The organism is Streptomyces phaeofaciens (assembly GCF_014648915.1).
GTDB lineage: Bacteria > Actinomycetota > Actinomycetes > Streptomycetales > Streptomycetaceae > Streptomyces > Streptomyces phaeofaciens.
Genome location: NZ_BMSA01000010.1, coordinates 108662 through 220822 on the forward strand (window position 1 = coordinate 108662; position 112161 = coordinate 220822).

General features: G+C 71.2%; 110 protein-coding genes (2 of these 110 only partly in view). 42 read left to right on the plus strand and 68 right to left on the minus strand.

Translation table 11 applies throughout. The features are described 5' to 3' along the window. A protein-coding gene (locus IE275_RS18520; RefSeq protein ID WP_189712423.1) for a carboxymuconolactone decarboxylase family protein crosses the window boundary here: on the minus strand, positions 1 to 169 show its start. It extends 293 nt beyond the left edge of the window; only the first 169 of its 462 coding nucleotides appear in the window; it begins with the start codon at positions 167 to 169; its stop codon lies beyond the left edge, outside the window. 253 nt (positions 170 to 422) lie between these two features. On the opposite strand from IE275_RS18520, the gene IE275_RS18525 reads away from it, so the two are divergent. From IE275_RS18525 to IE275_RS18535, 3 genes are all read left to right on the plus strand, one after another. Next, entirely contained in the window at positions 423 to 1493 is a 1071-nt protein-coding gene (locus IE275_RS18525; protein ID WP_373299252.1) for a GNAT family N-acetyltransferase, read from the plus strand. Between the two features lie 31 nt (positions 1494 to 1524). After that, positions 1525 to 3009 (plus strand): glycosyltransferase family 2 protein, encoded by a 1485-nt coding sequence (locus tag IE275_RS18530; RefSeq protein WP_189712425.1) that lies wholly within the window; start codon positions 1525 to 1527, stop codon positions 3007 to 3009. Positions 3010 to 3080: 71 nt separating this feature from the next. Next, a complete protein-coding gene (locus tag IE275_RS18535) occupies positions 3081 to 3836 on the plus strand; it encodes a polysaccharide deacetylase family protein (RefSeq protein ID WP_189712582.1) in 756 nt (251 codons plus the stop codon). Positions 3837 to 3907: 71 nt separating this feature from the next. On the opposite strand, the gene IE275_RS18540 is transcribed toward IE275_RS18535, so the two are convergent. From IE275_RS18540 to IE275_RS18560, 5 genes are all read right to left on the minus strand, one after another. Beyond that, on the minus strand, positions 3908 to 5065 hold the full coding sequence (locus IE275_RS18540; RefSeq protein WP_373299247.1) for a glycosyl hydrolase: 1158 nt from the start codon (positions 5063 to 5065) through the stop codon (positions 3908 to 3910). Next, entirely contained in the window at positions 5062 to 5487 is a 426-nt protein-coding gene (locus IE275_RS18545; protein ID WP_189712426.1) for a hypothetical protein, read from the minus strand. The genes IE275_RS18540 and IE275_RS18545 overlap by 4 nt, the downstream gene beginning before the upstream one ends. Beyond that, on the minus strand, positions 5484 to 7361 hold the full coding sequence (locus IE275_RS18550; RefSeq protein ID WP_189712427.1) for a glycosyltransferase: 1878 nt from the start codon (positions 7359 to 7361) through the stop codon (positions 5484 to 5486). The genes IE275_RS18545 and IE275_RS18550 overlap by 4 nt, the downstream gene beginning before the upstream one ends. A gap of 189 nt (positions 7362 to 7550) precedes the next feature. Then, positions 7551 to 9986: a lipopolysaccharide biosynthesis protein gene (locus tag IE275_RS18555; protein WP_189712428.1), complete on the minus strand. Its 2436-nt coding sequence runs from the start codon at positions 9984 to 9986 to the stop codon at positions 7551 to 7553. Beyond that, entirely contained in the window at positions 9979 to 11217 is a 1239-nt protein-coding gene (locus IE275_RS18560; protein ID WP_189712429.1) for a DegT/DnrJ/EryC1/StrS family aminotransferase, read from the minus strand. Before IE275_RS18560 ends, IE275_RS18555 begins: the two co-directional genes overlap by 8 nt. Before the next feature lie 304 nt (positions 11218 to 11521). On the opposite strand from IE275_RS18560, the gene fahA reads away from it, so the two are divergent. The 8 genes from fahA (at position 11522) to IE275_RS18600 (ending at position 21091) form a co-directional block, all read left to right on the plus strand. Next, positions 11522 to 12733, plus strand: coding sequence for a fumarylacetoacetase (fahA, locus tag IE275_RS18565; RefSeq protein WP_189712430.1), 1212 nt, complete (start codon positions 11522 to 11524; stop codon positions 12731 to 12733). Between the two features lie 289 nt (positions 12734 to 13022). Next, the gene (locus tag IE275_RS18570) at positions 13023 to 13961 is read left to right on the plus strand and encodes a M56 family metallopeptidase (RefSeq protein WP_189712431.1); all 939 of its coding nucleotides are present in this window, start codon (positions 13023 to 13025) and stop codon (positions 13959 to 13961) included. Between the two features lie 241 nt (positions 13962 to 14202). Further along, complete coding sequence (locus IE275_RS18575; protein ID WP_189712432.1) at positions 14203 to 14991, plus strand: GntR family transcriptional regulator; 789 nt, start codon at positions 14203 to 14205, stop codon at positions 14989 to 14991. A 126-nt stretch (positions 14992 to 15117) separates the two neighbouring features. After that, positions 15118 to 15345 carry a 4Fe-4S dicluster domain-containing protein gene (locus IE275_RS18580; protein ID WP_085208013.1) on the plus strand — a complete coding sequence of 76 codons (228 nt, stop codon included), beginning with the start codon at positions 15118 to 15120 and terminating at the stop codon, positions 15343 to 15345. A 14-nt stretch (positions 15346 to 15359) separates the two neighbouring features. Beyond that, positions 15360 to 16706 (plus strand): ABC transporter substrate-binding protein, encoded by a 1347-nt coding sequence (locus IE275_RS18585; protein WP_189712433.1) that lies wholly within the window; start codon positions 15360 to 15362, stop codon positions 16704 to 16706. Next, positions 16703 to 17566 (plus strand): ABC transporter permease, encoded by an 864-nt coding sequence (locus IE275_RS18590; RefSeq protein ID WP_189712434.1) that lies wholly within the window; start codon positions 16703 to 16705, stop codon positions 17564 to 17566. Before IE275_RS18585 ends, IE275_RS18590 begins: the two co-directional genes overlap by 4 nt. Then, positions 17550 to 18317, plus strand: coding sequence for an ABC transporter ATP-binding protein (locus IE275_RS18595; RefSeq protein ID WP_189712435.1), 768 nt, complete (start codon positions 17550 to 17552; stop codon positions 18315 to 18317). Before IE275_RS18590 ends, IE275_RS18595 begins: the two co-directional genes overlap by 17 nt. Before the next feature lie 11 nt (positions 18318 to 18328). After that, positions 18329 to 21091, plus strand: a complete 2763-nt coding sequence (locus tag IE275_RS18600) for a fumarate reductase/succinate dehydrogenase flavoprotein subunit (RefSeq protein ID WP_189712436.1) — start codon at positions 18329 to 18331, stop codon at positions 21089 to 21091. A gap of 67 nt (positions 21092 to 21158) precedes the next feature. On the opposite strand, the gene recQ is transcribed toward IE275_RS18600, so the two are convergent. The 15 genes from recQ to IE275_RS18675 form a co-directional block, all read right to left on the minus strand. Then, positions 21159 to 23201 carry a DNA helicase RecQ gene (gene recQ, locus IE275_RS18605; RefSeq protein ID WP_189712584.1) on the minus strand — a complete coding sequence of 681 codons (2043 nt, stop codon included), beginning with the start codon at positions 23199 to 23201 and terminating at the stop codon, positions 21159 to 21161. Positions 23202 to 23383: 182 nt separating this feature from the next. Then, positions 23384 to 25042, minus strand: a complete 1659-nt coding sequence (nuoN, locus tag IE275_RS18610; RefSeq protein ID WP_189712437.1) for an NADH-quinone oxidoreductase subunit NuoN — start codon at positions 25040 to 25042, stop codon at positions 23384 to 23386. Continuing rightward, entirely contained in the window at positions 25039 to 26610 is a 1572-nt protein-coding gene (locus tag IE275_RS18615; protein ID WP_189712438.1) for an NADH-quinone oxidoreductase subunit M, read from the minus strand. The genes nuoN and IE275_RS18615 overlap by 4 nt, the downstream gene beginning before the upstream one ends. 5 nt (positions 26611 to 26615) lie before the next feature. After that, positions 26616 to 28529: an NADH-quinone oxidoreductase subunit L gene (nuoL, locus tag IE275_RS18620; protein WP_189712439.1), complete on the minus strand. Its 1914-nt coding sequence runs from the start codon at positions 28527 to 28529 to the stop codon at positions 26616 to 26618. Positions 28530 to 28544: 15 nt separating this feature from the next. Further along, positions 28545 to 28844 carry an NADH-quinone oxidoreductase subunit NuoK gene (gene nuoK / locus IE275_RS18625; RefSeq protein WP_003998919.1) on the minus strand — a complete coding sequence of 100 codons (300 nt, stop codon included), beginning with the start codon at positions 28842 to 28844 and terminating at the stop codon, positions 28545 to 28547. Then, complete coding sequence (locus IE275_RS18630; RefSeq protein ID WP_189712440.1) at positions 28841 to 29695, minus strand: NADH-quinone oxidoreductase subunit J; 855 nt, start codon at positions 29693 to 29695, stop codon at positions 28841 to 28843. The genes nuoK and IE275_RS18630 overlap by 4 nt, the downstream gene beginning before the upstream one ends. After that, the gene (nuoI, locus tag IE275_RS18635) at positions 29692 to 30303 is read right to left on the minus strand and encodes an NADH-quinone oxidoreductase subunit NuoI (RefSeq protein ID WP_189712441.1); all 612 of its coding nucleotides are present in this window, start codon (positions 30301 to 30303) and stop codon (positions 29692 to 29694) included. Before nuoI ends, IE275_RS18630 begins: the two co-directional genes overlap by 4 nt. Next, positions 30296 to 31660: an NADH-quinone oxidoreductase subunit NuoH gene (gene nuoH, locus IE275_RS18640; RefSeq protein WP_189712442.1), complete on the minus strand. Its 1365-nt coding sequence runs from the start codon at positions 31658 to 31660 to the stop codon at positions 30296 to 30298. The genes nuoI and nuoH overlap by 8 nt, the downstream gene beginning before the upstream one ends. Then, a complete protein-coding gene (locus IE275_RS18645) occupies positions 31657 to 34161 on the minus strand; it encodes an NADH-quinone oxidoreductase subunit G (RefSeq protein WP_189712443.1) in 2505 nt (834 codons plus the stop codon). The genes nuoH and IE275_RS18645 overlap by 4 nt, the downstream gene beginning before the upstream one ends. Continuing rightward, positions 34158 to 35507, minus strand: coding sequence for an NADH-quinone oxidoreductase subunit NuoF (gene nuoF / locus IE275_RS18650; RefSeq protein WP_189712444.1), 1350 nt, complete (start codon positions 35505 to 35507; stop codon positions 34158 to 34160). Before nuoF ends, IE275_RS18645 begins: the two co-directional genes overlap by 4 nt. Next, a complete protein-coding gene (nuoE, locus tag IE275_RS18655) occupies positions 35504 to 36376 on the minus strand; it encodes an NADH-quinone oxidoreductase subunit NuoE (protein WP_189712445.1) in 873 nt (290 codons plus the stop codon). Before nuoE ends, nuoF begins: the two co-directional genes overlap by 4 nt. Beyond that, positions 36373 to 37713: an NADH-quinone oxidoreductase subunit D gene (locus IE275_RS18660; RefSeq protein WP_189712446.1), complete on the minus strand. Its 1341-nt coding sequence runs from the start codon at positions 37711 to 37713 to the stop codon at positions 36373 to 36375. Before IE275_RS18660 ends, nuoE begins: the two co-directional genes overlap by 4 nt. Beyond that, a complete protein-coding gene (locus IE275_RS18665) occupies positions 37710 to 38495 on the minus strand; it encodes an NADH-quinone oxidoreductase subunit C (protein ID WP_189712447.1) in 786 nt (261 codons plus the stop codon). Before IE275_RS18665 ends, IE275_RS18660 begins: the two co-directional genes overlap by 4 nt. Beyond that, positions 38492 to 39046 (minus strand): NuoB/complex I 20 kDa subunit family protein, encoded by a 555-nt coding sequence (locus IE275_RS18670; protein WP_189712448.1) that lies wholly within the window; start codon positions 39044 to 39046, stop codon positions 38492 to 38494. The genes IE275_RS18665 and IE275_RS18670 overlap by 4 nt, the downstream gene beginning before the upstream one ends. Before the next feature lie 13 nt (positions 39047 to 39059). Further along, the gene (locus IE275_RS18675; protein ID WP_007383963.1) at positions 39060 to 39419 is read right to left on the minus strand and encodes an NADH-quinone oxidoreductase subunit A; all 360 of its coding nucleotides are present in this window, start codon (positions 39417 to 39419) and stop codon (positions 39060 to 39062) included. 713 nt (positions 39420 to 40132) lie between these two features. Between IE275_RS18675 and IE275_RS18680 the strand changes: the two genes are divergently transcribed. Further along, complete coding sequence (locus IE275_RS18680) at positions 40133 to 40951, plus strand: C40 family peptidase (protein WP_189712449.1); 819 nt, start codon at positions 40133 to 40135, stop codon at positions 40949 to 40951. Positions 40952 to 41341: 390 nt separating this feature from the next. On the opposite strand, the gene IE275_RS18685 is transcribed toward IE275_RS18680, so the two are convergent. Then, positions 41342 to 42649: a geranylgeranyl reductase family protein gene (locus IE275_RS18685; protein ID WP_189712450.1), complete on the minus strand. Its 1308-nt coding sequence runs from the start codon at positions 42647 to 42649 to the stop codon at positions 41342 to 41344. Positions 42650 to 42746: 97 nt separating this feature from the next. Here IE275_RS18685 and IE275_RS18690 point away from each other — a divergent pair, with 97 nt between their 5' ends. Both IE275_RS18690 and IE275_RS18695 read left to right on the plus strand, forming a co-directional pair. Continuing rightward, positions 42747 to 43259, plus strand: coding sequence for a GNAT family N-acetyltransferase (locus IE275_RS18690; protein ID WP_189712451.1), 513 nt, complete (start codon positions 42747 to 42749; stop codon positions 43257 to 43259). A 201-nt stretch (positions 43260 to 43460) separates the two neighbouring features. Beyond that, a complete protein-coding gene (locus IE275_RS18695) occupies positions 43461 to 43775 on the plus strand; it encodes a PASTA domain-containing protein (protein ID WP_268255275.1) in 315 nt (104 codons plus the stop codon). A 53-nt stretch (positions 43776 to 43828) separates the two neighbouring features. Here the strand turns inward: IE275_RS18695 and IE275_RS18700 are convergent, their stop codons facing one another. The 4 genes from IE275_RS18700 to IE275_RS18715 all read right to left on the minus strand — a co-directional run bounded on the left by IE275_RS18700 (position 43829) and on the right by IE275_RS18715 (position 48669). Further along, positions 43829 to 44524, minus strand: a complete 696-nt coding sequence (locus IE275_RS18700; RefSeq protein WP_189712453.1) for a demethylmenaquinone methyltransferase — start codon at positions 44522 to 44524, stop codon at positions 43829 to 43831. Between the two features lie 23 nt (positions 44525 to 44547). Beyond that, entirely contained in the window at positions 44548 to 45912 is a 1365-nt protein-coding gene (locus tag IE275_RS18705; RefSeq protein ID WP_189712454.1) for an acyltransferase family protein, read from the minus strand. Continuing rightward, the gene (locus IE275_RS18710) at positions 45912 to 48287 is read right to left on the minus strand and encodes a bifunctional polysaccharide deacetylase/glycosyltransferase family 2 protein (RefSeq protein WP_189712455.1); all 2376 of its coding nucleotides are present in this window, start codon (positions 48285 to 48287) and stop codon (positions 45912 to 45914) included. Before IE275_RS18710 ends, IE275_RS18705 begins: the two co-directional genes overlap by 1 nt. Before the next feature lie 79 nt (positions 48288 to 48366). Next, entirely contained in the window at positions 48367 to 48669 is a 303-nt protein-coding gene (locus IE275_RS18715; RefSeq protein WP_308435660.1) for a hypothetical protein, read from the minus strand. Between the two features lie 417 nt (positions 48670 to 49086). On the opposite strand from IE275_RS18715, the gene IE275_RS18720 reads away from it, so the two are divergent. Beyond that, positions 49087 to 50139, plus strand: coding sequence for a chitinase (locus tag IE275_RS18720; protein WP_189712457.1), 1053 nt, complete (start codon positions 49087 to 49089; stop codon positions 50137 to 50139). 42 nt (positions 50140 to 50181) lie between these two features. Here IE275_RS18720 and IE275_RS18725 read toward each other — a convergent pair whose 3' ends face one another. The 5 genes from IE275_RS18725 to IE275_RS18745 all read right to left on the minus strand — a co-directional run bounded on the left by IE275_RS18725 (position 50182) and on the right by IE275_RS18745 (position 55297). Next, on the minus strand, positions 50182 to 50628 hold the full coding sequence (locus IE275_RS18725; RefSeq protein WP_189712458.1) for an imidazolonepropionase-like domain-containing protein: 447 nt from the start codon (positions 50626 to 50628) through the stop codon (positions 50182 to 50184). A 7-nt stretch (positions 50629 to 50635) separates the two neighbouring features. Beyond that, positions 50636 to 51835, minus strand: coding sequence for a cyclic dehypoxanthinyl futalosine synthase (gene mqnC, locus IE275_RS18730; RefSeq protein WP_189712459.1), 1200 nt, complete (start codon positions 51833 to 51835; stop codon positions 50636 to 50638). A 71-nt stretch (positions 51836 to 51906) separates the two neighbouring features. After that, the gene (locus IE275_RS18735) at positions 51907 to 52686 is read right to left on the minus strand and encodes a prepilin peptidase (RefSeq protein WP_189712460.1); all 780 of its coding nucleotides are present in this window, start codon (positions 52684 to 52686) and stop codon (positions 51907 to 51909) included. Continuing rightward, positions 52683 to 54395, minus strand: a complete 1713-nt coding sequence (locus tag IE275_RS18740) for a serine/threonine-protein kinase (protein ID WP_189712461.1) — start codon at positions 54393 to 54395, stop codon at positions 52683 to 52685. Before IE275_RS18740 ends, IE275_RS18735 begins: the two co-directional genes overlap by 4 nt. 44 nt (positions 54396 to 54439) lie before the next feature. After that, complete coding sequence (locus IE275_RS18745) at positions 54440 to 55297, minus strand: menaquinone biosynthetic enzyme MqnA/MqnD family protein (protein ID WP_189712462.1); 858 nt, start codon at positions 55295 to 55297, stop codon at positions 54440 to 54442. Between the two features lie 290 nt (positions 55298 to 55587). Between IE275_RS18745 and IE275_RS18750 the strand changes: the two genes are divergently transcribed. After that, positions 55588 to 55791, plus strand: coding sequence for a cold-shock protein (locus IE275_RS18750; RefSeq protein WP_003974443.1), 204 nt, complete (start codon positions 55588 to 55590; stop codon positions 55789 to 55791). Positions 55792 to 55924: 133 nt separating this feature from the next. Here IE275_RS18750 and IE275_RS18755 read toward each other — a convergent pair whose 3' ends face one another. Continuing rightward, positions 55925 to 56488: a helix-turn-helix domain-containing protein gene (locus IE275_RS18755; RefSeq protein ID WP_189712463.1), complete on the minus strand. Its 564-nt coding sequence runs from the start codon at positions 56486 to 56488 to the stop codon at positions 55925 to 55927. Between the two features lie 68 nt (positions 56489 to 56556). Between IE275_RS18755 and IE275_RS18760 the strand changes: the two genes are divergently transcribed. From IE275_RS18760 to IE275_RS18775, 4 genes are read left to right on the plus strand one after another with little or no spacing between them, the layout of a single operon-like run. Next, the gene (locus tag IE275_RS18760; protein ID WP_189712464.1) at positions 56557 to 57258 is read left to right on the plus strand and encodes an AzlC family ABC transporter permease; all 702 of its coding nucleotides are present in this window, start codon (positions 56557 to 56559) and stop codon (positions 57256 to 57258) included. Beyond that, positions 57255 to 57569: an AzlD domain-containing protein gene (locus IE275_RS18765; protein WP_189712465.1), complete on the plus strand. Its 315-nt coding sequence runs from the start codon at positions 57255 to 57257 to the stop codon at positions 57567 to 57569. Before IE275_RS18760 ends, IE275_RS18765 begins: the two co-directional genes overlap by 4 nt. Positions 57570 to 57607: 38 nt before the next feature. Continuing rightward, positions 57608 to 58255 (plus strand): class I SAM-dependent DNA methyltransferase, encoded by a 648-nt coding sequence (locus tag IE275_RS18770; protein WP_189712466.1) that lies wholly within the window; start codon positions 57608 to 57610, stop codon positions 58253 to 58255. A gap of 28 nt (positions 58256 to 58283) precedes the next feature. Further along, entirely contained in the window at positions 58284 to 58697 is a 414-nt protein-coding gene (locus tag IE275_RS18775; protein WP_229870370.1) for a DUF1877 family protein, read from the plus strand. 42 nt (positions 58698 to 58739) lie between these two features. On the opposite strand, the gene kstD is transcribed toward IE275_RS18775, so the two are convergent. The 3 genes from kstD to IE275_RS18790 all read right to left on the minus strand — a co-directional run bounded on the left by kstD (position 58740) and on the right by IE275_RS18790 (position 61621). Beyond that, entirely contained in the window at positions 58740 to 60515 is a 1776-nt protein-coding gene (gene kstD, locus IE275_RS18780) for a 3-oxosteroid 1-dehydrogenase (protein ID WP_189712468.1), read from the minus strand. A 122-nt stretch (positions 60516 to 60637) separates the two neighbouring features. After that, positions 60638 to 61135 (minus strand): peptidylprolyl isomerase, encoded by a 498-nt coding sequence (locus IE275_RS18785; RefSeq protein WP_189712469.1) that lies wholly within the window; start codon positions 61133 to 61135, stop codon positions 60638 to 60640. Between the two features lie 57 nt (positions 61136 to 61192). Beyond that, positions 61193 to 61621, minus strand: a complete 429-nt coding sequence (locus IE275_RS18790; protein WP_229870347.1) for an ATP-binding protein — start codon at positions 61619 to 61621, stop codon at positions 61193 to 61195. Between the two features lie 124 nt (positions 61622 to 61745). On the opposite strand from IE275_RS18790, the gene IE275_RS18795 reads away from it, so the two are divergent. The 6 genes from IE275_RS18795 (at position 61746) to IE275_RS18820 (ending at position 66713) form a co-directional block, all read left to right on the plus strand. Next, entirely contained in the window at positions 61746 to 62612 is an 867-nt protein-coding gene (locus IE275_RS18795) for a helix-turn-helix domain-containing protein (protein WP_229870348.1), read from the plus strand. Further along, positions 62609 to 62797, plus strand: coding sequence for a DUF397 domain-containing protein (locus IE275_RS18800; RefSeq protein ID WP_189712470.1), 189 nt, complete (start codon positions 62609 to 62611; stop codon positions 62795 to 62797). The genes IE275_RS18795 and IE275_RS18800 overlap by 4 nt, the downstream gene beginning before the upstream one ends. A gap of 81 nt (positions 62798 to 62878) precedes the next feature. After that, the gene (locus tag IE275_RS18805) at positions 62879 to 63535 is read left to right on the plus strand and encodes an RNA polymerase sigma factor (protein ID WP_189712471.1); all 657 of its coding nucleotides are present in this window, start codon (positions 62879 to 62881) and stop codon (positions 63533 to 63535) included. Then, positions 63532 to 64602 (plus strand): CU044_5270 family protein, encoded by a 1071-nt coding sequence (locus IE275_RS18810; protein WP_189712472.1) that lies wholly within the window; start codon positions 63532 to 63534, stop codon positions 64600 to 64602. Before IE275_RS18805 ends, IE275_RS18810 begins: the two co-directional genes overlap by 4 nt. 479 nt (positions 64603 to 65081) lie before the next feature. Next, positions 65082 to 66098 (plus strand): hypothetical protein, encoded by a 1017-nt coding sequence (locus IE275_RS18815; protein WP_189712473.1) that lies wholly within the window; start codon positions 65082 to 65084, stop codon positions 66096 to 66098. 126 nt (positions 66099 to 66224) lie between these two features. Then, entirely contained in the window at positions 66225 to 66713 is a 489-nt protein-coding gene (locus IE275_RS18820) for a hypothetical protein (protein ID WP_189712474.1), read from the plus strand. Between the two features lie 9 nt (positions 66714 to 66722). On the opposite strand, the gene IE275_RS18825 is transcribed toward IE275_RS18820, so the two are convergent. From IE275_RS18825 to IE275_RS18840, 4 genes are all read right to left on the minus strand, one after another. Next, complete coding sequence (locus tag IE275_RS18825) at positions 66723 to 67520, minus strand: HEAT repeat domain-containing protein (protein WP_189712587.1); 798 nt, start codon at positions 67518 to 67520, stop codon at positions 66723 to 66725. A 13-nt stretch (positions 67521 to 67533) separates the two neighbouring features. After that, positions 67534 to 68019, minus strand: coding sequence for a hypothetical protein (locus IE275_RS18830; protein ID WP_229870350.1), 486 nt, complete (start codon positions 68017 to 68019; stop codon positions 67534 to 67536). Positions 68020 to 68064: 45 nt separating this feature from the next. Next, a complete protein-coding gene (locus IE275_RS18835) occupies positions 68065 to 69975 on the minus strand; it encodes an AMP-dependent synthetase/ligase (RefSeq protein WP_189712476.1) in 1911 nt (636 codons plus the stop codon). Between the two features lie 276 nt (positions 69976 to 70251). Continuing rightward, complete coding sequence (locus IE275_RS18840) at positions 70252 to 71586, minus strand: acetyl-CoA C-acetyltransferase (protein ID WP_189712477.1); 1335 nt, start codon at positions 71584 to 71586, stop codon at positions 70252 to 70254. Positions 71587 to 71675: 89 nt separating this feature from the next. Between IE275_RS18840 and IE275_RS18845 the strand changes: the two genes are divergently transcribed. Continuing rightward, the gene (locus tag IE275_RS18845) at positions 71676 to 72980 is read left to right on the plus strand and encodes a 3-oxoacyl-ACP reductase (RefSeq protein ID WP_189712478.1); all 1305 of its coding nucleotides are present in this window, start codon (positions 71676 to 71678) and stop codon (positions 72978 to 72980) included. Next, positions 72980 to 73867, plus strand: a complete 888-nt coding sequence (locus tag IE275_RS18850; protein WP_189712479.1) for a MaoC/PaaZ C-terminal domain-containing protein — start codon at positions 72980 to 72982, stop codon at positions 73865 to 73867. The genes IE275_RS18845 and IE275_RS18850 overlap by 1 nt, the downstream gene beginning before the upstream one ends. Before the next feature lie 80 nt (positions 73868 to 73947). Here the strand turns inward: IE275_RS18850 and IE275_RS18855 are convergent, their stop codons facing one another. From IE275_RS18855 to IE275_RS18890, 8 genes are all read right to left on the minus strand, one after another. Next, complete coding sequence (locus IE275_RS18855) at positions 73948 to 74592, minus strand: TetR/AcrR family transcriptional regulator (protein ID WP_189712480.1); 645 nt, start codon at positions 74590 to 74592, stop codon at positions 73948 to 73950. Between the two features lie 59 nt (positions 74593 to 74651). Next, entirely contained in the window at positions 74652 to 74966 is a 315-nt protein-coding gene (locus tag IE275_RS18860) for a DUF4229 domain-containing protein (protein ID WP_189712481.1), read from the minus strand. 75 nt (positions 74967 to 75041) lie between these two features. Continuing rightward, positions 75042 to 75566 carry a GNAT family N-acetyltransferase gene (locus IE275_RS18865; protein ID WP_189712482.1) on the minus strand — a complete coding sequence of 175 codons (525 nt, stop codon included), beginning with the start codon at positions 75564 to 75566 and terminating at the stop codon, positions 75042 to 75044. A gap of 56 nt (positions 75567 to 75622) precedes the next feature. Beyond that, on the minus strand, positions 75623 to 76786 hold the full coding sequence (gene mqnE / locus IE275_RS18870) for an aminofutalosine synthase MqnE (protein WP_189712483.1): 1164 nt from the start codon (positions 76784 to 76786) through the stop codon (positions 75623 to 75625). A gap of 46 nt (positions 76787 to 76832) precedes the next feature. After that, positions 76833 to 77288: an Lrp/AsnC family transcriptional regulator gene (locus IE275_RS18875; protein ID WP_054238669.1), complete on the minus strand. Its 456-nt coding sequence runs from the start codon at positions 77286 to 77288 to the stop codon at positions 76833 to 76835. A 79-nt stretch (positions 77289 to 77367) separates the two neighbouring features. After that, positions 77368 to 78018 carry a UbiX family flavin prenyltransferase gene (locus IE275_RS18880; protein ID WP_189712484.1) on the minus strand — a complete coding sequence of 217 codons (651 nt, stop codon included), beginning with the start codon at positions 78016 to 78018 and terminating at the stop codon, positions 77368 to 77370. 170 nt (positions 78019 to 78188) lie between these two features. Then, positions 78189 to 79091 (minus strand): menaquinone biosynthesis prenyltransferase MqnP, encoded by a 903-nt coding sequence (mqnP, locus tag IE275_RS18885; protein ID WP_189712485.1) that lies wholly within the window; start codon positions 79089 to 79091, stop codon positions 78189 to 78191. After that, entirely contained in the window at positions 79088 to 80545 is a 1458-nt protein-coding gene (locus IE275_RS18890) for a menaquinone biosynthesis decarboxylase (protein WP_189712486.1), read from the minus strand. The genes mqnP and IE275_RS18890 overlap by 4 nt, the downstream gene beginning before the upstream one ends. A 167-nt stretch (positions 80546 to 80712) precedes the next feature. Here IE275_RS18890 and IE275_RS18895 point away from each other — a divergent pair, with 167 nt between their 5' ends. From IE275_RS18895 to IE275_RS18910, 4 genes are all read left to right on the plus strand, one after another. After that, entirely contained in the window at positions 80713 to 81126 is a 414-nt protein-coding gene (locus IE275_RS18895; protein WP_189712487.1) for a PLD nuclease N-terminal domain-containing protein, read from the plus strand. A gap of 430 nt (positions 81127 to 81556) precedes the next feature. Continuing rightward, on the plus strand, positions 81557 to 81790 hold the full coding sequence (locus IE275_RS18900) for a hypothetical protein (RefSeq protein WP_189712488.1): 234 nt from the start codon (positions 81557 to 81559) through the stop codon (positions 81788 to 81790). A gap of 371 nt (positions 81791 to 82161) precedes the next feature. After that, positions 82162 to 83274, plus strand: coding sequence for a helix-turn-helix transcriptional regulator (locus IE275_RS18905; RefSeq protein WP_189712489.1), 1113 nt, complete (start codon positions 82162 to 82164; stop codon positions 83272 to 83274). A gap of 45 nt (positions 83275 to 83319) precedes the next feature. Beyond that, a complete protein-coding gene (locus IE275_RS18910; protein WP_189712490.1) occupies positions 83320 to 84111 on the plus strand; it encodes a MerR family transcriptional regulator in 792 nt (263 codons plus the stop codon). On the opposite strand, the gene IE275_RS18915 is transcribed toward IE275_RS18910, so the two are convergent. Next, a complete protein-coding gene (locus IE275_RS18915; RefSeq protein ID WP_189712491.1) occupies positions 84050 to 84835 on the minus strand; it encodes a CDP-alcohol phosphatidyltransferase family protein in 786 nt (261 codons plus the stop codon). The two genes, IE275_RS18910 and IE275_RS18915, sit on opposite strands and share 62 nt — an antisense overlap. 124 nt (positions 84836 to 84959) lie before the next feature. On the opposite strand from IE275_RS18915, the gene IE275_RS18920 reads away from it, so the two are divergent. Together IE275_RS18920 and IE275_RS18925 are read left to right on the plus strand one after the other, a co-directional pair. Next, positions 84960 to 85418 carry a nucleoside deaminase gene (locus IE275_RS18920; protein ID WP_189712492.1) on the plus strand — a complete coding sequence of 153 codons (459 nt, stop codon included), beginning with the start codon at positions 84960 to 84962 and terminating at the stop codon, positions 85416 to 85418. Continuing rightward, entirely contained in the window at positions 85411 to 86388 is a 978-nt protein-coding gene (locus IE275_RS18925) for an isopenicillin N synthase family dioxygenase (protein ID WP_189712493.1), read from the plus strand. Before IE275_RS18920 ends, IE275_RS18925 begins: the two co-directional genes overlap by 8 nt. A 31-nt stretch (positions 86389 to 86419) precedes the next feature. Here the strand turns inward: IE275_RS18925 and IE275_RS18930 are convergent, their stop codons facing one another. From IE275_RS18930 to hemL, 10 genes are all read right to left on the minus strand, one after another. Next, the gene (locus IE275_RS18930) at positions 86420 to 86749 is read right to left on the minus strand and encodes an SRPBCC domain-containing protein (protein WP_229870351.1); all 330 of its coding nucleotides are present in this window, start codon (positions 86747 to 86749) and stop codon (positions 86420 to 86422) included. 121 nt (positions 86750 to 86870) lie between these two features. Beyond that, positions 86871 to 87788, minus strand: a complete 918-nt coding sequence (locus IE275_RS18935; RefSeq protein ID WP_189712494.1) for a CU044_5270 family protein — start codon at positions 87786 to 87788, stop codon at positions 86871 to 86873. Then, complete coding sequence (locus IE275_RS18940) at positions 87785 to 88390, minus strand: RNA polymerase sigma factor (protein ID WP_229870352.1); 606 nt, start codon at positions 88388 to 88390, stop codon at positions 87785 to 87787. The genes IE275_RS18935 and IE275_RS18940 overlap by 4 nt, the downstream gene beginning before the upstream one ends. An 87-nt stretch (positions 88391 to 88477) precedes the next feature. After that, entirely contained in the window at positions 88478 to 89560 is a 1083-nt protein-coding gene (ccsB, locus tag IE275_RS18945; protein WP_189712495.1) for a c-type cytochrome biogenesis protein CcsB, read from the minus strand. Further along, positions 89557 to 91278: a cytochrome c biogenesis protein ResB gene (resB, locus tag IE275_RS18950; protein WP_189712496.1), complete on the minus strand. Its 1722-nt coding sequence runs from the start codon at positions 91276 to 91278 to the stop codon at positions 89557 to 89559. Before resB ends, ccsB begins: the two co-directional genes overlap by 4 nt. 3 nt (positions 91279 to 91281) lie before the next feature. Then, positions 91282 to 92055: a cytochrome c biogenesis CcdA family protein gene (locus IE275_RS18955; protein WP_189712497.1), complete on the minus strand. Its 774-nt coding sequence runs from the start codon at positions 92053 to 92055 to the stop codon at positions 91282 to 91284. Between the two features lies 1 nt (position 92056). Beyond that, positions 92057 to 92683 carry a TlpA family protein disulfide reductase gene (locus tag IE275_RS18960; RefSeq protein ID WP_189712498.1) on the minus strand — a complete coding sequence of 209 codons (627 nt, stop codon included), beginning with the start codon at positions 92681 to 92683 and terminating at the stop codon, positions 92057 to 92059. A 66-nt stretch (positions 92684 to 92749) separates the two neighbouring features. After that, complete coding sequence (locus IE275_RS18965) at positions 92750 to 94036, minus strand: polysaccharide deacetylase family protein (protein ID WP_189712499.1); 1287 nt, start codon at positions 94034 to 94036, stop codon at positions 92750 to 92752. Between the two features lie 120 nt (positions 94037 to 94156). Continuing rightward, positions 94157 to 94843, minus strand: a complete 687-nt coding sequence (locus tag IE275_RS18970) for a histidine phosphatase family protein (RefSeq protein WP_189712500.1) — start codon at positions 94841 to 94843, stop codon at positions 94157 to 94159. Continuing rightward, positions 94840 to 96159 (minus strand): glutamate-1-semialdehyde 2,1-aminomutase, encoded by a 1320-nt coding sequence (gene hemL, locus IE275_RS18975; RefSeq protein WP_189712501.1) that lies wholly within the window; start codon positions 96157 to 96159, stop codon positions 94840 to 94842. The genes IE275_RS18970 and hemL overlap by 4 nt, the downstream gene beginning before the upstream one ends. A gap of 360 nt (positions 96160 to 96519) precedes the next feature. Here hemL and IE275_RS18980 point away from each other — a divergent pair, with 360 nt between their 5' ends. After that, positions 96520 to 97152: a hypothetical protein gene (locus IE275_RS18980; RefSeq protein ID WP_189712502.1), complete on the plus strand. Its 633-nt coding sequence runs from the start codon at positions 96520 to 96522 to the stop codon at positions 97150 to 97152. A 340-nt stretch (positions 97153 to 97492) separates the two neighbouring features. Further along, entirely contained in the window at positions 97493 to 98764 is a 1272-nt protein-coding gene (locus IE275_RS18985) for a chloride channel protein (protein WP_189712503.1), read from the plus strand. Positions 98765 to 98787: 23 nt separating this feature from the next. Here the strand turns inward: IE275_RS18985 and IE275_RS18990 are convergent, their stop codons facing one another. The 4 genes from IE275_RS18990 to IE275_RS19005 are packed head-to-tail and all read right to left on the minus strand — an operon-like array spanning position 98788 to position 104263. Next, on the minus strand, positions 98788 to 100671 hold the full coding sequence (locus IE275_RS18990; RefSeq protein WP_189712504.1) for a glycoside hydrolase family 15 protein: 1884 nt from the start codon (positions 100669 to 100671) through the stop codon (positions 98788 to 98790). 11 nt (positions 100672 to 100682) lie between these two features. Beyond that, positions 100683 to 102101, minus strand: a complete 1419-nt coding sequence (locus IE275_RS18995; RefSeq protein ID WP_189712505.1) for a DUF2252 domain-containing protein — start codon at positions 102099 to 102101, stop codon at positions 100683 to 100685. A gap of 15 nt (positions 102102 to 102116) precedes the next feature. Further along, complete coding sequence (locus IE275_RS19000) at positions 102117 to 103085, minus strand: YhjD/YihY/BrkB family envelope integrity protein (RefSeq protein ID WP_229870353.1); 969 nt, start codon at positions 103083 to 103085, stop codon at positions 102117 to 102119. Then, entirely contained in the window at positions 103082 to 104263 is a 1182-nt protein-coding gene (locus tag IE275_RS19005; RefSeq protein WP_229870354.1) for a hypothetical protein, read from the minus strand. Before IE275_RS19005 ends, IE275_RS19000 begins: the two co-directional genes overlap by 4 nt. 423 nt (positions 104264 to 104686) lie before the next feature. Between IE275_RS19005 and IE275_RS19010 the strand changes: the two genes are divergently transcribed. After that, positions 104687 to 105115, plus strand: coding sequence for a DUF6325 family protein (locus tag IE275_RS19010; RefSeq protein ID WP_189712591.1), 429 nt, complete (start codon positions 104687 to 104689; stop codon positions 105113 to 105115). Positions 105116 to 105233: 118 nt separating this feature from the next. On the opposite strand, the gene IE275_RS19015 is transcribed toward IE275_RS19010, so the two are convergent. Both IE275_RS19015 and IE275_RS19020 read right to left on the minus strand, forming a co-directional pair. Then, positions 105234 to 105605: a hypothetical protein gene (locus IE275_RS19015; RefSeq protein ID WP_189712506.1), complete on the minus strand. Its 372-nt coding sequence runs from the start codon at positions 105603 to 105605 to the stop codon at positions 105234 to 105236. Between the two features lie 321 nt (positions 105606 to 105926). Next, a complete protein-coding gene (locus IE275_RS19020; protein ID WP_189712507.1) occupies positions 105927 to 106361 on the minus strand; it encodes a DUF7144 family membrane protein in 435 nt (144 codons plus the stop codon). Between the two features lie 211 nt (positions 106362 to 106572). Here IE275_RS19020 and IE275_RS19025 point away from each other — a divergent pair, with 211 nt between their 5' ends. Both IE275_RS19025 and IE275_RS19030 read left to right on the plus strand, forming a co-directional pair. Then, positions 106573 to 106866 (plus strand): SHOCT domain-containing protein, encoded by a 294-nt coding sequence (locus IE275_RS19025; protein WP_189712508.1) that lies wholly within the window; start codon positions 106573 to 106575, stop codon positions 106864 to 106866. 56 nt (positions 106867 to 106922) lie between these two features. After that, positions 106923 to 107741, plus strand: coding sequence for an SAM-dependent methyltransferase (locus IE275_RS19030; protein ID WP_189712509.1), 819 nt, complete (start codon positions 106923 to 106925; stop codon positions 107739 to 107741). Here IE275_RS19030 and IE275_RS19035 read toward each other — a convergent pair whose 3' ends face one another. Beyond that, positions 107742 to 108515 carry an MBL fold metallo-hydrolase gene (locus tag IE275_RS19035; protein ID WP_229870355.1) on the minus strand — a complete coding sequence of 258 codons (774 nt, stop codon included), beginning with the start codon at positions 108513 to 108515 and terminating at the stop codon, positions 107742 to 107744. 113 nt (positions 108516 to 108628) lie between these two features. Between IE275_RS19035 and IE275_RS19040 the strand changes: the two genes are divergently transcribed. Beyond that, entirely contained in the window at positions 108629 to 109228 is a 600-nt protein-coding gene (locus IE275_RS19040; RefSeq protein WP_189712511.1) for a CGNR zinc finger domain-containing protein, read from the plus strand. 30 nt (positions 109229 to 109258) lie between these two features. Here the strand turns inward: IE275_RS19040 and IE275_RS19045 are convergent, their stop codons facing one another. Then, on the minus strand, positions 109259 to 109876 hold the full coding sequence (locus IE275_RS19045; RefSeq protein WP_229870357.1) for a sigma-70 family RNA polymerase sigma factor: 618 nt from the start codon (positions 109874 to 109876) through the stop codon (positions 109259 to 109261). A gap of 149 nt (positions 109877 to 110025) precedes the next feature. After that, the gene (locus IE275_RS19050; RefSeq protein WP_189712512.1) at positions 110026 to 110712 is read right to left on the minus strand and encodes a hypothetical protein; all 687 of its coding nucleotides are present in this window, start codon (positions 110710 to 110712) and stop codon (positions 110026 to 110028) included. A gap of 192 nt (positions 110713 to 110904) precedes the next feature. Between IE275_RS19050 and IE275_RS19055 the strand changes: the two genes are divergently transcribed. Beyond that, the gene (locus tag IE275_RS19055) at positions 110905 to 111516 is read left to right on the plus strand and encodes a response regulator transcription factor (RefSeq protein WP_189712513.1); all 612 of its coding nucleotides are present in this window, start codon (positions 110905 to 110907) and stop codon (positions 111514 to 111516) included. A gap of 237 nt (positions 111517 to 111753) precedes the next feature. Next, positions 111754 to 112017: a hypothetical protein gene (locus IE275_RS19060; protein ID WP_189712514.1), complete on the plus strand. Its 264-nt coding sequence runs from the start codon at positions 111754 to 111756 to the stop codon at positions 112015 to 112017. A gap of 69 nt (positions 112018 to 112086) precedes the next feature. On the opposite strand, the gene IE275_RS19065 is transcribed toward IE275_RS19060, so the two are convergent. Then, on the minus strand, positions 112087 to 112161 hold the end of the coding sequence (locus IE275_RS19065; protein ID WP_189712515.1) for a SpoIIE family protein phosphatase. 2376 nt of this gene lie beyond the right edge of the window; the window shows 75 of its 2451 coding nt (coding positions 2377–2451); the start codon falls outside the window, past its right edge; its stop codon occupies positions 112087 to 112089.

The window sequence follows — 112161 nt, forward strand, 5'->3', positions numbered from 1 at the left end:
CATGCCCGTGGACGCACGCCCCGCAACCGTTGATCTGGCTGGCGCGCAGCCCGACCAGCTCCTGCACCTCCTGCGACAGACCGCTCTCGCCGATCGCCTGGAAGATGCCGCCGATGCCCTTCAGCGCGCCGGGGAGGACGTACGCGGGGTTCTTCATCCGAGCCTGCATGGCCGGTCTCCTTCATTCGGTCCGTCTTATTGCCTTCACCGCACTGACGGACCGGACGCGGGAGATGTGACGGCGACGGGACACTTTTTCGAAAAAGCCGGTTGTGGCGCATCGTCGGGTACAGACCGGTTAAAGGCCTCTGCACCGATTGGCAACAACATGGCCCGCTACCTACCGCACGCCCGGTCTGGAGCGGTACCGTCCAGGTGTCCAGGGGGGACTTGATCGGGGGGTCAGGTTGAGCAGTGGGCGCATTCGTGTGCTGAGTCCGAAGGATCTCGGCGAGGGGGAACGGGAACGGTGGCGCGCACTGCGTGCCGCGTCGACCGCACCGCGCAACCCCTTCATGGAACCGGAGTTCACCGACGCCGTCGGCCGGGTACGGCCGCGGGCGCGGATCGCGGTGGTGTACGAGGGGCGTGAGCCGGTCGGCTTCCTGCCCCATGAGCGCGGGCTGTTCGGCCAGGGCCAGGCCCTCGCGTACGGCGTCTCCGACGCACAGGGTGCCGTCCTGGCACCGGGCCTCGGGCTGAACGCCGACGAGCTGATGCGGGGAAGCTCCCTGACGAGCTTCGCCTTCGACAACCTGGAGGCGGAACAAGGGCTGTTGGTGCCGCATTCGGCCGCCGAGTACACCGCCTACGTCATCGACATAGAGAAGGGCTACGAGACGTACGAGTCCGTGTTGCGGGCCCAGTCGCCGAAGTTCCTGAAGACCACCCTCGCCAAGGAGCGCAGGCTCGGCCGGCAGGTCGGGGAGCTGCGGTTCGTGTTCGACGAACGCGACCCGGCCGCGCTGCGCACGCTCATGGCGTGGAAGTCGGCGCAGTACCGCAGGACCGGCCGCCGCGACCGGTTCGCGCAGAGCTGGATCACCCGGCTCGTGCACACCCTGCACGAGACGCGCGCGCCGGAGTGCGCCGGCACGCTGTCCGTCCTGTACGCCGGGGACAAGCCGATCGCCGCACACTTCGGCCTGCGGTCGTCGACCGTCCTGGCGTGCTGGTTCCCGTCCTACGACACGGAGTACTCGAAGTACTCGCCCGGTCTGGTGCTGCATCTGCGGATGGCCGAGGCGGCCGCCGCCGAGGGGATCGGGCTGCTCGACCTGGGGCGGGGCGCGGCCGAGTACAAGGACTCGCTGAAGACCGGGGAGATCCCCGTGTACGAGGGGGCGTGGACGCGTCCGGGGGTGGGCGCCGCGCTCTACTGGCTCAGCCGTGAGCCGTCCCGGCGCGCGCACCACTTCGTGCGCAGCCGGCCCAGGCTCGCCGCGGCGGCCGCACGGACCTTGAAGGGGGCGGGCCGGCTGCGCCGGTCCTGACGGTCACCACGCTCAGGAACCAGGGGGGTTCATGTTCCGCTTCCGCGCGAGACGCGTACGACAGGAGATAGACCGGTTCCTCGACATCGGGGCGGTGCAGGTCGCCGAACTCGAACTCGACGGCGGGGGCGTCCTGCGCCCCGGCCCCGGCAGCCCGGCCGTCACACACGGCGAGGTGTTCGTGCTGGTCAGGAGGGGCGGCCGGCCCGTGGGGACGCTGCTCGGGCGGGTGCCCGAGGGGGCCGACCCGAAGGCGGTGCTGGTCGCTCTGGCCACCCGTGAGCACGGCGGCGAGCCCGTCGCGAGCGTCTCGGCGCTCACCGTCCCCTCCACCACCGTCGTCATCGCGACGCGCGAGCGGGCCGACCGGCTCGCCCACGCGCTGGACTCGATGCTCGCCCAGGACCACCCGGACTTCGAGATCGTCGTCGTGGACAACGCGCCCGTGACGGACGCGACCCGGGAGCTGGTCGAGCGCAAGTACGCCGAGCGGGTGCGGTACGTGACCGAGCCGGTGCCCGGTCTCGCCATGGCCCACAACAAGGGCATCGAGGCCGCACGGGGCGAGGTGATCGCCTTCACCGACGACGACGTGATCGCCGACCCGCGCTGGCTCACCGCGCTCACCGCGCCCTTCGCGGCCGACCCCGGTCTCGGCTGCGCCACCGGACTGATCCTGCCGGCCCGGCTGCGCACGCCCGCCCAGGTCCTCCTGGAGAGCCACGGCGGTTTCGCGAAGGGCTTCACGGCCCGCACCTACGACCCGTACGACCCGCCCGCCGACGAACCGCTCTTCCCGTTCACCGCGGGCCGCTTCGGCTCCGGAGCCAACATGGCCTTCCGTACGGCGGTGCTGCGGGCGGTGGGCGGATTCGACCCGGCGACCGGCGCGGGCACGCTCGCGCGCGGCGGCGACGACCTGTACGGGTTCGTCCGCGTCCTCGCGCAGGGGCACCGGCTCCACTACACCCCGCAGGCCCTGGTCTGGCACCACCACCGGGAGACCTGGCGGGACCTGGAGACCCAGGCGTACGGCTACGGCGCCGGCCTCACCGCCTATCTCACGGCGATCCTGGTCAACAAGCCCGCACTGCTCCCCGCGTTCCTGGCGCGGCTGCCTCGGGGGGCGGCGTACGCGCGGACGTTGACGGCGAGCCGGGGGGCGGGGAGTACGCCTGGGGAGGCGCCGGGGAGCACGGAGAGCGCAGAGAGCGCAGAGAGTGCGGTAGGCGTGGGGAGTGCGGGAAGCGTGGGGAGTGCGCCGGGTGGGCACGACGCCCGTACGCATGCCTGGCCGCGGCGGCTGTCGCGGTTGCAGCGGCGGGGGATGCTGTACGGGCCGGTGGGGTATCTGCGGGCGCGTCGGGTCCTGCGAGCCTCGCTCCGGAACCCGGGTGCGGCTGCGGCCTCCGGTGCGGCTCCCGGCCCCCGTACGGCTGGCATCCCCGATACGGCAGCCGGCCCCGGTACGGCCGCCGCCGCAAGACCCGTCGGCGCTTCCGAGGAGTCCCGGTGACCGCCGGGGAGTTCGGGGAGGCCGGGGTGGCCCGGCTCGGTGCCGTGCCGGTGTTCCTCTATCACGCCGTGATGGAGGATCCGCCGGACTGGATCGCCGAGTTCACCGTCACGCCGAAGCAGTTCGGCGAGCATCTCGACGCCGTCGTCGACAGCGGCCGTACGCCCGTCACCATCAGCGCGCTCGCCGACCACCTCGCGGGGCGGGCGCCGCTGCCGGCGCGCCCGGTACTGCTCACCTTCGACGACGGCTTCGCCGACCTGCCCGGGCCGACCGCCGAGGCGCTGGCGGGGCGTGGCCTGTCCGCCACCGCCTACCTCACCACCGGCGCCATCGCCCCCGGCGGACGCAGTCTGCTGCCGCCGGCGCCCATGATGGCGTTGCGGGACGCGGTCCGGCTGGAGCAGTCCGGCATGGAGGTCGGCAGCCACACCGTCACACACGCCCAGCTGGACACCCTCGCGCCCCGGGCCCTGACGCACGAGCTGCGCACGTCCCGCTCGGTGCTGGAGGACGCCCTCGGCCATCGCGTCCGCCATCTCGCCTACCCGCACGGCTACAACAGCGGCCGGGTGCGCCGCACGGCGGCCGCCGCCGGGTACGAGACCGCCACCGCCGTACGCCACGCGCTCAGTTCGGACCGCGACGAGCACTACCGCATCGCCCGGCTGATCGTGCGCCGCGGCCATACCCTCACCGAGGTCGAGGACTGGCTGGCGGGCCGCGGGGCGCGGGTCGCGCCGTACCGCGACAGTGCGAAGACGGTCGCGTGGCGCTGGTACCGCAGGGCCCGCGCGACGGTGCGCGGACCCGTCTTCGCCGGCTGAACCGTCCGCACCGTCGGCGCGAACCCGGTCTCCGTCCGTCGCCCGGCCCCGCCGGCCAGGCCGCGTCCGGCCTAGCCCAGCGGCTGGTTGAAGTAGGGGTCGGAGACCGCCTTGCGCAGGCTGCTCCACGCCCGGTCGTTGGCCACCGCCAGATCGCAGTGCGGGCCGGGGTCCCGGTAGTTCCATTGCAGGGCGGCCTTCACGCCCGTGAGGCCCTTCAGGACTCCCGGCACCTCGGCGTACCACTCGGCCTGCCGGTCCGGCCGCGACGGATCGTCCGCGGTGCCGAACTCGGAGAGCATCAGCGGTTTGTCGTCGGAGATGTTCTTGCGGATCCAGTCGTGGGTGGCCCGCTGGGTCTGCGCGAAGGAGAGCCAGCCGGTCGTGTGGCACCGGTAGTAGTTGTACTGGTTGTAGGCGACCCAGTCGACGTAGTCGTCACCGGGGTACATGCGCTTGATCAGGTCGGCGTGTGCCAGATAGCCCGTGGTGATCCAGGTCCACACCACGTTGGTCACACCCAGCTCCCGGAACCGGTCGTGGATGTGCCGGTACGCCCTGACGTAGTCCTCCGGGGTGCCGTTGGCCGGGGTGCGGGTGTCCATCTCCAGGTCGAAGGAGAGGAACACCTTCTTCCCGTACTTCTTGACGCGCCGGGCCTGTACGTCGATGACCGACGCGTCCAGCTCGCCGTCCGCGATCTGCTTCCAGGTGGGCTGCTGGGCCTTGCCGCCGCCCCACCACTTGCTCTCCCAGGAGAGCAGCAGCAGATGGTCGTCGGCGGCCACGCGCTGTTCCTCCTCGGTCAGCAACTGCCCTTCCAGCCGGGACCCTTGGACCAGTGACATGTCGTGGTACGTGTACACGATGTCGAGCTTGCGGCCGATCCGCCGTTCGTAGTCGCGGACCTTCTCGGACAGGTTTCCCTTGTGGTGCGGCACGAACGCCCCGAACCAGGCCCCGCAGGGCGGCTCCAGCAACGCGGTCGGCGTGCAGGCCCCGCCCATCGCGGCGGGCCGCGACGCGATGTCCTGCCCGTCCCCGGAGCCGTCCGACAGTTCGTCATGGATGAGGAGTACGGCGGTCAGGACCGCGCACAGGAGCGTGGCGACCGCCAGCTGGAGACGCCGGTCGGCGTACCAGCGGGCGGGCCGGCCGGTGGGCGGGCGGTTCGGTCGTCGGTGGCGGTGGGCGCGTTTCCGGTGGCCAAAAGGGTGAGGCAACCTCACAGAGCAGTACCCTTCACAGTCCTCGGCGGGGAGGCACGCAGCCGCGGGCAGAACCCGGCGACGGTGGTGAGCAGCGTCAGTGTCAGCAGGACGCGCTGCGCGCTGAAGGCATGCGTGGCGATAAACACCGTCGCGACGAGCAGGACGACGGCCACGCTCAGGAAGACGATCAGCATCAGCCGCTCCAGCAGGTCGGAGTGGCGTTCGAAGGCCGGGTCCCTGCGCTCGACGGGCCCCTCGGCGGGGCGCGCGGAGAGCGCGGGCCCGCAGATTCTGACGAGGGCGGCGCCCGGCCCCGCCGCCAGGAAGACGATCATCGCCGCGCCCCGCAGCTCGGATCCGGCGGGCAGCGCCAGCGCGGAGAGCGCCAGCCAGCCACCGAACGGGGGCAGCATCCGCACCACGAGTTCCTGTGGGGTCATCGGCCCGCCTCCTTCGCTTCCGGTGCTTCCTTCGGTTCCGGTGCTTCCTTCGCGCTCTTCAGGGTGTACGCCGATCCGGCGCTGTTCCCGGCCACCCGCTCGAACAGCGGGGAGGCGGCGACGGACTTCTCGATGCGGTCCAACTGGGCGCGAGTGAGCAGCCCGTTCATCTCGGCGTCGGCGAACTGGCCCTGGGTGAACAGGAGATAGGCGCGGCCCGGCGCCTCCACGGAAGCCATGTCGCGGGCGAGGGTGGCCGCCGGTTCGCCGACGATCAGGTCGACGTGCTGCCGGGCGTCGTCGAGGAACCAGTAGTGGTCCACCCGCCAGTAGTCGGCGAACGCGAGCGGGTAGTTGCGGTCGGCGGCGACGACCAGGGAGCCGTCGGGCGCCTTGTCGACGACCTGCCGCACCAGGTCGACCTCGGCCTGCGGGAAGTGGCTGATGCGGTCCTTGCCGGAGTAGCTCGGCACGAACGCGAGCGTGCCGGCGAGAAGCGCGACCAGGGGCAGCCAGACGAACCGGCGGCGTTCGGGCCGGGCCCCCTGCGCCTCGACGGCGGCCAGGGTCCGCACCTGGGGCAGCAGCGCCGCCGCGGCGAAGAAGGCGGCGCCGGGCAGCATGAACATCAGCACCCGGAAGATCATCTCGCTGCCGTAGCTGCTCGCCGCGAACATCGGCAGCGGGGCCAGCGCGAGCAGCAGCAGGGGCAGGGCGCGGTGGCGCAGCACCGGCTGGCGCAGCACGCCGGCCACCGCGAGCAACAGCACCGAGCCCGACAGCAGCCGGGCCACCCAGGACGTGGTCACCGCGCCGGTGCCGGTCGGGGTCGCGCCGTACCCGGTGGCGACGTTGCCCCCGATGTCGCCGATGGAGCGGAGCATGTCCGGCATCGTGGCGGACAGGAAGGGCAGCGCGGCCGTGAGACACCAGGCCAGGAAGATCACGGCGGTGGTGATCAGCGGGACCTTGTCGCGGTAGTGGCGGGCGAAGAACAGCACGGCGAGGGATGCCACGAGCATGCCCGGGGTGAGCTGGTGCGAGATGACGATGGCCACGACCAGCAGGGTGAGCAGGACCGTCCACACGGCCTGCCGCTGGCCGCCGCCCGCGCCGCCGACGCCGGAACCACCGACGCCCGGACGGCCGGCGCCCGGACCATTGGCGCCCGAGCCGCCGTCGGCGTACCGGCGCAGGACGATGGCGAGGACGCCGAGGTGCAGGGCGAAGGCCACGGACTGGGGCGAGAAGTAGTCCTGGCCCACCCAGTTGGCGACGCAGAAGAGCCAGACCGCCAGCCAGACCAGCCGCCGGTCCTCGGTGAAGGTGCGGTAGATCAGCAGCAGCGGAAGGAGGAGCAGCAGGCTGGAGACCAGTGGCCACCAGGCCATGAACTGGGCGGCGGAGTCCACTCCGAGCAGTTTCACCAGCGCGGCCTGCGCGGCGAAGAAGCCGGGCCACTGGTCGTAGACGGCCATGTCGCCGAGGACGTCCGCGTTCTGGAGCCGGCCGGCCGTCAGCAGGTGGTCGACGACCGCGTCGTGCTTCCACGCCCACGCGTAGAGCGGGGTCGGGTAGACGACGGCCTGGGTGGCGCGCTCCATCACCAGCAGCCCGACGACGTACGCCGGTGCCCAGGCGGGGTGGCGGTGCGGGCCGCGCAGGGTGAACCAGAAGCCGGCCGTGAGCAGCGCCAGTCCGGCCCAGAACGTGGGGTGCAACGCGCCGACCAGGCCGAAGTCACCGAGGTCGGAGACGTCGGTGTGGGTCACCGCGTAGCCCCACAGGGCCAGCGAGGCGAGCAGTGCGGCGGCCGGCCACAGTGCGGAGCCCCGCCAGGGGCGGGCGGGCGGCAGGTCGGAGAGGTCCGTCACCGACTCACCGCCTGCCGGACCGTGGGACTCCTGGGTGGCGGTGGTGCCGGGCGGTGGCGCGCTCGCCGTACCGCGCGCGCTCGCCAGGTCGGCGCCCGGACCCGGTACAGGCTCCGGTTCTGATCTCTCCCTCGGTGTGACTGGCGGACGCACGACGGTTCCCCCCTGGCGTTCGACTCTGAAGCGTGATCAGTCGCTGGTGCGGGTGCCGGTTCTGCCGTTCACGGGTGAGACAGCGGGTGTCTCGGGCGGGGCGGGTGCCCCGGCTGAGGCAGGTGCCCCGGCTGAGGCGAGTGCCCCGGGCGGGGCGGGTGCCTCGGGTGAACGGCGTGGATCGCGGCCGGGCTCCGCCGACGGCTCGGCACGGTGGAGCGACAGGAGCAGGACAAGCAGGAACAGCAGGAACAGCAGGGGCAGCGCGACCGGGGCGAGCGCCTCGCGCCCCGCCCAGCCCCCCACGGCGGCGAGGAAGACGACCCCCCAGCGTGCCGCCCACGGCAGCCGCTCGCCCAGTCGGGTGAGCAGCCGCCACCACAGGACGAGCGACAGCAGCAGACAGACCGGCGGCACCCAGCGCAGCAGCGGCTCGGGCCCGGACAGGCCCAGAGTCTGCGCGAAGAAGCCAGCCGTTTGCGTATAGAACGTCCCGTGGAGTGCCGTTGGTTCCCGCCCGAACGCCACCGGTACGGAGTACAGCGCGAGGGCGACGGCCGTCAGCGCGGTACCGGGCAGCCAGGGCTCGCGGCGCACGGACAGGGTGACCGTGGCGACGAACAGCACGAGCAGCGCCGCTCCGGCGGCGACGGCCGCCGGGGGCAGCAGTTCGAGCAACTCCCGCCCGTCCAGCGGCGTGGCGAGGGTGCCCGTGACGCCGCCGAGCCACGGCAGGTCGCGCAGCGCCCACCCGAAGGCCGCCGCCGCCACGCCGAGCAAGCCCCACAGCCCGGCACGCAGCGGCCGCTGCCACCGCTCGGACCAGATCCCGTTCCCCTCGTACGCGGGCACCGGCTCGCTCGGCCGGACGGCCTCCTCGGGCTGCGCTCCCGGCTTCTGGGGCCGGACGATCACCATGAGGGTGTCCGCCGCCAGCGCCTCCCGCTCATAGCCGGGACGCCCTATGAACAGCGCGACCGTGTCCTCGTCGGACGCCCCGTGCTCGGAGGCGGCCCGGCGGGCCCAGTTCGTGCCGTACCCGGCGGTGGCGTTGAGCCGGGCCCAGCGGGTGCCGTACGCCGGATCGGGGTCACCGTCGGCCGGAACGGGCACCCGGTCGGCGGGGACCGCGGGCACCCCGTCGGTCTCGCGCAGCGCCCTGCGCAGTCCCACCACCGAGACGACGGCGATCAGCGTCATGCTCAGCAGCACCGCCCAGCCCGCGCCCGCGATGCCGGCCGAGCCGAACAGCACGGCCGCGCTGCCCAGCACCAGCGTGCACATGGCGCCCTGGAGCGCGGCGAGCACTCCGGTGCGGCCCTGCACACGCAGCACGCCGATGTACAGCTCGACCACGACCCGGGGCAGCGCTCCGGCGGCCAGCAGCCGCAGCACGGTGGTGCCGTGTTCGGCGTAGTCCTCGTCGAACGGCGTCAGGATCTGCGGGGCGAACAGCACCAGCACCAGCACCACCGGCACCAGCAGCAGCGTCATCCGGCGCAGCGCGCCGCGCACCCCGTCGGCGAGGTGGCGCGGGTCGTGCGAGGCGTGCGCGGTGAGCGAGGAGGCCATGTTGATGGCCATGAACTCCATCGTCCCGCCGACCGTGTACGCCACGTAGAAGTAGCCGTTCTCGGCCGCGCTGAAGCGGACCGCGACCATCACCGGCAACAGGTTGATCATGGCCAGGCTGAACAGCGCGCCCAGCGAGTCCCCGGCCAGGAAGCGGCCCATCTCGCGCAGCCTCGGCGGCTCCAGGTCGCGGTCGGCGGCGACCTGGCGCGGGATCAGCCTGCGGAAGATCAGCCAGCCGAGCGGCAGCGTCGAGAGCGCGATCGCGGCGGCCCAGGACACGAAGATGCCGAGCACCGGCAGCGCGGAGGCGAAGACGGCCAGCAGGATCAGCTTGCCGACCGAGAACACCGCGTTGCCGACGGGCACCCAGCCCGATCTGCGCAGCCCGGTCAGCACACCGTCCTGGAGCGTGAGCAGCGCCCACGCCACACAGGCGACGACGAACGCCGCCCCCGCGGCCGGCGTGCCCAGCGGCGCGTACGACGCGCCCCACAGGTCGAGGGTGAGCAGGAAGACGAACGCGGCGATGGCCACGACCACCGAACTCGCCGCGTACGCCCGCCACACCAGCGAGCCCGTGTGCCGTCCCGCGCGCGGCACGAAACGGACCACCGCGCCGATCATCGTCGTGGCCGTGATACTGGCGAGCAGCCGCATCGCGGCGATCGCGGCGGACCCCTGGCCCACGGCCTCCTCGGTGTAGTAGCGGGCGGCCACCAGCCAGAACCCGAGGCCCAGCACGGCGGAGACACCGGTGCTGAGCATCAGGAAGTAGGCGTTCCTGAACAGGGAGTCCGGGCCGCGGGTGCTGTCGGCCGGCTTCGGGCCGGTCGCCTCCTTTCCGGCGGACGGCGCCGCGCGCTCGGGAGCCTCGATCTCGGCCTGCGTCTCAGCCACGGGTCGGTCCCAGCCCTCCCGGTACCTCGGCCGGCCGTGCCTTGGACTCGTCGAGCGCCTCGACGACCTGCCGGGCCCGCAGCGGGTCCACGGGCAGCGCGTGCCGCGCGAACCAGCGGGCCCCGGCCGGATCCGGCGACGGGTCGGTGAACCCGTCACCCGCGTAGTCGTCCAGCGGCGGGTCATAGAGGTACCCGACGACGATGCCCCGCCGCGCGAGCGCCGCCCGCGCCGCGTCCCGGTCCGCCACGAACAGGGGCACCCGGAAGAGCGGTTGGGCACGGACCGGCCCGACCCGGCTGTGCGGCCTGGCCCACGGCGTGGACAGCAGCCGTTCCGTACCGGCCAGGCAGGCGGTCAGCACCCCGTCCAGACGGTCCAGCTTGCGCTCGATGCGCCCGAGGCGGAGCGGCCCGGACCGCAGCCGGTAGTCGTGCATGTCGACCCGGACCCAGGGGTCGTGCGCGGTGAGGTCCGGCGCCGCGCCGACGGCACGGGCCAGTTCCTCCGGGCGCAGCGGCATCCGGATCTCCTCGCGCTCCATCAGCCCGAGCAGTCGCATCGTGGCCCAGGCGGCCCGCCGCAGCCCCAGCCCGCGCACAGCGGCCTCCGCGTACGGCCGGACCGTGTAGGCGAGTTCCGCCGTGGGCCGGCCCGGCAGCAGCAGGTCCTCGCAGGTCTTCTCCAGGGCCTCGCGCAGCCCCGGGTCGGCGAAGGACAGGAAACCCCCGGCCTTGGCGCCGACATGCTTGGACAGGCTGAAAACGGAGGCGTCGCCCCAGGCGCCGACCGGGCGGCCGCCGACCTGGGTGCCGATCGCGTGGGCACCGTCCTCGAACAGCGGGATGCCCAGCTCGTCGCACTTCTGCCGCAGGCGCGGCGCGTCGTCCGGGTTGCCGTACAGATTCGTCGTGAGCACCGCGGACAGCGATCCCCACATGTCGTCGGGGACGGCGTCGACGTCGATCGACGCGTCCAGCGGGTTCAGCGGTGCCTGCACGGGCCTGAGGCCCGCCGCGAGCACCACGAAGAAGATCACGTCGTCGTTGACCGGCGACATCAGCACGCGTCCGCCGGGCGGGCACCAGTGGCGCAAGGCCACGAACAGCCCGAATCTGCACGACGGTACGTACACGCATTCCCGGCCGAGTCTGCCGCGCATGGTCTCTTCCAGCCGCTTCGGCCGTGAACCATGCCGCGCCGACCCGAGGCCGGCCTCCCCAATGGCCATCCGCCCCCCAGTTGTGCCATGGGAAGGCCCCCTCCCCGAGGCCTTCCAGCACCCGCTCAGAGTGTCCCTGTTCGCACCGCTCCGTCAAGATTGCGGTCCATTTCGAAGGCGACTTCCGGTAGGCAAGCGGAAGCGGAGAGCCATCGGCGGCGGGTCCCGGACGGGGCCCGAAACCCGCCGCACCTGGTACGTACCGTGCCACTCCCCCGAGGTCGGCCGTAACGTGTGCCGCGGCCCGGCACACGGACCGAACAACCGCACGAGCCCGCGCACGTACCGGCGCACGAAAGAGAGGCAGCACCCCATGCCCCCCTTCGACCTCACCGAGGGCGACCCCTTCGGCCCGCACAACCTTCCGTACGGCGTGTTCTCCCTCGCCGGCGACACGGAGCGGACCGTCGGTGTCCGGCTCGGCGACCATGTCCTCGACGCGGCCGCGGCGGCCCGCGCCCTCCGCTCGCCGCACGCCGCCCTCCTCGCGCACCCCACCCTCAACCCGCTGCTGGCGGCGGGCCGTACGACCTGGTCGGAGGTACGGCGGGCGCTCACGGAGTGGGTGACGGACCCCGCCCACCGGGCCACCGTCGAGCCGCTCTTCCACCCGCTGTCCGAGGTGACCCTGCACCTGCCCTTCGAGGTCGCCGACTACGTCGACTTCTACTCCTCCGAGCACCACGCCAGGAACGCGGGCGCGATCTTCCGCCCGGCCGGCGGCGACAGCCTGCTGCCCAACTGGAAGCACCTGCCGATCGGCTACCACGGCCGCGCCGGCACGGTCGTGGTCTCCGGCACGGACGTCGTCCGCCCCTCGGGCCAGCGCAAGGCGCCCTCCGACCCGGCCCCCGTCTTCGGCCCGTCCGCGCGGCTCGACATCGAGGCCGAGGTCGGCTTCGTCGTCGGTGTGCCCTCGTCGCACGGCACGCCGGTCGCGCTGGCCGACTTCCGCGAGCACGTCTTCGGGCTCTGCCTGCTGAACGACTGGTCGGCCCGCGACATCCAGGCCTGGGAGTACGTCCCCCTCGGCCCGTTCCTCGCCAAGTCCTTCGCCACCTCGGTCTCGGCGTGGATCACCCCGCTGGAGGCCCTGGAGGAGGCCCGGGTGGCACCCCCGGAGCGCACCCACCCGCTCCTGCCGTACCTGGACGACGCGGCCACCGAGCCCGCCAGCTACGACTTGCGCATCTCCTTCGCCCTCAACGGTCACGTCGTCTCCGAGCCGCCCTTCTCCTCCATGTACTGGACGGCCGCCCAGCAGCTCGCCCACCTCACGGTCAACGGCGCCTCCCTGCGCACCGGCGACCTGTACGGCTCGGGCACCGTGAGCGGACCCGCCGAGCACGAGCGCGGTTCCCTCCTGGAACTGACCTGGAACGGCCGCGACGCCCTCGAACTCCCCGACGGCAAGCGCACGTTCCTGGAGGACGGCGATGTCGTCACCCTGTCGGCCTGGGCCCCGGGGCCGGGCGGACTGCGGGTGGGCCTGGGCGAGGTGAGCGGACGGATCGTGGCCGGGTGAGACCGGGTGCGGGGCCGGCGGGGAACCACCTCGGGCCGAGGCCGCTCCTGCGCGGGCGGCGGGACTTGAGGCCACGGACGGGCCGCCGGTCACGAGGCGACCGTATGCCGCCGGCGGGCTGACTCCGGCGGCCCCCGCCGTCATACTGGCGGCGGGCACGGTCCCCGCACCGGGCCCGCAGCCCACCGGCGTCGGCACGGGAACCGGCGCCGGCACCGGCACGCGCGCCCGACGTACGGCCCCGCGCCGCCTGCTCCACCCCCTCCGACCAGGATCCGGAGCCCCTGGCATGACCGTCTGTCTGCTCCTGCTGAGCGTCGTCGCCCTGACGGCCGCCGTGCCGGCCCCGCGCGCGCTGACCCGGGCGAAGTGGCCCGAGCGGGATCCGGTGGTCGGGCTGTGGGTGTGGCAGTGCCTGGTCGCCACGGTCCTGCTGTGCTGCCTGACCGCCCTGGTGCTGGGCGCCGCCACCGTCTTCCACACCGTCCGCGCCCAGGTGTTCGCCCCCGCGCCGGCCGCCGTGACGGAGGCGTACGACCTCTCAGCCGCCTCCCCCTGGGCCGCGGCGCTCACCCTGCTGCTGGCCTGCGGGGCGGCCTGGACGACCGCGATGCTGGCCCGCGAACTGGTCGAGGCCCGCCGGCGTCGCGGCCAGGCCCGCGCCCACCTGCGGGAGCGTGCCCCCGACCTGCCGGCCGGACTGCCGTCCGCCCGGGGCCCGCTGCTCGTGCTGGAGGACGAGTACCCCGACGCCTGGTGGATGCCCGGCAATCCGCCCCAGCTGATCGTGACCACCGGCGCCCTGCACCGCCTCACCTCCCACCAGCTGGACGCCGTCCTCACCCATGAGCGGGGCCACGCCCGCGCCCACCACGACTGGCTGCTCCACCTCTCGACCGCCCTCGCCACCGGCTTCCCCCGTATCCCGCTCTTCGCCCATTTCTGCGACCAGACCCACCGGCTGGTCGAACTCGCCGCGGACGACACCGCCTCCCGGCGCTGCGGTCACCTGACCACCGCGCTCGCCCTGATCGAGCTGAACCAGCACCGAGGCGTCCTGTCCTGCGCCTCCAGCCACCGGCTCCTCGGTGAACGGGTCGACCGTCTCCTCGAGCCGCCCCCGCGCCTGCTCCGCCGCCACCGGGCCCTGACGACGACGGTGGCCGCACTGGTCCCGCTGCTGCCCCTGCTGATCACCTTCGCGCCGGGCCTGACGGCTCTCGCCTAGGGGCCGCCGGGGGCATGGGGCGGCCGGACACGGACACCGGGCGGCCAGGCCGGTCCGGTCGGCCCGGTCGGCCCGGTCGGCCCGAGCAGCCCGACCGCGATGGCGGAACAGTGGCGCGGCGGTGGCAGATCTTGCCCCTCCTCGTGGAGGAACCCCAGCTCAGCGAGGTACCTGACGGTCCGGAGACTGGCGCAACACTTCCGCAACACCACTATTCCTATCGGGTAGATATGGTCCGACCATGCCGCCCACCGACCGCATCCGAGACCACGCCGGACAAGGCGCGACCACCGTCGCCGCCCACCGCGCGCGGCGCCGACTGCGTGCCGACGCGGCCCGGCAGCTCGCCGATCTGCTCCGCCGCCAACTGCTCACCGGCGGCTTCCCGGACGGCACGCTCCCCCACGAGTCGACCCTCGCCGCCGAGTACCGGGCCTCCCGGAACACCGTGCGCCAGGCCCTCGACCTCCTGCGCGCCGAAGGGCTGGTGGAACGCCTGCCCGGGGTGGGCACCGTGGTGGTCGCCGAGAAGTACCCGCACGGCCTGGACCGGCTGATGGGACTCGCGGAGACCCTGCGCGAACACGGCCGCGTCACCAACGAGGTCCGCACCATGGGCCCCGTCGCCGCGCCGGCTCCCGTCGCCGACCGCCTCCGGACGGCGCCCGGCTCCGACGTCCTCTACATCGAACGTCTGCGCCGCCTCAACGGCCTCCCCCTCTCGCTCGACCTCACCTACATCCCGCTCGACATCGGTGCCGACCTGCTCGGCGCCGACCTGGAGAACAACGACGTCTTCCGCCTCCTGGAAGCCATCACCGGCCGGCGGCTCGGCCACGCCGAGATCACCCTGGAGGCGGTGAACGCGGACGCCAACTCCGCCGCCGTCCTCGAAGCACCGCGCGGCGCCGCCGTCCTCATGCTGGAACGCCTGACCCATCTCGCCGACGGCCGCCCGGTCGATCTGGAGTTCATCCGCTTCCGCGGCGACCGCATCTCGATGAGCGGCCTCCTGCACCGCTCCCTCTGACCCAATCCCCTCCCCCGCTCCCTCGCGCCCTTCACCCCTTCACCCCTTCATCGTCCGGCGGGACCCCAGCGGTTCACCGCCTCACGGGATTTCTCAGAATTTCTCGGGACTTTTCTGGAGACAGCCATGGCCTTGGTGCCCCAGCGGGCCGACGTGCCCGTGACCATCGACGAGTCGAAGTGCATCGACGGCTGCACCCTCTGCGTGGACATGTGCCCGCTGGACTCCCTCGCCATCGACGAGAGCAACGGCAAGGCGTACATGCACGTCGACGAGTGCTGGTACTGCGGCCCGTGCGCGGCCCGCTGTCCCACCGGAGCCGTCACGGTCAACATGCCCTACCTGCTCCGGTGAAAGGCCCGAATCCCATGAAGCTCCCCTCACTCGCGATCGCCGCGTGCGCCACCCTCCTCCTGCCGCTCACCGCCTGCGGCGGCAGCGCCCGGGCCGGTGACGGCTCCACGGTCACCGTCACCGTCGGCTACCAGTCCAAGACCATCAACACCGTCACGGCCGGTACCCTCCTGCGCTCCCTCGGCTCCTTCGAGAAGCAGCTCGACGCCCTGGGCGACGGCACCCGGTACAAGGTGGACTGGCAGGACTACGCGACCGGCGCCCCCATCACCGCGCAGATGACCGCCGGGAAGATCGACATCGGCTCGATGGGCGACTTCCCGCTCCTCATCAACGCGGCCCGCGGCAAGCAACTGGGCGCACCCACCCACCTGGTCTCGGTCACCGGCTACAACCTCCGCGGCGGCCTCAACACCATCGTCACCGCACCCGACTCCAAGCTCACCTCCCTCGACGACCTCAAGGGCAAGAAGGTCTCCACGAGCGTCGGCTCCGCGGCCGACGGCACCCTCGTGCGCGCCCTTCAGCGGGCCGGCATCGACCCGGTCGACGGCATCGAGAAGCTCAACCAGCAGCCGGCCGTGGGCGCCTCCGCCCTCTCCGCGGGCAGCGCCGACGCCCTCTCGCAGTTCGTCGCCTGGCCCGGCCTGCTCGCCTACCAGGGCAAGGCGAAAGCCCTGTACGACGGCGCCCAGCTGAACCTGCCCACCTTCCACGGTGTCACCGCCCGCGAGGACTTCGCCAAAAAGCGCCCCGCCGTCCTGGAGGCCTTCCTCAAGGCCCAGGCGGAGGCCACCGACTACCTCGACGCACACCCCGTGGCCGCCGCCGAGAAGGTCGCCGAGGCCACCGGCCTGCCCGCCGAGGTCGTCTACCTCTACAACGGCGCCCACGGCATCTCCACCTTCGACCCGGCCGTCAAGCCGCAGCTCGTCGACGCCCTGAAGGAGGACGTGTCGGTCCTGAAGGCGGCGAAGCTCACCGGGGACATCGACGTGGACTCCTTCGTCGACGACCGGTACGTGCGCAAGGCGCTCGGCTCGTCGTACGCGAAGCGGCTCGCCGCCGCGCCCGCACCGGCCGCGAGCGAGGTCTGGCCCCGGGACGCCGAGCAGACCCTCACCTTCGCCACACCCGCCGAACTGCTCGCCTACACCGCCCGGCACAAGGACGGCGTCCGCGCCGCGTACGTCCCCGACGCCACCACCGGCACCCTGTGGTTCGCCGACCGGGCGGTCTGGGTGGCCGACGGCGAGGACCTGCTGCCGTTCGTCGCCCCGTCGACCGCGCGGGCCTACGTCGACGCCCACGGCGGGGCCCGCGTCATCACGTACGCCGACGCGCTGGGGCGGCAGTCATGACCCGCTACGCGCTGCGGGTGGCCTCCGTGGCGGCCGCCCTCGGGCTCTGGCAGCTGCTGACCAGCCGGAACATCGACATCTGGCTGCGCTTCTCGCAGTTCCCCACGGTCGCCGACGTGGCCCGCGCCTTCGCCGGCCGGCTGAGCGGCGAGGACTACTGGACCGACCTCACCGACAGCCTCACCCGGATCCTCACCGGCTTCCTGCTGGCCGCCGTCCTCGGCGTGGCCACCGGCGTGCTCGTGGCGCGCTCGCGGCTCGCCGAGGACCTGCTCGGCCCGCTCCTCGAGGTGGTCCGGCCCATCCCCGCCATCGCGCTCGTGCCCGTCGCGATCCTCCTCTTCCCCTCCAACGAACAAGGCATCGTCTTCATCACCTTCACCGCCGCCTTCTTCCCCGTCCTGGTCTCCACCCGGCACACGGTCCGCGCGCTCAACCCCGTCTGGGAGGAGGCGGTCAGCACCCTCGGCGGCGGCCGGTGGCGGATCCTCGGCTCGGTCGTGCTGCCCGGCGCGCTGCCCGGCATCTTCGGCGGCCTGTCCGTAGGCATCGGCGTGTCGTGGATCTGCGTGATCTCCGCCGAGATGATCTCCGGCCAGTACGGCGTCGGCTACCGCACGTGGCAGGACTACACGGTCGTCGACTACCCGGGCGTGTTCGTCGGCATGGTCACCATCGGCGTCCTCGGCTGGGCCACCTCCACGGCCGTGGAACTCCTCGGCCGCCGCCTCACCCACTGGCTGCCGCGCACCTCGTACGTCCCCGGCCCCCGGGCCGCGCGCACGGCGCGCGGCACCGCCACCCCCGTACCGGCCGGTCCCGGGCCGGAGAAGGGCGTGCCCCATGACCAGCTCGTCTGACGTCCGCCCGCAGTCCCGCGCCGGCGCGGGACTCGCCCTGCGGGACGCCACCCTCGGACGCCCGGGTGTGCCCGTACTGCACGGCGTCGACCTGGCGGTCGCCCCCGGGGAGATCCTCACCGTCGTCGGCCCCTCCGGCTGCGGCAAGTCCACCCTGCTGCGTACCCTGGCCGGACTGCTGTCCCCGCTCGACGGGGAGGTCACCCAGGACGCACACCCGCTGACCGGCCCCGGCGCCGATCGCGCCCTGGTCTTCCAGGAGGACGCCCTCCTGCCCTGGCGCACCCTGCGGGCCAACGTCGAACTCCCGCTGGCCATTCGCGGACTGCCGCGCCCCGAACGCCGGGCCCGGGCCGAGTCGTGGCTGGCCAGCGTCGGACTCGCCGAGCACACCCGGAAGCTGCCGCACCGCGTCTCCGGCGGCCAGCGCCAGCGAGCCCAGCTCGCCCGTGCCCTGGCCGGAGCGCCCCGCGCCGTCCTCATGGACGAACCGTTCGGCGCACTCGACGCCCAGACCCGGGCCGGCATGCAGGATCTGCTGGTCGAGGTGTTGCGCGGCACGGGCGCCACCGTCGTCTTCGTCACCCACGACGTGGACGAGGCCCTGTTCCTCGGCGACCGCGTGGCCCTCCTCGGCGCGGGCCGCGTCACCGCCGTACGGGACGTACCGCGCCCGCGGGACCGCGCCGCGCACGACGAACCCGCGCGCGTGGCCCTGCGACGCGACGTCCTGACCTCACCGAGCATCTGAGAGGCACCCCGGTGGACACCCCCCTGCAGATCCCCGCGCTCGGCGACGCCGAGGAGCTGACCTGCGACGTCCTCGTCATCGGCGGCGGCACCGCGGGCACGATGGCGGCCCTGACCGCCGCCGAGCACGGCGCCGACGTCCTGCTCCTGGAGAAGGCCCACGTCCGGCACTCGGGCGCGCTCGCCATGGGCATGGACGGCGTCAACAACGCGGTCGTCCCCGGTCGCGCCGAGCCCGACGACTACGTCGCCGAGATCACCCGCGCCAACGACGGCATCGTCGACCAGTCCACCGTCCGCCAGACCGCCACGCGGGGCTTCGCCATGGTGCAGCGGCTGGAGTCGTACGGCGTGAAGTTCGAGAAGGACGAGCACGGCGAGTACGCGGTCCGCCAGGTGCACCGCTCCGGCTCGTACGTGCTGCCGATGCCGGAGGGCAAGGATGTCAAGAAGGTCCTGTACCGACAGCTGCGGCGGCGCGAGATGCGGGAGCGGATCCGTATCGAGAACCGGGTGATGCCGGTCCGTGTGCTGACCGCCGAGGGGCGTGCCGTGGGCGCGGCGGGCTTCAACACGCGCACGGGCGCGTTCGTGACCGTCCGCGCGGGCGCCGTGATCCTCGCGACCGGCGCCTGCGGCCGCCTCGGCCTGCCTGCCTCCGGCTACCTGTACGGCACGTACGAGAACCCCACCAACGCCGGTGACGGCTACGCGATGGCGTACCACGCGGGCGCCGAGCTGACCGGCATCGAGTGCTTCCAGATCAACCCGCTGATCAAGGACTACAACGGCCCCGCCTGCGCCTATGTCGCCAACCCCTTCGGCGGCTACCAGGTCAACCGGCACGGCGAACGCTTCGTGGACTCCGACTACTGGTCGGGCCAGATGATGGCCGAGTTCGCTGCCGAGGTGGCCTCCGACCGCGGCCCGGTGTACCTGAAGCTGAGCCATCTCCCGGAGGAGTCGGTCTCCGCCCTGGAGTCGATCCTGCACTCCACCGAGCGCCCGACGCGCGGGACCTTCCACGCGGGCCGGGGGCACGACTACCGCACCCACGACATCGAGATGCACATCTCCGAGATCGGTCTGTGCGGCGGCCACTCGGCCTCGGGCGTACGGGTCGACGACCACGCCCGGACGACCGTCCCCCGGCTGTACGCGGCCGGTGACCTGGCCTGTGTCCCGCACAACTACATGATCGGCGCGTTCGTCTTCGGCGAGCTGGCGGGCGCCGACGCGGCCCGGTACGCGCCGTACGGCGGGGAGCTGCCGGCCGATCAGCTGCGGGAGGCGCACGAGCTGGTCTACCGCCCGCTGCGCAACCCGCAGGGCCCGCCGCAGCCCCAGGTCGAGTACAAGCTGCGCCGCTTCGTGAACGACTACGTGGCCCCGCCGAAGTCCGGCGCGCGGCTGTCCCTGGCGCTGGAGGCCTTCGAGCGGATGCGCGAAGACATCGCGGAAATGGGCGCGCGCACCCCCCATGAGCTGATGCGCTGCGCCGAGGTCTCCTTCATCCGCGACTGCGCGGAGATGGCCGCCCGGGCCTCCCTGGCCCGTACGGAGTCCCGCTGGGGCCTCTATCACGACCGTCTGGACCACCCCGCGCGCGACGACGCGTCCTGGTTCCACCACCTCGATCTGCACAAGTCCCCCTCCGGTGCGATGGAGTTCACGGCCCGTCCCGTGGCTCCCTATCTGGTTCCGGTCGACGAGTTCAGCCCCGTGGGCGGCCCGTCCCGGCACCTCGGCGAGGTCCACCCCGAGGAGGTGGCGACCGCCGGGTCCCGGGACCTTGCACCGGTGGCCTCCGGGCCGACGTCCGCGCGGGCGACCGGAGCCGCCGACCCCGCCGACACCGCCGGCCTTCGCACGGGTGTCTCGCCCCGGCTCCTCGAACTGCTGGCGCTCGCCGAGGAGGAGCCCGAACTGGCCCTCGTCGAGCCCTATTTGGCCGATCCCGACCCGGCCGTGCGCCGGACCGCGGTCTCCGTCCTCACCGAGACCCTGCCGCCCGGCACCGGGCAGGCGCTGGCCCGTGCCCTCGCCGACCCTGACGGCGAGGTGCGGGCGACGGCGGCGGCCTCACTGCGCGAGCTGGTCGAGACGCTCCCGCCGGAGCCCGCGCTGCGGGACGCCCTGGCCGCCGCGCTCGCCGAGGCCGACCCGGTCGTCCGCGCCGCCGCCCTCGATGTGCTGCGCGCGCTGCGCCTGGGCGACGCGGAGCTGTTCGCCGGGCCGCTGGACGACCCCGATGTCGCCGTCCGGATCGAGGCCGTGCGCGCGCTGGTCTCGGTCGACGCGGTCGCACCGCTGGCGCGGGCGGCGGGCGACGCCTCCCGGGAGGTCCGGGTGACCGTGGCCAAGGCACTCGCCGGGGTCGCCTCGGCGTCTCTCGCACCGGGCTCCCGGGACCTGCTCACCGCCGCCCTGGACCGGCTCGGCCGGGACGCGGACGCCCTGGTCCGCGGCGCCGCACTCGGCGCGCTGGCCTCGGCCGGCTGCCCGGCGCCGCTCGCCGCGCGGGCCGTCGCCGCGCTCGCCGATCCGGCCTGGCAGGTCCGTGTCGGCGCCGCCACCGCGCTGTCCGTGGCGGACCCCGGCACCGCCGTCCCGGTCCTCGCCAAGGCCCTGGCCGACGCGAACGCCGATGTCCGCAAGGCCGCGGTCCTGGCGCTGACCCGGCACCGTGACGCGCCGAACGCCCGCGCGGCCCTGGCCACGGCGACGACGGACTCGGACGCGGACGTCAGGGCGTACGCGACCCGGGCACGGTGAGGAGCCCGGCCCCGCCACCTCCTCCGTCGGCCATGTCCAGCGGCTGCATCCAGTGGCTACAGCCCGGCTACATCCAGTCGTCGGGCTCCGGCTCGGCGTCCATCTCCGGCCAGTGGTCGTCCGCTCCCGCGTCGGTGGCGTACACCCGTGCCGGGGCGGGCGCGGGGGTCGGGCCGGCCGGCGCCGGGGCCTGGCCGGGGGCCGCGCCCAGCTCGGCCAGGACCGCCACGACACCCTCCCCGTAGGTGACGAGCTTCTTCTCACCGACTCCGCTGATCCCGCCGAGCTGGGCCACCGAGGTCGGCCAGACCGTGGCGATCTCCCGGAGCGTGGCGTCGTGGAAGATGACGTACGCCGGGACGCCCTGCTCGCGGGCCTGTTCGGCGCGCCAGGCGCGCAGGGCCTCGAAGGCCGGGAGCAGTTCCGCGGGCAGCTCGGCCGCGGCGGCCTTGGCCTTGCCCCGGCCGGAGGACGACGAGCCCGACGCCTTCGACGCCGCCGGCTTCTTCGGCTCCTTGCGCAGCGGGACGTCCCGCTCGCGCCGCAGCACCGCTCCGCTGGCCTCGGTCAGCACGAGCGTGCCGTACTCACCCTCGACGGCGAGCAGCCCCTGGGCGAGCAGCTGTCGTACGACCCCGCGCCACTCGCCCTCTTCGAGCTCCTCGCCGATGCCGAACACGGAGAGCTGGTCGTGGTCGAACTGGATCACCTTGGCCGTGCGCCGCCCGAGGAGGATGTCGACGATCTGGACGGCGCCGAACTTCTGCCCCCGCTCCCGCTGGAGCCGCACCACCGTCGACAGCACCTTCTGGGCGGCGACGGTGCCGTCCCAGGTCTGCGGGGGTGTGAGGCAGGTGTCGCAGTTGCCGCAGCCCGTCGGCGCCGACTCCTGGCCGAAGTAGACGAGCAGCTGGCCGCGCCGGCACTGGGCGGTCTCGCACAGGGCGAGCATCGAGTCCAGGTGGGCGGAGGCCCGCCGCCGGAACGCCTCGTCGCCCTCACCGGACTGGATCAGCTTGCGCTGCTGGATGACGTCGTTGAGGCCGTACGCCATCCAGGCCGTCGACGGGAGTCCGTCGCGGCCCGCGCGGCCGGTCTCCTGGTAGTAGCCCTCGATCGACTTGGGCAGGTCGAGGTGGGCGACGAACCGCACGTCGGGCTTGTCGATGCCCATGCCGAAGGCGATGGTCGCGCACACGATCAGGCCCTCTTCGCGCAGGAAGCGGGACTGATGCGCCGCGCGGGTGCCCGCGTCCAGGCCCGCGTGGTACGGCACGGCCTCGACGCCGTTCCTGGACAGGAACTCGGCGGTCTTCTCCACGGAGTTGCGCGAGAGGCAGTACACGATGCCCGCGTCGCCCGCGTGCTCCTCGCGCAGGAAGCTCAGCAGCTGCTTCTTGGGGTCGGCCTTGGGCACGATCCGGTACTGGATGTTGGGCCGGTCGAAGCTGGCCACGAAGTGCCGGGCGGCCGGCATGTTCAGCCGCTGGGTGATCTCCTGGTGCGTCGCGTCCGTGGCCGTCGCCGTGAGCGCGATCCGCGGGACGTCGGGCCAGCGCTCGCCGAGCAGGGAGAGGGTCAGGTAGTCGGGCCGAAAGTCGTGGCCCCACTGGGAGACGCAGTGCGCTTCGTCGATCGCGAAGACCGAGATCTTGCCGCGGGAGAGCAGGTCCAGCGTGGAGTCCAGACGCAGCCGCTCCGGTGCCAGATAGAGCAGGTCCAGCTCGCCGGCGAGGAACTCGGCCTCGACCGTGCGCCGCTCGTGGAAGTCCTGCGTGGAGTTGACGAACCCGGCGCGCACGCCGAGCGCCCGCAGGGCGTCCACCTGGTCCTGCATCAGGGCGATCAGCGGGGAGACGACGATGCCGGTGCCGGGTCTGACCAGGGCCGGGATCTGGTAGCAGAGCGACTTGCCGCCGCCGGTCGGCATGAGGACGACCGCGTCGCCGCCGGCCACCACGTGTTCGATGACCGCTTCCTGCTCGCCGCGGAAGGCGTCGTATCCGAAGACCCGGTGCAGCGTGGCCAGGGCCTCGCTCTCCGTCCGCTCCGGTGTACCGGTGGTCCCTGTGGTCCCTGTCATCTCGCTGATGCCGCCCGTCCCGCCCATCGTCTCGTCCCCCGTACGTCGTCCCTCGACCACTGCCTCAACGATAGGGGTCCGCACTGACAGCGCCGGAGTTATCCACAGACCCGTTCCGGTCACCCTGTGGATATGTCTCGTCACCATGAGATGGCGAAGGGCCCGGTCCCCTCCCAGGAACCGGGCCCTTCGCTCGCGCGGTGCGCGGGTCAGCGCACGAACACCCCTGCCTGGTTCGCCAGGTCCAGGAAGTACTGCGGGGCCACGCCGAGCACCAGGGTGACGACGACCCCCATGCCGATCGCCGCCGTCGTCAGCGGCGACGGAACGGCGACGGTCGGGCCCTCGGGCCGCGGCTCGCTGAAGAACATCAGCACGATCACGCGGATGTAGAAGAACGCGGCGATCGCCGAGGAGATCACACCGACGACGACCAGCGGCGCCGCGCCGCCCTCGGCGGCCGCACTGAACACGGCGAACTTCCCGGTGAACCCGGAGGTCAGCGGGATACCGGCGAAGGCCAGCAGGAACACGGCGAACACGGCCGCCACCAGCGGCGAGCGGCGCCCCAGTCCCGCCCACTTCGACAGGTGGGTCGCCTCGCCGCCCGCGTCGCGCACCAGGGTGACGACCGCGAAGGCGCCGATCGTCACGAAGGAGTACGCGGCCAGGTAGAAGAGCACGGACGAGACGCCGTCCGGGGTGGTCGCGATGACACCCGCGAGGATGAATCCGGCGTGCGCGATGGACGAGTACGCCAGCAGCCGCTTGATGTCGGTCTGGGTGATGGCGACGATCGCACCGCCCAGCATGGTGACGACCGCCACGCCCCACATGACCGGCCGCCAGTCCCAGCGCAGGCCCGGCAGGACGACGTAGAGGATGCGCAGCAGCGCGCCGAACGCGGCCACCTTGGTCGCGGCGGCCATGAAGCCGGTGACCGGGGTGGGGGCGCCCTGGTAGACGTCGGGCGTCCACATGTGGAAGGGCACCGCGCCGACCTTGAACAGCAGGCCCATGACGATCATCGCGGTGCCGATGAGCAGCAGCGCGTCGTTGCCCATGGTGTCCGCGAGGGCGGGGTCCACGTTCTTGACGGTGCCGTCGACGACCTGCGCGATCGTCGCGTAGGACACCGAGCCCGCGTAGCCGTACAGCAGGGCGATGCCGAACAGGGTGAACGCGGAGGCGAAGGCGCCGAGCAGGAAGTACTTGACCGCTGCCTCCTGCGACATGAGCCGCTTGCGGCGGGCCAGGGCGCACAGGAGGTACAGCGGGAGCGAGAGGACCTCCAGCGCGATGAAGAAGGTCAACAGGTCGTTGGCCGCCGGGAAGATCAGCATGCCGGCGACGGCGAACAGCAGCAGCGGGAAGACCTCGGTGGTGGTGAAGCCCGCCTTGACCGCGGCCTTCTCGCTGTCGCTGCCGGGCACGGAGGCCGCCTGGGCGGCGAAGGAGTCGACCCGGTTGCCGTGCGCCTCGGGGTCGAGGCGCCGTTCGGCGAAGGTGAACAGGCCGACCAGGGAGGCCAGCAGGATCGTGCCCTGGAGGAACAGGGCCGGTCCGTCGACGGCGATCGCGCCCATGGCGACGATCCCCGCCTTGGTGGTGCCGTATCCGTCCGCCGCCAGGGCGACCACCGCGGCGAACCCGGCGACCAGGGCGACGACGGAGACGAACAGTTGTGCGTAGTAGCGGTGCTTGCGCGGCACGAAGGCCTCGACCAGCACCCCGACGATCGCCGCACCCACCACGATCAGAGTGGGCGACAATTGACCGTATTCGATCTTCGGCGCGTCGATCTTCGCGATCGGGTCGGCCGCGGCCGCCGCCGTTGTCCACAGGCTGTGGACGGCTGATGCGCTCACTTGGCCGCCTCCACCTCGGGCTTGGGGTCCTTCTCGTGTACATCGGACAGGGTCTGCTGGACCGCCGGGTTGACGATGTCCGTGACCGGCTTCGGGTAGACACCCAGGAAGATCAGCAGCACGATCAGCGGGGCGACGACCAGCAGCTCACGCACGCGGAGGTCGGGCATCGCCGAGACCTCGGGCTTCACCGGGCCCGTCATCGTCCGCTGGTAGAGGACGAGGGTGTAGAGCGCGGCGAGCACGATGCCGAGGGTGGCGATGATGCCGATCACCGGGTAGCGCGCGAACGTGCCGACCAGGACCAGGAACTCGCTCACGAACGGCGCGAGTCCGGGCAGTGACAGCGTCGCCAGGCCGCCGATCAGGAAGGTGCCGGCGAGCACCGGGGCGACCTTCTGCACCCCGCCGTAGTCGGCGATGAGCCGCGAGCCGCGCCGGGAGATCAGGAAGCCGGCGACCAGCATCAGGGCGGCCGTCGAGATGCCGTGGTTGACCATGTAGAGCGTCGCGCCGGACTGGCCCTGGCTGGTCATCGCGAAGATGCCCATGATGATGAACCCGAAGTGCGAGATCGACGCGTACGCCACCAGCCGCTTGATGTCGCGCTGCCCGACCGCGAGCAGCGCCCCGTAGATGATGCTGATCAGGGCGAGGACGAGGATGGCGGGCGTCGCCCACTTGCTGGCCTCCGGGAAGAGCTGGAGGCAGAAGCGGAGCATCGCGAAGGTGCCGACCTTGTCGACGACCGCCGTGATGAGGACGGCGACCGGGGCGGTGGCCTCCCCCATGGCGTTGGGCAGCCAGGTGTGCAGCGGCCACAGCGGCGCCTTCACCGCGAAGGCGAAGAAGAAGCCGAGGAACAGCCAGCGTTCGGTGTTCGTCGCCATGTCGAGCGTGCCGTTGGCGCGGGCCTCGGCGATCTCCGTGAGGGAGAAGTTCCCGGCGACCACGTAGAGCCCGATCACCGCGGCCAGCATGATCAGACCGCCGACCAGGTTGTAGAGCAGGAACTTGACGGCGGCGTACGACCGTTGCGTGGACGCCGTCTCCTCTCCGTGCTGGTGGGCCCGGTCCCCGAAGCCGCCGATGAGGAAGTACATCGGGATGAGCATGGCTTCGAAGAAGATGTAGAAGAGGAAGACGTCGGTGGCCTCGAAGGAGATGATCACCATCGCCTCGACGGCCAGGATCAGCGCGAAGAAGCCCTGGGTGGGCCGCCAGCGCTTGCTGCCGGTCTCCAGCGGGTCGGCGTCGTGCCAGCCCGCCAGGATGATGAACGGGATCAGCAGCGCGGTGAGCGCGATCAGCACGACCGCGATGCCGTCCACGCCCAGTTCGTACCTGACCCCGAACTCCTTGATCCAGGAGTGGGACTCGGTGAGCTGGTAGCGGTCGCCGTCCGGGTCGAAGCGGACCAGGATCGCGATCGCCAGGGCGAGGGTGGCGAGCGACACGAGCAGGGCCAGCGACTTGGCGGCGTTGCGCCGGGCGGCCGGGACGGCGGCCGTGGCGACCGCCCCGATCGCCGGAAGGGCCGCCGTCGCTGTCAGCAGAGGAAAGGACATCGGTATCAGACCGCCCTCATCAGCAGGGTCGCGGCGATGAGGACCGCCGCACCGCCGAACATCGAGACCGCGTACGACCGCGCGAAGCCGTTCTGGAGCCGGCGCAGCCGCCCGGAGAGGCCGCCGACCGAGGCCGCCGTGCCGTTGACGACTCCGTCGACCAGGGTGTGGTCGACGTACACCAGGGAGCGCGTGAGGTGTTCGCCGCCGCGGACCAGGACCACGTGGTTGAAGTCGTCCTGCAACAGGTCCCGGCGGGCCGCGCGGGTGAGCAGCGAGCCGCGCGGGGCGACGGCCGGGACGGGGCGGCGGCCGTACTGGGCGTAGGCGATCGCCACACCGATCACCAGGACCACCATCGTGGCGAGGGTGACGGTGAGGGCGCTGACCGGCGAGTCGCCGTGGGAGTGGCCGGTGACCGGCTCCAGCCAGTGCACGAAGCGGTCGCCGATGCTGAAGAACGCGCCCGCGAAGACGGAACCGAAGGCCAGCACGATCATCGGGATCGTCATGGACGACGGCGACTCGTGCGGGTGCGGCTCGTGCCCGTGCTCGTCGGGCTGCCAGCGCTTCTCGCCGAAGAAGGTCATCAGCATCACGCGTGTCATGTAGTACGCGGTGATGGCCGCGCCCAGCAGGGCGCATCCGCCGAGGATCCAGCCCTCGGTGCCGCCCTTGGCGAAGGCCGCCTCGATGATCTTGTCCTTGGAGAAGAAGCCGGACAGACCGGGGAAGCCGATGATGGCGAGGTAGCCGAGGCCGAAGGTGATGAAGGTGATCGGCATGTACGTCCGCAGGCCGCCGTAGCGGCGCATGTCGACCTCGTCGTTCATGCCGTGCATGACCGAGCCGGCGCCGAGGAACAGGCCGGCCTTGAAGAAGCCGTGCGTCACCAGGTGCATGATCGCGAAGACGTAGCCGATGGGGCCGAGTCCCGCGGCCAGCACCATGTAGCCGATCTGCGACATCGTCGAGCCGGCCAGCGCCTTCTTGATGTCGTCCTTCGCGCAACCGACGATCGCACCGAACAGGAGCGTGACGGCGCCGACGATCGTGACGACGAGCTGGGCGTCGGGCGCGCCGTTGAAGATCGCCGCCGAGCGGACGATCAGGTACACGCCGGCCGTGACCATCGTCGCCGCGTGGATGAGGGCCGAGACCGGGGTCGGACCCTCCATCGCGTCCCCGAGCCAGGACTGCAACGGCACCTGGGCGGACTTGCCGCAGGCGGCGAGCAGCAGCAGCAGGGCGATCGCGGTGAGCTTGCCCTCGGAGGCGTCACCGGCGATGCCGGGCTCGCCCTCCGAACCGAGCAGCGGTCCGAAGGCGAAGGTCCCGAAGGTGGTGAACATCAGCATGATGGCGATCGACAGACCCATGTCGCCGACGCGGTTGACCAGGAAGGCCTTCTTCGCGGCGGTGGCGGCGCTGGGCTTGTGCTGCCAGAAGCCGATCAGCAGGAAGGAGGCGAGACCGACGCCCTCCCAGCCGACGTACAGCAGCAGGTAGTTGTCGGCGAGGACGAGGATCAGCATCGCCGCGAGGAACAGGTTGAGGTAGCCGAAGAAGCGGCGGCGCCGCTCGTCGTGCTCCATGTACCCGATCGAGTACAGGTGGATCAGCGAGCCGACGCCCGTGATCAGCAGCACGAACGTCATCGACAGCTGGTCGAGACGGAAGGCGACGTCCGCCTGGAAGCCCTCGACGGGGATCCAGGTGAACAGGTGCTGGGTCAGGGTCCGGTCGTCGGCGCTCCTGCTCAGCAGGTCCCCGAAGAGGATCGCGCCGAACACGAAGGAGACGGTCGACAGGAGTGTGCCGATCCAGTGGCCGACGGCGTCGAGCCGGCGGCCACCGACCAAGAGGACGGCCGCTCCGAGCAGGGGCGCCGCGATCAGCAGCGCAATCAGGTTCTCCACGATTCTTCCGACCCCTTACAGCTTCATCAGGCTGGCGTCGTCGACCGAGGCCGAGTGGCGGGAACGGAACAGCGACACGATGATCGCGAGTCCCACCACGACCTCCGCGGCGGCGACGACCATCGTGAAGAAGGCGATGATCTGGCCGTCGAGATTGCCGTGCATCCGGGAGAAGGCGACGAGTGTGAGGTTGCAGGCGTTGAGCATCAGCTCGATGCACATGAACACGACGATCGCGTTGCGCCTGATGAGCACGCCCGTGGCGCCGATCGTGAACAACAGGGCGGCGAGGTAGAGGTAGTTGACGGGGTTCACTTCGACGCCTCCTCGGTCCGCCGGGAGTTCCGCTCGAGGTGCGGCGGCTCGGTCCCGGTGCGCTCCAGGCGTTCCTGGGCGCGCTGTTCCAGGGCCTTGAGGTCGGCCATCGCCTCGGTGGACACGTCACGGATCTGACCGCGCTCACGCAGCGTGCTGCTGACGGTCAGCTCCGACGGGGTGCCGTCGGGCAGCAGGCCCGCGATGTCCACCGCGTTGTGCCGCGCGTACACACCGGGGGCCGGCAGCGGCGGGAGGTGCTTGCCCTCGCGCACCCGCTGCTCGGCCAGCTCGCGCTGGGTCTTCGCGCGCTCGGTGCGCTCCCGGTGGGTGAGCACCATGGCGCCGACGGCGGCGGTGATGAGCAGGGCGCCGGTGATCTCGAACGCGAAGACGTACTTGGTGAAGAGGAGGGCGGCGAGCCCTTCCACGTTGCCGCTCGCGTTCGCCTCGGCGAGGCCGTTGAACTCCGTCAGGGAGGCGTTGCCGATGCCGGCGAACAGCAGGATGCCGAAGCCGAGGCCGCACACCAGGGCCAGCCAGCGCTGTCCCTTGATGGTCTCCTTCAGGGAGTCCGCCGCGGTGACACCGACGAGCATCACCACGAACAGGAACAGCATCATGATCGCGCCGGTGTAGACGACGATCTGCACGATGCCCAGGAAGTAGGCGCCGTTGGCGAGGTAGAACACCGCCAGGATGATCATGGTGGCGGCGAGACAGAGCGCGCTGTGCACGGCCTTCTTCATGAAGACGGTGCACAGGGCGCCGATCACCGCGACGGTGCCGAGCACCCAGAACTGGAACGCCTCGCCGGTGGACGTGGAGTAGGCGGCGAGCTGTGCGCTCATGCCTCCACCTCCTGTTCTTCGGGCTTCTCGCCCTTGGACACGGCCACCTGGCGCTCCGTACCGGGCGCGGCCTCGGTGACCAGGCCCCGGTAGTAGTCCTGCTCGTCCGTGCCCGGGTAGATCGCGTGCGGGGTATCGACCATGTTGTCGTCGAGGCCGGCCAGCAGCTGTTCCTTGGTGTAGATCAGGTTGGCGCGGCTGGAGTCGGCGAGCTCGAACTCGTTGGTCATCGTCAACGCGCGCGTGGGGCACGCCTCGATGCACAGGCCGCACAGGATGCAGCGGGCGTAGTTGATCTGATAGACGCGGCCGTACCGCTCGCCCGGCGAGTAGCGTTCCTCGTCGGTGTTGTCCGCGCCCTCGACGTAGATGGCGTCGGCGGGGCAGGCCCAGGCGCACAGCTCGCAGCCGACGCACTTCTCCAGGCCGTCCGGATGGCGGTTGAGCTGGTGCCGTCCGTGGAACCGCGGAGCGGTGGTCTTCTTCTGCTCCGGGTACTGCTCGGTCAGCCGCTTCTTGAACATGGCCTTGAACGTCACGCCGAAGCCGGCCACGGGGTTCTGGAAACCGGGCGTCGTCTGCCCGGCCTCCTTGGGCTCCTCAGCCATCGGACGCCTCCTTTCCCTGCAGAGATCCGTCACTCTGAGTATCGGGCCCGCCACTGACAATCAGCTCGCGCTCCCGGCGCGGACGGCGCCTGGGCACCGGCGGAAGCTCCTGTCCCGGCAGCGGCGGCACGGGGAACCCGCCCGCCATCGGGTCGAACTCGGCGGGCGCGGCCGCCGCGGCCCGCGTCTCCTTCTCGCCGCCGCGGAACATGTCCACGACGAAGGAGAGCAGCAGCAGGGCCAGGACACCGCCGCCGACGTAGAGCGCGATGTCGGCGAAGTCGTAGTTCTCGTTGCGCAGGGTCCGTACGGTCGCGACGAGCATCAGCCAGGTCACCGAGACGGGGATCATGACCTTCCAGCCGAGCTTCATCAGCTGGTCGTAGCGGACGCGCGGGAGTGTGGCGCGCAGCCAGATGAAGAAGAACAGCAGCAGCTGCACCTTGACGACGAACCAGAGCATCGGCCACCAGCCGTGGTTCGCGCCCTCCCAGAAGGAGCTGATCGGCCAGGGGGCCCGCCAGCCGCCGAGGAACAGCGTGGTCGCCACGGCGGAGACCGTCACCATGTTCACGTACTCGGCGAGCATGAACATCGCGAACTTGATCGACGAGTACTCGGTGTTGAAACCGCCGACCAGGTCGCCCTCGGACTCCGGCATGTCGAAGGGGGCGCGGTTGGTCTCGCCGACCATCGTGACGATGTAGATGATGAAGGAGACCGGCAGCAGGATGACGTACCAGCGGTCCTGCTGCTGCTCGACGATCGTCGACGTCGACATCGACCCGGAGTACAGGAACACCGAGGCGAACGCGGCACCCATGGCGATCTCGTAGGAGATCATCTGCGCGCAGGAGCGCAGTCCGCCGAGCAGCGGGTAGGTCGATCCGGAGCTCCAGCCCGCCAGGACGATGCCGTAGATGCCGACCGAGGCGACCGCGAGGATGTAGAGCACCGCGATCGGCAGGTCCGTCAGCTGCATCGTGGTGCGCTGGCCGAAGATCGAGATCTCGTTGCCGGCCGGGCCGAAGGGGATCACCGCGATCGCCATGAAGGCCGGGATGGCCGCCACGATCGGCGCGAGGACGTACACCACCTTGTCGGCGCGCTTGACGATGAGGTCTTCCTTCAGCATCAGCTTCACGCCGTCGGCGAGCGACTGGAGCATGCCCCAGGGACCGTGCCGGTTGGGACCGATGCGCAACTGCATCCAGGCGACGACCTTGCGCTCCCAGACGATGGAGAACAGCACGGTCACCATCAGGAAGGCGAAGCAGAACACCGCCTTGATCACGACCAGCCACCACGGGTCGTGGCCGAACATCGAGAGGTCTTCAGCGGCGAGGTACGGGCTCATGCCTCCACCTCCTTGGGGGCTTCGGCGGCCGGCGTCGCCGGGCCGATGCGGACGAGGGCGCCGGGGGTGGCCCCGGTGTCGGAGGCGACGCCCCCGCCCACGGAGTTCAGCGGGAGCCACACCACCCGGTCGGGCATCTCGGTGACCTTGACGGGCAGTTCGACCGTTCCCGCGGCCCCGGTCACCGCGAGGACGGCACCGTCCTCGACGCCGGCCTCCGCGGCCGTGGCGGCGGACACGCGCGCGTGGGCGGCGTGCCGCGTCCCGGCGAGTGCCTCGTCGCCCTCCTGGAGGAGGCCCCGGTCGAGCAGCAGCCGGTGCCCGGCCAGGACGGCCTCGCCGGCGGCGGGGCGCGGCAGCTGGGCGGCGCTCTCGGTGGGCTCGCCGGCCCGCGCCCCGTCCCAGGCGCCGAGCCGGTCCAGCTCCGCGCGGGCCGTGCGCAGATCCGGCAGGCCCAGGTGGACGTCCATGGCGTCGGCCAGCATCTGGAGGACGCGGGCGTCGGACGGCGCCAGCCGGCGGGTCATCTGCTCGGGCTTGAGCGCCGCCTCGAAGAAGCGCACCCGTCCCTCCCAGTTGAGGAACGCGCCCGGCTTCTCGGCGACCGCCGCGACCGGCAGGACGACGTCGGCGTGCCGGGTGACCTCGCCGGGCCGCAGCTCCAGCGACACCACGAACCCGGCCTCGGCGAGCGCGGCACGCGCGCGTGCCGGGTCGGGCAGGTCGGCGACCTCCACCCCGGCCACGAGCAGCGCCTGGAGTTCGCCGGTCACGGCGGCCTCCACGATCTGCCCGGTGTCACGGCCGTAGCGGTGCGGGAGTTCGGCGACGCCCCAGGCGGCGGCGACCTCCTCCCGCGCGCGCGGGTCGGTGGCCGGGCGTCCGCCCGGCAGCAGCGACGGCAGCGCGCCCGCCTCGATCGCGCCGCGCTCCCCGGCCCGGCGCGGGATCCACACCAGCCGGGCGCCGGTCGCCGCGGCGGCCCGTACGACGGCGGTCAGGCCGCCGGCCACCGCCGCCAGCCGTTCGCCCACGACGATCACCGCGCCGTCGGCGCGCAGCGCCTCAGCGGCCTTGGTGCCGTCCACGTCCAGGCCGAAGCCACTGGTCAGGGCGTCCAGCCACTCGGTCTCGGTGCCCGGGGCGGCCGGCAGCAGCGTGCCGCCCGCCTTCTCCAGTCCGCGGGTGGCGTGCGTGGCGAGGGAGAACACCTTCTGCCCGTGCTTGCGCCAGGCCTTGCGCAGCCGCAGGAAGACGCCCGGCGCCTCCTCCTCCGACTCGAACCCGATCAGCAGGACGGCGGGCGCCTTCTCCAGCGTGGTGTACGTGACGCCCGTACCGTCGAGGTCGCGGCCGCGGCCCGCGACCCGGGCGGCCAGGAAGTCGGCCTCCTCGCCGCTGTGCACGCGCGCGCGGAAGTCGATGTCGTTGGTGTCGAGCGCCACGCGCGCGAACTTGCTGTAGGCGTAGGCGTCCTCGATGGTGAGCCGGCCGCCGGTCAGTACGCCGGTCCGGCCGCGCGAGGCGAGCAGGCCCTGGGCGGCGATCTGGAGCGCCTCCGGCCAGGACGCCGGTTCGAGGTCGCCCTCGGCATTGCGCACCAGGGGCGTCTGGAGCCGGTCGCGCTGCTGCGCGTACCGGAACGCGAACCGCCCCTTGTCGCAGATCCACTCCTCGTTGACCTCGGGGTCCGGGGCCGCCAGGCGCCGCATGACCTTGCCGCGCCGGTGGTCGGTGCGGGTGGCGCAGCCGCCGGAGCAGTGCTCGCACACCGAGTGCGAGGACACGAGGTCGAAGGGGCGGGAGCGGAACCGGTACGCCGCCGAGGTCAGCGCGCCGACCGGGCAGATCTGGATGGTGTTGCCGGAGAAGTACGACTCGAACGGGTCGCCCTCGCCGGTACCGACCTGCTGGAGCGCGCCCCGCTCGATCAGCTCGATCATCGGGTCGCCCGCGACCTGGTTGGAGAACCGGGTGCAGCGGGCGCACAGCACGCATCGCTCGCGGTCGAGCAGCACCTGGGTGGAGATCGGGACGGGCTTCTCGTAGGTCCGCTTGCGGCCCTCGAAGCGGGACTCGGCCTGCCCGTGCGACATGGCCTGGTTCTGCAGGGGGCACTCGCCGCCCTTGTCGCAGACCGGGCAGTCCAGCGGGTGGTTGATGAGGAGCAGCTCCATCACGCCGTGCTGCGCCTTCTCGGCGGCGGGCGAGGTGAGGTGGGTCTTCACCACCATGCCGTCCGTGCACGTGATCGTGCAGGACGCCATCGGCTTGCGCTGGCCCTCGACCTCGACGATGCACTGGCGGCAGGCGCCGGCCGGGTCGAGGAGGGGGTGGTCGCAGAAGCGGGGGATCTCGATGCCGAGCTGTTCGGCGGCCCGGATGACCAGGGTGCCCTTGGGCACGCTGGTCTCCGCGCCGTCGATCGTCAGCGTCACGAGATCTTCCGGCGGGACCGCCGCCTCGCCTCCTCCGGAGGGAGCGCTGGTGGTCACGGTCATGCGTTCACCTCCGTGCGGTCGGCCCAGGCCGTCGACCTGGCCGGGTCGAAGGGGCAGCCGCGGCCCGTGATGTGCGCCTCGTACTCCTCGCGGAAGTACTTGAGCGACGAGAAGATCGGCGAGGCGGCGCCGTCGCCGAGGGCGCAGAACGACTTGCCGTTGATGTTGTCGGCGATGTCGTTCAGCTTGTCGAGGTCGGACAGCACGCCCTTGCCGGCCTCGATGTCGCGCAGCAACTGCACGAGCCAGTAGGTGCCTTCACGGCACGGTGTGCACTTGCCGCAGGACTCGTGGGCGTAGAACTCGGTCCAGCGGGTGACGGCGCGCACCACACAGGTCGTCTCGTCGAAGCACTGGAGTGCTTTCGTGCCGAGCATGGAACCCGCGGCGCCCACTCCTTCGTAGTCAAGAGGGACGTCGAGGTGCTCGTCGGTGAACATCGGCGTCGAGGAACCGCCCGGTGTCCAGAACTTGAGCCGGTGCCCGGGGCGCATGCCGCCGCTCATCTCCAGGAGCTGGCGGAGGGTGATGCCGAGCGGCGCCTCGTACTGGCCGGGGCTGGCGACGTGGCCGCTGAGCGAATACAGCGTGAAGCCGGGGGACTTCTCGCTCCCCATCGACCTGAACCAGTCCTTGCCGTTGTTCAGAATCGCGGGAACCGACGCGATCGACTCCACGTTGTTCACGACAGTGGGGCACGCATAGAGGCCCGCGACGGCAGGGAAAGGAGGACGCAGCCGCGGTTGACCACGGCGGCCCTCGAGCGAGTCCAGCAGCGCGGTCTCCTCACCGCAGATGTACGCACCCGCGCCCGCGTGCACCGTGATGTCGAGGTCGAGTCCGCTGCCCAGGATGTTCTCGCCGAGGTAGCCCGCCGCGTAGGCCTCGCGCACGGCCTCGTGTAGCCGCCGCAGAACGGGAACGACCTCACCTCGCAGATAGATGAACGCATGCGAAGACCTGATGGCATAACACGCGATCACCATGCCCTCGATGAGGCTGTGCGGGTTCGCGAAGAGGAGCGGGATGTCCTTGCAGGTTCCCGGCTCCGATTCGTCGGCGTTGACAACTAGATAGTGCGGTTTCCCATCGCCCTGGGGAATGAACTGCCATTTCATTCCCGTCGGGAACCCGGCGCCGCCGCGCCCGCGCAGACCTGATTCCTTGACGTAGGCGATCAGGTCGTCCGGAGACATGGCGAGCGCCTTGCGAAGCCCCTCGTACCCCTCGTGCCTGCGGTAGACGTCCAGCGACCAGGACCTGTCCTCGTCCCAGAAGGCCGACAGAACGGGTGCGAGCAGCTTCTCGGGGCTGTTGCCCTTCAGCTCGGGTGCCAAGGTCATCACTCCCCCTCCTCGGCGGTGGGCCCTGCCGGGTGCGCAGGGTCGGAGGCCGACGTGTCCTGCGGCGCGTCGTGCGAACTCAGGTGCTCGGTGGGCGACGGCTCGTGCACCGCCCGGTCCTGCGGCTCGTCGTGCGGCCCGCCGTCCCGCGGGTGGACCACGCGCGCGGGTGCGGTCTCCCCCTTGGCCAGGCGCAGGCCCACCAGCGACGCGGGTCCCGCGCTGCCGCTCGCCTCGACGGCTCCGTCCCGCTCGTCGGGGAAGCCCGCCAGGATCCGGGCGGTCTCCTTGAAGGTGCACAGCGGAGCCCCGCGCGTGGGCGACACCGTGCGTCCGATCCGCAGGTCGTCCACCAGGCGCTTCGCGCTCTGCACGGTCTGGTTGTCGAAGAACTCCCAGTTGACCATCACGACCGGCGCGAAGTCGCAGGCCGCGTTGCACTCGATGTGCTCCAGGGTGATCTTTCCGTCGTCGGTGGTCTCGCCGTTGCCGACGCCGAGGTAGTCCTGGAGCTCCTCGAAGATCGCGTCACCGCCCATCACCGCGCAGAGGGTGTTGGTGCAGACGCCCACCTGGTAGTCACCGCTCGGCCGGCGCCGGTACATGGTGTAGAAGGTGGCGACCGCGGTCACCTCGGCCGTGGTCAGGTCCAGTACGTCCGCGCAGAACCGCATCCCGGTGCGCGTGACGTGTCCCTCCTGCGCCTGCACGAGGTGCAGCAACGGCAGGAGCGCGGACCGGGAGTCGGGGTAGCGGGCGATGATCTCGCGCGCGTCCGCCTCCAGCCGGGTCCGGACGTCGTCCGGGTAGGCGGGCGCGGGCAGTTCCGGCATGCCCAGGCTGACGCCCCGCTCGGAAGAAGAGGTGGTCACCGGTCGACGCCTCCCATCACGGGGTCGAGGGACGCGACGGCGACGATGACGTCGGCGACCTGGCCGCCCTCGCACATCGCCGCCATCGCCTGAAGGTTGGTGAAGGACGGGTCGCGGAAGTGGACCCGGTAGGGGCGGGTGCCCCCGTCGGACACGGCGTGCACCCCGAGTTCGCCCTTGGACGACTCGACGGCCGCGTACGCCTGTCCCGGCGGGACGCGGAAGCCCTCGGTGACCAGCTTGAAGTGGTGGATCAGGGCCTCCATGGAGGTGCCCATGATCTTCTTGATGTGGTCGAGGGAGTTGCCGAGACCGTCCGGGCCCAGGGCGAGCTGGGCCGGCCAGGCGATCTTCTTGTCGCCGACCATGACGGGGCCGGGCTGGAGCCGGTCCAGGCACTGCTCGACGATCCGCACGGACTGGTGCATCTCGGCGACCCGGATGAGGAAGCGGCCGTAGGCGTCGCAGCTGTCGGTCGTCGGGACGTCGAAGTCGTACGTCTCGTAGCCGCAGTACGGCTGGCTCTTGCGCAGGTCGTGCGGGAGGCCGGCGGAGCGCAGGACGGGGCCGGTGGCGCCGAGCGCCATGCAGCCGGCCAGGTCGAGGTAGCCGATGTCCTGGAGGCGGGCCTTGAAGATGGGGTTCCCGGTGGCGAGCTTGTCGTACTCGGGAAGGTTCTTCTTCATCTTCTTCACGAACTCGCGGATGTGGTCCACCGCGCCGGGCGGCAGGTCCTGCGCGAGTCCGCCGGGGCGGATGTACGCGTGGTTCATCCGCAGACCCGTGATCAGCTCGTAGATGTCGAGGATCATCTCCCGGTCACGGAAGCCGTAGATCATGACCGTGGTGGCGCCCAGCTCCATGCCGCCGGTGGCGATGCACACCAGGTGGGAGGAGATCCGGTTCAGCTCCATCAGGAGCACCCGGATGATCTGGGCCCGCTCGGGGATCTGGTCCTCGATGCCGAGGAGCTTCTCGACGGCGAGACAGTAGGCGGTCTCGTTGAAGAAGGACGTCAGGTAGTCCATGCGCGTCACGAACGTGGTGCCCTGCGTCCACGTGCGGAACTCGAGGTTCTTCTCGATGCCGGTGTGCAGGTAGCCGATGCCGCAGCGGGCCTCGGTGACCGTCTCGCCGTCGATCTCCAGGATCAGCCGGAGCACGCCGTGGGTGGAGGGGTGCTGGGGGCCCATGTTGACGACGATCCGCTCGTCGTCGGCGCGGGCCGCGGACTGGACGACCTCGTCCCAGTCGCCACCGGTGACCGTGTATACGGTGCCCTCGGTGGTCTCGCGCGCCGAAGCGGCCGAGGCCTCGGATGCTGACTGTGTGCTCACGAGTACGACCTCCGCTGGTCCGGAGCCGGGATCTGGGCGCCCTTGTACTCGACGGGGATGCCGCCGAGGGGGTAGTCCTTGCGCTGCGGATGGCCCTGCCAGTCGTCCGGCATCATGATCCGCGTCAGGGCCGGGTGACCGTCGAAGACGATCCCGAAGAAGTCGTAGGTCTCGCGCTCGTGCCAGTCGTTGGTCGGGTACACGGAGACCAGGGACGGGATGTGCGGCTCGGCGTCCGGGGTGCTGACCTCCAGGCGGATCAGCCGGTTGTGGGTGATCGAGCGCAGGTGGTAGACGGCGTGCAGCTCGCGGCCCTTGTCGTTCGGGTAGTGGACCCCGCTGACGCCGGTGCACAGTTCGAAGCGCAGGGCCGGGTCGTCGCGCAGGGTGCGGGCGACGCGCAGCAGGTGCTCGCGCTCGATGTGGAAGGTCAGCTCGCCGCGGTCGACGACCGTCTTCTCGATCGCGTTCTCGGGGAGGAGGCCCTGTTCCTCCAGCGCGCCCTCCAGTTCGTCGGCGACCTCGTCGAACCAGCCGCCGTAGGGGCGGGCGGCGGGGCCGGGGAGCCGGACGGAGCGGACCAGGCCGCCGTAGCCGGAGGTGTCGCCGCCGTTGTCGGCGCCGAACATGCCGCGCTGGACGCGGACCTCCTCGCCGCCCTGGCCGCGCTGGCCGGGGAGGTTGGAGGAGGAGAGGTCCTTCTCGGGGTTCACACCGTTCGCGGAACCGTTCCCCCCGTCCGAGGAGCCGTTCGCGCCTTGGGCGCCGTTCGCGTCGCTCACCGCAGCAGCCCCTTCATCTCGATCATGGGCAGGGCCTTGAGCGCCGCTTCCTCCGCCTCGCGGGCCGCTTCCTCGGCGTTCACGCCCAGCTTGGAGTTCTGGATCTTGTGATGGAGCTTGAGGATCGCGTCCAGCAGCATCTCGGGGCGCGGCGGGCAGCCGGGGAGGTAGATGTCGACGGGCACGATGTGGTCGACGCCCTGGACGATCGCGTAGTTGTTGAACATGCCGCCCGACGAGGCGCACACCCCCATGGAGATCACCCACTTCGGGCTGGGCATCTGGTCGTAGACCTGCCTCAGCACCGGCGCCATCTTCTGGCTCACCCGGCCGGCCACGATCATCAGGTCGGCCTGGCGCGGTGAGCCGCGGAAGACCTCCATGCCGAAACGCGCCAGGTCGTAGCGGCCCGCGCCCGTGGTCATCATCTCGATGGCACAGCAGGCGAGGCCGAACGTGGCGGGGAAGACGGACGCCTTGCGCACCCAGCCCGCGGCCTGCTCGACGGTGGTCAGCAGGAAGCCGCTCGGCAGCTTTTCTTCGAGTCCCATGGTTAAAGGCCCCTCAGTCCCATTCCAGGCCGCCGCGCCGCCAGACGTACGCGTAGGCGACGAAGACGGTGAGCACGAAGAGCAGCATCTCCACGAGCCCGAAAACACCCAGGGCGTCGAAGGTGACGGCCCAGGGGTAGAGGAAGACGATCTCGATGTCGAAGACGATGAAAAGCATCGCCGTCAGGTAGTACTTGATGGGGAAGCGCCCGCCGCCGGCCGGCGTGGGGGTCGGCTCGATACCGCACTCGTAGGCCTCGAGCTTGGCGCGGTTGTACCGCTTCGGCCCGATCAGCGTGGCCATGACCACGGAGAAGATCGCAAAGCCTGCCCCGAGGGCTCCCAGTACGAGGATGGGCGCATACGCGTTCACCGCTCCTCGCTCCTCTCAGTCGGCACTGACTGCTGGCGATGGCATCGGACTCACATCCGCCTCACGCGCCACGCAAGTCCCGCCCGTCCCGGCGAAGATCGCGAACATGTGAAGCAGGTCACAAGCCCAACTGCCTCGCATCTTATGCCCGCCGATCTGTGATCTGCGACACGGGGTATTGCACAAGCTTTGTGATCTCCACCACCTGATGAAGGATCATGAAGTCATATCAGCAGTGATCTTCGTACGCGAAGCGTCAGAGTGATCACAAGAAGTGACATTTGCGCTCGTCACCGCAGGCGGCGAGGGTCGTCTCCATATCAAGAGGCTTCCCTTGCATGCAAATTGGCGATGGACCGAATGTCCTGATAAAGGATCGCGTTCACACATCAGAGGGACCACCGGGGCGAGGTGTGGACGCGTGCACGCGTTCACGAGCGGAGCCGGCCGCGATGCGGGCGCGAGACGCGGCCCCTCCGGTAATCGTTCCGTGACCTCCGCCACACTCGCCAGGGCGGCGGAGAACCGGGCTTGGCCAACGATCCCAACCGATGGTAGGCGCAGGGCAATCCGGACGTAACTACGAAAGCCCATGATCACAGGCTTGAGATGCCTAGTCCGCAATGTCCGTTACGGCGTCAATAAAGAGCCGAACTCCAGGTGTTCGGGGGCTCCATTGAACAATTGTGGCGCAGCACACGTTTCTTGAAGGTATGGAGGAGCCCCTGATACCGGTTGGACTCATGTCCCACACCGCTCACATACGCAGCCACCGGAAACCCCGCCGCAGCGCGTCGACGATCGCGATGCGGGCCGGAGTCGCCAGTGGTGTCCTCGGCACGCTGGCCGTCGCCACGGCGGCCGGTTCGGCCAACGCCGCCGAGCCGGTGACGCAGACGCTCGAACTGCCCGTGCTCACCGGCGACCTGGCGACGCAGGTCGCGCAGTCCGCCGAAGCCACGCAGCAGGCCGCGGCGAACTACCAGCTCGAGGCCGAGCGTGACGCGGCCGCCGCCGCCGCGGCCGCAGAAGCCCAGAAGGACCTCGCCGCCGCCAAGAAGGCGGAGGCCACCAAGAAGGCCGAGGAGGCCCGTAAGGCCGCCGCTGAGGCCGCCTCCCGCTCCGCGGGACGTACGACCCTCTCCACCACCTCGACGACCGCCTCCGCGCCCGCCAGCGGCAGCGTGGCGACCGTCATCTCGTTCCTCAAGGCACAGGTGGGCGACGCCTACGTCATGGGTGCCACCGGACCCAACGCGTGGGACTGCTCCTCGCTGGTCCAGGCGGCGTTCCGGCAGGTCGGTGTCGACCTGCCGCGAGTGTCGCAGGACCAGTCGATGTCCGGCACCGACATCCCGCTGTCGCAGATCCAGGTCGGCGACATTCTGTACTGGGGTGGCAAGGGCTCGGCGTACCACGTGGGCGTCTACATCGGTAACGGCCAGTACCTGGACGCGGCCAACCCCTCCAAGGGTGTCGTCATCCAGGACCTGTCGGGTTACCCGGCGAGCGGCGCGGTGCGGGTGCTCTGACCCACGGGTGCCGTTCGGGCACCCCACGGACCGCAAGGGCCGCAGCCGCTCGGGGGCCGCGGCCCTTCGGGCTGCCCTTTTCAGGGAGCCGACGCGGGTGTCCGACATGTCGGACACCTCGTCAATCCGGTGTCGATGCCACGGCAGACGCCGTCCGCACGCGGGGCACTCCGCCGCGGCGCCCGGCACGGGCCGACCCGACGCCGGCCACCCGGCAAGGCGCCCGGCACGGCACCCGGCACGGCACCCGGCACGGCCGCCGCTCGCCGGGCCGCCGCCCCGCCGAGCCCCGGAGAGCCGCGCCCCGCAGAGCCCCGCGGGGCCCAGCCCCGCAGGGCCGCGCCCCGCGGAGCCGGCAGCGCCGACAGGACCCCCAGGGCCGGGGGCCCCTCACGCCTTCGGGGCCACCTTGCTCAGGCCGTTGATGATGCGGTCCATCGCGTCGCCGCCGGTGGGGTCGGTGAGGTTGGCGAGCATCTTCAGGGTGAACTTCATGAGCAGCGGGTGGGTGAGGCCGCGCTGGGTGGCGATCTTCATGACCTTCGGGTTGCCGATGAGCTTCACGAAGGCGCGGCCCAGCGTGTAGTAGCCGCCGTAGGTGTCGGCGAGGATCTGCGGGTAGCGCTGGAGGGCGAGTTCACGCTGGCCGGGGGTGGCGCGGGCGTGGGCCTGGACGATGACGTCGGCGGCGATCTGGCCGGATTCCATGGCGTAGGCGATGCCCTCGCCGTTGAAGGGGTTCACCAGGCCACCGGCGTCGCCGACCAGCAGCAGGCCCTTGGTGTAGTGGGGCTTGCGGTTGAAGGCCATGGGGAGGGCGGCGCCGCGGATCGGGCCGGTCATGTTTTCGGGGGTGTAGCCCCAGTCCTCCGGCATGGACGCGCACCACGCCTTGAGGACCTCGCGCCAGTCGAGCTCCTTGAAGGAGTCGGAGGTGTTCAGCACGCCCAGGCCGACGTTCGAGGTGCCGTCGCCCATGCCGAAGATCCAGCCGTAGCCGGGCAGCAGGCGGTCCTCGCCGGGGCCGCGGCGGTCCCACAGCTCCAGCCAGGACTCCAGGTAGTCGTCCTCGTGGCGCGGGGAGGTGAAGTAGGTGCGGACGGCGACGCCCATCGGGCGGTCCTCGCGGCGGTGCAGGCCCATCGCCAGCGAGAGCCGGGTGGAGTTGCCGTCGGCGGCGACCACCAGCGGCGCGCGGAAGGTGACTTCGCGCTTCTCCTCGCCCAGCTTGGCGTGGACACCGGTGATCCGGCCGGTGCGGTCGTCGACGATCGGGGCGCCGACGTTGCAGCGCTCGTAGAGGCGGGCGCCCGCCTTCTGGGCCTGGCGGGCGAGCTGCTCGTCGAAGTCGTCCCGCTTGCGGACGAGGCCGTAGTCCGGGAAGGAGGCGAGATCCGGCCAGTCCAGCTGGAGCCGCATCCCGCCGCCGATGATGCGCAGCCCCTTGTTGCGCAGCCAGCCGGCCTCCTCGGAGATGTCGATGCCCATGGCCACGAGCTGTTTCGTGGCGCGCGGGGTGAGGCCGTCGCCGCAGACCTTCTCGCGCGGGAACTCGGTCTTCTCCAGCAGGAGTACGTCGAGCCCGGCCTTGGCGAGGTAGTAGGCGGTCGTGGATCCGGCCGGCCCCGCGCCGACGACGATCACATCGGCGGTGTTCCCGGAAAGAGGCTCGGAGAGGGGCTCGTTCACGACGGTCACGGCGGGATCTCCCCAAGTTCGAAATACGCGTGCCGACCGGCACTGGACATGGGCAGTCTATTCAGCAGAATTGATCACCCGGCTGAAGGGCTGCCCCGTGAAACCTGCTCTCCCCGTCGTACGGCTGCGTGTTCCCACGGACGAGGACGCGGTCGCCTGGCACCGGGTCTTCGACCACCCGGACGTCATGGAGTTCCAGGGCGGGCGGGCGGAGCTCTCCGTCTACGAGGAGCTGACCGCCAGGCAGCGCCTGCACGACGCCGAACGCGGCTTCTGCCTGTGGACGCTGCTGGACCGGGAGGACCGGGTCATCGGCTTCACCGGGGCGCAGCCGTGGCCGGCGGAGTGGGGGCCGAAGGGCGAGATCGAGATCGGCTGGCGGCTCGGGCGCGAGTACTGGGGCCAGGGCTATGTGACGGCGGCCGCGCGGACGACGGTGGAGCGGGTGCGGGCGGCCGGGGTGCCGGAGGTGGTGGCGATGGTCGACGCCGGCAACGCGCGGTCGATCGCGGTGACCCGGCGGCTGGGCATGCGCCTCGCCGAGGTCTTCACGGCTCCCGAGTCCCGGCGCGAGGGCCACTGCTACCGGCTCGATCTCCAGGCCGGGTGACATCGCCTCCAGGCCGGGCGACACCACTTTCAAGCCGGGTGCCACCGCCGCCGGACCGGGGGCGGCACCCCGAAAAAGTCACGCTGCGTAGCGAAATGCCACGGATAGACACGCAGCGCTTCCGGACGACACCCCCGGGCGGTTACCCTTCCAGTACCGCTGGGGGTGACATCTGTGCTCATACCACCCAAAACACCCGAAGTGCGCGTACCGCGGTTCGTCGGCCTGATGGCCGTGGACGCGCGCGAGGCGGCCACGGCGCGAGGCGTGCTGCTGGCCGCACCCGACCGGCCCGACTTCCACCACGCCGTCGTCGACTACGTCGTACGCCAGTACCCACCGCCAGGAGTGGAGGTGCCGCGCGGGGCCGTGGTCTCCGTGTGGTTCGACTTCGGCGAGGGTGAGGGCGGCGGAGGGGCGGGGGTCCGGGAGCCGCGCGTCCCGCATCCGGGCGGCGGCGGGCTGCAACGCGAACTGGACCGGCCCGGGGACCCCTTCGAGGCGATCACCACCTGAACCGGGCGGGCGACCCCTTCGTGGCGATCACCCGCTGCTGAACCGGGCGCGGCTCAGGCCTCCTTGAAGCCCCGGTGCAGGGTCACGACACCACCCGTGAGGTTGCGCCAGGCGACCCGGGACCAGCCGGCCTTCCGCAGCCGCTCGGCCAGCGCGGGCTGGTCGGGCCAGGCACGGATGGACTCGGCGAGGTAGACGTACGCCTCCGGGTTGGAGGAGACCGCGCGGGCGACCGACGGCAGGGCGCGCATCAGGTACTCGGTGTAGACGGTCCGGAAGGGCGCCCAGGTCGGGTGGGAGAACTCGCAGATCACGACCCGTCCGCCGGGCCGGGTCACGCGGTACATCTCGCGCAGGCCCGCGTCGAAGTCCTGCACGTTGCGCAGGCCGAAGGAGATCGTGACGGCGTCGAAGGTGTCGTCCTTGAAGGGCAGCCGGGTGGCGTCCCCGGCGGTGAACGGCAGCCAGCCGTGCTTCTTCTTGCCGACCTGGAGCATGCCGAGGGAGAAGTCGCAGGGGACGACGTACGCGCCGGTCCGGGCGAACGGGAGGGAGGAGGTGGCCGTGCCCGCGGCGAGGTCGAGGATCTTCTGCGCCGGGCGGGCGTCGACCGCCCTCGCCACCTCCTTGCGCCACCTGCGGTCCTGGCCGAGCGACAGCACGTCGTTCGTCAGGTCGTACCGTTCCGCCACGCGGTCGAACATCGAGGCGACTTCGTGGGGCTGCTTGTTCAGGGAAGCACGGGTCACCTCGCCATTCTTACAGCACGCCCTCACGGCAGAAGCTTCGGCTTCTTCTTCGCCGCGACGTCCTCCACCCAGCCGCACATCAGGACGAACGCCCCGATCAGCAGCCAGCCGATGCCGAACATGAACCACTGGCTCTCCAGCGGCAGATAGGTCTCGAACGCCGGAACCTCCCAGAACCGGTCGATCAGCGGGACGGCGAGGATCAGGGCGATCTCGTGCCAGAGGTAGATCGTGACCGCGCGCGCGTTGAAGACGGTCACGAGCCGGTCGGTCCGGCGGAAGCGGGTGAGCCAGGCGAAGTCGATCCCGAAGTACGCCTTCGCCCACATCAGCAGCAGCACGAAGCCGGCCGACCAGAAGGCCTGGGCGAGGGGGTTCTCGTCGAGGTCGTAGGTGCCGAACTCGGCCTGGTGCGAGAGGGCGTACCAGCCGCCGAAGCCGAGCGCCGCGAGGGAGAGCACGACGACGACGGCCGGCTTCATCCGCTGGAGGACGCCGTCGCGGTGCGCGAAGCCGAGCATCCAGCAGAAGAGGTACGTCGACAGGTCCCACAGGCCGCTGCCCAGCCGGTTGTCCGGGCCGGCCCAGACGAAGCCCAGGGCCAGGATCGGGGCGAGCGAGAGGGCGAGGACCGGCAGCGGGGCGAGCCGGAAGACGCGGAGCAGCAGAGGGGAGAGCAGGACGAACCAGAGGTAGGTGCGCAGGTACCAGAGGATCTCCCAGGCCTGCTCGCCCCAGGCGTTGCCCGGCGGGTCGCCCAGCGGGACGATCCAGTAGACGATCTCCCAGTTCGGCATCCAGTCGTGGATGAGCATCGCGAGGACGACGAAGACGCCCCAGAACCAGAACGGGGGCAGCAGGCGGCGCAGGCGGCTCTTGACGACCTTGAGCGCGGGGCGTTCGAGGGACTTGGCCATCAGGGTGCCGGCCAGGCTGAACATGATCCCCATGGAGGGGAAGACCATGCCGGCCCAGGCCCAGCCGAAGGTGTGGTAGGTGACGACCCTGATCAGGGCCAGGGCCCTGAGGGTGTCGAAGTAGCGGTCCCTGACAGGGGGCTTCGGCTGCTTGGCGCCGCCTGCTTCCCCGGCGCCCGGCACCACGACCGGCTCCGGCTCCACGACCGCTTCCGGCTCCGGCTCCACGACCGGCATCGACGCCGTCGCCTCGGCCTCGACGTCGACCTCCTGCTCGCGCTCCGCGTACTCCTGCGGATACGGCTGCTGCACGTACTGCGGCTGACCGTACTGCGGCTGGCCGTACGGCTGCTGCGCGTACCCCTGCTCATGGCCGTACGACTGCGGATACGGCGACGGCGCCGGCTCCTGATACCCGTACCCGTACCCGTACCCCTGCCCCTGCCCCTGCCCCTGCTGCTCCCAGCTCATCAGCTCACCCCGGCCGGGGTGCCGACCTCGCCCGTGCGCTTCAGCTTCTGCCACCGCAGGCGGCCGCCCGTGAGGGCCGTGATGCAGGAGTGGATGAGGACGAGGTACATCATCTGGCGGTAGGCGAGCTGCTGGAGCGGCATCATCAGCAGATAGCGGTACTTCTCGCGGTCGAGGCGGAAGGCGTACGCCGCGCAGAAGAGCTGGACGCCCAGTACCGCCAGCCAGGCGAGCAGGGCCGCCTTGAAGTCGATGAAGATCATCGAGTAGGCGGTGAACACGTCGATGAGCGGGGCGAAGACCGGCGTGATGATCTGGAAGATGACGACCAGCGGCATGCCGACGCGGCCGAAGCGGCCCGAGGGGCCCTTGTCGGTCAGGGACTTGCGGTGCTTCCACAGCGCCTGCATGGTGCCGTACGACCAGCGGTAGCGCTGGGACCAGAGCTGCTTCAGCGAACCGGGCGCCTCCGTCCAGGCCCTGGCGTGCTCCTGGTAGACGACCTGCCAGCCCGCGCGGTGCATGGCGATGGTGATGTCGGTGTCCTCGGCGAGGGTGTCCTCGCTCATGCCGCCGACCTCCAGCACGGCGTCCCGGCGGAACGCGCCGATCGCGCCGGGGATGGTCGGCATGCAGCGCAGCAGGTCGTACATGCGGCGGTCGAGGTTGAAGCCCATCACGTACTCGATGTGCTGCCAGGCGCCGATGATCGTGTCGCGGTTGCCGACCTTGGCGTTGCCGGCGACCGCGCCGACCTTCGGGTTCGCGAAGGGCTGCACCAGCTGGTGCACGGCGTCCGGTTCGAAGACGGTGTCGCCGTCCATCATCACGACGATGTCGTAACTGGCGTTGCGCACGCCGTTGTTGAGCGCGGCGGGCTTGCCCGCGTTCTCCTGGCGGATGACGCGGACGTTCGTCATGCCGAGGGCCCGCGCCGCCTCGCGCGAGATCTCGGACGTGTTGTCCGTGGAACCGTCGTCGACGACGATGATCTCGATCGGGTGGGTGCTCTTCGCCAGGGACTCCAGTGTGTTGGCGATGCACTCCTTCTCGTTGTACGCCGGGACGATCACGCTCACCGGGCGGGTGACGGTCGGCCCCCAGCTGAAGCGGCGTTTGTTGCGCTGTCGGTAGTGGCGGCGGGCGAGGATCAGCATCATCCCGAAGCGGCCCATGACCGCCACGCCGACGACCATCAGCCCCACGGAGAGCGCCGGGACGGTCCACTCGGCGAGGGCGACCGCCGCGATGAGGGCCTTGCCCTCGTAGAGGGTGACGCCGGTGGCCTCGCGGTGGGCGGCCTGGAGCCGGGAGGCGGTGCCTGCCGCGCCGCTGTTCCCGTTGCCGCTGTTCCCGTTCTCTCCGGCGTCGCCCTCGGCGTTGCCCGGGGCCTCACCGCTCGGTGCCGTCCCGCCGGGCTGCGTACCGGCGGCCCCCGCGGCGGTCCCCGCCGAGGCTCCGGCGGAGGCACCCGTCCGGCTGCCGCCCGCGGCCCCGTTCTGCTCCGCGATCACCCCGCTGATCGTCGTGAACGTGTACCCCGCGGCCCGCATCTTCTCGATGTACTTCGGCAGCGCCTTGATGGTCTGCGAACGCTCCCCGCCCGCGTCGTGGAAGAGCACCGACGCGCCCTTGCCGTCCTCCGGCGTGGCCCACTTGATGATCTTCGAGACGCCGGGCCGCTTCCAGTCGTCGCTGTCGGTGTCGACGAAGACGCTGGTGTAGCCGTCCTCGCCCAGTTCCTTGTAGACGGGCCAGCTGTAGTTGTCGATGGCGTCCGCCTCGGAGGAGTACGGGGCGCGGAAGAGTGTCGTCGTGATGCCGGCCGCGCCGGCCAGCGCGAGCTGGGTCTGGGTCATCTCGCGGGTGACGCGGGCGTCGCTCTGGTAGGAGAGGTCGACGTGGGTGAAGGTGTGGATGCCCACCTCGTTGCCCTGGTCGACCATGTCCTTCACGATGCCCGGGTAGCGCGAGACCATCGAGCCGACCACGAAGAACGTGCCGGGCACGTCGTACTCCTCCAGGATCGCCAGGACCTGGGGCGTCCACGTGGGGTTCGGGCCGTCGTCGAACGTGAGCGCGATCGTCTTGTCCGGGACGGACATCGTCGTGGCCTGGCCGCCCCGGAAGGTGAGGATCGGGCCGCCGTCGATGACCTTGTCGGGCACCTTGCTGGAGCTGGCGCCGGTGCGCACGCGCTGGTCGCCTCCGACCTCGGCGCGCAGATAGCCGTCGAGGAGCATCACGCTGGTCAATGCCAGCAGAAGCAGCAGGGCGAGGATGACACGCGGTTTCTGCAACGCCGCGGCCTTGCCCGCAGCCCGGCCGATGCGGGAGGGGGCGCGGCGGCGGCCGCGGGAGGAAGTCGTCGTCATAGGAATGTGGCTGCGTTCCGTCGGAGGGCGTCGAGAGCGTCGGAGGACGTCCGGAGCGTCGAGTGGGCGGCGCCGGCCGTCAGCCGGCGACGGCGGAGGCGGACGTGCTGGGGGCCGGCGAGGCGGTCCCGGTGGGCGGCGCGGACGGCGCGGTGCCGCCCGGAGCGCCGACCTCTTCGCCGACGCCGCCGTTGGGGCCGAAGCCGCCGGGCCGCTGGCCGCTCTGGCTGTTCCCCCCGAAGGGCAGCAGCGAGGACGGCGTGAGGGAGGTGCCCCAGCCCATGAAGGCCGCGCCGAGGACGACGGCGTAGACGAGGCAGCCGACGCCGAGGAGGGTGCCGGCCCGGCGCAGCAGCTTGGACCTGCGCCCGGAGTTGTCCACGAACACGGGTCCGTCGGCGTTGCCACCGCCACGTTTGCGACGGCGACCGCGAACGGCTTCACGACTGTCGAAGGCAGGCTCGGATTGCATTCCCCGGATATTAGGAGGCCTTTATGTGGCAGAAACTCTGTCTCGCATGTGAGAGGCCCATGAGAAACGGGTGAACCTGTCTTCTTCCTGAGAGATTCATGAATTGGCTGCGAGACCTGTCCGTGACATGGGAGGGTCGATTGCCCCTTTTGGGTGGGCGATTGCACCCTTTTGCGCGAATGTGTCCACGACATGTCTGTGTGTCCACTGTTCCCGTGCGATCAGCCCTCATGTGAGACATTTCCAAGCCGGTATCCAATCCGGTAAGGCCAGTTTTTTCCGTCCTGAGACAGAAATCACCACCATCACGAGAGCGGGTGCTTGCAAATGAGGAGTTTCCTGGTGCCAACGGCTGGGCTCGCCTGTCTGATCGCCCTGGCCGCAACGGGATGCTCCGCGGGATCCGACAGCACGTCGGACGCGGCACCCGCGGCCACGAAACAGGGGCAACAGAACGAGGAGGCGGCGAGTCCATCGCCGTCGCCGTCGCAGTCGACGACCACGGGCACGGCCTACGCCCCGTACGTCAGTGCAGGCGAGGCCTCCGAGAACGACTCCGCCGGTTCACCGGCGACGTACAACCTGGCCTTCGTCATCTCCGACGGCAGCAGCTGTACGCCGAAGTGGAACGGGGCGAGCGCCGTCGACGACTCGGCGGTGGCCTCCCGTATCTCCGCGCTGAAGGAGTCGGGCGCCACGGTCCGGGTCTCCTTCGGCGGGGCGTCCGGCAAGGAGCTGGGGTCCACCTGCTCCAGTGCGTCCGCGCTGGCCGAGGCGTACGGCGAGGCACTCGACGCGGCCGGTTCCACACAGGCCGACTTCGACATCGAGGGCGCCCAGCTGACCGACACCGACTCGGTCGCCCTGCGCTCCAAGGCGATCGCGCTGCTCCAGGAGGAACGCCCCGGCCTGGAGGTCTCCTTCACCCTCCCGGTGATGCCGTCCGGGCTCGACGAGGACGGGCTGACGCTGCTGAGGTACGCGAACAAGTACGACGTGCAGGTCTCGACCGTCAACCTGATGACGATGAACTACGGCGAGTCGTACGACGGCGACATGGGCGCGTACGCGATCACCTCGGCGACGGCCGCGCACACCCAGCTGAAGGAGGTCTTCGGCACGACGGACGCCACGGCGTGGCGGGCGATGGCGCTCACCTCGATGATCGGCACGAACGACGTCGACAACGAGACGTTCACCCTGGCCGACGCGGCTCAGGTGCGGACGTTCGCCGAGAACAAGGGCGTCGCGTGGGTGTCAATGTGGTCGACGTTCCGCGATCAGCAGTGCGAGGAGGGCACCGCCACGGACGACGCGCTCACCAATTGCAGTGGTGTGGAGCAGAGTTCGGGCGCGTTCGCGGAGGCGTTCTCGGGATAGCCACGGCAGGGCGGAACGGTCGGGACCCGGCGAACGGCGTCGCTACCGCCGCCGGTGCACCAGCCGCCCCGCGCACACCGTGGCGACGCACGCGCCGGTCTCGTCCAGTACGGCGAGATCGGCGCGGCCGCTCGGCTCGATGGCGGTCGGCCGGGGTCCGGGCAGGATCACCACGTCGTTGCGTTCCGCCGCCGCCCGGAGTTCGGGTGAGCCCACGTGCCGGGCCAGCACCGCCACCGAGCCCGACTTCAGCACGGCGTGCACGCGTTCACGCGGGGACGGGGCGTCCGGCAGCGGCCCCTCGTGGATCCGCCCCGGGCCGAGCACGCCCGGCCAGCTCCGTACCCGGGCGGCCGGGAAGCGTCGGCGCAGCTCCTCCAGCGGGCCCACGGCGGCCACCCGGTTGCCCTCGACGACGACGGCGCCCCGCTCGATCGGCTCGGAGTCCCAGGTGCGGCGGAGCTGGTCCGCCGCGTGGATCGTCAGCACCGCCGGGTCAGTTGGAGGCCAGCAGCTTCAGCTCGGGGTGGGCCGTGCCGCCCTCGATCGCCGTCGAGGAGATGTGCGACATGACCCGCTCGTCGACGGGGTCGTTCGCCGGGTCGTCGTGGACGACGAGGTGCTCGTACGTGGTCGAGCGCTGGGCGGGGACGCGGCCGGCCTTGCGGATCAGGTCGATGATCTCCAGGCGGTTGGAGCGGTGCTTGGCGCCGGCCGACGAGACGACGTTCTCCTCCAGCATGATCGAGCCGAGGTCGTCCGCGCCGTAGTGCAGGGAGAGCTGGCCGACCTCCTTGCCGGTGGTGAGCCAGGAGCCCTGGATGTGCTGGATGTTGTCCATGAACAGCCGGGCGACGGCGATCATCCGCAGGTACTCGAAGAGGGTCGCCTGGGTGCGGCCCTTCAGGTGGTTGTTCTCGGGCTGGTAGGTGTACGGGATGAACGCCCGGAAGCCGCCGGTGCGGTCCTGCACGTCACGGATCATCCGCAGGTGCTCGATGCGCTCGGCGTTGGTCTCGCCGGTGCCCATCAGCATGGTGGAGGTCGACTCGACGCCCAGCCTGTGCGCGGCCTCCATGATCTCCAGCCAGCGCTCGCCGGACTCCTTGAGCGGGGCGATCGCCTTGCGCGGGCGGGCCGGGAGCAGCTCGGCGCCGGCACCGGCGAACGAGTCGAGACCGGCCGTGTGGATCCGCTGGATGGCCTCCTCGACGCTCACCTTGGAGATCCGGGCCATGTGCTCGACCTCGGAGGCGCCCAGCGAGTGGATGACCAGCTGCGGGAACGCCTCCTTGATGGCGGCGAAGTGCTTCTCGTAGTACTCGACGCCGTAGTCCGGGTGGTGGCCGCCCTGGAACATGATCTGGGTGCCGCCGAGTTCGACGGTCTCGGCGCAGCGGCGCAGGATGTCGTCGAGGTCGCGGGTCCAGCCCTTGGCGGTGTCCTTGGGGGCCGCGTAGAAGGCGCAGAACTTGCACGCCGTGACGCACACGTTCGTGTAGTTGATGTTCCGCTCGATGATGTACGTCGCGATGTGCTCGGTCCCGGCGTACTTGCGGCGGCGGACGGCGTCGGCGGCGGCGCCCAGCGCGTGCAGGGGCGCGTCGCGGTAGAGGTCGAGCGCCTCCTCCGGGGTGATCCGCCCACCGGCTGCGGCACGGTCGAGCACGGACTGGAGGTCGGCCTTCTCGGACACCGGGCGTCCCTTTCGTCAAGGGTTGTGGACGGACTGATCCAGCGTACGCCAGGGGCTTCTCCCGCCGGACCTCAGGCCGTGTACGCGCCGATCAGCAACCCGGTGAGCGCGCCCGCGAGCATGAACGGCCCGAACGCGATCGTCGTACGGCGTCCCGCGCGCCGGACGGCGACGAGCGCGCCGCCGTACAGGGCGCCGTACAGGAAGCCGGCGAAGGTGCCCAGCATGACGGTGGGCCAGCCGTACCAGCCGAGGACGGCCCCGGTACCGAGGGCGAGTTTCACGTCGCCGAAGGCGAGGCCGGCCGGGTTGAGGCGGTGCAGCAGGAGGTGGCCGCCGCCGAGGGCGAGGGTGGCGAGCAGGGCGGTCGTCCAGCTGCCGGCGTGTTCGGGGAGCAGCGCGGCCGCGGCCAGCAGGGCGAGGGCGGCGGCCGGGAGCGGCAGGGTCAGCGGGTCGGGCAGCCGCCGTACCCGCAGGTCGACGGCGGCCAGCAGGACGCCGGCCGGCGCGAGCAGCAGCCAGACGCCCAGTTCGGGCCGGGTGCCGGTGGCGGCGGCGAGCGCCGCGCACACGAGCGCGGTGACGGCGGGGAGCAGGAGCGCGCCGGGTCCGTACGAGGCCGCCGTGGGCGGGGCGGGTGGTTCGGCCGGCTCGCCGCACGGGGCGCAGCGCGCCCGTCCGAGCCATCCCCGCACCGGATGTCCGGCCGGGCAGGTCCGGCGCCAGCCGCCGTCGGCCTCCTGCGACGGCACGGCGAAGCGGTAGGCGGCGCGCGGCAGCGACGCCCCCGCCAGCGCGCCCCACAGGGCGGCGAGGGCGATGAGCGCGGAGTCGCTCGGGGGTGCGGTCACGATCCGGCCTTCGACATCCGGGCGGTCGGGTTGCCCTCGGCCGCGCTGTCCGAGCGGTAGGTCAGGTCGTCGCCGGTGGGGGTGAAGCGGATGGTGTGGGGCTCGGGGTTGCAGCCGGCGTGGTTGGACGCGGCACCGACCGAGGTGGCGACGACCTCCTTCTTCGTCACCTTCTTCAGCGTCAGGACGTCGACGCAGACGCCGCCGAGGACGTCGGTCTGGCGCAACTGGCCCATCTTGTCGCCGACGTCCGCCGGTTTGAGGGTGACCCGGAAGGTGCCCATGGGGAGGGTGCCGCCGAGGCCGCTGCCCTGGCCCTCCCAGGTGCCGACGTACCGGGCGGGCAGCGCGGTGGGTCCGGCGCCGGCCGTGCTCGAACCGGTGGACGGCGCCGCGGACCGGGCGTCGGAACCGGCGCTCCGGTCGTCGTCCCCGTCGGGCAGGAGCCGGAACAGGAACGTCGATCCCAGGGTCGCCACCGCGAGCGCCCCCGCGACCGCCAGCACCACGCTGCAGCTCAGCCGCCGTCCGCGCCCGCCCTCTCCGGGCGCCGCTCCGGCGGCCATGGTCACGGACACCTTGCCGGGCCGCCGTGCCCCGTCGGCCGGTGTCGCCGGTCCGGGCACGGCGTCCCGCGGCACGGGCACGGGCCCGGCGGGGGTGTACGCGGGGGTGGGCCCGGTGGGGGCGTTCGCGGGGGCGGGCGTCTCGGCCACCATCACCGGCGGCGGCCCGAAGACCCCCGGCGCCTCCCCCACGGAGGGACTGCTGAAGCCCACCGGCCCGGAGGGCACCTCCCGCGCCTCGGCCGCCTCCAGGTTCAGCAGTTGTACGGCGCTGCGGCCGACCTGTGCGACCAGCGCCCCCGGCAGCCAGCCGCCGGCGACGAGCCGGGCCGCTCCCTCGGGCGCGAGCCGTCGGGCGAGTTCGTCGGGGGCGGGGCGGGCCGTGGGGTCCTTGGCGAGGCAGGCCTCGACGAGCTCGCGCAGTTCGCCGGCGACCGAGGCGCCGAGCACCGGCTCCTCGTGGACGACCTTGTAGAGGAGTGCCGCCGACGAGTCGCCGGGGAAGGGCGGTTCGCCGGTCGCCGCGTAGGCGAGGACCGCGCCGAGGGAGAAGACGTCGGAGGCGCCGGTGACGCCGTGGCCGAGGATCTGCTCGGGGGCCATGTAACCGGGCGAGCCGATGGAGACGCCGGTGGAGGTGAGGGACGCGGTGCCGTCGATGGCGCGGGCGATGCCGAAGTCGATGAGGAGCGGTCCGTCGACGGTGAGGAGCACGTTGGACGGTTTGACGTCCCGGTGCACCAGTCCGAGTCCGTGCACGGCCGCCAGCGCCTCCGCGAGGCCGGCGCCGAGCACCCGCACGGTGTGCTCCGGCAGCGGTCCCGCGCCGGAGGAGACGGCGGCGGCGAGCGAGGGGCCGGCCGCGTAGGCCGTCGCGACCCAGGGCACGGCGGCCTCCGGGTCGGCGTCCAGCACGGGCGCGGTCCAGGCGCCGCCGACCCGCCGCGCGGCCTCGACCTCGCGCCGGAAGCGGGCGCGGAACTCCTCGTCGAGGGCGAGGTGCGGGTGCACGATCTTCACGGCGACCGTGCGGCCCCCGGCGCTGCGGCCGAGATAGACCCGGCCCATTCCGCCGGAGCCCAGCCGGCCGAGCAGCCGGTAGGGCCCGACGGCTGTCGGTTCGTCGGCTCCGAGCGGCTGCATGGACGTCACCCTCCCCCTGGGACCCCGTTGGGCTCTGCAGCAGGTTACGCAGATCGGGGCCGGAGCAGTTCCACCTTGACGTCGGCCGGGAAGCCCGTCGTCGGTCCGACCCGGCGGGCGAACTCGGCGACGGCCGCCAACTGGGGGCCGCCGAAGCGGAAGTCGAGGGTGGTGAAGTACTGCTCCAGGACGCGTTCGTCGAACTCCTCCCAGCGGGCGGCCTGTTCGGCGACCTTGCCGACCTCGTCCAGGGAGAGGTTGCGGGAGGCGAGGAACGCCTGGTGGACCTCGCGGGTGAGGTCCGGTTCCCGCTCCAGGTAGTCGCGGCGGGCGGCCCAGACCGCGAAGACGAACGGCAGCCCGGTCCACTCCTTCCAGAGCGCGCCGAGGTCGTGCACCTGGAGCCCGAAGCGCGGCCCGTCGAGCAGGTTGGCCCGCAGCGCCGCGTCGCCGATGAGTACGGCGGCCTCGGCCTCCTGCATCATCAGGCTGAGGTCGGGCGGGCAGGTGTAGTAGTCGGGCTGGACGCCGAAACGATCCGCCAGCAGCAGTTGGGCCAGGCGTACGGAGGTGCGGGAGGTGGAGCCGAGGGCGACGCGGGCGCCGTCGAGTTCCTCCAGCGGGACCTGCGAGACGATCACGCAGGACATGACCGGGCCGTCGCAGCCGACCGCGATGTCGGGGAAGGCGACGAGGTCGTCGGCGTTCCTGAGGAACTCGACCAGGGTGACGGGGCCGATGTCGAGGTCCCCCCGCACCAGTCGCTCGCTGAGCTTCTCCGGGGTGTCCTTGGTCAGCTCGAAGTCGAGGAGCGTGCCCGTTCTCGCGAGCCCCCAGTACAGGGGCAGGCAGTTCAGGAACTGGATGTGGCCGACGCGCGGCCGGGTGCGAGAATTGTCCACATCGCGAGGCTAGACCTCGTCCGGTACGCTGCGGACTCCGACCCCCTGAGTCAACCCCTTCACCGGATGTTCAAACGTCCGGGTGACGTGATCTTGACCTCTATTGCTTTCGGCTGCCTGCGTGCTAGGCTCGCCCGCAAGTTGCAGTTTGGTTTCCCTTGCAGTACAGAGCCTGCGGAGCATGTGACCGCGGGCTCTTGACGTTTTCAGACGTATGCAGTTGTGCGGCACTCGCTTTTCACACTTGCAGGTTCTGGAGCAGGGCGACCCTTTGGGCCCAAGGAGGGCTTATGGCTACCGGAACCGTGAAGTGGTTCAACGCCGAAAAGGGCTTTGGCTTCATCGCCCAGGAAGGCGGCGGCCCGGACGTCTTCGTCCACTACTCCGCGATCAACGCGCAGGGCTTCCGTTCTCTCGAGGAGAACCAGCAGGTCTCCTTCGACGTCACGCAGGGCCCGAAGGGTCCGCAGGCGGAGAACGTCACCCCCGTGTGATCGTCGCACCTCGTGTGATCGCATTCTGAGTGCAGTACCCAAGGAGCCCTGTGCCGCGAGGCACGGGGCTCCTGCCTTTCCGGCCGTCCCCCCGGTGAATTGCGGGTGAATTCCCGCGCCCCGCCCGCGCCTCTCACACGTGCTGCATGACGAGCACGAATGTCGTCCCGGGCGCCAGCGCCTCGTACGAATGGGGCACGTCTCCCCGGTAGGTCAGGTAATCCCCGGGATCGAGTTCGACGAGTTCCCCGGCCGGCCCCGCCTTCACCCGCCCCGTGCTCACGATCAGATGCTCGACGGTGCCCGGGATATGCGGCTCCGAGGTCCGCGCGGCGCCCGGCTCGGCCCGCAGGTGGTAGATGTCCCGGCGGGCGCCCGGCGGGCTGGCGGACAGCAGGGTCGCCACGTACGGCGCCTGTTCCGAGGCCACCGTCGGACCCTGGCCCGCCCGGATCACCCGGACGGCCGCGGCCGGAGGCTCGACGAGCGCGCTGAACGGCACACCCAGCGCCACGCCCAGCGCCCAGATCGTCTCCATGCTCGGGTTGCCGCTCGCCGCTTCCAGCTGGGAGAGCGTGGACTTCGCGATTCCGGCGCGTTTGGCCAGCTCGGACAGGGAGAGCCCGGCCCTGGCGCGCTCGCGCCGCAGGGAGGCGGCGATCCGGTCGAGCGGGAGACGGGAGGGGGTTTCGGCCATGTCGTTCGCTCCATCGGTACGCTCGTTCGCCTTGACGAACAGAGGTCGTTCTGTTCATTGTAGAAAACATGCGTTCGCTGCAACGAACAACCCAGGCTTCCGGGGCCCCCTCCCCGAGCCGGCTCGTCCGGGACAGTTCACTCGTCTGGCTGGCCAGTGGCGTGGTGGGTCTCTCCTTCGGCGCGATCTCCGTCGCGGGCGGGCTGCCGGTCTGGGTGCCGGTGGTGATGTCCCTGGTGGTCTACGCGGGATCCGCCCAGTTCAGCACGGTGGGCGTCCTGCTGGCCGGGGGCGGGCCGTTCGCCGCGGCGGCCACCGGACTGCTCCTCAACACCCGGACGGCCGCCTTCAGCCTCGCGGTCGCCGACCTGCTCGGACCGGGCCGCACGGCCCGGCTGCTCGGCGCGCACCTGGTGACGGACGAGACGGTCGCCTTCGCCCTGGCCCAGCCGGACCCGGCGCGCCGCCGGGCCGCCTTCTGGATCTCCGGCCTCGGCCTGTTCGCCGTGTGGAACGCGGGCGTCGCCGTCGGCGCGCTGGCCGGCACCGCGCTCGGCGACACCGCCGTCTACGGGCTCGACGCGGCCTTCCCCGCCGTCCTCGTGGCCCTGGTCCTGCCCTCGCTCCGCGCGGACGCCCGGCTGCGCCGCCCCGTGGCCCTGGGCGCCCTCCTGGCCCTCGCGGCCACCCCCTTCGCCCCGGCCGGGATCCCGGTCCTGCTGGCTCTCGCCGGGCTCGCGCCGTACGGCCGTGCGCGGGCCGCCCGATGAACGCGACGGTGACGGCGATCCTGGTGCTGGCGGTCGGCACGTACGCCTTCCGGCTGGTCGGGCCGGCGCTGCACGGGCGGGTCGAACTGCCGGACCGGCTGCGGGAACTGCTGGCGGCCGGTGCGGTGGTCCTGCTGGTCGCGCTGCTGGCGACGGGCGCGCTGACCGAGGCCGGCGGCTTCGCCGGATGGGCGCGGCCGGCCGGGGTGCTGGCCGGGGCGCTCCTGGCGTGGAGGCGGGCGCCGTTCGCGGTGGTGGTGCTCGGCGCGGCCGGGGTGGCGGCGGCGCTGCGGGCGGCCGGGGTGGCGTAGCGCCCGGTTGTCGGTGCGGGCCGCTAGCGTCCCGGCCCATGACAGCCTCCGACTTCCTCACCACCACCCGCACCTTCTACGACGCCGTCGCCGACGACTACGCCGAGCACTTCCGGGACGTGCTCACCGTGTCACCGGTGGACCGCGCCCTGCTCGTCGCGTTCGCCGAACTCGTCGGCGAGGGCAGGCGGGTGGCCGACCTCGGATGCGGACCCGGGCGGGTGACGGGGTTCCTGGCCTCGCTGGGGCTGGCGATCTCCGGTCTCGACCTCTCGGAGTCGATGCTGGCGATCGCGCGCCGCGAGAACCCGGGAATCCGGTTCGAGCGGGGCTCGATGCTGAGCCTCGACGGACACGGGGACGGCTCACTCGACGGGGTGGTCTCCTGGTACTCCTCGATCCACACCCCGGTGGACGCGCTGCCCGCGCTCTTCGCCGAGTTCCACCGGGTGCTCGCGCCGGGCGGGCCGCTGCTGCTCGCCTTCCAGGTCGGTGACGAGCCCCGCCGCCACGAGCGGCCCTGGGGCCACGCGGTCACCCTCGACTTCCAGCGCCGCCGGCCCGAGCGGATCACCGAGCTGCTCGCCGCGGCCGGGTTCGCGCCGCTCTCGTGCACCGTGCGGGAGGCCGATCCCGAGCACGGGGAGTCGACCCCGCACGCCTTCCTGATCGCCCGCAAGCCCTGACCCCGAAAGGATCCACGAGCCCGTGTCCATGTGGCTGAACCTCGCCAAGACCGACCCCGCCCGGCTGCGCGAGGCCCGCGAGAACCCCGAACTGATCGACGCCCTCTTCTCCGACGACGACGACAACGAGGAGGCCGCGACCCTGCACGGGGAGGACTACCGCACGCTCGCCGAGGTCGCCGAGGGCCGGGCGGCGGCCGAGGAGGGCTCGGCGGACTGGACGAGCGCCTACCCCTGGCTGGCCCGCGCGACCGGCCACGGCTGCGAGACCGTCGACGAGTACGACGTCGGCTACGGCCCCGCGTTCCTGCTCACCCCGGACGAGGTCCGCCAGGTCGCGGACGGGCTCGAACGGGAGGGCTGGGCCCCCTTCCTGGAGCTGGGCCCGTACTACGCGGAGGCCGCCACCGAGGGCAAGGGCATGATCGGCGGAATCAGCTGACCCCACGGGCCCACGGGTTCACGGACGCGTGGGCCCACCGCCCTACAGGGCACCGGCGAGGTCGAGGGCCGCGATGTACCCGAAGGTCATCGCGGGCCCGATCGTCGAGCCCGCGCCGGCGTAGCTGTGGCCCATCACGGCGGCGCTGGCGTTCCCGGCGGCGTACAGGCCCGGGATCACCGAGCCGTCGGCCCGCAGCACGCGGGCCCGCGCGTCCGTGCGCAGTCCGCCCTTGGTGCCGAGGTCGCCGGGGACGATCCGGAAGGCGTAGTACGGAGGCAGCCACAGCGGCGCCAGGCAGGAGTTCGGCAGGACCGTGGGGTCCGTGTAGTAGTGGTCGTAGGCGCTGTCGCCGCGCCGGAAGTCGGTGTCCTTGCCGCGCAGGGCGAGGGAGTTGAAGCGGTCGACGGTGGAGCGCAGGGCGGCGGCCGGGACGCCGATGGCGGCGGCCAGGGCGTCCAGGGTCCACGCCTTGTGGGCGGCGCCCGAGGAGTACCAGTCGGCGGGGAGCACGAAGGTCGGGGCGATGTCCTTGAAGAGGTAACGGTTGCGGTAGTTCTGGTCGACGATCAGCCAGGCCGGGATGTCCGGGTCGGTCGGGTCGCGGTCGTACATGGTGTGCACGACGTCGCTGTACGGGGCGGCCTCGTTGACGAACCGGGCGCCGGCCCGGTTCACCAGCAGGCCGCCGGGCAGGGTGCGTTCGGCGAGGCAGAAGTAGGGCTCGCCGGGGAGCGGGATCGCCGGGCCCCACCAGGCGTCGTCCATCAGCGCGACCGATCCGCCCGCCCGTTGCCCGGCCCGGATCCCGTCGCCGGTGTTCTCCCGCGCCCCGACCGTCCACTCGGTCCCGATCGGCTGCCGCTGGTACTGCGCCCGCATCGCCGCGTCGTGCTCGAAGCCGCCGGAGCCGACGACGACCCCGCGCCGGGCCCGGACGAGACCCGTGGCGCCGTCCCGGGTGACGACGGCCCCCGTGACCGCGCCCCCTTCGACGTGCAGGTCGGTGAGCGGGGTGTTCAGCCACACCGGCACCTGGGCGGCCAGCAGTCCGGCGCGCAGGCCGGCGGCCAGCGACTGCCCCATGGTGAGCGGCTTCTGCCCGAGCAGGGCCGCCCTGGTGCCGCGCGCCAGGCACTCGGTGGCGACGGCGGCGCCCTTCACGGTGACGGCGGCCAGCGCCAGCCACTTGTAGTCGGCGCTGAAGACGACCATCCCCGCCGGGACCGCCAGGTACGGCGGGTTGAGGCGGGCGAGTTCGGCGCCGAGGACGTTCCCGTCGAGCTGGTCGGGCTCCACGGACCGCCCGTTCGGCAGCCCGCCCGGCAGTTCGGGGTAGTAGTCGCTGTACCCCTCCATCCAGCGGAACCGCAGCGGGCTGTTGCCCATGACGAAGGAGAGCATGGCGGGCCCGTGGGCGAGGAACGCGGCCTGCCGGTCGGCGGGGACGTCCGGGCCGACGACGGCGGCGAGATACGTGGCGGCCTTCGCGGGCGTGTCCGGCACCCCGGCCGCGAGGAGCACGGAGTTGTTCGGGATCCAGATCCCGGCCCCGGAGCGGGCGGCGGAGCCCCCGAAGGTGGCCGCCTTCTCGACGACCACGCAGCTCAGGCCCCGTTTCGCCGCCGTCAGCGCGGCGGTCATCCCGGCGGCTCCCGAGCCGATCACGACGACGTCGTAGGTGCCGAGGACCGGAAGGTCGGCGGCGGTGGCCGCCGTCAGCGGGGCGGCGGCGAGGGCGAGACCCGCGCCCGCACCCGCGCCGAGGACGGTTCTACGGGCCGGGTGACGTCTCACAGGATCCGCGCTGGTGACCATGTCCGTGTTCCCCTTCGTCCGACGGGGACCGGAATGTCGCGCGGGGGTCTTGTGAAGTCAAGGGCCGTGCGGCGGGCGCGGCCCCGAAGTGGGCCCACCCGCCGCAGCGCGCCTCAGACGTCTCAGACGGTGCCGGAGGCCGAGATGGTGACCTTGGCCTTGGTGCGGCCGGACTGGCTGCCCAGGCCCTCGATCTTCTTCACGAGGTCCATGCCCTCGACGACCTCGCCGAAGACGACGTGCTTGCCGTCCAGCCAGGAGGTCACGATGGTCGTGATGAAGAACTGCGAGCCGTTGGTGTTCTTGCCCGCGTTGGCCATGCTCAGCAGACCCGGCTTGGTGTGCTTGAGCTGGAAGTTCTCGTCCGCGAACTTCTCGCCGTAGATGCTCTTGCCGCCGGTGCCGTCACCGCGGGTGAAGTCACCGCCCTGGAGCATGAAGTCCGGGATGACACGGTGGAAGGACGAACCGGCGTAGCCGAAGCCGTGCTTGCCGGTGGCCAGCTCGCGGAAGTTGGTGGCGGTCTTGGGCACGACGTCGTCGTAGAGCTTGAAGACGATGCGCCCGGCGGGCTCGTCGTTGATGGTGATGTCGAAGTACACGTTGCTGTTGTCGCTCATGGGTCCATGATTCATCGATTCGGCCCCGTATCGGTAATCGGCGCGGTGAGCGGCCTGCTACGGCAGCTCCAGCTCCGCCCAGACCGTCTTTCCGACCGCCCGCTCGGTCACCCCCCAGACCCTGGCCAGCACCGTGACGATCACCAGCCCCCGGCCGCCCTCCGCCGCCGGGTCCGTCACGATCCGCAGCCGACGGTCGCCCCGCGTGTCACTCACCTCGACACGCAGCGTGTCCTCGGCGAGGAGCAGCAGCCGCAGCTCGAAGTCCCGGCCCGGCACGCGCCCGTGCGTGACCGCGTTCGCGGCGAGCTCCGCGACGACCTGCTGCGCGGCCCGGCCGGCCTCGCCGTCGTACGGATGCCCCCAGGCCATGAGCTGCTGCGCGACCAGCCGGCGGGCCAGGCGGGCGCCGCGCGGGGTGGAGCTGAGCCGCAGGATCGTCTCACCGAGGGGGGTGGAGATCTGGGTGGAGATTTCGGAGTTCACCTGACCGAGCGTGGTCGGTTGTATCTACCCTGGCCAGGGGCGACTTGGCGACTCTGCGTAATCGTACGGCTGCGGCGGGGCAGGCGTACGGGCCGTCGTCCGGGACCACGAAGGCGTGGAGGCGGTGGCGTACGTGACGGATGAACGCAGGCCGGAGACACCGGCGGAGGCCGACGGCACGACGGGGCTGCTGACGGCCCTGGGCAAGATGCTGAAGCTTCTGCGGGAGCGGGCGGGGCTGACGCAGAAGGAGTTCGGCGAGAAGGTGGGGTACGGGCCGGACGCGATCTCGGCGATGGAGAGGGGGGTGCGGACGATCCGGCCGGAGGTTTTGGAGAAGGCGGACGAGTTGTTGAACGCCGGGGGTCTGCTTCTCCAGGCGGTGCCTGAGCTGCGGGAGGCGATGTCCCGGGTGCGGACTCGGCATCCGGAGTGGTACCGCAGTTATGCGGCACTGGAGGCGGAGGCGGTTGAGCTGCACTTCTATGCCAACCAGGCCATGCCTGGGCTGTTGCAGACCGAGGACTACGCCTATGCAGTGTTCCGCCAACGCCGCCCCTTCCTCAGCGAGGAGACCATCGAGAAGCGCGTCGCGGACCGGCTCTCCCGCCAGCAGATCTTCGACGGATGGCCCCCACCGATCGTGAGCTACGTCATCGAGGAGGTTCTCCTGGATCGGCCGATTGGCGGACTGGCCATCTTCAAAGGGCAGTTGGAGAATCTGCTGCGGGTTGGCGGCCTACGGAACGTCGAAATCCAGGTGATGCCGACGCGACGCGAGAAGCACCCCAACTTGGACAGCGCGTTCAATTTGCTGACTCCCAAGGCACACGGGCAAGTGGCATACACGGAGGCTCAGGGGCACCCCCGGCTGATCACCGATCCAGAAGAGGTCAGGAAGATCGCGGACCGCTATGGTTTCATGCGCGCGCTGGCACTCAACCCCATGGAGTCCCGCAACTTGATCGAAGGGAAGCTGGTGGAGCTATGAGCAGCGAGGACCTCGCCTGGTTCAAGTCCAGCTACAGCAGCGGTGAGGGCGGCGAATGCCTCGAAGTCGCCACCTGCCCCGAAGCCATCCACATCCGCGACTCCAAGAACCCCGAGGGCGCGGTCCTCACCCTCTCCCCCGCCGCCTGGGCCGGCTTCCTCAGCCGCTCCGCGGTCACCAACTGACCCAGCCGTGAACCCGATCGGCCCCGATCGACAAGTCTGAGTGAACGCTGTCCTTTTCCTCAGACCACACGGGGCCCGTCCATGACTGATTCGCTGTGCCGTCCCTCCCCAGGGGGCGGCACGTCCGGTGGCGACACCGCGCCGGCGGACACCGCGCTGATCGCGGCGTCGCTCGACGAACCCGAGCGCTTCGCGGTGCTGTTCGACCGCCACGCGCCCACCATCCACCGGTACGTCGCCCGGCGGCTCGGTGCGGACGCGGCCGACGACGTCACCGCCGAGACCTTCCTGACGGCCTTCCGGATCCGGGCCCGCTACGACAGCGAGCGGGCCGGGGTGCGCCCCTGGCTGCACGGCATCGCGGCCAAGCTGATCAGCCGGCACCGCCGGGAAGAGGTCAGGGCGCTGCGGCTGCTCGCCCGTACCGGCCAGGACCCGGTGGCCGAGAGCTGGACCGACTCCGCCGACGACTGGGTGGCCGCGCAGGCCGCCTCCCGGCCGCTCGCGAAGGCCCTGGCCAAGCTCTCCGAGGGCGACCGGCACGCGCTGCTGCTCTTCGCCTGGGCCGACTTCACGTACCAGGAGATCGCCGAGGCCCTCGACATCCCCGTCGGAACGGTCCGGTCCCGGCTCAACCGGGCCCGCCGCAAGCTGCGCGCCACGGCAGACGTGGTCAGCCCCCTCACCGAACCGGCCGACCCGTTCGGACCGCACGTACCCGAAGGCGACCTGGCATGAACGAGCTGGACGAACCGACCGCCGAGCTGCCCGCCGTCCGTGCCATGCGGGCCGACGCCCCCCTCCCCGACAGCGACCGCCTCGCACCCGCCCGCGCCCGGCTGAGCACGGCGTTCCAGAAGGAGGCCCGGCCATCCACCGCAGCGACCGCTCCGCGCCCCCGGCGCCGACTCGTCCTGATCGCCGTCGCGGCGACCGCGGCCCTGGCCGTCACCGGGGGCCTGATCGCCGTCCGATCCGACGACGGCACGCCGACCACGACCACCGCCGAGCGCAGGACTGGCCCTCAGGTGTTGTCCGCGCAGGCCTCCGCCGCCACCCTCGAACTGGCCGCCGCCACCGTGGAGAAGATCGGCACCCCCGAGCCCGGACCCAAGCAGTGGGTGTACGAGAAGAGCACGGTCCTGGGCGACAACGGTTCGTCCTCGGAGCAGTGGACCCGCTGGGACGGGACCGGTGAGGCACGTCTGCCCGGCATCCCGGGCACGGGCAGCATCAAGGACTTCGACCCGAACAAGCTCCAGGTCTGGTACGGGCCCAACCAGGAGGAGAAGTGGAAGGAGGAGGGCTACGACGACCGCTCGCAGCGCCAGTTCTACCGCTTCCTCAAGACCCTCCCGAGCGACCCCGACCGCATGATGAAGGCGATCCGCAAGGAACACGCGATCGGTGACATCGAGGGCGAGACGGCGGCGCAGCGCGACTGGCGGGAGATCGACGTCCTGTACCGCTCCGTCCTGATCCCGCCGAACGCCCAGGCGGGCCTCTTCCGGGCGCTCGCAAAGATCGACGGCGCCCGGGTGGAGACGGGCATCAAGGATCCGATCGGGCGCCCGGCGATCGGTGTGAAGGTGCACTACGGCGAGCCCACCCCTTCGGGCTACCAGGGCAAGCAGGAGATCTACTTCGACCCGGAGACGTACGCGTACCTGGGAGAGATCTCGACCGCCGCACCCATGGAAGCCCCGCCCTTCGAGGAGGACCTCACGATGGCGCCCGAGGACTTGGTCATGACCAGCGTGCGCAACGCCTGGGGGGTCGTGGACAAGCCCGGCGAGCGCCCGTAGCCCGCTACCCCTCCCGCACCGCCTCCACCGCCTCCCAGACGTCCACGTCGGGGAGGCGGTCGAGCTGCACCGCTATGCCAACAACGCCGTGCGCGGGCTCCTTCGGACCAAGGACCACGCCCACCCGTGTTCGCCAAGCGGCGACCGTTCTCACCGGAGACCGGACACACCCGGAAGCCAACACGGCGACCCATATGCCTGAAGCATTACGCAATGATTCACCGATCAATCATTGTTGTCACGTCCGACCGAACCTCAACTTTCACTCAACCATTCACAGAATCTCCCCGTAAGACGCTGTCCGCACATAGGATCGACTCCGTTCCAAATCGAAGAAGTGCGGTGGTGACTGACCACTCCGTCACACTTCCGTCGATTTACTTGCAGCGCATCACGCCCACTCGGGCCGCCATCTGAACAACGGGGGATTTGTGAAACCGTTTGCACGCGCATCCCTGATCTCAGCTGCTACGCTTTCGGTGATATTCACCGGCGTCGGCATCACGCCATTGGCTCAGGCCGCGCAACCCGATCAGGCAGCACCTGTCGCAGAGCCGGACGTCGGAACAGTTGCCGTCACCAGCAGCAACTCAGTGGATGTAACGAGCACGGAAGCCGGCAAAGCGGAGCTGGCGGACTTCACAGGTCGCCATTCCGATACACTCCGCACTGCCGGAGCGAGGAGCCTTACCGCCCTGCAGAGCGACTACAAGGTCCTGCAGATCGACATGGATGAAGTATTCGCAGCTGCGGGGACCTCCCCGAGCTCCTGTGACGTCCAGTCCGAGACCTTGGTGGCACCGAAAAGTGCCACCAATATTACCTACAGGGCCAACACCGAAGCGGCGCTTTCTGCCAACGCCGGCTCGGATGTGTGCCAGTTCAATGTCGAGTGGGACGCGGAAACCCCCGATCTGGAATCTCAGGATGATCCTGCGGTAGCCGCAGCGGCGAGGCCGTACGTGCAGAAGTACGCCAGCGCCTGCTTTTCCCGCAAGTGGCACTACGAGAATCTCGGCGATGACAGGATCAAGTCGAGCTGGAATGACGGCTGCCATCAGAACTGGGTGGAAAGAAACGACGGAAACCGCACCTGGAACTACTACAGCGTCAAGGTGACGAGCACCTGCCGTGGCGAGAGAGGACGTCTGACGTCCTGTGGCTATGGCGTCGAGCGTGCGACATCGGGGCCCACTGTGCATTGGGAAGACTGGGCGCCCAACGCAAGCCAGGACCGAAACGACTGCCGGTCGAGAAGTCTTAGCGTTTCACTGCTCAATGCATCCGTCGGTGGCGAATTCGACATCTGCGAGAAGCAACTGATCAATAAGTATGAGGAAGCCGGAAAGATGAGCAGTTACTGGAAGGGAAAGGTTACCGACTCTGCCCGCGGAACGGCGCACCAAGTCGCTGTGAAGGTCGGCCAGAACGCCGGGCGTCCGAAATGGCACCACTGGCTCAACTCTGATGTCTGCCTTGCGTGCTATCACGAGTGAGGAACGTTGCTGAACGCGACACCGAGAAGTCTCGTCCAGCTTCGCCCGGTGAATCTGCCGGAGTCATGCGATCTCGACCCTGTTGGCTTCGACCGAAACAAGAGGCAGCCCCCCATGCGTCAAAGAATGCCCATCCTGGTAGTGCCCCTGGTTCTCTTCGCGGGCGCGTGCGGAACGGACTCGCCCGAGGCCACCGCATCGCCCGGTCAAGCCACGCCGTCTGTCACTGCCGAGCAGGCGCTACAGGTCTTCGACGACGTCGCGTCGCATGCTGCCCGCTCGAACGGCAACGAGTTCTGCAAGCGATTCGCCTACCAGGTGGAAGCCTGCGAGGGCGTGTGGAAGGAAGCCGACGACTTCTGTCTCAAGCCCGGCGCGAAGCCGCGCGTCATTCGTTCGGCACCGGTGCGAAGCACGAAGGAGTCGGCGGGGGGACGCGTACTGGAGCTCGAAGGCCTGACAGCAGGTGGGCAGAGGTACGTCTCCGAGTTCTTCGTGACAGTGGCGGACGGCAACCCGCGCGCTTCCGTGGGGGTCTACTGGACGGGGCTGGGGCTGGCCGAATCGCCGTTGGGCGACGGCAACACGGTGCTTCCCACATCAGAGTGCGCCTAGCCTTCCGGGTCACTCCGGGGACCGCACCGCCTCCACCGCCTCCCTGACGTCCACGTCGGGGTCGGTGGCGAGGCGGTCGAGCAGGGCCGGCACTCCCGGGGTCTTCCAGCCGCAGACCGCCCACACCAGTTCCTCCCGCACGGTCGGGTCGGGGTGGGTGGCCAGCCGGGCCAGTTCGGCGACCGGGCCGCGACGGCGCTTGGCGAACCAGTGCAGGGCCTCCTTCAGCACCGCCGGATCGCCGGGGTCGCCGGCCGCCGCGATCCGGGCGAGCAGGACGCGGGGCGGCGGGCCGGGGCCGTCGAGGGGGTGCGGCAGGCGCTCGCGGAGGCGGCGGGCGCCGTGACCGCCGCGCACCGCGCAGCCGTAGCAGGTGCAGGGGCGGGTGCCGTGGGCGCCCGGCAGGTACCGCCAGCCAGCGACCTGCGGGGCGGTGCGGATGCGGTGGATCTCGCGCGGGCGGATCGCGCGGGGCACGAAGACCTCCCAGCCGCGCGGGTCCTCCAGCGCCGAGATCCGCCGGACAGCCTCGGCAGCGGTGACGGTCACCTGGGCGTCCCGGGCGCGGTCCCGGTAGTGGCCGACCAGCATCTCCTGGGCGTCGTCCAGGCGGACGTGCACGGCGACCAGACCGCCCCGGCTGCCGAAGCGGGCCAGCTCGCGCAGCCACTGGTGGGTGAGGGTGTGGGAGGGCAGGACCGGGAAGCAGTAGACGCCGCGGGCGCCGCCCTGGCCCCGGCTCGCGGCGCGGATCCCGGACCGGCGGACGCGCTGGGCGTCGGCCGCCGAGGTGAGGTGCACGAACATCGCCACGGACCGCTCACACCCCCAGTCCGGCCGGGGGCGGGCCCAGTGGGTCCGAAGCCGCCACCTCCGGGTTGGCGAGAGCCGCCTCGTAGGTCTCCCGCGCGAACACGTACGGGCCGAGGGGGAGTTCGCCCCACTGCTCGCGGTGCGGCTGGCGGAAGGAGGACCACGTGACCGTCGTGGCGGTCACGGCGATGCGGGCCGTCAGGGGCCAGCACTCCCAGATGCCGCAGGGGCAGCCGAGCAGGGGTGCGCTGTCGGCCGCCACGGGCAGGAAGGGGTTCTCGGGGAAGTCGAGGACGCCCAGGCCGTCGTGGCCGCGCCAGAGGAGTTCGGCCGACTCCCGCTCCTGGTCCTCGAACTGGTCCTCCAGCTCCGGGCGCCACAGCTCGCGTGTCGCCCACGCCGTGTGCGCGCGCAGGTCGGTGCCGTCGACGCGGACGCCCCAGACCGGGCCGCCGTCCTGCGGCGGGTACTGGAAGAACTCGATGCCGTTCACATCCCGCATCCTCACCGCACGGCCGCCCGCCCCGCGAGCCCTTTACTACGCGTAGAGCCCTTCGACCTGCTCGGCGAAGTCCCGCAGGATCTGTTCGCGGCGCAGTTTCATCGACGGGGTCAGATGCCCCTCCGCCTCCGTGAAGTCCGTCGGCAGGACGGCGAACCGGCGGATCGACTCGGGGCGGGAGACCAGTTTGTTGGCCTCGTCGACGGCGCGTTGCAGCAGGGCTTCCAGTTCCTGGTCCCCGATGAGCAGCTCCACCGGGACGGGGTGCTTGCCGTTCATGTTGCGCCAGTGGGTGAGCCCGTCGGGGTCGAGCGTGAGGAGCGCGGAGACGTACGGGCGGCCGTCGCCGAGGACGATGGCCTGGGAGATCAGCGGGTGGGAGCGCAGCCAGTTCTCCAGCGGTGCCGGGGCGACGCTCTTGCCGCCGGCCGTGATGATCATTTCCTTCTTGCGGCCGGTGATCGTCAGATAGCCCTCGTCGTCCAGCTCGCCGAGGTCGCCGGTCGGGAGCCAGCCGTCGGGGGCCGCGGGGACCACCCCGCCCGCCGCCGGGTCCCAGTAGCCGCGCAGGACGTGCTCGCCGGCGACGAGGATCTCGCCGTCCGCCGCGATCCGGATCCTGGTGCCGGGCATCGGCCAGCCGACCGTGCCCAGCCTGGGTTTCAGCGGAGGTGTGACCGTGGTGGCGCCGGTGGTCTCCGTGAGGCCGTAGCCCTCGTAGATCTCGATGCCGGCGCCGAGGTAGAACGACGACAGCCGGCGGCCGAGCGGGGAGCCGCCGCAGATGGCGTGGCGGACGCGGCCGCCCATGGCCTGGCGGATCTTGCGATAGACGAGCGGGTCGTACAGGGCGCGGGCGGCGCGGACGGTGGCGCCGGGGCCGGATCCGGCGCCGGTCTTGTGGGCCTCGACCGCCTCGCCGTAGCGGCGGGCCGTGGAGACCGCCCGGTCGAAGGTGGACACCCGGCCGCCCTCCTCCGCCCGCGCACGGGCCGTGTTGAAGATCTTCTCCAGCATGTACGGGATGGCAAGGAGGCAGGTCGGCCGGAAGGCGGCCAGGTCGGGCATGAGGTCCTCGGACCGCAGGCTCGGCGCGTGGCCCAGGCGGACGCGGGCGCGGACGCAGGCGATGGCGACCATCCGGCCGAAGACGTGGGACATCGGCAGGAAGAGAAGGACGGAGAGGTCGTCGCCGGTGCCCTTGAAGACGGGGTAGAGGAGTTCGATCGCGTTGTCGACCTCGGCGAAGAAGTTGCCGTGGGTGAGCGCGCAGCCCTTGGGACGGCCGGTGGTGCCGGAGGTGTAGATGAGGGTGGCGAGCGTGTCCGGGCCCAGCACCCCGCGTCTGACGGCGACTTCGCCGTCGGGCACGTGCTCGCCCGCCTCCGCGAGCCGCTCCACATGGCCCTTCTCCATCACCCACAGGTGCTGGAGGTCGGGCAGCCGGTCGCGTTCGGGGCCGAGCGCGGCGGCCTGCGCGACCGTCTCGGTGATCAGGGCGACCGCGCCGGAGTCGTGCAGGATCCAGCGGGTCTGGAAGACCGAGGAGGTGGGGTAGATCGGGACGGTGACCAGGCCGGCCGCCCAGGCGCCGAAGTCGAGCAGCGTCCACTCGTACGTCGTGCGGGCCATGATGGCGATCCGGTCGCCGGGCATCAGCCCCTCCGCGATCAGCCCCCGGGCCACGGCCTGCACCTGGGCGGCGAACCGTTCCGCCGTGATGTCCGTCCACTCGCCGTCCGGGCCCTTGCGGCTGAGCACCACCGCCTGGGGGTCGGCGGCGGAGTTGTCGTAGGGCAGGTCGGCGAGCGACCCGTGCGTGACCGGCTGGACGAACGCCGGTACGGACGCCTCCCGGACGACGCCGTCCAGCCGCCGGGTCTCGGGCTCCACGAGGGCGGGGGGAGCGTCGTCGAAGTCGGCGGAGGTGGAGTACGGCGTGGACACGGGGCGGCTCCCTGGGCGTGCAGCGGGGAAACTGCTTGCTGCATACGTACGTGCCTCGCGTACCGAGGCGTTCAACCGGGATGCCCCCGAAGACAGGGGTTACCGCCAGTTAGGTAGGGGATCGTACGGTGCCCACGTGTGGGGGGTGTGGGCGTTCGGGGATGGTCCGGGGTCGAGGCTGTGCAACATCGTCAGGTATGTGAGGGGTATTCAGTTTTGTTCCCGTGCGCGGCTCAGGCCGTCCGCCGTGCGCGGCTCACGCCGCCCCGAGGCGGCTCAGGCGCGTTCCAGCACGGCCGTGACGCCCTGGCCGCCCGCCGCGCAGATCGAGATCAATCCCCGCCCGGGACCGCCCTGTTCGGCGAGCAGCTTGGCCAGCGTCGCCACGATCCGGGCACCGGTCGCCGCGAACGGATGGCCGGTCGCGAGCGAGGAGCCCGCCACGTTGAGCCGGTCCCGGTCGACGGGTGCGAGGCCCTGCTTCTCCCAGGCCGCGAGGGTCGCCAGCACCTGGGAGGCGAACGCCTCGTGCACCTCGATCAGGTCGAAGTCCTCGATGCCGAGCCCGGTGCGCTCCAGCATGCGCGGCACCGCGTACGCCGGCGCCATCAGCAGGCCGTCCCCGCCGCCCGCGACATCGCCGCGCACGAAGTCCACGGCCGCCGTCTCGTACGCGGTGAGATAGGCCAGCGGCTCCAGACCGCGCGCCTGCGCCCACTCCTCGGAGGCGAGCAGGACGACGGCGGCGCCGTCGGTGAGCGGGGTCGAATTGCCCGCCGTCATGGTCGGTTCGGGGCCGTCGGTGCCGAACACCGGCTTGAGCGCGGCCAGTTTCTCGACGGTGGAGTCCGGGCGCAGGTTCTGGTCGCGGGTCAGGTCACGGAAGGGGACCACCAGGTCGCGGAAGAAGCCCCGCTCGTAGGCGGCCGCCAGCCGCTGGTGGCTGGTCGCCGCGAGTTCGTCCTGGGCCTCGCGGGAGACGCCCCAGGCGCGGGCGGTGACCGCCGCGTGCTCACCCATGGACAGTCCGGTGCGGGGCTCGGCGTTGCGCGGTATCTCGGGGACCAGATGGCCGGGCCGGATCTTCGCGAGGGCCTTCAGCCGGGCGCCCGTCGACCTGGCCCGGCGGGCTTCGAGGAGGATGCGGCGCAGCGCGTCGTTGACGCCGAGCGGGGCGTCGCTCGCGGTGTCGGCGCCGCCCGCGATCGCCGACTCGGTCTGGCCGAGGGCGATCTTGTTCGCGGCGGCGATGATCGCCTGGAGGCCGGTGCCGCAGGCCTGCTGGATGTCGTAGGCCGGGGTCCGGGCGTCGAGCTTCGAGCCGAGGACGGTCTCCCGGGCGAGGTTGAAGTCCCGGCTGTGCTTGAGGACGGCGCCGGCGACCACTTCGCCGACGACCCCGGGCACGTCGAGGCCGTAACGGTTCGCCAGGCCGTTCACGGCCGCCGTCAGCATCTCCTGGTTGGAGGCGGTGGCGTAGGGGCCGTCGGAGCGGGCGAAGGGGACACGGGTGCCGCCGACGATCGCGACGCGGCGGGCGCGCGGGGGCTCCGAGGGGCTGAAATCCGACGGCTCCACCAGCTTCAGCCGTGACGGCTCCGAGGCACTCATCTCGACCTGCTCCTCACCCTTGACCTAGACTTACCCTCGGTAACCTTACTCCAGAGTAAGCATGTGTGCCGAGCCCGTGGGAGACGAACATGGCCGACCGCTATCTGAGCTTCACCGCCACCGCACCCGGCCGTTTCCTCACCCGAAGGCTCGGCCTTCCGCAACCGGCGGCGCTCAGGCGCTGGTCCCCCGAACACCCGTCTCTCACAGGATCCTTGATCCACCTTACGGCCGGGAGGACCACCCTCGACCTCGCGCCCGTACTGGCCCGCACGGGCCTGCCGCTCGGCACCACCGGCCCCACCGCCGCCGTCGTCCTCGACGCGACCGGGGTCCGGGACGTCGACACCCTCGCCGAGGTGCACACGGCCCTGCACCCCGTCGCGGGGACCGTCACGGCGAGCGGACGGATCGTCGTGCTCGGCGCGCCCCTCGACACCGAGGACCACCACCGGGCCGCCGTCCAGCAGGCCCTGGAAGGGTTCGTGCGCTCCCTCGGCAAGGAGATCGGCCGGGGCAGGACCGTCAACCTGGTGCGGCTGACCGACGCGGAGGCCGCCGAGTCCACCCTGCGGTTCCTGCTGTCGCCCAGGTCCGCCTACGTCAGCGGACAGGTGATCGGGGTCGGCGCCGCCCACGGCGAGGCGTACGGGGACGCGGACCGGCCGCTCGCCGGCCGTACCGCACTCGTCACCGGCGGCGCGCGCGGAATCGGCGAGGCGGTCGCCGAGACCCTCGCCCGCGACGGCGCGACGGTCGTCGTCCTCGACGTGCCCCAGGCCGAGGCCGACGCCCGGCAGGTCGCCGAACGGCTCGGCGGACGGGCCCTCGCACTCGACATCACCGCCGCCGACGCGGGCGGGCGGATCGCCGACGCGCTCCCCGACGGACTCGACGTACTGATCCACAACGCCGGGATCACCCGGGACCGACGCCTGGTCAACATGCCCGCCGAACGGTGGGGTCCGGTGCTCGACGTCAACCTCGCGAGCGTCCTGCGCACCACCGACGCCCTGCTCGCCCGGGGCACCCTGCGCCCCGGCGGGCGGATCGTGGCGACCGCGTCCATCGCCGGGCTCGCCGGGAACGCGGGCCAGACGAACTACGGCGCGAGCAAGGCGGGCATCGCCGGGCTGGTACGGGCCCTCGCACCCCGCGCCCTCGCCGAGCACGGGGTGACCGTGAACGCCGTCGCCCCCGGATTCATCGAGACGAGGATGACGGCCGCCGTACCGCTGTTCATCCGGGAGGCCGGGCGCCGGATGAACTCCCTCGCCCAGGGCGGACTGCCCGTCGACGTCGCCGAGACCACCGCCTGGCTCGCCCACCCCGCGTCCGGCGCGGTGAACGGACAGGTCGTGCGGGTGTGCGGCCAGAGCCTGCTGGGGGCGTGATGACCTCGCTGAAGAACACGCCGTCGCTGGGGCCGCTGCTCGCGCGGGGCGCGCTGCTCTCGCCCTTCAAGAGACCCCGCCCGGGGGCCGCCTTCACCGGGGACCGGCTGGTCCTGCCCGGCCTGCGCGTCGACGTCGGCCGGCTCTCCTGCTACGAGCGGGTGTGCGGCTTCGCCACCGGCGGCGACGGCCTGCCGGTCACCTACCCCCACGTCCTGGGCTTCCCCCTGGCCATGGCCCTCATGAGCGGCCGCGCCTTCCCGCTCCCGCTGCTGGGACTCGTCCACACGTCCATCGAGATCACCCGCCACCGCCCCCTGGCCGCCGCGGACACCTACGAACTCACGGTGTACGTCGACCACTTGTCCCCGCACCGGCGCGGGACCCAGGCGTCGGTCGTCACGGAACTGCGGGCGGCGGAGGGCGGGGCGTCGAACGGCGGGGCAGTGGACGGCGGGGCGACGGTCTGGGAGTCGACGAGCACCTACCTGGCCCGGCACCGCACCGCCACGCCCGCCGCACCGAGGGAACCGGAGCCCGAGCCGGCGCCGCCGCCCGTCCTGGACGAGTGGCGGCTCGGCGGGGACGTGGGGCGCCGCTACGGAGCCGTCTCCGGCGACCGCAACCCCATCCACCTGCACCCGCTCACCGCCCGCCTCTTCGGCTTCCCCCGCGCCATCGCCCACGGCATGTGGACCGTCGCCCGCTGCCTCGCCGCCCACGGCACCCCACCGGCCGTACGGGTGCACGCCGACTTCCGGGCCCCGGTACTGCTGCCGGGCACGGTGGCGTTCGCCTCGGACGGGGAACGGTTCGCGCTGCGGGGGACGGGGGACGCCTCCGGGCGGATCCATGTGAGCGGGCGGGTGGAGCCCCTCAGGGCCTAGGGCCTCTCTTTCGGATCTTGCCGGGGGTCGCGCCGACAAGTACCCGCGGACTGGAGCCGGCCTGATCCGAAAGAAAGGCCCTAGCCCTCCGGCGGCGTCCAGGCGTTGCCCTCCATCAGGTCTGCCAGGCCCGACCAGGCGAAGTTCATCAAGGTGGTGGCCGCCTGGCGGGGGGTGACGGACTCGTGCGTGTTGGCCCAGGCGGCGAGGGACTCGGCGGCGCCGACCAGGGCCTCGGCGAGACCCGCGACCTCGCGCTCGGGGAGGTCGGGGTCCCGGTGCGCCTCACGGGCCGCGACGACGATCAGTTGGGTCACGAACGCGACGATCTCCTCCCGCATCGCGGTGACCTCGGCGGCGAAGGTCTCACCGTGGGTGCGGGCCTGGAGGTGGAGGACGGACCAGGCGTGCGGATGTCGCCCGGTGTGCGCGAAGAAGGCCAGCAGTCCGTCCCAGAGCTGACGGTCGGCCGGCAGATCGGTGCGGACGCCGGACCGCACGGCCGCCACGAGCGCCTGGGCCTCCCGCCGGATACAGGCGGTGAAGAGGTCTTCCTTGGAGTTCAGGTACAGGTACACCAACGGCTTGGACACGCCCGCCAGTTCGGCGATCTCGTCCATCGACGCGGCCATGTACCCCCGCCGGCCGAAGATCTCCACGGCGGCGTCCAGCATCTGCTGCTCACGGACCGCACGCGGCATCCGCTTGGTCTTCACGGCACCCATGGGACCAGCCTAGTTGGGCGCGGCCGGTCGCAACTCCCCCCGGACCAGGAGCGACTGTGTCAGGAGGCCTGGGCCTGGCCGGGCGTCGCCTGGCCCTGGGCGGTGTCCACCGCCGCGTCCTCCTGGGAGCGGCTGGCCTCCAGGTTGGCCTTCATCCGGTCCACGCGCCGCACGACGGTCTCCGAGGCGCGGTCGCGCTCCTTGCGCAGCACGACGAAGCTGATCGGAGCGGAGACCACCAGCGCGAGCAGGACGATCCACATGACGTTGGAGTCGCCGAAGCCGCGCGGCACGACACCCGAGTAGACGAGGCCCCAGACGACCACGAGGCAGCCGGCGAAGACACCGAGGCGCATCAGTGTGTAGCGGAGCATCTCAACCCACTCTTCCGTATCCAAACAGGGCCGATGTCCAGTGAAGCACGACGGACCGCCGATCTTCGAAGGGGGTCACGCGAGCGGCAGCAGCAGGGTGATGTCGTCGCGGTCGTCGCCCGGGGCGACCCGGATCGCGGCGGGGACCCGGCCGACCTCCTTGTAGCCGCAGGAGCCGTAGAAGCGCTCCAGGCCGAGGCCGCCGCGGCAGGTGAGCCGGATGGCGTCGATGCCGTCGAAGCCGCGGGCCGCGTCGGCGGCGGCCGCCAGCAGGTCGCGGCCGTAGCCCCTGCCCTGGTGGCGGGGGTGGACCATCACCGTGTAGAGCCAGACCCAGTGGGTCATCAGCCGGTGCGTGTTGAAGGAGAAGAACGCGGTCGCGGCCACCTCGCCGGTCTCGTCGCACCCGACGAGCAGCCGGTGCCGGCCCTCGGCCATGGCCGCGAGGTGCTTCACCAGTTCCGGACGTATCTCCTCGCGGGTCACCGGCGGAACGAACCCGACGGCTCCGCCCGCGTTGGAGACGTCCGCCCAGAGGCCGAGGACACCGTCGCGCAGGGCGGGGGTGACGGTCGGGTCCAGTGTGAAGGTAAGGGGCATGAAGGCAGGGTAGTCATTACCCTGCCTTCGCCTCAACGCGGTTCCGGACGCGCTGCTCAGACCCGCATGGGCTGCGGCGCCTCACGGCGGGCCGGGTCCGGGCCGTCGTACTCGCGGATGATCTCGTAGCGCGTGTTGCGCTCCACCGGGCGGAAGCCCGCGTCGCGGATCAGGTCGAGGAGGTCCTCGCGGGTCAGCTTGTTGGGCGTGCCGTAGTTGTCGGCGTCATGGGTGATCTTGTACTCGACGACCGAGCCGTCCATGTCGTCCGCGCCGTGCTGGAGGGCGAGCTGGGCGGTCTGGACACCGTGCATGACCCAGAAGACCTTGACGTGCGGGACGTTGTCGAAGAGCAGCCGGGAGACGGCGAAGGTCTTCAGCGCCTCGGCGCCGGTGGCCATCTGGGTGCGGGCCTGGAGCCGGTTGCGCACCTTGCCGTCCTTCATGTCCACGAAGTCGTGCTGGTAGCGCAGCGGGATGAAGACCTGGAAGCCGCCCGTCTCGTCCTGGAGTTCGCGCAGCCGCAGCACGTGGTCCACGCGGTGGCGGGGCTCCTCGATGTGGCCGTACAGCATCGTGGACGGGGTCTTGAGCCCCTTCTCGTGCGCCAGCCGGTGGATCCGGGACCAGTCCTCCCAGTGCGTGCGGTGGTCCACGATGTGCTGGCGGACCTCCCAGTCGAAGATCTCGGCGCCGCCGCCGGTCAGCGACTCCAGACCGGCGTCGATCAGCTCGTCGAGGATCTCGGAGGCGGAGAGCCCGGAGATCGTCTCGAAGTGGTGGATCTCCGTCGCCGTGAAGGCCTTCAGGGAGACGTTCGGCAGCGCGGCCTTCAGCTCCCGCAGCGAGCGCGGGTAGTACCGCCACGGGAGGTTCGGGTGCAGGCCGTTGACGATGTGCAGCTCGGTGAGGTTGTCCGACTCCATCGCCTTGGCGAGCTTCACCGCCTCCTCGATGCGCATCGTGTACGCGTCCTTCTCGCCCGGCTTGCGCTGGAACGAGCAGTAGGCGCAGGACGCCGTGCACACGTTGGTCATGTTGAGGTGGCGGTTGACGTTGAAGTGCACGACGTCGCCGTTCTTGCGGGTCCGCACCTCGTGCGCGAGTCCGCCCAGCCAGGCCAGGTCGTCCGACTCGTACAGCGCGATGCCGTCCTCACGGGTCAGCCGCTCACCGGCCCTGACCTTCGCCTCCAGCTCGCGCTTGAGCCCGACGTCCATGCCCTCACCTTTCTCCGACAACTCGCCTAACCGTACGCCTACGGGACTACACCTCTTCGGGAAGCTCCCCGACGCGGTTCTCCCACTTCGTGGAGAGCACGATGGTGGTACGGGTCCGGGAGACACCCTTGGTCCCGCTGAGGCGTCGGATGATCCTCTCCAGACCGTCCACGTCGTTCGCCCGCACCTTGAGCATGAACGAGTCGTCGCCGGCGATGAACCAGCAGTCCTCGATCTCGCTCAGGTCCTTCATCCGGTTCGCCACGTCCTCGTGGTCGGCGGCGTCGGAGAGGGAGATGCCGATCAGGGCGGTGACCCCGAGGCCGAGCTGGGCCGCGTTCACCGTCGCCCGGTAGCCGGTGATGACACCGGCCGCCTCCAGCCGGTTGATGCGGTCGGTGACGCTGGGTCCCGACAGGCCGACGAGGCGTCCCAGCTCCGCGTAGGAGGCCCGGCCGTTCTCCCGCAGAGCCTGGATGAGCTGCCTGTCCACCGCGTCCATGCGAATCGAAGCCTTCCGATCAGAGTTCCTGAAGAGATGAGAGGTACCGCAACGTGCTCAGGAGGTGCCCAAAGGGTGCTCAGGTGGCCCGCGTTCCGCCCAGTTCGCCGTCCCAGCGGCGGTACAGACCGTGCGCGACCCCCGCCGCGTCGAGGACCCGGCCGGCGACGAAGTCGACCAGGTCCTGGATGTGGGTGGCGCCCGCGTAGAAGGCCGGCGACGCGGGCACGACACTCGCGCCGGCGTCGTCGAGAGCGACGAGGTGACGCAGGGTCTGCCCGTTCAGCGGGGTCTCCCGTACGGCGACGACGAGCGTGCGGCGCTCCTTGAGCGTCACGCTCGCCGCACGCTGGAGGAGATCCTTGGAGAGCCCGAGGGCGACACCGGCGACGCAGGCGGTGGAGGCCGGGACGATCAGCATCCCCTTCGCGGGATACGACCCCGAGGACGGGCCCGCGGCGAGATCCCCGGCGCCCCAGTACCGCACCCGGTCCACGTCCGGTGCACCGAAGGTGTCCGGCTTTCCGTCGGCGCCCCGCCCGAGCCATTCCCGCAGGTCGTCCCGCCAGTGCGCGTCCCGGAACGAGATCCCCGTCTCGTCCAGGAGCGTGAGCCGCGAGGCCCGGCTGACCACCAGGTCGACGCTTTCGCCCCCGGCGAGCAGGGCCCGCAGCACAGCGGCGGCGTACGGCGTCCCGGACGCCCCGGACACCCCCACGATCCAAGGCACGCGCTGCGTTTCTCCTGCGTTCACACCTTGAGCGTACCGGTGGGCGGGAAGGTCTTCAGGACCGGTGGGCGCGTTCGGGTCCACGGGGCGTGAGCGGTGGCGGCAGTGAGCCCGCCGAGCGGGGAGTCGGTCCTCCCCGGGGTCCCGCACTCGACGTCGGGCGGCCGTGTTCAGACGGTCAGACCCCGCACCAGGAGATCCAGCAGCGCGCAGCCGAACAGGGCGATCCCGATGAAGCCGTTGACGGAGAAGAACGCCCTGTTCAGCCGGGACAGGTCGTGCGGGCGGACGATCGTGTGCTCGTAGACGAAGGCGCCGGCGACGATCAGCAGGCCGAGCCAGAAGAACGCGCCGGCGTCGGTCAGCAGGGCGTACCAGACGAGCAGGGCCGTCGTGATCGCGTGGCAGACGCGGGCGCCCTGGATCGCGGCCGGGACGCCGAAGCGGGCCGGAACCGACAGGACACCGGTCTCGCGGTCGGTCTCGATGTCCTGGCAGGCGTAGATCAGGTCGAAGCCGCCGATCCACACGCCCACGGCGAGACCGAGGACGACCGCGTCCCAGGACCACTCGCCGGTGATCGCCAGCCAGCCGCCGATCGGGCCCATCGCCTGGGCCAGACCGAGGATGGCCTGCGGGAAGTTCGTGAACCTCTTGCCGTACGGGTACACCACCATCGGGATCACCGCGACGGGCGCCAGTGCCAGGCAGAGCGGGTTGAGCAGCGCCGCCGACCCGAGGAAGATCACGACCGCGATCAGGGCGCCGGTCCAGGCGTGCTTCACGGACATCGCGCCGGTCACCAGCTCGCGGTGGGCCGTGCGCGGGTTCCGGGCGTCGATCTCGCGGTCGATGATCCGGTTGACCGCCATGGCGAAGGTGCGCAGGCCCACCATGCAGACGGTGACCAGCAGCAGCCTCCCCCAGTGGATGTTCCGGTCCTGCTGGAACATCGCGGTCAGCGCGGCGATGTAGGCGAAGGGCAGCGCGAAGACCGAGTGCTCGATCATCACCAGGCGCAGGAACGCCTTGGTGCGTCCCGGCTGCGGGAGCGCTGCGGAGGCGGAGCTCACAGGCCGTACTCCTTCCAGCGGCGGTCGACCTTCGCCGCCGTCTCCGGGTCCGGGAGCACCATGTCCGGCCAGCCGCCGTCACGGGTGTAGCCCTCCTCGGGCCACTTCTTCGTCGCGTCGATGCCCGCCTTGCCGCCCCAGAACTGCTGGTAGGAGGCGTGGTCGAGGTGGTCGACGGGGCCCTCGACGATGCTGAGGTCGCGGGCGTAGTCGGTGTTGCCGAGGGCCCGCCAGGCGACCTCGTGCAGGTCGTGGACGTCGCAGTCGGAGTCGACGACCACGATCAGCTTGGTCAGGGACATCATGTGGGCGCCCCAGACGGCGTGCATGACCTTCTGCGCGTGCTTGGGGTACTTCTTGTCGATCGAGACGATCGCGCAGTTGTGGAAGCCGCCGGCCTCGGGCAGGTGGTAGTCCACGATGTCCGGGACGATGATCTTCAGGAGCGGGAGGAAGAAGCGTTCCGTCGCGCGGCCCAGCGGGCCGTCCTCCGTCGGGGGCCGGCCGACCACGATCGACTGGAGCAGCGGCCGCTTCCGCATCGTCACACAGTCGATCTTCAGGGCGGGGAACGGCTCCTGCGGGGTGTAGAAGCCGGTGTGGTCGCCGAAGGGGCCCTCCGGTAGCATCTCGCCCGGTTCCAGCCAGCCCTCGATCACGACCTCGGCCTGCGCCGGCACCTGGAGCGGCACGGTCTTGCAGTCGACCATCTCGATCCGCTTGCCCGCGAGGAACCCGGCGAAGAGGTACTCGTCGATGTCGCCGGGCAGCGGTGCGGTGGAGGCGTAGGTGACGGCGGGCGGGCAGCCGAAGGCGATGGCGACGGGCAGCCGCTCGCCGCGCCGCGCGGCCACCTGGTAGTGGTTGCGGCTGTCCTTGTGGATCTGCCAGTGCATGCCGATCGTGCGCTTGTCGTGGCGCTGGAGGCGGTAGAGCCCGAGGTTGCGGATCCCGCTCTCCGGGTCCTTGGTGTGCGTGAGCCCCAGGTTGAAGAAGGAGCCGCCGTCCTGCGGCCAGGTGAAGAGCGCGGGAAGCCGGTCGAGGTCGACGTCGTCGCCGTGCAGGACGACCTCCTGCACCGGCGCGTTGTCGGACTTCACCTTCTTCGGCGGTACGTGCGTCATCGCGCCGAGCTTCCCGAACGCCTCGCGCACGCCGACGAAGCCGTGCGGCAGCTCGGGCCGCAGCAGTCCGCCGATCTTGTCCGAGATCTCCGCGTACGACTTCAGCCCGAGCGCCTTGAGCAGGCGGCGGTCGGTGCCGAAGACATTCATCGCGAGGGGCATGTCGGAGCCCTTCACGTTCTCGAAGAGCAGCGCGGGGCCCTGTGCCTTCTGTACCCGGTCGACGATCTCCCCGACTTCCAGGTACGGATCGACCTCGGCCTTGACGCGCTTGAGGTCGCCTTCGCGTTCCAGTGCCCTGAGCAGGGAACGAAGATCGTCGTAAGCCATGCGTCCCAGTATCGCCGAGGCCCTCCCCCCGCCGACGCATCGCCCCCGCCAGGAGCGTTCCGGTCACCGCGGGACGGCGCTTTCGCCGTTTGTGCCACCCGCTACCCTGACCCCGTCATCGGGCCCGACCCGCGGTCCGTCACCGTTCTCTGGGGGAACCCGCCACCATGCTCAGGTATCTGCCCCTCCTGCTGGTGCTGGCGCTGTGGATCTACGCCTTCATCGACTGCCTCAACACTCCGGAGGAGGAGGTGCGGGGGCTGCCGAAGGTGATCTGGGTGATCATCATCCTGCTCTTCGGCGAGGTGCTGGTCGGCCCGGTCGCCTGGCTGGTGGCCGGCAAGGTCCGGCACGCCCCGGCCGGCGGCGCCGGGCCCGCCGAGTGGGTCGCCCCCGACGACAACCCCGAGTTCCTCAAGTCCCTCAAGGACGAGGCCGCCTCGGCGAAGGACGGGAACGGCGAGAACGGCGAGAACGGCGAGAAGGACGAGCAGCTCCTCAAGGACTGGGAGGCCGATCTCCGCCGCCGCGAGGAGGAGCTGAAGCGCCGCGAGTCCGAGGAAGACCCCAAGGACAGCTAGGACAGCCGGGGCAGCTCAAGGTCGGCATTCCGGGGTCAACTCGTGCCGAATGAGCGGAAGATGATACATCGTCGGCGAGGTGCGACCGGCCGGGCAAGATTTGCCCAAGGAACTTGCGCATCTTTTTTCTGACTACCCAGGGGTAACGACTCCTTTCATTCACAAGGGAGTTACTCGAACACTCCCTTCACATGGAAGGTGCTGTACTGCGCGATGCACAGGGAATGTCGACTCATCTATTCGAACACCCACCCCGCCCCGCGGACCCGTCGCCTCGCACCCTCCCTACACGTCGAGTTGACCCACATGAGTGACAACGGTTCCGGCCCCGACACCCGGTAGTCTCCTCTGTAGCTCTTTTCTGTGCCGGTGCCCGATGGGCGCCGTACGGGTTCACCAGGCCCGGCACCCAACAGAAAGGAGCAGGTCCGTGGCTAGCTCTGACCAGCCAAGCGACCGGGACGACGCCGTCCCCCCAGAACCGCACGATCCGGACCCACCGGTACCGGACACCGCGGCCGCACGGGACAGCGCCGCTCCCCCGCGCGGCACTCCAGAGCCGGACCGCGGTAACGCGCCGCGCAGGCGTCGGGTGCGCGTGGCCGGAGAGTGCCTGTACTGGCTCGTCCGGCTGATGCTCGACCTGTACGACAACGGCGGATGAGGTTGGGACCTCATCCGCCGTCAGTTACCGAATAGCCGGTACGTGGGCCCGTGCTCAGGTTCCCGCCAGGACACGGGCTCACGGTCTGCCTCGGTAAGTCGTCGTGGAGCAACGCACTCCGGAGACGGTTCCACTGTAGGGATCCCCCGAGAAGCCGCCCCCGCGTACGCGCTCATCCTCGCGCCTGCGCCGCGCTCCGGGAACCCATATCAGTTCTCAACGGTGCCACAGCACAGGATGTGAGGTGCCAAAAGCCGTGAAAGCACTCTCCCGAGTGAATCCCTGTGCATGATTGTAGGCCTGAACGGTACCGTGGGAGCTAGCAGAGGTAGTTGAAGATCCGACGAGACCGACGAGAGGAGTCGGCGCCCGTGGCCCGGGGAACGGCGAACTTCGACGGTGAGGCCCTGCGCACCGCCCGCCTGACCCGCCGGGTCGACGGACAGCTCCTCAGCGCGGAAGCCGTGGCCAGACGCCTCGGCACCTCCAAGAGCCGCGTCCTCGCGTACGAGAACAACACCTCCAAGCCCGACCCCAGACGCATCGCCCAGCTCAGCGAGCTCTTCGACATCCCCGCCCGCGAACTGCGCCTCAAACGCGCCCTGGCCGACATCCACGGCCTGCGCTGCCAGAGCGGCCTCACCGCGGCCGAGGCGGCCGCCCGGGTCGGCATCAGCCGCAGCGGCTACGCCAACATCGAGCGGCACGCCCTGCTCCCCGTACGCGACGACGGCACCGTACGCATGAGCCTGGCCCGCACCTTCGGCGTGACCCCCGCCGTGATCGACCGCGCGCTCCTGCGCCACCCGGCGGCCATCGCCCGCCAGAACGAACTCGCCGAACAGCTCGGCACCGTCTTCGAACGGGCCCACCGCAAACACAGCCCGGCCGTCATCGACCTCACCGACCCCCTGCTCCAGCACATCGCCCCGCTGCTGCAACGCCCCGCCAAGGTCGCCTGCCGGCTCGTCAGCGCCGAGCTCGACACCTACCGCGACCTGCTGCGCGACCACGCCCGGATGAAGGTCGACGAGGCCTTCGCCCAGACCGAGTCCGCCGCCACCCGCGCCCGCAGCCGCCGCATCCGTCTGGAGTCCCTGATCGACGGCGCCGCGCCGACCACCGCGAAGAACCTCAGCCGGTTCCTGTCCGAGGCGATGAACGTCCGCCAGTGGCGCCTCATGGTCGCCCTCGCCAACGCCGGACTCGACGGCATCGCCCTGTCCAGCACCTCGCGCTACGCCCCCTCCGAGGACCTCACGGTCCTCCAGATACGCCAGTACGCCACCGTCCTCCAGCGCGGCGACCAGACCTACGCCACGCCCACCGAGAACGGCCTCATCACGGTCCGCAACAACTACGCGCGGTACGGACGCCTCTACCCGCGCGTCCCCGCCCCGACCCTGAGCCACTACTGGGAGCAGCGCCGCCGCCCGTCGATCGTGATGCGCCGCGCGGGCCGCCCGGCACCGGAGACCACCTGACGGACAGCCCCCGTCCTGCCCGCCCCTTCCCCGGGAGTCCGCCCCATGACCGCCGAACGCCGGCTGCGGCCCGTGGACCTGGCCCGGCTGGCCGGCGTCACCACGCAGCAGATCCGCAACTACGAGGACGCCGGCGTGCTGCCGGCGGCCGGGCGGACCGAGTCGGGGTACCGGACCTTCGGCGAGGTGCACCGGCGGGCACTGCTGGCGTACCGGGCGCTGGTCAAGGGGTACGGGCCGGTGCCGGCGGCCCGGATCATGCGGACGCTGCACGCCGGGGACGTCCCCGGCGCGCTGGCCCTCGTGGACGCCGCGCACGCCGCGCTGCACGACGAGCGCGCCGCGCTGCGCGCGACCGGTGAGGCACTGGAGGCGCTCACCGGGGACACCGCGGCCCCGCCCCGCACCGGCGGGCTGCGCATCGGGGAGGTCGCCGCCCTGCTCGGCGTACGGACGTCCGCGCTGCGGGTGTGGGAGAGCGCGGGACTCGTGACACCGGACCGGGAACGCGGCACGGGCTACCGGAGCTACGGGCCCTCCGCCGTGCGCGACGCCCGGATCGTGCACAGCCTGCGCGCCGGCCACTACCTGTTCCGCCAGATCCGCCCCGTACTGGACGAACTGCGCCGGGAGGGCGGCAGCCGGCAGGCGCTGCGGGCGGCGCTCGCGGCCCGCGCCGAGACGCTGACGGCCCGCACCCGGGCCATGCTGGCGGGTGCGGGCCGGCTGTACGACTACCTCGAAGGGCCCGAGGGCCCGGACGGCCTCGGACGTCCTACCGCAGACGCGACGACGACAGGATCGACAGCAGGTGGGCCGGGACCATCAGCCAGGTGATCACCGCGATCGCGGCCAGCGCCCAGCGGGTCGGCCCGACGTCACCGGACGCCACGTCGGCGACCGCCACGACCAGCAGGACCAGCGAGGCCTCGATGCCGTTGGTCACCCGGTGGATCTTGAAGGCGGCGGCGAGCCGGCGCACCGACGCGACACCCTGCGAACGCGGCGCGGTGGCCTCGTCGTCGGCGACGGCCAGCCCGCGCCGGGCCCGGGCCACGTCCACCAGGTCGGTCGACGCCTTCAGCAGCACGACCCCGAGCGCGGTGGCCAGGCCGAGCGACACCCAGCCGTTGAAGCCGTTCCAGCCCCCGAGACCCGACTCCGCGGCCCGGAAACCGAAGCCGATCATCAGCGCCGCGTCGGCCAGGTAGGCGCCGAGCCGGTCGACGTAGATACCGGTCGCGCTGTTCTGCCCCTTCCAGCGGGCGACCTCGCCGTCCACGCAGTCGAAGAGCAGGAACAGCTGCATGAAGAGCGCGGCGAGCACCGCACCGGCCAGGCCCGGTATCAGCAGCGCCGCGCCGGACAGGACCCCGCACACCACCATCGTCCAGGTCAGCTGGTCCGGGGTGACCGGAGTGCGCACCAGCTGACGCGTGAACCGCAGCGACACCCGGCGCATGTACAGCCGGCCCGCCCAGTGTTCGCCGTTGCGGCTCGCCAGCTTGGCCTGCGGCTGGCAGACCTCCCGCAGCTCCTCCAGCACCGGAGCAGCACCCATGACCGTTCCTCCCACAAGCCCCACGATGATCGGGCCAGGGTACAGAGCACCCAAGAGACCGACGCGGGCGGGCGGTTGTGCGCATCGGCCGGCACCGGCACCGGCCGTGGCGCACAGTGAGGTCATGAACCCCGTGGACCGCACGACCGCCCGCAGCTGGCTCGGCACCGCTCTGGAAGAGGCCCGCGCCGGGCTCGCCGAGGGCGGCATTCCGATCGGCGCCGCCCTGTACGGCCCGGACGGCACACTGCTCGGCCGCGGCCACAACCGCCGGGTCCAGGACGGCGACCCGTCCCTGCACGCGGAGACGGCCGCGTTCCGCGCGGCGGGCCGGCGGCGGTCGTACCGTGGTACGACGATGGTCACGACGCTCTCGCCGTGCTGGTACTGCTCCGGCCTGGTCCGTCAGTTCGGCATCTCCCGGGTGGTCGTCGGCGAGGCGGCCACCTTCCACGGCGGCCACGACTGGCTGGCGGAACACGGCGTGGAGATCGTGCTGCTGGACGACCCCGAGTGCGTCGCGCTGATGCGTGACTTCGTCGAGAAGAACCCGGCCCTGTGGAACGAGGACATCGGTGAGTGAGCGACAGGCCCCCCGGATCCCGACCGTCGACCTCGCCCCCTGGCTCTCCGGGGACCCCCGGGCGCGTGCGCGGATCGCGCGGACCGTCGACGAGGCGCTGTGCGGTGCCGGGTTTCTGCTGGTGACCGGGCACGGGGTGGACAGCGGGCTGCGGCAGCGGATCCGGGAGGCGGCGCGGGAGTTCTTCGTGCTGCCCGCCGAGGTGAAGGAGCCCTACGGCGTGCGGGTCGGGGGGCGGGGGTGGCTGGGCCCGGGGGCCGAGGCGAACGGGTACGCGGAGGGGACCGAGACGCCGCCGGACCTGAAGGAGTCGCTCAGCTTCGCCACGCACGAGCCCTTCGACGACCCGGTGGTCAACGCGGAGTGGTACGCGCCCAACGTGTGGCCGGCGGAGGTGCCCGGGCTGCGGCCGCTGTGCGAGGAGTACCTGGCGCGGATGGCGGAGCTGGAGGAGCTGCTGCTCGCGCTGCTCGGCGAGGCGCTCGGGCTGGAACCGGACTTCTTCTCCCGGCACATGGCGCATCCCACGTACGGCTTCAACATCAACTGGTACCCGGGACGGGAGGTCGTCGGGGAGCCGCAGCCGGGGCAGTTCCGGATCGGGCCGCACACCGACTTCGGGACCGTGACGATCCTCGACCGGCAGGCCGGCAAGGGCGGGCTACAGGTGTGGACGGACGAGGGCGGCTGGCAGGACGCGCCGTTCGATCCGGCCGCGTTCACCATCAACATCGGTGACCTGATGGCCCGCTGGACCGGCGACCGGTGGCGTTCGGGCCGGCACCGGGTGCTGCCGCCCCCGGCCGACGAGCCCGCCGAGGAGTTGATGTCGCTCGTCTACTTCGGCGAGTGCACCCCGGGGACGGTCGTGCGGTCCGTGCCCGCCCCGGTGGGCCGGGTGGCGTACGCGCCGGTCGACTCGCACGTGTACCTGCGGGAGAAGCTGGACTCGATCGCGATGGAGCCCTAGCGCCTCTCTTTCGGATCTCGAAAGAAAGGCCCTAGCGCCCACCACCCCCTAGATTTTCGATCAGACGTTCGAAGCGGGCTCGCCAGGCGGGCTCGCTCGCGCCGTCTCCGGCACCCTCCTGGAACTCGTGCGTGAAGCGCAGCACGGTCCCCTCGTCACCGTCGCGCTCCAGGTGGAACCGGATCCGGCCGCCCTCGACCGAGTACTCGGCGACCCGGTCCACGTCCCACGCCGTGACCTGCCCGTTCCCCGCCCCGCGCAGCGCGACCGCGCCACCGAGCCGGGGTTCGAGCAGGTCCACGCCGGTCCACCAGGCGCCGATCCCCTCCGGGGTCGCCAGCGCCGGCCAGACCGCGTCCATGGGCTTCGGGACCGCACCAGGAAGTGCAGGATGTGCGTGTTCCCGTGGGCCTGGCTGGAGCCCTGTTCGATGGAACCGGTCATGACACCAGCGTGAACCCTGGCGGGGGCCCGTGCACGCGCTACGGCCGCTGACCTGGCTCGTCGACGACCGCGCGGCTCAGAATGGCGGTGGTGCTCCCGACCGTGCCCTTCTTGATGCCGCCCTCGTCCTCGACGTACACGCTGCGGGTGCCCAGGAACCGGTACGACGCCGGGTCGAAGACCCACTCCTCACGGACGGGGGAGCCGGTTTGCCGGTGGGTGAGCGCCACGCCCCGCCGTCCGGCGGCGTCCACGGAGCTCTTGACGGCGGTCACCGAGGGAATCCGGGCGACGGCCCGGTACAGCGCGGCACTCTGCTTCGGCGGCAGCATTCCGCTGCCGAACATGTCGCCGGCCACCAGCCACATCACCTGGCCGGGGTCGGGATCACCTCCTTTCACCGCCACCGCGGCCGTACTGCGCAGCCAGGCGTACATCGCATCGGTGTCGGTCGGCAGCGAGGACAGGCGCCGATAGTCGGTGGACAGGAGCTCGGCCTCCTCACCCGGGGGCCGGTCGGGCTGAGTGACCCGTTTCCCCTCGCCCCCCTGCTCGATGATCAGACCCTTGCGGGTGCCGTCCACGGCCTCCCACTGCTCCAGCCGGTGCACCGGCCGCAGCGTCGTCGTGGACTTCCCGTCCTCGGCGATCTCGGTCGAGCTCCAGGACACCAGCATGTCGACGTACGTGTACTGGTCGTCGCGCGCGCCGCGGAGTTCGTCGGACTCGGATGTCACCGCCGCGCCGGGCCGCCGTACGCCCTCGGCGCCCCCGGACGGAAGGACCACCAGTGTGAGGGCCGCGACCGTCGCGACCGCGGCCGCGGCCAGGACGGGCCGCCGCCGGGCCCGGCGGATCCGGGAAGCGGCCTCGGCGTGCCGGATCTCGGCCATCACATGCTCCTTGAGGAGTCGGTGACGGTCCGGTGGAAGATCCCGTTCTGCCAGCCGGCTCATCGGCTTTCCTCCTTCAGGACCCCGACCGCGGTGGTGCGGTCCCCTCTCACCTGTCCGCGCGCTTGCGGGAGTTCCATATGTTTCGCGAGTTTCGTGCGAGCCCGGGAGAGCCTCGACCGCACGGTCCCGACGGGCACCCCCAGCGCCTCGGCGGCGGCCCGGTAGTCCAGCCCGGACCACACGCACAACGCCAGCACCTCCCGCTCCGTCCGCCGCAGCCGCGCCAGGGCGGTGCGGACGAGGGCCAGCTGGACCGCGTCGTCCACGCGTCCGGCGACCTCGTCGGCGAAGTCCCGCACGGTCTCGTCCCGCGGGAGACGGGACACGGCGGCCGCGTGCCTGCGGGTGGCGCGGCGGGTGTTGCGCGTGACGTTGGTGGCGATGCCCAGCAGCCAGGGCCCCAGGGAACCGCCCTCCTCGTCGAGCCTCCCGCACAGCCGCCAGGCGTCCAGGAAGGTCAGCGAGACGACCTCCTCGGCGATCGCCCACTCCCCCGTGAGCCGGAAAGCGTGGTTGTAGACGGAGCGCGCGTACGCGTCGAAGAGCTCACCGAAAGCGTCGTGATCCCCCGCGCGGACGCGTCTTCGCAGATTCGTATCCACGCCCTTCTACCTGTCCGTACGACACAGGCCGGTTCCTGTGACCTGAGCCACAGGAACCGGCCTGCCCGGAACGGACCTGTACGGGACCTACACGCCCGCGTACGAGTGCTTGCCCGAGACGAAGATGTTGACGCCGTAGTAGTTGAACAGCCAGCAGCCGAAGGCGATCAGTGCCAGGTAGGCGGCCTTGCGGCCCTTCCAGCCGGCCGTGGCGCGGGCGTGCAGGTAGCAGGCGTAGGCGACCCAGGTGATGAACGCCCAGGTCTCCTTGGGGTCCCAGCCCCAGTAGCGGCCCCACGCGTCGCCCGCCCAGATCGCGCCCGCGATGATCGTGAAGGTCCACAGCGGGAACACCGCCGCGTTGACCCGGTAGGCGAACTTGTCGAGGGAGGCCGAGGCGGGCAGCCGGTCCATGACCGAGTTCGCGAACGCGCCGGGCTTGCCGCCGGTCGCGAGCTTGTTCTCGTAGGAGTCCTTGAACAGGTACAGGATCGTGGTGACCGCGCCGACGTAGAACACCGCGCCGCACAGGATCGCGGTGGAGACGTGGATGTACAGCCAGTACGAGTGCAGCGCCGGGACCAGCTGGTCGCTCGCCGTGTAGAGAACGGTGACCGCGAGGCCCAGGTCGAGCAGGACCGAGGTGATCAGGAACAGCCCGAGCCAGCGCACGTTCTTCTTCAGCGCCAGCAGCGTGAGGTACACGCCGACGGCCACCGTGGAGAAGGTGATGTTGAACTCGTACATGTTGCCCCAGGGCGCCCGCTCCACCGAGGCCGCGCGGGCGATCACGCCGCCCAGCTCGACCAGGAACGCGAGCGCCGTGAGCGAGACGGCGATCCGGCCGTACATGTCGCCCTGCTCGTCGCCGCCGTGGGCGCCCGGCCCGTCGGGCACGTCCCGCGCGCCGGCCGTGGCGCGCACGACGACCTTCGGGCGCTCCAGGACGGCGGTCCCGCCGTTCTTCTTCACGGTGACGGCCGGGCCGGCGGCCCGCGCCCTCGCGTCGGCGGTGAGCGCGGCGGCGGTACGGCCGACCTTGCTGCGGCTGCCGAAGAGCCATTCGGCGATGTACGCGAAGAAGGCCAGGGTGTAGACGGCCATCGCGGAGTAGATCAGCGTGTTGCTGATGCTGGCGAGGTTCTCGTTGGTGGCGGCGGCGAGAGTCACTTCTCAGCCCCTTCGGCAGGTACGACGTGGGGGTCGGGGGATGTGGCGGAGTCGTTCTCGGGGCCGGATGCCCCGGGAGCCTGGTCGTACAGGATCCCGGCGAGGTCGCCGAGCTCCTCGGGCACCTTGGCGGACTCGCTGCGGCCGAGCCCGGCCATCTCCACGACCGTCACCCCGTCGGCGCCGCGCGTGGCACGCACCCACACCCGGCGGCGCTGGATGAACAGGGAGGCGGCGAGACCGAAGATCGCCCCGAACGAGCCGACGAGCGCCCAGTCGCTGCCCGGCTGCTGGGTGATCTGGAAGTTCGCCCACTCCTTGGTGCCCTCGTAGGTGATCGAGCCGGCACCGTCCGGAAGGGTCATGGTGTCGCCGGGCTTGAGGTTCGAGCGCAGCTGGAGCCCCTTGGAGTCCTTGAACTCCTTCATGTGCGTCGTGTCGAGCTGGTACACGCTCTGCGGAATGCCCGAATTGACGCCGAGATCGCCGTGGTAGGGCGCGAGGTTCAGGACGGGGTTGCGCAGGGCGGGGAAGGTGGAGGCGGTCTCCATGCCCTTGACGTAGCTCGGCAGGAAGAACGCCTGGAACGCGAGCTGCTCGCCGACGCCCTTGGCGTTGCGGTAACCGTCGAGGACCTTCACCACGCCGGAGGAGGTGACGTTGGAGTCCAGCGGCAGCAGCGGTACGGCGTCGCTGTAGACGATGTCGCCCTTGCCGTCCCGGACGGTCACCACGGGGGCGTAACCGTGGGCGGTCAGGTAGACCTTCGACTCGCCGATCTCCAGCGGGTGGTTGACCTTGACGACGGACTTCTTCTTGCCCTTGCCGTACGCGCCGACGCTGTAGGTGAGCGCGGCCTGGTAGGTGCGCGGGGTGCCCTTGTTCGGGCCGCTCGTCTCGTACGTGCCGGTGAAGTCCTTGAGGGAGAAGCTGAACGGCGTCAGGTCGTCGGTGCTGAACAGGGTGCCGGACTTGAAGTCGTCGTACTGCGTGAGGGTGTTGGAGAAGCCGTCGCCCTCGACGACCAGCTTGTTGCCCTCCGTCTTGAAGAGCTGGCCCCAGGCGAAGGCGACCAGCATCACGATCAGGGCGATGTGGAAGGCCAGGTTGCCGATCTCGCGGAGGTAGCCCTTCTCGGCGGCGACGGCGTCACCGGCGAGGTGGGCGCGGAAGCGGCGCTTCTTCAGCAGGGCGAGCGCGGCCTCGCGGACCTGCTCCGGCTCGGCGTCGGTGCGCCACGTCGTGTACGCGGGCAGCCGGGTCAGCCGCTTGGGGGCGCCCGGCGGGCGGCCGCGCAGCTGGCCGACGAACTGCCAGGTGCGGGGCACGATGCAGCCGATGAGGGAGACGAACAGCAGGATGTAGATCGCGGAGAACCACACCGAGCTGTAGACGTGGAAGAGCCCGAGCCGGTCGTAGAGCTGCGCGAGCGTCTCGTGCGCCGCGCGGAACTCGGCGACCTTCGTCTCGTCGCTCCCGGACTGCGGGATCAGCGAGCCGGGGATCGCGCCGAGCGCCAGCAGCAGGAGCAGCAGCAGGGCGACCCGCATCGAGGTGAGCTGGCGCCAGAACCAGCGGGCCCAGCCGATCACGCCCAGTCCGGGCACGCTCGCGAGCGTGTCGGTGGGGGCGGTGGACAGCTGGGAGCCGGCGGCACCGAGGTCCTGGTCGTCGGGCGCGCCGCTCTCGGCGGGCGCGTCGGGTGTGGTCTTGCTCATGGATCAGATCCCCACGGTGAAGCCGGCGGACCAGGACTGCATGTCCTGCACGATTCGGTCCCACGCACCGGTCAGCAGCAGCAGACCGGTCACGATCATCATCGTGCCGCCGATCCGCATGACCCAGACGTAGTGGCGCTTGACCCACCCGAAGGCGCCGAGCGCCTTGCGGAACGCGACCGCGGCGAGCACGAAGGGCACGCCGAGGCCGAGGCAGTAGGCGACGGTCAGTATGGCACCGCGGCCGGCGCTCGCCTCGTTGTAGGAGAGCGCGATCACGGAGGTCAGGGTGGGGCCGATGCAGGGTGTCCAGCCGATGCCGAACAGCGCGCCGAGGAAGGGGGCGCCGATCAGTCCGGTGACGGGCCGCCGGTGGAAGCGGAACTCCCGCTGGGTCATCCAGGGCATCAGGCCCATGTAGAAGACGCCCATGGCGATCATGAGCACGCCCAGCACCTTGGACAGGGTGTCCTTGTGTTCCTGGAGGTTGTCGCCGAAGTACCCGAACAGGGCCCCGCTGGAGACGAACACCGCGGTGAAGCCGAGCACGAAGAGGGAGGCGCCCGCGACCATCCGCCCCCGCTTGGCCTCGGCGAGGTCCGAGCCGGTCACGCCGGTTACGTAGGAGAGGTAACCGGGGACGAGCGGCAGCACGCACGGGGAGAAGAAGGAGACGAGTCCGCCGAGCAGCGCGATGGGCAGGGCGACCAGCAGGGCGCCGCTCATCACGGTCTGGTTGGGGTCGGTCGCCGCGGCGAGGGTGGTGACGGCGCTCACGTCACTTCTCCGCGAGGACCGGGGTGATCATCTTGCGCAGCTTCTCCTCGCTGAGCGGGGACAGCGAGCGCGCGGCGATCTTCCCGTCGCGGTCGAAGACGACGGTGGAGGGGACCGTCTGCGGGTTGAGGGTGCCCTTCTTGAAGCGGAGCATCAGCTTGCCCGTCGGGTCGTACAGGCTGGGGTACGTGACCCCCTGCTGCTTCTCGAAGGCGGCGGCGTTGAGCACGCTGGTGTCGCGGGTGTTGATGCCCACGAACTGCACGCCCTGCGTCTTCAGGTCCTGGTAGACCTTCTCGAAGGACGGGGCCTCGGCCCGGCAGGGGGCGCACCAGGAGCCCCACACGTTGAGGACGACGACCTTGCCCCGGTAGCCGGCGACGTCGAGCTGCTTGCCCTCGACGGTCTCTCCGGACAGGTCGGGGGCCGCGTCGCGCTTTCCCTTCGCGACGGTGGAGATGCCGTCCTTGCCCATGACGAAGTTGGTGTCACCGCCTCCGCCGGAGGTACCTCCGGAGGTGCATGCGGAGAGCAGCACCACTGCTGCGGCACCGGCTCCCGTCAGGGCGGTACGACGCGAGCGGGTCCAGTGGGTCGAGACCTGGGGGGCGCGGCTGGCGGCACTCATGTGAAAAGTTTCGCATGCCCGTTCTGAGGATCTTGCGCACCCCCCTTGCGGGTGGAAACCCGCATTTCAGGCGGCGGTTTCCGACCCCGTGGGGGTGGCGGTGTCCTTCATGAACTCCTTCCAGCCCCCGACGGGCTGTTGGCCCACTTCCAGGGTGCGGAGCCTGGCGAGGACTTCCGGCTTCTGTACGTCCATCCAGTCGGCGAACTGACGGAAGGAGACGAGGCGTACGTCGCCGCCCTTCTCCTTCTCCCGGGCCATGTGCTTGAAGGCCTCCTCGACGGCGTCCATGTAGATGCCGCCGTTCCACTGCTCGAAGTGGTTGCCGACGAAGAAGGGGGCGCGGTTCGTCTCGTATGCCCGCTTGAATCCCTGTATGTACGCCTGGGCCGACTGCTGCCGCCAGCCCGGGTAGTTGTGGCTGGGGGCGTTCGTGGAGTTGACGGACTGGTTGGCGAGCATGTTGTAGTCCATCGACAGGACCTCGAAGCCGCGGCCGGGGAACGGTATCTGCTGGAGCGGCAGGTCCCATATGCCGTCCTTCGCCGAGGGCCACACCTGGCGTCCGCCGGGCGAGGAGGCGTCGTAGCGCCAGCCGAGGGCGCGGGCGGTGGGGAGCAGGTTGTCCTGGCCGAGGAGGCAGGGCGTCCGGCCGCCGACGAGTTCCTTGTCGTAGTCGAAGGGGAGCGCCGGCTCGTCGGTCCAGCCGGTGTTGGTCCGCCACTCCTTCACGAAGGACTTCGCCTGGTCGATCTCGCTGCGCCACTGCGCGGACGTCCAGTTGCCGACCGAGCCGGAGCCGCCGCAGAAGTGGCCGTTGAAGTGGGTGCCTATCTCGTGCCCCTCGAGCCAGGCCCGGCGGACGCCGTCCAGCGTCATCCTGACGTGCTCGTCGGTGAGGTAGCCGATGTCGGAGGCGCCGCGCGGGTTGTTCGGCGGGTCGTAGAGCCGCTTCTTCGACTCGGGCAGCAGATACAGCCCGGAGAGGAAGAAGGTCATCGACGCGCCGTGCTCCTTGGCGAGGTCGAGGAAGCGGGGGAAGAGACCGTTGCCGACCTCGCCGGCCCCGTCCCAGGAGAAGACGACGAACTGGGGCGGCTCCTGGCCGGGCTCCAGCGGCTCCGGCTTCGCGGGCTGGTGGGGCTGCTTGCCGGTGAACGAGGTGGAGCCGTCACCGATCGGACGGGCGGTGGCCGTGGGTTTGGCGGAGGGGCTCTTCTTCCCCGGGCCCCCGGAACCGCCGGCGGGACCGGCGCCGTCCGAACTCGTGAGGCTGCCGCAGGCCGTGAGTCCGGCGGCGGCCGCGGCTCCGGCGCCGAGTCCGAGTGCTCCCCTTCGGGTGATCGTGCGCATGGCGTCCTCGTTCGTCAGGTCCTCTGGTGGTCACCCATTCAGAGGACATGACGAACGAGGAGGTTCCCCCGGCACTTCCGGGTTTCGTAACAGTTGTACGCAGAAGCAACGGGAAAGGGCTTACGCCCCAAACGCCTTGTCCTTGCCCTTCACCGGCTTGGCACCGGCCCGCAGATGGGCCGGGACGAGGTCGATGGCGGGCTCGGAATAGCCGACGGAAACGATCCGGTCGCCCTGGTACGTGAACGTCGTCAGCGAGGCGAGCGTGCACTGCCGCTTGCGCGGGTCGTGCCAGAGCCGGCGCCGCTCGACGTACGACCGCACGATCCAGATCGGCAGCTGATGGCTGACCAGCACCGCCTCGTGCCCGCGCGCCGCGTCCTTGGCCGCGTCCAGCGCGCCCTTCATCCGGACGACCTGGTCGACGTACGGCTCGCCCCAGGACGGCTTGAAGGGGTTGACGAGGTGCTTCCAGTTGTCGGGCTTCTTCAGCGCCCCGTCCCCGACACCGAAGGTCTTCCCCTGGAAGACGTTGTCGGCCTCGATGAGCCGCTCGTCGGTGGCGAGGTCCAGGCCGTGCGCCTTGGCGATCGGGGTCGCCGTCTCCTGCGCCCGCTCCAGCGGGGAGGCGACGACGTACGTCACATCGCGGGAGGAGAGGTGATCGGCGACCCGGTCGGCCATCTGCCGGCCCAGCTCGGAGAGGTGGTAGCCGGCCAGACGGCCGTACAGGACGCCGTCCGGGTTGGCCACTTCGCCGTGCCGCATCAGGTGGACGACGGTGAGGTCCTTGTCGGTGGTGGTCATGCCGCAGTGGCCTCCGCAGCCGCTCGGGCCGCCGCCGGGAGGGCGTCGGCGATCCGCTGGATGGCCCGGTCGTCGTGGGCCGTGGAAACGAACCAGGACTCGAAGGACGACGGCGGCAGATAGACGCCGTTCGCCAGCAGCGAGTGGAAGAAGGCGGTGAAGCGGAACGACTCCTGCGCCTTCGCGTCCTCGTAGTTGCGGACCGGGCGGTCCGTGAAGAAGACGGAGAACATGTTGGAGGCGCTCTGCAGCGTGTGCGTCACGCTCTCCTTGGTCAGCGCCTCGGAGACCAGCGCCTGGATCCGCTCGGAGACCGCGTTGACCTTGGTGTAGGCCGCGTCGTCGAGCAGCCGGAGCTGGGCGAGACCGGCCGCCGTGGCGATCGGGTTCCCGGAGAGGGTGCCGGCCTGGTAGACGGGCCCGGCGGGTGCGAGGTGCGCCATCACGTCGGCCCGGCCGCCGAACGCCGCCGCCGGGAAGCCGCCGCCCATCACCTTGCCGAAGGTCATCAGGTCGGGGCGGACGCCGTCGACGCCGTACCAGCCGGCGCGGCTGGTACGGAAGCCGGTCATGACCTCGTCGGAGACGAACAGCGCGCCGTTGGCCGCGCACGCGTCCTTCAGGCCCTGGTTGAACCCGGGCAGCGGCGGCACGACACCCATGTTGCCCGGCGACGCCTCGGTGATCACACAGGCGATCTCGCCCGGGTGCCGGTGGAAGGCCTCCTGGACGGCCTCCAGATCGTTGTACGGCAGGACGATGGTGTCGCCCGCCTGGGCACCGGTCACGCCCGGGGTGTCGGGCAGCGCGAACGTCGCGACACCGGAGCCGGCCGCGGCGAGCAGCGAGTCGACGTGCCCGTGGTAGCACCCGGCGAACTTGATCACCTTGGCGCGGCGGGTGAAGCCGCGGGCCAGCCGGATGGCGGACATGGTGGCCTCGGTGCCGCTGGAGACGAGCCGCACCTGCTCCAGGGGCTCGATCCGGCCGACCATCTCCTCGGCGAGCGCGACCTCGCCCTCACCGGGCGTGCCGAATGAGGTGCCGCGGACGACGGCGTCCTGCACGGCCGCGATCACCTCGGGGTGCGCGTGCCCGAGGATCATCGGACCCCAGGAGCAGACGAGGTCGACGTACTCCCGGCCGTCGGCGTCGGTGAGGTAGGGGCCGCTGCCGGACACCATGAACCGGGGCGTGCCGCCCACCGCACGGAAGGCGCGGACCGGGGAGTTCACCCCACCCGGCGTGACGGCTGCCGCCCGGTCGAACAGTGCCTGCGAGACGGGCGCATCGTATGAATAGGGCAGTTCGCTCATGACCTGCGACTTCTCCGACCTTCTCCGACTTGATGGACTCGGGTTGCCAGTGACCTCCCAGGGTAGGCCAGGGGGCTGGTGATGCCGCGGCCGATCTCCGCGGCCACGGCCGGACGCGCCCGGCCGGCCTGCGCGCCGATCTTCCTCCTGACCGGACTACCGGTCGCCGTCGTCCGCCATCTGCGAAACTGTGACGGATAGACGCAGCTCACAGCGACTATGTGGCCAGGTGCTGCGAAGATCCTGCGGACAGGTGTTTCACCGCACGTTTCGGCGGGCGGCCGTGGGGGAGGTCACTGACACGATGATCGGGTTGCGCGGCCGGGGCCTCGCGGCCTAGAAAAGCAGTCGGGTGGAGATATGCATCGCGGTGGCGGACTGGGCGAGGGGACCGACGACCTGGGTCCTCGACGGGCCCATCGGGGAAGGCACCGGCGCGACGCGGAGGAAGCCGACGAAGCACGTCAGACGCAGTCACATGGTGTACCGAGTGAGTCCGAGCGGCTCGACCGTACGGTCGAGGAGCTCCGGGCCGGGAGCAGGAACGGTGGTCGGGTGGGGGTGACGTACAAGTACTTCGGCGCGCCGGACGGCGCGACCGCGGCCCGCGTCCCGATCTCGATGCGCCCGGAGGAGCTCGGCGGCGACGAGCTGGGCATGAACGGCATGTTCACCAAGATCAAGCCGGAGACGATGGCCGCGATGGTGCTGACCGGCATCGAAGGGGTCCCCCTGCACAAGGTGCCCCCGCTGGAGCTGGTCGTCCTGCACCCCGACTACGCGGTCGTGAAGCTCCCCATGACGGTCGTCGACCCCCTGCGCGACATAGGCGAGGAGGCGGTGGGCGCGGCGGCGTTCATCTGGTCGACGGTGCCGGACCGGGGCGGACCGCGGGACGCGTTCAACGTGTACCAGCTGCTGCACGAGTGGCAGGACTTCAGCCACCGGCTGCACGAGGCCGGGCACCAGCCGTACTGCCTCGTCTGGCCATGAGCCGGACTGCGCACTCTTCGGGCGGGACTCTCGGGTCCCGCCTTCTTCATGTGCGCCGCGGGGGGATCCGGCTCCATGTGCGCCGCGGGGGGATCCGGCCGCCCGGCGGCGGCGACGGCGTGGCGGCCCGTGCCGGGGCGTGGGGCGGATAGCCTCGTCCCCGTACGAGGGCCGATTCGGGGGGATATGCCCTTTTCCAGGGCGCCGACATCGGGAGGACCCCATCGCCGGGACGACGCCACAGGCCGACGCCGGGGGTACGCCGGAAGGGAAGCCGCCGCGGGCCGACGCCGGGGGCGCGCCGGGCGGGCAGCCGCCGGAGGCCGATCTGCTGCGGGAGATGCTGCGCCGGCCCGAGTACCGCAGGGCGCTGGTGTTCTGCGGGCTGATCGGGATCCCCGTCTCCCTCGTCGCGTTCTGGTTCCTCGTGGCGATCCATCAGCTGGAGCAGCTGATCTGGACCGACTGGCCGAAGGACCTCGGCTGGGACCGGGCCCCCTGGTGGTGGGGTTTTCCCCTGCTGCTGGTCGCCGGAGCCGTCGTCGGACTGGTGGTCGCGCGGCTGCCCGGACGGGGCGGCCACATCGCGGCGGCCGGTCTGCACTCGGGCGGCATCACGAAAGAGGCACTGCCCGGGGTCCTCGTGGCCGCCCTGGTCGGACTGCCGCTCGGTGCCGTGCTCGGCCCGGAGGCGCCGCTGATCGCCCTCGGCGGCGGGCTGGCCCTGCTCCTCGGGAGCCTGGTCCGGGCACCGCAGACCCCGGCGAGCACCGGGCTGCTGGCGGCGGCCGGCTCCGCCGCGGCCATCTCGGCGCTGTTCGGCAACCCGGTGGTGGGCGCGGTGCTGCTGATGGAGGTGGCCGGGGTGGGCGGGCCGCAGCTGTTCGCGGTGATGCTGCCCGCGCTGCTGTCCAGCGGCGTCGGGGACCTCGTCTTCACCGGGTTCGTGCACTGGACCGGGCTGGAGACCGGAAGCCTGGACATCGGGCTGCCCAAGCCGCCGCCGCTCGACGTGGGGGACGTGCTGTGGGTGCTGGTGACGGCGCCCGCCGTGGCGTTCCTGGTCCACTGGATCTTCGTCGGCGGGCGGTTCACGGCCGGGTTCGTGACGTCCCGGACCGTACGGAACACCACGCTCTGCGCGCTCGGGGTGGCGGGCTGCACCGCGCTCTACTCCGTCTCCACCGGCCGGTCGCCGGCCGAGGCAGCCCTCTCCGGGGAGGGCACCCTGGGCGAGCTGGCCCGGGACCCGCACGCCTGGTCGATCGGCGCGCTCGTCGCGGTGCTGGTGTTCAAGTCCCTGGCGTACGCGCTCAGTCTGGGCAGCCTGCGGGGCGGCCCCGTCTTCCCCTCGCTGTTCCTGGGCGGCGCGGCCGGTGTCCTGCTCGCGCCGCTGCCCGGCTTCGGCCTGGTCCCGGCGATGGCGGCCGGGATGGCGGCGGCGGTGACGGCGGCCCTGCGGCTGCCGGTCAGCGGCGTGGTCCTGGTCGTCCTGCTGCTGGGCAACGTGGAGACGGTGGCGCTGGTGGTCCTGGCGGCCGTGGTGTCCTTCGTCGTGACCCAGCTGCTGCCGCAGGGGCCGCGCATTCCGGCGCCGCCAGCGGCCGGCTGACCCACCGTCGGGTCGCCGTCGGGTCACCAGGTCTTCGGCACCCGGGGCGGTACGGTCCCCGGCCAGCGGTCCGTCGCCAGTCGGTCCAGGGCCTCGTCCAGTGTCGTCGCCGCCATGATGAGCGACAGATGGGTGAACGCCTGCGGAAAGTTGCCCAGTTGTTCGCCGCTCGGGCCGATCTCCTCGGCGAACAGGCCGACATGGTTGGCGTAGGTGTGCATCTTCTCGAACGTGTAGCGGGCCTGCGGAAGACGGCCGGCGCGGGCGAGGGCGTCGACGTACAGGAAGGTGCACAGGCTGAACGTGCCCTCGGAGCCGCGCAGTCCGTCGGGGGACGCGGCCGGGTCGTAGCGGTAGACCAGGCTGTCGGAGACCAGCCGCTGGTCGATCGCGTCGAGGGTGGAGAGCCAGCCGGGGCTGCGCGGGGCGATGAAGCCCACCCGGGGGGCGAGCAGGAGCGAGGCGTCCAGGACGTCGCCGCCGTAGTGCTGGACCAGCGCCTGTTCCTTCTGGCTCCAGCCGCGCTCCATGACGTCCTCGAGGATCATGTCGCGGGCCCGGGTCCAGCGTTCCGTGTCGGCGGGCCGTCTGAACCGCTCCGCCATCTTCAGGCAGTTGTCCAGGGCCGCCCAGCACATCACCCGGCTGTAGGTGAAGTCCTTGCGGCCGCCCCGGGTCTCCCAGATGCCCTCGTCCGGGCGGTCCCAGTGGTCGGTGAGCCAGTCCATCAGCCGGGAGAGGCCCTTCCAGCCGTGATAGCCGACCTGCTGGCCGATCTCGTCGATGCCCTCGGACATGGCGTAGAAGACCTCGCCGTAGATGTCGAGCTGGAGCTGGTCGGCGGCGGCGTTGCCGGCCCGTACCGGGCGGGAGCCCCGGTAGCCCTCGAAATGGTCGAGGATCTCCTCCGTCAGATACGGGTCCCCGTCCACCCGGTACATGATCTGGAGCGGCTCCCCGCCCGATCCGTCCCGGTCCCGCAGCCGCTCCCCCAGCCAGTGCACGAACTGGCCCGCCTCCTCGACGAAGCCCAGGTCGAGCAGGGCCCGCACGGACAGCGACCCGTCCCGCACCCAGGTGTAGCGGTAGTCCCAGTTGCGCTCCCCGCCGACCTGCTCGGGCAGCCCCATCGTGGCGGCGGCGACCGGGGCGCCGCTCGGGGCGTAGGTGAGCAGCTTGAGGGTGATGGCCGAGCGGTTCACCATGTCCGGCCAGCGGCCGCGGTACCGGGAGGTGCGCACCCAGCGCTGCCAGAAGTCGACGTCGCTCCACATCTCCTCGGTGACCGTGTCGACGGTCGGCTGCCGCGGTGCCGCCGCGCCCGCCTCTCCCGCGTCCGCGGCGCACACCGTGAACACGGCGGCGGCCGACTCGCCCGCGCCCAGCGTGACCGAGCCCCGGACGTCCCGCCCGTCCCGCTCCAGCGGGAACGTGGCCTGGAGATGGGCGGTCGTCCCGGGCGCCCGGAAGACGACGGCGGTGGGGCCGGTCGCGTCGAGGTCGTGGCCGGCCCGGCCGTAGTCGAAGCGCGGGCGGCACTCCAGGTCGAACCGGACGGTGCCGCGCACGGTCCGTACGAGACGCGCCACCGTGTGCCGGTCGGACGGGGTCCGCGAGCGGATCAACGGCATGTGGTCGAGGACCTCGCCCACCCCGTCGGGGGACAGGAAGCGGGTCACGACGACCGCGCTGTCCGGGTAGTAGATCTGGCGGCGCGTCACGTCCGGGGTGGTGGGCGCGAACAGGAAATGGCCGCCGCCGTCGTGGTCGAGCAGGGACGCGAAGACGCTGGGCGAGTCGAAGCGCGGTGCGGCGAACCAGTTGATCACGCCCTCGGAGGTCACCAGGGCGGCGGTCTGGAGATCCCCGATCAGTCCATGGTCGGCGATGGGCGGATAGCGTTCCACGGAGGTCTCCCTCAGGCCGATTCGGCGGGTACCCGTCCCGCCGCGATCGCGTCGAGCAGGGCTTGGTGGTCCTTCTCGTTCTGGTCCGCGTACAGCTCGGCGAAGGTGGCCAGGGCGCGGTCGAAGGCGTCACCGTTGCCCAGATAGGCGGCGATCGCGATCCGGTCGCCGGACCGTGCGTGGGCACGGGCCAGGGTGGCGCCGCACAGCCGCCCGAACAGACTCATCCGCTTCGGCGACAGGTTCTCGGCCACCACGATGCCCTTCCAGTCGCGCAACTGGCGGACGTAGAAGTCCCGGCGGCGGCCGTCGATACCGGTGGTGCGCTCCCAGCCGAGGAAGATGTCGCTGGTGGCCTGCATCAGCCGCTGCCCGGCGACGACCCGCTCGCCCTGGGTGCGGAACCGGGTGGCCCCTGCGTAGGGCGCGAGCACCGACTCGTCGGCCTCCTTGGCCTGGAGGAACAGCGGGTCCTCGTCGTCCTTGCCGAGCAGCAGCACGATCCAGCAGCGGGTGCCGACACTGCCGACACCGACGACCTTGCGGGCGATGTCGGCGAGCCGGAAGCTCTCCAGCAGGAACCGGCGGTCGGACGGGAGGGACTGGCCGTAGCGCTCGACGAGCCGGCTGATCTCCTTCTCCAGGACGTCCCGTTCGGCCCTCGGCAGCAGATCCTCCAGCGGGACCAGCAGCGGCGGGTCGGGGGCGATCCGCCGGTGCCCGTCGACGACGTGCGTGAGCTTTTCGAACACCTGGAGCGTGTCCCTCGACTGGGCACGCGCCCGCGCCCGGTCCCACATCTGAAGGTTCTTGCCGCCGACCTCGGGGGCGAACTCCTGCGCCAGCTCGTCCGCCTCGAAGCGCGAGTACCAGACCTCGAGGTTGCCCATCCCCGCATAGGTCCGCATCTGTTCGCGGTACGACCGCACGGTCGCGCGCACCACCGCCGCGCGCTCCTTGGCGCCGAAGCCGTTCGCCCGGCCCGCGATGGCCAGGCTCGCCGACAGCCGCTTGACGTCCCATTCCCAGGGGCCCGGCAGGGTCTCGTCGAAGTCGTTGATGTCGAACATCAGCCGGCGTTCCGGGGAGGCCAGCAGCCGGAAGTTCAACATGTGCGCGTCGCCGCAGAGTTGGGCCCGCAGGCCGGTGCGCGGGGTCTCGGCGAGGTCCGCGGCCATGATGGCGGCGGCCCCGCGGTAGAAGCGGAACGGCGACTCGCTCATCCTGCTGTAGCGGATCGGTACGAGTTCGGCGACCCGTCTCGCGGACTGGTCCTCGATGATGTCCACCGGGTCGGTGCGTTCGGGCGGCGGGGTGAACTCCGCATGTGTGGACCGTGGTACGGCGGACCGGGCGGCCCGGCCGATGTCGGCGCGCTCCCTCGGGGTGCGATGCCGCAGGTCGTGACCGGTGGGGTGGTTGTCAGTCATCGCAGACGCTCCCGCCTATCCGTCTTCCAACGTATCCCCGGCCGTCCGCCCCGGCGACTCGGGTGTGCCCAGGTGCCGTGCCAGCCACGGCTCGCGGGCGATGACCGCCCCGGCGGTGACGGCCAGGGCGATGACCACGCAGAGCGTGATGAGCCAGGACAGCAGGGTGAAAACCGCGCCCAGCGAGCCGTACGTGGCCAGGCTGTGGTTGAGCGCCCGGGGCACGTACAGCGACGCGGTGGAGGTGAGGACGCCCAGCGCCACACCCGTCAGCAGCGCGCCCGGCAGCAGCGGCGCCCACGGCACCCGCCCGGTCAGCAGCAGATGCTGGGTCCACCACCACAGGCCGACCTCGGCGGCCATCAGCAGCGGCACGCCCAGCCACAGGCCGAGGCCGAAGCCGCTGCGCAGGACGCCCTGGAGACCGATCATGACCAGCCAGGCCGCGAGCCAGGCGAGCCAGCGCCAGGCGGCCACCCGCGCGCCGGCCTTCGGCATGCTCCAGGCGCGTTCGCAGAGCCGCTGCATGGCGCGGCTGCACGCGGTCGCCGAGATGAGCACCAGCAGCCCGCTGACCACACCGGTGGTCTGGAGCAGTTCGCCGGAGGCGTCGCCCAGGAAGACCTGGCGCAGCTGGTCGTTCGCGCTGCCGGACAGCCCGAAGACCTCGCGCAGGGAGTCGGCGAACCGCTGGCGCAGCTCCTGCGGGGCGAGGGAGGCCACCACGAAGAGCAACGGCACGGCCGTGAGGAAGGTCTGGGCGGCCAGCCGGGTCGCGGAGTCGAGGAAGTTCACCGAGATCAGATGCGACATGAGGTGGGTGATCAGCGGGACCCTGGCCTCGGCGCGGGCGCGCAGCCCGGTCAGCCGGGACACGGCCGCCGCGCCGCGGACCCGCCACCGGCCGCGCCGGGAGGCGCGGCGCCGCTCCCGGCGGGAGGGCGGGGCCGGGCCGTCCGGTCCGGCCCCGGCGCCCCGGGTCACGCCGGTCCGGGATCCAGGAACTCACGGATGGCGAAGGCGATCAGCACGATCACCGCCGTCCAGATCACGACGGCCATGGTCGGGTAGTTCCAGGTGAACAGGACGATCGCGGCCACCAGCAGGATGACCACCCCGATCCACCGCTTGTAGCGGTGCGTGAACCGGCCCACCGCGCCCAGCCGCATCCCCGCCGACGTGGCCACGTCCCGTCCGGCGCCGATGCCCGTGCCGAGGAAGTGGCGGGTGAAGACGGCGGGCCGGGAGGGGCCGACGAAGAACGCGCCGAGGGCGGTGACCAGGGCGAGGGCGCCGACGGCCCGGATGCCGGAGCGCAGGAAGCGCACCAGGGCGTCGTAGATCGATCCGGCGGCGTCCTCGTTCGCGCCCGCCGGCAGATGGTCGAGGTAGACCGCGCGGAAGACGGTGAGGACCACGCCCAGCACGATCATGGCGACCAGCACCCCGATGGCGGCCCCGATCAGGGCGCGCCGCCGGTGGGTGGCCAGGAACACGCCCGCGGCGGCGATCAGTACGGTGATGACGGGCAGCCAGGTGCCCAGGATCTCCAGCACCCGCAGATACGACTTGATCTTGCCGACGCTGTCGCCCTCGACCACGACGAAGTCGGTCTTGACCTCCGGGATCCGGGCGGCCGCCGCGAACCCGGAGTCGACCAGCCGCTCCTTCACCTGCTCCACGACGGGGCCGATGTCGATGGCGACCTGATTGTTCTTCAGGGACACCGTGCCGCCGGCCTGGCCGGTCAGGGCCTTGTCGACGGCGGCGTGGGCCCGGCGGTTGGCGTTGGTCCACGCCGTCTCGAAGGCGGGGCTGGTGACCACCCGCGACACGGTGGAGCTGACGAGCTCCTTCAGACCGCTGGTGATGGGGCCGGTGAGATTGTCGATGAGACCCGCGGCCCGGGGCGGCACGCCCTTCTCCGCCGCCGCGTCGCTCAGCTCCTTGACCAGGCCGTCCACGTCGATCCGCTGGACCACGGCGTTCGTGACCCGGGTGGTGATCGCCTGCTGGATGTCCGGGTCGGAGGCCAGCGGCGCCACGGTCGCCACATAGCGGTCGGTGTCCCGGACGATGCTGTTCGTCCAGACGGCGACCACGGAGAGCAGCGCCAGCACGGACGCCAGGATGATCAGCAGGGCCGAGCCCAGCGAACGCATCCGGTGCCTCGGCTCGTGTTTCGCGGTCTCCAGGGCACCGACCCGGTGCCGGAGTTCCTCCAGCTCGCTGCGTTCCCGCTGCGACAGCCGCGGGTCGTCCGAGGACCCGGCGGATGACCGTCGGTCGTCCGAGGACCCGGCGGATGACCGTCGGTCGTCCGAGGACCCGGCGGATGACCGTCGGTCGTCCGAGGACCCCTCGGGTGCACGCTCCGGTTCGGGTCGGGAGGCGTCGCCATCTGTCATGTCTTCGAGGAGATCCCGGCGGGGCCCGCCCGGCGAGGCGGGGGGAGCCGACGGAGTGAACGCCCCACCGGGTGCGACGACCGACGCCCGGTGCTGCAATGGCAGGCGGGGGACCCACGAGCGCACGAGGGGACTGCCGTGAGCGAGCGAACCGACGACCTGGGGCCCATCGAGGAGATGGGGCCCATCGACTACGTGGTGGTGGAGTTCCCCGGCAACCGTATGACCGGCGAGGGCTTGCCGTTGCTGATCGATCTGGTGGACCGGGGCATCATCCGCATCCTGGACATGACGTTCATCAAGAAGGACGAGGACGGCTCGGTGACGGCTCTGGAGATCGCCGACCTCACCGGTGACGGCAATCTCGACCTCGCCGTCTTCGAGGGCGCGCGGTCCGGGCTGATGGGCCGGGACGACCTGGAGGAGGCCGCCGCGGCCGTCGAGCCCGGCAACTCCGCCGGGCTGCTGGTCTACGAGAACCTGTGGGCCGCGCCCTTCGCCACCGCCCTGCGGCGCGGCGGCGCGCAACTGGTGGCCTCCGGACGGCTTCCGGTCCAGGCCGTGCTCGCCTCGCTGGAAGCGGTGGAGGCGGAGTCGGCGTCCTGAGCGGAGGTGGCCTGAACGGCGGCGACCTGACCGGCGGTGACCTGACCGGCGGCGGCCTCCCGGGCCGCCGCCGGTAGTGGTGGTCGGCCCGGTGGCGTGCGTGGTGGGCGGGGGCGGTTCAGCCGCCGCCGCCCACCACGCTGTAGCTCAGCCACGGGGACTGACCGGGCGTGTACTCGACGGACGTCTGCGTCCCGAGGTAGAAGCTCTCGCCGCCGATCCGGCCGCTCTGGTCCTTGCCGTCCTCGGTCAGGACACACTCCTCGTTGGCGTACAGCCGGATGTCGTCGACCGTGTAGTTGGTCACGTGGTAGGCGCCGCCGGGCAGCCGGTGACACCCCTCGTCCGACGGGCTCTGGATCTTGACCTCGCGCTTGGCCGGGGTCGTGTACTCGATCGTGCCCATGGCGGCGTGCTCCGTACAGCCCGCCGCGGCGAGCAGGAGAACGACGGCTCCGGCCCGCCGGCCGGTGCGGCTACGACAGATCATGGCGTCGAGTCCTCGTCTGTGCGGGAGGTCAGCGGAGGCCGGCGGGAGAGTGCCGCCTCCTGGGCCCAGGCTGCCGCGATCTTCGCCCTCCGGCATCCGGGCAGGCCCAGTCGGCTGAATCCACGGGTCGCCGGCGGGGGTGACCTGCCGGTGGACGCCGGCGGCCCGAGCCGGGCCCACCCGGTGGCCGGGCGGACCAGCAGGGCGGACCGGCAGGGCGGACCGGCAGGGCGGACCAGCAGGGCGGACCAGCAGGGCGGCCTCACGCGGACGGCCGTCGTCACGGCCGGTGGTCGTGACGACGGCCGTCCGTCGTCGTGGTCACGCGGCCCGCGCGCCTCTCGCGTCCCGGCTGGGGCCGACACACAGGGCCCAGATGACGAAGCCGTCGATGACGATCAGCATGATCGCCCAGAACGGGTACCAGGGCAGCCACGCGAAGTTGGCGATCATGGACAGCCCGGCCAGCCCGATACCGACCACCCGGGCCCAGGTCGCACCGCTGAACAGGGCGAGGCCCGCCAGTGCCACCACGATGCCGAGCACCAGGTGCAGCCAGCCCCAGCCGGTGAGACTCCACTGGAAGGTGAAATTGCGGGTCGAGACGAAGACGTCGTCCTCGGCGATGGCCGCGATGCCCTCGAATATCGCCATGACGCCGCCGAACATCATCATGATCGCGGCGAAGACCGTCCAGCCGGACACGGCCGTTCCCCTGCCGCCGGCACCGCGCATTCCCGTACTCTGCGTGGTCATTTCGGGCTCCTTCGACTGGGCTTCATCGCCGCGGAACAGCGGTCGGCGATCCAGACGCCTCCAGCGTGCCACGCGTGCAGGGGGTCGGCAGATCGGCGGATCGGCGCGCGCACCGGCCGCCGGAACAGGGGTCACGGGCCGCCGGTCGCCTGACATGCCGGGGCGTCCCGCCGATGGTCCAATGGGAGTATCCGTGCGAGAGGGGATCGTCATGCCAGGTCTGCTTCGCGGGGTCGCCCGCACCGCGGTCGTCGCGGGTACGGCGACCGCCGTCTCCAACCGTGTGTCACGCCGCCAGGCGGGACGCTGGGCGGCCCAGGAGGCCCCCTCCCAGGAACCCCAGCAGGTCCAACAGGTGCAGCAGCCGCCACAGCCCGCGGCGGCTCCGGCCGGGGACGACATGTCCCACCGGCTCGACCAGCTCAAGCAGCTCGGTGAGCTGAAGGAGCAGGGCGTGCTCACCGACGCCGAGTTCGAGGAGCAGAAGCGCCGGCTCCTCGGCTGAGACGGAGCCCGAACGGACTTGATGATGTTCTGACAGTCGATCAGTAGGGTTGGCGCATGACGCCTCCCCTCAGCGACGACCCGTCGTCCCCGTCGTTACGGATCGACACGAGCAAACCCCATCCGGCGCGGATGTACGACTACTTCCTCGGCGGGAAGGACAACTACCCCGTCGACCAGGAAGCCGCCGAGAAGTTCATCGAGGCGGCCCCCGAGGTACGGGACGGCGTCCGCGCCAACCGCCGCTTCCTGCACCGTGCCGTGCGGCACGTCGTCGCCGAGGGCGGAGTGCGGCAGATCCTCGACATCGGCACGGGCCTGCCCACCGAACCCAACGTCCACCAGATCGCGCACGCCGTCGCCCCCGGGACGCGTGTCGCCTACGTCGACAACGACCCGATCGTCGGCGCCCACTCCAGGGCCCTGATGAACGACGAGGCCGACACCTCCGTCGTGCTGGCCGATCTGCGGGACCCCCGGGCCGTCCTCGACCACCCCGGCGTGCGCGAGGTCATCGACTTCGACGAGCCGGTGGCGCTGCTGCTCGTGGCGATCCTGCACTTCATCACCGACGCGGAGGACCCGGAGGGCATCGTCGCCACCCTGCGCGACGCGCTGCCGGCCGGCTCGTTCCTCGTGCTGTCCCACGCGACGGGCGACCTGCACGCGGACGGGCGCGCGGAGGCGGCGGCCGTCTACAAGAACGCCACCGCGAGCATGAACCCCCGCCCCCACGCCCGGGTCCTGGACCTCTTCGGCGACTTCACCCTCCTCGACCCGGGCCTGGTCCTGGTCCCGGACTGGCGCCCCGACGAGCCCCCGGCCCCGGGCGCACCGCCGATCGGCATCTACGGCGGGGTGGCCCGGAAGGGCTGACTAGGCTTCCAGGAGGTGGGCCAGGCCGGCCGCGGCGAAGGCCTCGACGACGTCGTCGCGGCCCTCGCGGAAGTGCTCCCAGCTGTCCATGTGCGCGGCGACGACCCGGCGGGCGCCGAGGATCCGGGTGGCCTCGACGGCCGACGCGCTGTCGAGGGTGATCAGTTCACCGCCGACCTGGGCCGCGCGGACGGCGCCGATGAACAGGACGGCCGTGTCGACGGGCCCGAAGCGTTCGGCGATCCGGCGTACGGCGTCCAGCGAGGCGTTGTCGCCGCTGATGTAGACGGAGGGCAGGTCGTCGGCGGTCAGGACGAAACCGGTGACGTCCCCCATGACCTGCTGCCCGAGCCCGTCGGGACCGTGGATCGCCGGGACCGCGGTGACGGTGACCGTACCGCCGCCCGGCCGGGCCAGCGTGGCCGACTCCCACTCGGCGAGCCCCCGCGCGTCCCCGTCGACCCGCCCCGCGCCGGCCGGCGTCGTGAACGTGACCGGCACCGACGCGAGCAGCGCCCGCCCCGAGTGGTCGAGGTTGTCGGGGTGCTGGTCGTGCGAGAGGAGTACGGCGTCCAGGGGCCCCAGGTCGGCGGCGGGGGCCCGCGGGGGTGCCGTCTTGACCAGGGCGAAGTCCTCGGTGAGCGGGTAGACGCCGGGCTCGTCGAAGGTGGGGTCGGTGAGCAGGCGCAGTCCGCCGTACTCCAGGAGGACGGTGGGGCCGCCGAGGAGGCGGGCCGGGATCGGGGGGACGTCGGTCTGCTGCACGGCGGACACCTCTCACTCGGTTCGGCATTTCTCACGGATGAATCCACTTCCATCCGTGAGGAAGTCACAGGGGAGACAGTAGACGTGTCTCACGGATGACCGCAAGCCGTACCATGAGACTCATGGAGGAGACCGCCACCGACGACCTCGCCGTGCCGCCCGCGCCCGGCGCCGAGCAGTACCCCGCCCTCGACCTCGCCAACAGCGCGGTCGCACTGACCGGAGGCCAGTTCGCGGACCTCCTCGGCACACCGGCCGCCGCGAACCGGTGGCTCTTCCGGCACGGGCTCGCACCGGCCGACGCCGGCATCCAGGAGACGTGCGCGTCACAGCTGCGCTCGCTGCGGGAGCAGATCCGGGCGCTGCTCGCGGCCCGGGTCGCGGGGCAGCCCGCACCAGGCGACGCCCTGGACGCCGTCAACCGGGCCATGACGAAGGCCCCGGCCGCGGCCCTGCTGCACTGGGACCCCACCCGAGGCCTCCACCGCGTCGCCGCCCACCCCGTGAACCAGATCCTCGACCACGCCCTGGCCGCGCTGGCCGGCGACGCGGCGGACCTCCTCACGGGGGCGGACGCGGACCGGCTCACGGCCTGCCCGTCCGCCCCGTGCAACCGCTACCTCCTGCGCCACGGCCGCCGCCACTGGTGCTCGACGCGCTGCGGCGACCGGGCGCGTGCGGCGCGGGCGTACGCCCGCCGGGGCCGCCCCGGGACGGCCTGAGGCCGCCCCCACCCGCCCCGGCACCTCCGGTCAGCAGACGGCCAGGACCCCCTCCCCTACGTTCGCCGCCTCCTCCGCTTCCGCTTCCGCCTCCGCCAAGAGGTCCAGCAGGGTCGCGCGGGCTCGTGCCACGCGGGAGCGGACGGTGCCGATGGGGCAGTCCCCGGCCACCGCCGCCTCCGCGTACGGCACCCCGGCCAGCTGGGTGAGGACGAACGCCTCGCGGCGCTCGTCGGGGAGCGCGGCCAGCAGGTCGAGCAGGACGACGCCGTCGTCGAATCCGGGAAGGCCGCGCGGCTGGGCGGACTCGACCGCCAGCTGCCAGTCGGGGGTGTCGGAGATACGGGGCCGGGTGGAGGCGTACCGGTAACTGTCGACGACCGCTCGGCGGGCGATGGACAGCAGCCAGGAGCGGGCCGAGGAGCGGCCCTCGAACCGGTGCAGGCTGCCGAGCGCCCGCAGGAACGTGTCCTGCGCCAGGTCGTCCACAGCCTGGGGATCGGCGCAGAGATGGGCGACGTACCGCAGCACGTCACGGTGGAGGGCCTGCACGAAGCGCTCGACGGCGGCCGGGTCGCCGGCGCGGGCGGCGAGCGCCCAGGCGGTTATCGACTCATCAGGGCAGGCCGGAACGGCAGAAGTGATCACTTGGTGTCCTTCTCGGTCATCCGCGATCCGGACCGGGCAGGCGCGCACGCTCCGTCGTGCGGGTACGCGGGCGCGAGCGGTCCGGTGGTGTGGGGATCGGGCCCTACGGCGACTGCGCGCACGTACGGCCCCGGTGTCACCGGCTGTCGTCAGGCGACAGCGGTCCCCACGGGCGGGCCCCGGGAAGTGATCGCGTGGACGAGGAGAAGGAGCGGCGGCCGGTCAGCGCCGCGCCGGCGCGCGCGGACGCGTGGACGTTCCGGGGTGGCGGGCAGGGCGAGCAGCAGACGTAGCGGCGCCGCCAGCCGGCCGGCCACCGCCCGCAGGATCCGGAACGCCGCCTTCTCGCCGTGGGCCAGCCACAGTCCGCACAGCAGCGCGGCCAGCAGGTGGGCGGCGAGCATGCCGAACGACGACGTACCCCCGGACAGGAGGTGGCCCACGGAATCCGTCTGGCCCGCGTCCAGAGAGTCCATCGGGCCCATGTCCTGGACCCTCATGCCCTTGGACGGGCCGTGCATGTGCCCCATGTGCGCGAGCCCGCCGGCATGCCCCACGGGGGTGGCGGCCGCACCCTCGGCCGCCGGGCCGGCGAACGAGAACCCGGCGTGCAGGGCCGTCTGCGCGGCGACGACCACCGACACGACCACCGCCGGCCCGCGCTCACGGCCGGCCACACACCAGCCCACACCCCCGGTCACGGCCGCGCCGACGGCCAGGGTCCAGCCGGGCACATGAACGCCGGACATCAGCACATGGCCCAGGGCGGCGAGCAGCACACAGACGGCCGCGAACAACGCGGCCCGTACCGTGCGCACACCCCACCCTGCGGTCATGGCGCCCCATCCTGGCATCCGGTCGTGGGTCGTCATGTCTGAGTACGGAATTCACCCCAAGGCCATACTCAGATCACAGAATGTGGCGCAGGACACAGTTCATTCCCAGCTCGGACGGGTCAGCCCGGCGCGCCCGCTCCGCCGATGTCGCCAAGACTGGGGAGGGCATGTCCATCCAGAGCGGAGAGACCGATGAGCGGGTACTCCGAGCAGGTACGGATCGCGGTCGTCGGAGACTGTCCCCTCTTCCGGCACGGCGTCTCGGAGCTGATCGGCACCACCCCCGACCTGCACCTCGTCGCGAACGCGCCATCCGTGGAGAGCGCGGACGGCAGCCTGCGCGGGGCGCACGTCGTCCTGATGGATCTCCAGGAGTCCGCGCCGAGGCTCGTCGCGGCCGTGACGAAGCTGTGCAGGCGAGGGCACGCCGTGCTGGTCGTGTCGTCGTCGCCGCGGATCGACGCCGTGCAGGTGATCCAGGCGGGCGCCAGCGGATTCCTGAGCCGACGAGCGGAGCCGGACGAGATGCTGAGGGCGATCCGGACGGTGGGCTCGGGCCGCAGCTATGTGTCCGGGCCGACCAGCGATCTGCTCAGCCGCTCCCCGCATTTCACGGACCGGGAACAGGAAATTCTGATTCTCCTCGCCAATGGTTCAACGGACCACGAAATTGCGGCGAATTTGGGTATCAGCAAACACACGGTCCAGTCGCATCTGGACCGGATCGGCGAGAAAACGGGGTCCCGTCGGCGCCCCGATCTCACCCGCATCGCGGTCGAGAACGGCCTCACTGACCAGCGCTGACAGCATCTGCGGTGGGCAGTCCTACCCCGGCACCCGTGGGCATTTGTGTCCCTTGCCAATACAGGGCGGAAGCCGGATCTTGGAACAGAACCACTGACGCAGCATGGGAATCAGCTGGGAGAAATTATGCGTAAGCGTCTCGCAATTCTTACCGTCGCAGCAGTTCTGCCTCTGACGGGCGGAGCGTCGCTGGCGGTGGCCACTCAAGCAGGAGCTGCGCCTCCCCCGCCTCCCCAGGTGACGGTCACGGGCAAGGTCGCGGCCTGCGAAGGCGGCTCGGACGCCGATGAGGTGTCGATCGAGACCTCCAAGGAGACGAAGGCCGTCGACCTCAAGGGTTCCAACAAGTACACCATCGTCTTCAAGAAGATCCCCAAGGCCGGAAGAGACGCCACGGCGACCGTGACCTGCGAAGACGGAAACACGTACACGGACGAGTTCAACATCAAGGGGGCACAGGGCACCGAGCCCGTGACGCAGAAGAGGAACCTCGAGCCGTAGGCACAGGACACACCCGACCGACCGGGCCCGCGGCCGCAACGCGATGAGGCCCGGTCGAGTCATGCCCCGCTACTCCCCCGCCCCTATCTCCTGCTCCGCCCAGATCGTCTTCCCCCGGGGAAGCGGACGGGTCCCCCAGCGGCG

Bases quoted from the DNA above. Each gene is read 5' to 3' on its own strand.
- IE275_RS18800 (WP_189712470.1), top strand. From the start codon at position 62,609: ATGAGCAGCGAGGACCTCGCCTGGTTCAAGTCCAGCTACAGCAGCGGT.
- IE275_RS18615 (WP_189712438.1), bottom strand. From the start codon at position 26,610: ATGTCCTTTCCTCTGCTGACAGCGACGGCGGCCCTTCCGGCGATCGGG.
- IE275_RS18850 (WP_189712479.1), top strand. From the start codon at position 72,980: ATGACCTCGCTGAAGAACACGCCGTCGCTGGGGCCGCTGCTCGCGCGG.
- IE275_RS19050 (WP_189712512.1), bottom strand. From the start codon at position 110,712: ATGACCGCAGGGTGGGGTGTGCGCACGGTACGGGCCGCGTTGTTCGCG.
- IE275_RS18630 (WP_189712440.1), bottom strand. From the start codon at position 29,695: ATGAGCGCACAGCTCGCCGCCTACTCCACGTCCACCGGCGAGGCGTTC.
- IE275_RS18895 (WP_189712487.1), top strand. From the start codon at position 80,713: ATGCTCAGGTATCTGCCCCTCCTGCTGGTGCTGGCGCTGTGGATCTAC.
- IE275_RS18845 (WP_189712478.1), top strand. From the start codon at position 71,676: ATGGCCGACCGCTATCTGAGCTTCACCGCCACCGCACCCGGCCGTTTC.
- IE275_RS18575 (WP_189712432.1), top strand. From the start codon at position 14,203: ATGCCGCCCACCGACCGCATCCGAGACCACGCCGGACAAGGCGCGACC.
- hemL (WP_189712501.1), bottom strand. From the start codon at position 96,159: ATGAGCGAACTGCCCTATTCATACGATGCGCCCGTCTCGCAGGCACTG.
- IE275_RS18750 (WP_003974443.1), top strand. From the start codon at position 55,588: ATGGCTACCGGAACCGTGAAGTGGTTCAACGCCGAAAAGGGCTTTGGC.
- IE275_RS19010 (WP_189712591.1), top strand. From the start codon at position 104,687: ATGGGGCCCATCGACTACGTGGTGGTGGAGTTCCCCGGCAACCGTATG.
- IE275_RS19005 (WP_229870354.1), bottom strand. From the start codon at position 104,263: ATGCGTTCGCTGGGCTCGGCCCTGCTGATCATCCTGGCGTCCGTGCTG.
- IE275_RS18775 (WP_229870370.1), top strand. From the start codon at position 58,284: ATGTGGCTGAACCTCGCCAAGACCGACCCCGCCCGGCTGCGCGAGGCC.
- nuoI (WP_189712441.1), bottom strand. From the start codon at position 30,303: ATGGCTGAGGAGCCCAAGGAGGCCGGGCAGACGACGCCCGGTTTCCAG.
- IE275_RS19040 (WP_189712511.1), top strand. From the start codon at position 108,629: ATGGAGGAGACCGCCACCGACGACCTCGCCGTGCCGCCCGCGCCCGGC.
- IE275_RS18960 (WP_189712498.1), bottom strand. From the start codon at position 92,683: ATGAGTGCCGCCAGCCGCGCCCCCCAGGTCTCGACCCACTGGACCCGC.
- IE275_RS18875 (WP_054238669.1), bottom strand. From the start codon at position 77,288: ATGGACGCGGTGGACAGGCAGCTCATCCAGGCTCTGCGGGAGAACGGC.
- IE275_RS18910 (WP_189712490.1), top strand. From the start codon at position 83,320: ATGACCGCCGAACGCCGGCTGCGGCCCGTGGACCTGGCCCGGCTGGCC.
- fahA (WP_189712430.1), top strand. From the start codon at position 11,522: ATGCCCCCCTTCGACCTCACCGAGGGCGACCCCTTCGGCCCGCACAAC.
- IE275_RS18965 (WP_189712499.1), bottom strand. From the start codon at position 94,036: ATGCGCACGATCACCCGAAGGGGAGCACTCGGACTCGGCGCCGGAGCC.
- IE275_RS18805 (WP_189712471.1), top strand. From the start codon at position 62,879: ATGACTGATTCGCTGTGCCGTCCCTCCCCAGGGGGCGGCACGTCCGGT.
- IE275_RS18920 (WP_189712492.1), top strand. From the start codon at position 84,960: ATGAACCCCGTGGACCGCACGACCGCCCGCAGCTGGCTCGGCACCGCT.
- mqnE (WP_189712483.1), bottom strand. From the start codon at position 76,786: ATGGACGTCGGGCTCAAGCGCGAGCTGGAGGCGAAGGTCAGGGCCGGT.
- IE275_RS18810 (WP_189712472.1), top strand. From the start codon at position 63,532: ATGAACGAGCTGGACGAACCGACCGCCGAGCTGCCCGCCGTCCGTGCC.
- IE275_RS18865 (WP_189712482.1), bottom strand. From the start codon at position 75,566: ATGCCCCTTACCTTCACACTGGACCCGACCGTCACCCCCGCCCTGCGC.
- IE275_RS18770 (WP_189712466.1), top strand. From the start codon at position 57,608: ATGACAGCCTCCGACTTCCTCACCACCACCCGCACCTTCTACGACGCC.
- IE275_RS18680 (WP_189712449.1), top strand. From the start codon at position 40,133: ATGGAGGAGCCCCTGATACCGGTTGGACTCATGTCCCACACCGCTCAC.
- IE275_RS18980 (WP_189712502.1), top strand. From the start codon at position 96,520: ATGCATCGCGGTGGCGGACTGGGCGAGGGGACCGACGACCTGGGTCCT.
- IE275_RS18860 (WP_189712481.1), bottom strand. From the start codon at position 74,966: ATGCTCCGCTACACACTGATGCGCCTCGGTGTCTTCGCCGGCTGCCTC.
- IE275_RS18585 (WP_189712433.1), top strand. From the start codon at position 15,360: ATGAAGCTCCCCTCACTCGCGATCGCCGCGTGCGCCACCCTCCTCCTG.
- IE275_RS18570 (WP_189712431.1), top strand. From the start codon at position 13,023: ATGACCGTCTGTCTGCTCCTGCTGAGCGTCGTCGCCCTGACGGCCGCC.
- IE275_RS18535 (WP_189712582.1), top strand. From the start codon at position 3,081: ATGGAGGATCCGCCGGACTGGATCGCCGAGTTCACCGTCACGCCGAAG.
- IE275_RS18970 (WP_189712500.1), bottom strand. From the start codon at position 94,843: ATGACCACCACCGACAAGGACCTCACCGTCGTCCACCTGATGCGGCAC.
- IE275_RS18890 (WP_189712486.1), bottom strand. From the start codon at position 80,545: ATGGCTTACGACGATCTTCGTTCCCTGCTCAGGGCACTGGAACGCGAA.
- kstD (WP_189712468.1), bottom strand. From the start codon at position 60,515: ATGGTCACCAGCGCGGATCCTGTGAGACGTCACCCGGCCCGTAGAACC.
- IE275_RS18595 (WP_189712435.1), top strand. From the start codon at position 17,550: ATGACCAGCTCGTCTGACGTCCGCCCGCAGTCCCGCGCCGGCGCGGGA.
- IE275_RS18915 (WP_189712491.1), bottom strand. From the start codon at position 84,835: ATGGGTGCTGCTCCGGTGCTGGAGGAGCTGCGGGAGGTCTGCCAGCCG.
- IE275_RS18705 (WP_189712454.1), bottom strand. From the start codon at position 45,912: ATGAGCTGGGAGCAGCAGGGGCAGGGGCAGGGGCAGGGGTACGGGTAC.
- IE275_RS19020 (WP_189712507.1), bottom strand. From the start codon at position 106,361: ATGACCACGCAGAGTACGGGAATGCGCGGTGCCGGCGGCAGGGGAACG.
- IE275_RS18755 (WP_189712463.1), bottom strand. From the start codon at position 56,488: ATGGCCGAAACCCCCTCCCGTCTCCCGCTCGACCGGATCGCCGCCTCC.
- IE275_RS18825 (WP_189712587.1), bottom strand. From the start codon at position 67,520: ATGTTCGTGCACCTCACCTCGGCGGCCGACGCCCAGCGCGTCCGCCGG.
- IE275_RS18855 (WP_189712480.1), bottom strand. From the start codon at position 74,592: ATGGGTGCCGTGAAGACCAAGCGGATGCCGCGTGCGGTCCGTGAGCAG.
- IE275_RS18740 (WP_189712461.1), bottom strand. From the start codon at position 54,395: ATGCAGCCGCTCGGAGCCGACGAACCGACAGCCGTCGGGCCCTACCGG.
- recQ (WP_189712584.1), bottom strand. From the start codon at position 23,201: ATGGGCGGGACGGGCGGCATCAGCGAGATGACAGGGACCACAGGGACC.
- IE275_RS19055 (WP_189712513.1), top strand. From the start codon at position 110,905: ATGAGCGGGTACTCCGAGCAGGTACGGATCGCGGTCGTCGGAGACTGT.
- IE275_RS18765 (WP_189712465.1), top strand. From the start codon at position 57,255: ATGAACGCGACGGTGACGGCGATCCTGGTGCTGGCGGTCGGCACGTAC.
- IE275_RS18710 (WP_189712455.1), bottom strand. From the start codon at position 48,287: ATGACGACGACTTCCTCCCGCGGCCGCCGCCGCGCCCCCTCCCGCATC.
- IE275_RS18930 (WP_229870351.1), bottom strand. From the start codon at position 86,749: ATGGACGCGGTCTGGCCGGCGCTGGCGACCCCGGAGGGGATCGGCGCC.
- resB (WP_189712496.1), bottom strand. From the start codon at position 91,278: ATGAGCAAGACCACACCCGACGCGCCCGCCGAGAGCGGCGCGCCCGAC.
- IE275_RS19025 (WP_189712508.1), top strand. From the start codon at position 106,573: ATGCCAGGTCTGCTTCGCGGGGTCGCCCGCACCGCGGTCGTCGCGGGT.
- IE275_RS18840 (WP_189712477.1), bottom strand. From the start codon at position 71,586: ATGAGTGCCTCGGAGCCGTCACGGCTGAAGCTGGTGGAGCCGTCGGAT.
- IE275_RS18820 (WP_189712474.1), top strand. From the start codon at position 66,225: ATGCCCATCCTGGTAGTGCCCCTGGTTCTCTTCGCGGGCGCGTGCGGA.
- IE275_RS18995 (WP_189712505.1), bottom strand. From the start codon at position 102,101: ATGACTGACAACCACCCCACCGGTCACGACCTGCGGCATCGCACCCCG.
- IE275_RS18560 (WP_189712429.1), bottom strand. From the start codon at position 11,217: ATGGCCATTGGGGAGGCCGGCCTCGGGTCGGCGCGGCATGGTTCACGG.
- nuoH (WP_189712442.1), bottom strand. From the start codon at position 31,660: ATGAGCCCGTACCTCGCCGCTGAAGACCTCTCGATGTTCGGCCACGAC.
- IE275_RS18785 (WP_189712469.1), bottom strand. From the start codon at position 61,135: ATGAGCGACAACAGCAACGTGTACTTCGACATCACCATCAACGACGAG.
- IE275_RS18530 (WP_189712425.1), top strand. From the start codon at position 1,525: ATGTTCCGCTTCCGCGCGAGACGCGTACGACAGGAGATAGACCGGTTC.
- IE275_RS18545 (WP_189712426.1), bottom strand. From the start codon at position 5,487: ATGACCCCACAGGAACTCGTGGTGCGGATGCTGCCCCCGTTCGGTGGC.
- IE275_RS18720 (WP_189712457.1), top strand. From the start codon at position 49,087: ATGAGGAGTTTCCTGGTGCCAACGGCTGGGCTCGCCTGTCTGATCGCC.
- IE275_RS18670 (WP_189712448.1), bottom strand. From the start codon at position 39,046: ATGGGACTCGAAGAAAAGCTGCCGAGCGGCTTCCTGCTGACCACCGTC.
- IE275_RS18645 (WP_189712443.1), bottom strand. From the start codon at position 34,161: ATGACCGTGACCACCAGCGCTCCCTCCGGAGGAGGCGAGGCGGCGGTC.
- IE275_RS18590 (WP_189712434.1), top strand. From the start codon at position 16,703: ATGACCCGCTACGCGCTGCGGGTGGCCTCCGTGGCGGCCGCCCTCGGG.
- IE275_RS19030 (WP_189712509.1), top strand. From the start codon at position 106,923: ATGACGCCTCCCCTCAGCGACGACCCGTCGTCCCCGTCGTTACGGATC.
- IE275_RS19015 (WP_189712506.1), bottom strand. From the start codon at position 105,605: ATGATCTGTCGTAGCCGCACCGGCCGGCGGGCCGGAGCCGTCGTTCTC.
- IE275_RS18580 (WP_085208013.1), top strand. From the start codon at position 15,118: ATGGCCTTGGTGCCCCAGCGGGCCGACGTGCCCGTGACCATCGACGAG.
- IE275_RS18985 (WP_189712503.1), top strand. From the start codon at position 97,493: ATGCTGCGCCGGCCCGAGTACCGCAGGGCGCTGGTGTTCTGCGGGCTG.
- IE275_RS18935 (WP_189712494.1), bottom strand. From the start codon at position 87,788: ATGAGCCGGCTGGCAGAACGGGATCTTCCACCGGACCGTCACCGACTC.
- IE275_RS18760 (WP_189712464.1), top strand. From the start codon at position 56,557: ATGCGTTCGCTGCAACGAACAACCCAGGCTTCCGGGGCCCCCTCCCCG.